This is a genomic window from Flagellimonas sp. CMM7 (genome assembly GCF_021390195.1).
Classification (GTDB): domain Bacteria; phylum Bacteroidota; class Bacteroidia; order Flavobacteriales; family Flavobacteriaceae; genus Flagellimonas.
Genome location: NZ_CP090003.1, coordinates 4,183,224 through 4,298,566 on the forward strand (window position 1 = coordinate 4,183,224; position 115,343 = coordinate 4,298,566).

Here is a 115,343-nt window from a genome sequence, read left to right on the forward strand (position 1 = left end):
TAAATGAGTTAACTCAAGTTGGCGAAAATTACAGCGAGATTTACAAGGAATGCGTGATTCCATCTCCTTGCTGGATGACATATAAAAAGGACTTTGAACTAAGCGGAGCTTTTGAACCTAATAGGTATCCTGAAGATTATGATCTTACTTTTCGATTTTATGAAAAAGGATTAAGAGTTATTCCTTGCAGTGAAATTTTACATCTTTGGCGAGATTATGATAACAGAACTTCCCGTACCAGTGAACATTATGCTCAAAACTACTTTCTGGAAATAAAACTTCATTATTTTTTGAAGTTGGATTTTGACAAAACGCGTCCATTGGTACTTTGGGGTGCCGGATTTAAGGGAAAATCCATTGCGAAAGGTCTTTTGGAAGCCGATATTGATTTTATCTGGCTATGTGATAATCCGCAAAAGATTGGAAAAAAGATATATGGAAAAGAACTAGCCCATTTTAATACTCTAAAAGACCTGGAAAGTCCTCAAAGTATTATTACAGTGGCTAATCAGCAAGCTCAAAAAGAAATAAAGAGTTTTCTGAACAACTTACACGAGCAATCTATGCAAGACTATTTTTTCTTTTGCTAGACTCGCATTTACCTCTATTCAATAAATTACCAAAGTCTTAACAGCATAAATTCTAAGTCAAAATTGTTTTAATCCCTATATTTGTTCAATCAAAGTTGGGAATGCAATTTAAACATCCAGAAATCCTTTGGGCCCTAGTACTTCTTTTAATTCCCATTTTAGTTCATCTTTTTCAATTACGCCGTTTTAAGAAGACTCCTTTTACCAATGTAGCTATGCTGCAAAAAGTAGTTTCTGAATCCAGAAAAAGCAATACACTAAAAAAATGGCTGTTATTGCTAACAAGACTACTATTGTTTACTGCCCTAATAATTGCTTTTGCCCAGCCATTTTTTGCTAGTAGAACTGCTTTACAGCAAAAAGAAACTGTGGTATACCTAGATGATTCTTTTAGTATGCAGGCGAAAAGTAATGGTCTTTCGCTAATGGAAAAATCTATTCAGGATTTAATAAAAAACATAGACCCAGAAAGTACTTTTAGTCTTTTTACAAATGAGAGGACATTTAAAAATGTGACGATTAAGGATATTCAAAACAATTTACTATCACTGCCCTATTCTCATAAACAATTAAATCTTGAAGAAATACAGTTAAAAGCTGGGACCTTATTTTCCAATACGAGCAACACTTCCAGAGATTTGGTTTTGATTTCAGATTTTCAAACAAGAATGGGGGCATTAACCAATAGTTTGGATTCGGTCACCAGTACCTATTATATACCTATTCGACCTAGAGAAGTGCAAAATATTTCTATAGATTCTGCTTATTTGGAAAATGGTTTGACTGAACAATCCAAACTTACAGCACTATTATCAGGGGGGTCAAATAGTGAAAACTTGCCAATATCATTGTATAATAATGAAACGTTGATTGCTAAAAGTTCTGCCGATTTCAATTCAAATGGAAAGGCCCAAGTTGAGTTTTCAGTTCCATCGAACGAGGAATTAAACGGGCACTTACGTATCGTAGACAATAGCTTGGGATATGATAATCAGTTCTTTTTCAATATCAACAAGAAAGAAAAAATAAAGGTCTTGGCTATTAGTGATTCAGATAGTGACTATTTGGAACGCTTGTTTACCCAGGATGAGTTTATTTATTATAAATATTTATTGAATCAGGTGGACTATAGTGTTTTGGACCAACAAAATGTTGTGATTTTAGATAACCTGAAAGCTATTCCAAACAGTTTGCAAAAAGTACTCCGCACTTTCAAAGAAGATGGAGGAACATTGATTATAGTTCCCTCGATTGAAAGCGATTTGACTTCTTACAACCAGTTTTTATCTGGTTTCTTTGCCACTCGGTTTCTTGAAGACATAAACGTTACTAAGAAAATAACCAACATTTCTTTTCAGCATCCTTTGTACAAGAATGTTTTTGAAAAGGAAGTATACAATTTTCAATATCCCAACGTAAAACAATTTTTCAAGATTCAATCCAGAGCGCCCAAAATACTTTCTTTGGAGGGAGATGAAGCCTTTTTATCTGGGGCTGATGGATTTTATTTTTTCTCCACCTCGTTAGAAACTCAAAACTCGAATTTTAAGAATTCGCCTTTAATTGTGCCTACTTTCTATAATATGGCGGCATTTAGTTTAAAGGCGGCTGATGCGTATCATACTCTTGGAAGAACAAATGCAATTGATATACCTATAAGTTTAGGCAGTGATAATATTTTGAGTGTATCAAAAGAAGGTTATGAATTTATTCCTTTGCAACAAGCGTTTCCAAATAAAGTAAGGTTGACCTTTGGTGATACCCCAACTGTTGACGGTATTTTTGGTATCAATAATGAAGGGAACCCACTTAAAAACATCAGCTTTAACTATCCAAGAGATGAGAGTACGTTGAGTTATTTGGATATTGATACTATTGAAAATAAAAGCTCACACGAATCCATTACTTCCCTTTTTGAATTTTTGGAAGCGGAAAGCAGCATTACCGCATATTGGAAATGGTTTGTTATTTTAGCACTGCTTCTAGCCCTTGTGGAAGTAATTATTCAAAAATTTGTTACATGAACATTCTGCTGAAATCTGCAAAAATAGTTTGTCCTGAAAACAAGGCACTGCATTTAAAAAAGCGGGACATACTTGTAAAAAAAGGGATAATTGAAAAGATTGCCGCATCTATTGAGACACCTTCCGGAGTTAAAACAATAGAGCGCAAAAATCTTCATGTTTCATTAGGTTGGTTTGATAGTAGTATAAGTTTTGGAGAACCCGGTTTTGAAGAAAGAGAAACTATAGACAATGGTCTTGATGTTGCAAGCCGAAGTGGTTTCACGGATGTTATACTGAATCCTAATACAAATCCGTTACCGGATTCAAGTTCAGATATTGTTTTTCTTAAGGAAAGAGCAAATGGAAATAGTACCAACTTGTATCCTTTAGGAAGCCTTACTATAAACTCTGAAGGTAACGACTTGGCAGAACTCTTTGATATGAAGAATTCGGGAGCGGTTGCTTTTTATGATTTTAAAAAACAGATTTCCAATCCAAATCTTTTAAAGATTGCCCTACTATATGCCCAAAATTTTGATGGCCTGGTATTTTCCTATCCTCAGGATGGGCAAATAAAAGGAAAGGGCATTGTACATGAAGGAGATGTTTCCACTATGTTGGGTCTAAAAGGAATACCTGCTATGGCTGAAGAACTACAGATAGTCAGGGACTTGTTTATTTTGGAATATACGGGTGGAAAACTGCACATACCTACCATTTCAACAGCAAATTCCGTAAAGCTTATTGCCAATGCCAAAAAGAATGGCCTAGATATAAGTTGTAGTGTGGCTATCCATAATTTGATTTATACCGATGAAAACTTAAAAGAGTTTGACACAAATTATAAAGTAATGCCTCCCTTGCGAACTAAGTCTGATTGTAAGGCACTCATTAAGGGGTTAAAGGATGGGGTGATTGATTTTGTGACCTCAGACCACATGCCCATTGACATTGAAGATAAAAGAGTGGAGTTTGATAATGCCGTTAACGGAACAATAGGATTAGAATCTGCATTTGGAAGCTTGAACCAAACTTTTGACTTGGAAGATACAATTGCTCTTTTGACCAAAGGACGGGAACGTTTTGGTTTAGAAACCCCCATTCTTAAAGAAGGTGCAAAAGCTTGCTTAACCTTATTTGAGCCTAATTCTGAAGCTGTTTTCAATATGGAACATATTCACTCTACTTCTAAAAACAGTATGTTTTTAGGGTTTCTATTAAGGGGTCAGGTATATGGCGTAGTCAATAACAACCAAATCTTAATCTAATATTTTGAGCGAGGCTAATTCAGGAAAGACAACCGCAGTAATAAGTTATATCACAATCGTGGGATGTCTTATTGCTATTACAATGAACTTGGAACCGAAAAATTCTTTTGCTCGTTTTCATATACGTCAGGCATTTGGAATTCATGTGTTTTTTCATGCTTTGGCCATTGTATTTACTTTTATGGGCGTGGTCTATGCACCTTTTGTACTTTATATTCTTTATTTGATACTTTTGGTGTCCGGTTTTTTGCAGGCATCAAATGCAAAAACTAAACCCGTACCTTTTTTGGGCAGCTATTTTCAAAAATGGTTTACCTTTATCTCATAATTTAGATAAATGTCCCCCACCCCATTATCTTTAGAGTACCTACTTCGTCCCTCATCCATTCAATCGGGTAAAATCCCTTCAATTTTCATGTTTCACGGGTATGGTAGCAACGAAGAGGATTTGTTCTCATTTGCTTCTGAACTTCCGGAAGAATTGTTAGTGATTTCTGTTAGGGCACCATATGACCTTGAACCTTTTGGTCATGCATGGTATGCTATTAATTTTGATGCTGAATACGGCAAATGGAGTGATGATGAACAAGCAAAAGTATCTAGAGACAAAATAGTTTCCTTTATCGAAGAGGCCAGTAGTGTTTATAATTTAGATAGGGAAAATATTACACTTTTAGGTTTTAGTCAAGGAACAATACTCAGTTACTCCGTCGCGTTATCATTTCCTGAAAAAATAAAAAATGTAGTAGCACTGAGCGGTTACATCAACGAAAGCATTTTGTTGGATGACTATGATACCAAAGACCATGGTTCGCTAAATATTTATGCTTCGCATGGTCAGGTTGATCAGGTCATTCCCTTAGAATGGGCCCAAAAAACACCAGACTTTCTTAAAACCCTAAATATTAATTATAAATATGAGGAGTTTCCAATTGGTCATGGAGTTTCTCAACAAAACTTCTATTCTTTCAAGGAGTGGTTAATTAAGCACATTTAATTACTGCGTGCATAGAGTAAGTGGTCCATTAAGGTGAAATCAACGCCTAAATCATCTTTGAGTTCATATTTAATCACCAAATCCCCCCAGTATTTCCCATCAGAAAAATCCGCAACAATCCATTTATGATTCAATATTTTGATTTTATTGATTTTAAAATCACTCTCCATTCCCTCATAGGGTACTAAAGGATTACTTCCTTTTTTCTCATTGGTTTCCAATAGTTTGTCTTCAATGTAACGAGAAGGTTCTTTTAAATTCAGGTGATCATAATACGCCAAAGCATCATCATTGTTCTCCAATGAGAAGTATTGAATGTCCAGTATTTTCAACTGAGATTGCTGAAGTGAATCTTTTAGTTCAGCCACTTCTTTCTTTAGGTTACCAATATTTGTGTTAACGGCTTTTTCAAAGTTACCTGCGCTTATAAATTGGTAGAGTACTATTAACGCTGCAAATACAAAAAGGTAAAGGAAAATCTTATTTTTCATTATTCTTAAATCTTCAATTTTAAATTATCATAAGCCAAAAATACATTCCTTGGAAGTTTTTTCTCCACTTCTTCATGAAAACCCAGCATATGGCTAATATGTGTAAAGTATGTTTTTTCCGCACCAACCTTTTCTGCAAAGGCAAGTGCTTCTTCTAAATTAAAATGCGAATGGTGAGGCTCTTCTCTCAGTGCATTGACAACCAACACCTTTGCTCCCATTATTTTTTCTATTTCAGCTTCTTCAACACTTTTTACATCTGTTAGGTACACAAAATCACCAAAACGATATCCAAAAACTTGAAGACGATTGTGATAGGCCTCAATGGGAATCACCTTTAAACCACCCAATTCAATGTTTTTATTATTGATAACTTGTGTGACTTTTACAGCCGGCGCTCCAGGATATCTGTTTTCATCAGCAAAAATATAATCAAATCGTCTGTTGAGAGAGTCAATTACCCTCTTGTGTGCATAAATAGGAATATCACCTTGTCTAAAGAAAAAAGGTCTAATATCATCAATTCCTGCTGTATGATCTGCGTGCTCATGGGTAAAGAGAATACCATTTAACTTAGTAACCGAATTTGTTAACATTTGTTGTCTAAAATCTGGCCCACAATCTATTACATAGTTAAAATTCTTCCATGAAATCAGCACAGAAACCCTAAGTCTTTTATCTCTAGGATCCTTGCTTAAACACACTGGATGATCACTTCCAATTACAGGAATTCCTTGAGAGGTTCCTGTTCCTAAAAATGTAATGGTCATCATATCATCCATTAAAATCAAAATTATAACTTATTTATTTAATAGATTTGATGAAGAGTGTAACTTTGTTTCTATAAAATACCGGTTATGTCCACTGCTAAAAGCAACCAAAATCCTTTTGAAAATATTCCTTCTATAAAGGCCAAAACACTAAGAATCAATTTAAACCCTAATATCTACGGCACTTTTGCTGAAATTGGTGCCGGTCAAGAAACCGCACGGCAATTTTTTAGGGCCGGGGGTGCTTCTGGTACTATAGCAAAAGCGATGAGTGCCTATGATAAATCTTTTAGTGATGCTATCTATGGTGTTGAAGAGGATGGCAGGTATGTAACCCAGGCACGATTAAAACGGATGTTGGCTCATGAAATGCGGTTAGTAGAAGAACGGATTAGCAGAGAGAACAACAAGGACTACTTATTCTTTTCCTTCGCAAATACAGTAGCTACCATTGATTTTTCCAAACGCTATAAAGGACATGGTTGGATAGGCATTCGGTTCCAATTGGACCCAAAACAAAAGGAATATGATGAGATTGTTCTGCATATTCGATTCAAACAAACTGAAGCAAGGTTACAACAAGAAACATTGGGCACATTAGGGGTTAACCTTATTTATGGAGCATTTTTTAAATATCACAAGCCAAAGAAATTATTAAAATATCTATACGATCATATTGATAAAGACACCATAGAAATTGATATGGTCAATTTTACGGGACCTCATTTTAAAGAAGTAGATAATAGACTAATGAGTCTACAGCTTATTAGAAATGACATGACGGATGCCGTGATGTTTGGACCAGATGGAAATAACCTATTACCAGCTTCGGTACTTTACAAAAAGAACATTTTAGCTTTAAGAGGTAGTTTTAGGCCTGTAACCAAGGTGAACATGGACATGTTCCAAAAATCGTATGACATTTTTATACGAGAACAAACCGTGGAATATGAAAATACGATTGTAGTTTTTGAAATTACTCTCTCAAACCTTAAAGCTTCTGGAGAAATTGATGAGCAGGATTTTATGGACCGGGCAGAGCTTTTAAGTTCATTGGGACATACCGTACTCATTTCTAAATTCCAAGAGTATTACAAACTTGTAGAATACTTTAATAATTATACCAAGGCAAAAATTGGCCTTACCATGGGGGTCAACAATTTGGTTGATGTTTTCGATGAAAAGTACTATCGTGATTTAAGTGGTGGTATTCTAGAGGCCTTTGGAAAATTATTCTTTAAGGATTTGAAGGTATACTTATACCCTATGAAAGATGTTGCCACTGGACAAATTATGACCAGTAATAATGTAAAGGTACACCCAAGGATGAAGGAGCTTTACAAATTCTTTAAATATAATGGGAAGGTAATGGACATTATAGATTATGATCCAGATATCATGGATATTTTCTCTAGAGAAGTATTAAAACGAATTACTACGGGTGAGGACGGATGGGAAGAAATGTTACCTGAAGGTATTGCCGAGATGATTAAAGAGAAGCAACTTTTTACTAGAAAGTTGTTATCAGAAAAAGCCTAAAGACATTTTTATTATAACAAAAAACAGCACTTTCCATATGTGGAGGTGCTGTTTTTTTAGGTATAGTTAGTGTTTAGTTTAAAAGTTGTGCAGCGTGATCTTTCGTCTTTACTTTTTCGATCACTTTTTCAATTACCCCTTCTCCATCAATTACGAAAGTGGTTCTATGTAACCCATCATATTCCCTACCCATAAACTTTTTAGGTCCCCATACACCAAAAGTTTCTATTACCGTATGGTCTTCATCTGCCAGCAATGGATATTGAAAGGCATATTTATCCCTAAAATTTGTTTGTTTTTTCTGAGAATCTTCGCTTACGCCTATAATTTCATACCCTTGTTCCTGTAAAAGTTTGTAATTATCCCTCAAGTTACAAGCCTCCGCTGTACAACCTGGAGTATTGGCACGGGGATAGAAAAAGATGACTAATTTTTTTCCTTTATAATCGCTAAGATTAATAGTGTTTCCACTTTGGTCTTTTGAAGAAAATTCAGGTACTTTATCACCCACTTTTAGCATATTCATATGTATTCAATCTTTAACTTATTGTTTAATTTATTTTTGATAAAGTTAAACAAAAATGAATAAACAAGACAAAATTAATTTCACGATTAAGACGTTGGATGAACTTTATCCTACAATCCCAGTACCACTGGACCATAAAGACCCATATACCTTGTTGGTCGCTGTACTCCTATCTGCGCAAAGCACGGATGTTCGTGTAAATAAAATCACGCCGCTACTTTTTGAAAGGGCCGATAATCCATATGATATGGTAAAGCTCTCTGTCGATGAAATACGAGATATCATAAGACCCGTGGGCCTCTCCCCTATGAAGTCTAAAGGTATTCATGGGCTGTCCAAAATATTAATTGAAAAATATGATGGAAAAGTGCCACAGGAAATTGAGCTATTGGAAGAATTTCCAGCTGTGGGGCATAAAACCGCCAGTGTAGTGGTTTCCCAAGCATTCGGAATTCCCGCTTTTCCAGTAGATACCCATATCCATAGACTTATGTATCGTTGGGGGTTTACCAATGGTAAAAATGTAGTGCAAACTGAAAAAGATGCCAAAAGGTTGTTTCCCAAAGAGATCTGGAATAAACTACATCTTCAAATAATTTGGTATGGCCGGGAATATTCTCCCGCAAGAGGATGGGATATGGATAAAGATATCATTACAAAGACGATAGGCCGAAAAACCGTGCTTGATGAATACTACAAAACCAAAAAGAGCCGCTAATTGCGCCTCTTTTTGGTCTTTTTATGAAGTTGTTAATTCAACGTAACTTCAAATTTGTGTTTTTTGTAATCAACTACTTGAATCGATTTAGAGTAGCTCAGCAAGAAATCAATCGTTTCTCGTCTAGCTTTTACCGATCTAACGGCTTTTTGTTCTTCAGAGTAAATGTTTTCCATATTCTAGCATTAATGTTACAATTAGATAACGCCGCTAAAATGGAAATATTGCTGTGTTCGACCTAATGCATATTAATTCGTTAAAACGATATTATTACGCTCAACTATCTTTCTTAGGTTGATTAGAGCATATCGCATTCTTCCTAAAGCTGTATTGATGCTCACTCCTGTATTTTCGGATATTTCTTTAAAACTCATATCCTTATAGATCCTCATCAACAACACCTCTTTCTGATCTTCAGGTAATTCATCAATCAAAAAGGTTAGATCACTGTCAATTTGATCTTTGATGATTTGTTTCTCAGCATTTAGCTTTTCATCTCTAATAACCGAGAAGATATTGAAATCATCACTACCCTCAAACTTGGGCATTCTTTTATTCTTACGGAAGTGGTCAATGATTAGGTTGTGTGCAATACGCATTACCCATGGTAAAAATTTACCTTCTTCACTATAAGAACCTCTCTTTAGCGTTTTAATTACTTTAATAAAAGTATCTTGAAAGATGTCCTCTGCAACATCCCTGTCCATTACTTTAGAATAAATAAAACTGGAAATTCTTTGGTTATGCCTGTTGATTAAAACTTCAAGAGCCTTTTCTTCACCGGCAATATAATTCTTTACTAATATCGAGTCTTCAATCTGTAGTTCCATACAAATTACTTTTTTGGTTAAAATTAGGAGCCTCCCTTCTGTTAAGAAAGACTTTAGTTATTAGCTTAATTTTAAAAAAGTAATTATTTCTGTATAGGCCTATCAGGTTTTTAATTACACATCAAATATAGAAAAACAGTGTGCCCAGTAAAAAACAATGTTGTGATTTGGGCATTTTTAGATGTCAACTGATACAATATACGTATTAAGTGGGTGTAGCGTATCTTTGAAACGCAAATTTTAACATATGACCCTTATCAAGAATGTGGATCCCAAACGTAATATTATTATTAAAGGGGCTAAACTGCACAATTTAAAGAATATAGATGTTGTAATTCCTAGAAATAAGCTGGTGGTCATTACTGGGCTTTCGGGTTCTGGCAAGTCTAGCCTTGCTTTTGACACACTATATGCAGAAGGCCAAAGGCGCTATGTGGAGAGCCTTTCTTCATATGCCAGGCAGTTCTTAGGAAAATTGGACAAACCAAAAGTAGACTATATAAAAGGTATAGCACCTGCCATAGCCATAGAGCAAAAAGTTAATTCTACAAATCCAAGATCAACCGTAGGGACTACAACAGAAATCTATGACTACTTAAAATTGCTATATGCCCGTATTGGTAAGACCATATCCCCAGTTTCGGGCAAAGAGGTTAAAAAGAATACGGTTACCGATGTTATCAATTATATAAAACCTTTAGAAGTAGGTACCAAGTTATTGCTCTTGGCACCTATAACTACTAAGGAAGAAAGAGATCCAATAAAATCTTTGGAACTTTTCTCTAAGCAAGGGTATGCACGTATTAAATATAAAGGAGAAGTTTTACGAATAGATAATGCTCCCGCATCCATTGGTAGAAATTTTGATTTGGTTGTGGACAGAGTCATTGTAAAAGATGATGAAGATTTTTACAATCGTCTGGGCAATGCGGTGGACAATGCATTCTTTGAAGGCAATGGTAAATGTGCTATTGAAAGCTTGGAAAGTGGCGAAACCAAAACTTTCAGCAATCAATTTGAATTAGACGGAATAAAATTTTTAGAACCCAATGTACACCTCTTCAGCTTTAACAACCCATATGGAGCTTGCCCCAAATGTGAAGGTTATGGTGATGTAATTGGAATTGATGAAGATCTAGTCATTCCAAATACAGCGTTATCAGTTTTTGAAAATGCAGTTTTCCCTTGGCGAGGAGAAAGTATGGGATGGTATAGAGATCAATTGGTAAACGCAGCATACAAATTCGATTTTCCAATTCATAAACCTTGGTTTGAGTTGACAGAGAAACAAAAACAGTTGGTATGGGACGGTAATGAACACTTTACAGGTATACACGCATTTTTTCAACAACTAGAAGAAAAAAGCTATAAAATTCAGAATAGAGTAATGCTTTCCCGTTACCGGGGAAAGACCAAATGTTCCGTTTGTAAAGGAAAACGATTACGAGAAGAAGCCAACTATGTAAAAGTAGGCGGATACTCTATTTCTGATTTAATTGAGCTCCCAATAAAAAAGTTAACCCCGTTCTTTGAAGAATTACAACTTTCTGAACATGATAATACCATTGCTAAAAGATTATTAAAGGAAATTACCACCCGACTGGATTTCTTAAGTAAAGTGGGGTTGAGCTATCTAACGTTAAACAGAAAATCTAATACCCTATCCGGTGGAGAAAGTCAGCGTATCAATTTAGCCACATCTCTAGGAAGTAGTCTGGTGGGGTCCATGTACATTTTAGATGAACCCAGTATTGGTTTGCACCCAAAGGATACCGAAAATCTTATTGACGTATTATTGTCTCTTCGGGATTTGGGAAATACCGTTATTGTGGTTGAGCATGACGAAGATATCATGAAAGCCGCTGATGAAGTTATAGATATAGGTCCCGAAGCAGGAACCTTGGGCGGTGAGGTAGTTGCTACAGGAAGCCTAGATCAAATTCTGACATCCAATTCTCTAACAGCGGATTACTTAAATGGTACCAAGGAAATAACAGTACCTTCAGAACGTAGAAATTCCAAACATTATATTCAAATAAAGGGAGCACGAGAGAACAACCTTAAAAACATTGACGCTACCTTTCCCTTAAATGTACTTACCGTGGTAACCGGGGTTTCCGGAAGTGGAAAAAGTACTTTGGTAAAAAAAATATTGTACCCCACCATTTTAAAAGAAGTAGGTGGTTATGGCGAAAAAGCTGGTCAGTTTACTAAAATAGAAGGGAAATACAGCCATATAAAACATGTGGAGTTTGTAGATCAAAATCCTATCGGTCGTTCTTCCAGATCTAATCCGGTTACCTATATAAAGGCCTATGATGATATCCGTAATCTTTTCTCTTCGCAAAGACTAAGTAAGTTAAGAGGTTATCAACCCAAGCACTTTTCTTTTAATGTTGATGGAGGACGTTGTGAGAAATGTAAGGGCGAAGGTGAGATTACAGTAGAAATGCAGTTTATGGCGGATGTACATTTAGAATGCGATGTCTGTGCTGGAAAACGTTTCAAAAAAGAAATCCTTGAGGTCCAGTTTGAAGGTAAAAGCATTGATGACATCTTAAACCTGACCATTGACGAAGCTATTGCGCATTTTAAGGCCCACACCCAAGATAAGATTGTAAACAAACTACAGCCATTACAAGATGTTGGTTTGGGTTATGTTACCCTAGGGCAGTCCTCCTCTACTCTTTCCGGTGGCGAAGCACAACGTATTAAATTGGCTTCTTTTCTGGTAAAGGGAAATACTAAGGAAAAAGCATTGTTCATTTTTGATGAACCTACAACGGGGCTACATTTTCATGACATTAAAAAACTGCTGAAATCTTTTGATGAGCTTATTGGTAAAGGGCATTCCGTTATTGTGATAGAACACAATATTGAATTGATAAAGTGTGCTGACTATATCATTGATCTTGGTCCAGAAGGTGGGGAGAACGGAGGACATTTGTTGGCAGAAGGCACTCCAGAAGAATTGGTTCAAAATAAAGATTCCCATACAGCAAAGTACTTGTCAGAAAAACTATAACATATATACTATTCTGATAACGGTTTTCAATACGATATGCCAGAAGAAATAAATCCTTTGTTAACGTTTATCCTTGATACTGTTGCCATTCCCAAAAAGGAGGCTCAGGAAATTGTGGCCAGTTTTCAACATAAGAAATTGAACAAAGGTGAATTTCTGGTAAGGGAAAACCAAATAAGTGATGACTACTTCTATTTAGAAAAAGGCTTGATGCGTACATTTTTATATGATTTGGAAGGCAATGAAATAACAACCGATTTTTTTGTTGAAAACAATATTGTCTTTGATGTTACTTGTTTTTTCAATCGTGTCCGTTCAGAAGTTAATGTTCAAGCAGTGACAGAATGTACTGGCTATCGAATTTCTTACGAAGAACTCAACGCCCTTTTTCATAATAAACATGCTTTTCGTGATTTTGGCCGTGCCGTCCTGGTGAAGGGTTTTATCGCTTCCAAAAAAAGAAGTTACGCCATGATCAACAAAACGGCTGAAGAACGATATCGAGGATTATTGACTGCTAATCCCAAGATTTTGAAATATGCTCAATTAAAACATATTGCCTCATATCTTGGTGTAACAGATAGCACGTTGAGCAGACTTAGAAGAAATCTACAATAGTATCATTTCTTGCCATTTGTCAAGTGATTTGTACAAAGTTCAACTGAAATTTGTGTTATAAACTTTATACAAATGGCTGAATCATCAATATATACCTCTATAGTTTTTCTGTTGACCACCATAATTACACTGTGGTTTCTTTTCAAAGCATCAAAGAACATAAAAATGATAGCGGGTATTACCATCTGGATGATAATCACGGGCATACTGGGAATTTCAGGATTTTACAGAAATGTAGAAGCTTTTCCGCCACGATTTGTTTTTTTAATTGGTCCGGCAATCTTATTTGTCCTAGCTGTTTTCCTATTGCGAGATGGACGTAGGTTTGTGGATGGTTTAGATTTAAAATGGTTAACACTGCTTCATATGGTTAGAGTTCCGGTTGAGTTTGTCCTGTTTGCTATCTTTTTAGATGGATTAATCCCCGAACTCATGACCTTTGAAGGCTACAATTATGATATTATCTCAGGAATTACGGCTCCCATAATTTATTATGTGTTTTTTGTAAAAGGGTGGATAGGCAAAAAAGGTCTGCTACTTTGGAACATCGTCTGTTTATTACTTTTATTGAACATCCTTACCATAGCCCTTCTAAGTGCTCAAACCCCTTTTCAGAAATTGGCGTTTGACCAACCCAATATAGGTGTAGCGTATTTCCCATTTGTATGGTTGCCCGCAGTAATTGTGCCTATTGTACTGTTTTCGCATTTGGCAAGTATTAGGCAGCTGTTATTACCTGTTCCCGAAAAAATGTAAAAAAAAGATTGGACTCGGTCTAAGTCAAATGGGTATTAAACCAAACTCTTCTTTCATTTAATTCACCATAATCAATCTTATAATTACGTCAGCAATTAAAAGAGCTTAAATCATTTAGAAAATAACTAACTAATAATCAAATAGTTAATTTAAATATTTTTTTTTGGCACGCTGTTTGGTATTTACTTGTCGGGATGTAAATAATTGCATTCGGAATTTAAAACCTTATAGTATGAAACATTTAGTACTCATTTTTGCAGCGGTTCTTTTAGGTACTCCAAGTATCAAAGCTACCACCATAGAAGATAAGGTTGCCATCAGCAATGCTTATAGATACGGAAACTCTTTCATTTTTGTAGAAAATGGAATTACGTTTTCTGTATATCCCGATGGAGAATTCGATTTTTACATAGACAATCAAGTAAATGTTGGTGTCAATGCCCGTGTTGGGAATGTTGGTTTAACATTTAACTCAGGATATAACTACAACCCTTTTGTTCAATATGATGATTACGGTTCTGTAGTACAAGTAGAAAACATCCCCGTTTATTATGACCATTACGGACGTGTATCACAAATAGGTAGTATTGATGTATGGTACAGAAACGGTCGTGTGCGTAGACTTGGTGGATTGAACGTTTTTTACAATGGTGGTGTATTTAGTCACCATACAGGATTCATCAACATCTATAACAGACATTATGTGTACAGACCTTTTCATAGGTATTTTGCAAGACCGGCAGTATCGTTTTGTAATGTTTATAACAGACCATATAGAAGATATTACAACCCTGTAAGATATACGTATTATAGACCATACAGAAACAACTTTAGAAGATCTTACGCATCTTATGGTAAAACATATAGAAACGATAGAAGGCATAGAAGAGACAATATCTATAGAAATGACAGAAGAGTTTCGCAACGAAACAATAGTGTAAGAAGAAATGATAATTATGGTAGAACCAACAGATCGGTAAATCGTAACGATTATAGATCGGATACAAGAAGAGTGAGTAGAAATACTTCTACAAGAAGATCTGTTGATCAAGGTAACTATAGAAAAGGAAATGCTGTAAGCCGTTCTAATAACAGTGTAAAAAGAAATACTGGCACCAATAGAACAGTGAAACAGAGTGAATATAGAAGAGGAAATGTTGCCTCAAGAAGCAATAACACTAGTAGAACGGTTACTCAAAGACTGGTGACGCGAAAGCCGAACAGTAGAACTGTAACCAAGCGAGAAGTAACCACAAGCCCAAGAAGCAAAACGGTTACCCGAAGCACAACTAATACTTATAAAAAACCGCAAGCTAGAAAAAGTACTAGTAGATTGGTTGCAAGTAGAAGTAGTGCACCCAAAAGAACCGTATCCAGAAGTACTAAGACAACAGTAAAAAGAAGTTCTGGAAACACAAGTTCAAAAAGAAGAAGTAGTAATTCAGGCACTAGGACAAGAAGTTCCAGAAGAGTGCAATAAAGATAGTTTTTAGGTTGGTTAGTTGTTTACCCCGTAGTTGGATTTATCCGCTACGGGGTTTTTCTTTTGAGCCATTTGGAAAGTATTCCAGAGACATCTTCAGAAATTTCAAAACGATATAAAATACCCAAATACATCAACACAATTAATGCGGACTTTAAGATGATATTTATAATTGGGTGAAATGAAAATTGTAAAAGATGAAATAATATACCCAATAAAATCAGCGTGGTGAAAACTTTAAAAGTAGCTCTTGTGAAAGGCAAAAAACCAAACTTTAATTTTACGAAAACCAGTTTTACCAGATTAAAAATAAAGATGGAGATAAAGCTGGCAAGAGCTGCACCTTCCAATCCCAACCTGGGTATTAAAATTAAGTTTAAAACAATAGTCACTAATGCCAGACATATACCAAAGACCAATACTGTTTTATAATATTTTGAATTGAACAAAATTGAATTATTGTTCCCTAACATAGAATCAAACACCTTTGCCAAACCAATAAGAAAAACAATGGTAAAACCATTTCTATAAGATTCTGGGAGTAATTTGTATAATTGATCTAAATTAAGAACAATCAAAACGAACAATATTCCAGAAGCGATAAACAAGGTCAAAGAAGTCTTTTTGTACAAAGTTTCCAATGCAAAGTGATTGCCAGAGTTCAGCAATTCCGCGGTCAAGGGGTAGGTAATTTGGTGCATGGCCCTAGATGGGACAATAATTACCGTAGCAATATAGACTGCTACCCCATAGTAAGCCACATTTTCAATTTTAATAAACTGATTGAGCATTACCTTATCTATTTCCAGTAAGATTAAGGCAGCAGAGCCCCCCAGAATAATCAAAAAAGTATAGACAAGAATTTCCTTGGTATTAGACGGGAAATTCAAATTAAACTTAGGAAAACGAATGCTATATGCGTATAACTTAATGATCCCAGTCCGCAATAGATAAAGACCAACCAAACATTTAAAAAATAGGTCTAAAGAGATTACATCAAAATACAATAGCAGTAGTAAAAAGGAAACTCCAATACGCCCAAAAACTTCTTTCATAAAGTTACCAAATACCGACTTCAAATGTACTTTGCACCAAGAGTAAAATACTTCAAAATAACCCATGGATAATGCCACCAAAAAAATGTACCAGACATAGTCTTTTACCATGGGGTTTACTTGTGAAATCATAACGCCCAACTGCTCTTGAAATAGAAATGTGAAAATAGCCAAGGGTAAAATGCCCAGCAGGGGTGTCAACAACATCAAAGTCAAAAAGCTATCCTTTTCGGAATCTTGATAATTGCTGTAAAATTTCACCATGGTGTTATGCACACCAAAAGCCATCAAAGGCATTAGAATGGCACCGGAGGCCAAAATAAAAGTAACAAGGCCATAGTATTGATCCGGTAAAATTTTTATGTAGAGAAACAAAGTATTTATCGCTCCAAAAGCAAACCCTAAATAGGTAATAGTTATGTTTTTTAAAGACTGCTTTAAGACGATTCCCATTGAATGAAATTTGCCAATGCTTTGGTCAGTTCTTTTCTGTGGTACATTTCAATTCCTTTAGAATTAAAATGTAACGTTCCTTTTTTATATTTACCAAACCATTCTAAAAGTACATTTTTTAAAGCAGTCTTGTCACTTTGCTTGCATACCTTACCGGAACTGGTTTCCAGCACAATGTTACCTGCTTCCCATTCATTGGGGCCAATGGCTAAAATTGGTCGCTTTGCGTTTAGATACTCAAACAACTTTCCTGGAATAATTCCTTTGGTTTCCTCTGAATCAATTTCTAGCAACAAAAGTACTTGCGATTTTTGCTGTACTTGCAATACTTTTTCATGGGAGAGATAACCTAAGTACTCCACATACGAATCCAAACCATATGTACGAATAGTTTCTAAAACCTCTTCCCCCACTACTCCCGCCAATTGAATTTTCAGATGGTTTTTAAAAGTTTCGTCTCCTTCAATCAATTCTTTCAAGGCTTGCCATAATGCAATTGGATTTCTACCGGTAAGCAAAGAACCAATATGAGAAATAGTGAAACCTGAGTCCAACGAAACCGCATCAAGAATTTCATCATACCCGTTGGTAATGACTTGTATGGGCTTATTTGTAATTTGTTCAAACTCCCTTTTAGTTGTGTCACTTGTAACCACAATTTTATCCGTAGCATTCAGCACGCTCCTCTCCAAAGCTTTGTGCTTTCTTTTCGAGGACTTTGACAATCTTAATTTCTTGTGATAGCCAATAGAAGTCCATGGATCCCTAAAATCGGTAATCCATTGTATTTGATGCTTTTCTTTTAGTCTAAGCCCAATCAAATGTAAGCTATGAGGAGGTCCTGTTGTGATTATCGTCTCAATACCTTGCTTTTCAATAACTCTCGAAAGATATTTTACGGATGGTTTTATCCAAAACTTACGGGCATCCGGGATAAACAAATTTCCTCTGATCCAAAGCAATAATTTCTCAACAGTGGATGGCTTTTTTTCCTGAATAATACCTGAACTTATGGTTTGGGTCTTTTTTTTAGATACTAAGGAGGCCCAAGTATAAGGTTCTTTTATAGGCTGCTTTAGTATTTGAACACCTTCCGGGACTTCATGTACCAAGTTTTTATCAGTAATGGGGTAACTTGGGTTTTGGGGAATATATACAATGGGTTCTATATTAAAATCCCTTAAATATTTTACAAATTTCAGCCATCTCTGTACTCCCGGTCCACCTGCGGGTGGCCAATAGTATGTTATGACCAAAACCTTTCGCATTAAGATTTACTTTTTGATTTCTTGGGTATAAGTGAAAATCCAAGCCCGCCAACAATAATAAGTCCTAACAAAATAGAACTACCCAGTGCTATTTTGCTCCCTGTTTGAATTACTTCAGGTTCAAATTTAAATTCAATCTCATGCTGACCCGCTGGTACTTTTATTCCCCGTAGCGCGTAGTTAGCCTTGTAGTGCGGCTCTAGCTTTCCGTCAATAAAGGCATTCCAGCCAGTTGGATAATGCATCTCAGAAAATATGGCAAAACCATCATTGGTATTTACAGATTGGTATTTAATATAGTTAGGGCGATAATCCAACAATTGGATTGATGCTATGGAATCCACAACATAATTGGATTTTGTAACTGTCGGATATATGGCTGTATTGATTACCGCTTCCTTTTTAGAATCAAACTCCTTCAATCCTTGGATTTCATCATTTGCAGATTTAACAAAGGCCAATCGCTCCACAAACCATGCATTCCCATTGGTATTATCATTGACCGCCGGGAAACTGTTACCTTCTTCGTCTTGTTGAATGATATATTTTACATTCAACATGTTCAATACCTCGATGTTGTTTTGATATAAATGATGTTCAAACAAATCCTGAAGCAGTCTTGGTTTTGCTGCATGGTATCCACCAATCGATTTGTGAAAATAGGAGGTCCTGGCTCCATTTAGTCCTTCTTGAGGATCAAAAACCCGGAATATGGAATTGTCCTTCTTGATTAGCTCGTCTATCTGGCTGGCTTGAAAAGGTGAGTTCACATTTCTTTGGCGAACAAAATCACTTTTGTTTACATAACGGAGGTTCACTCCTATCAAGTCAAACAAAATCAATGCTCCCAAAAGCAGAGTGATCAAGTTTTTACCAATTTTTTCCTTTATAAAGAACCATAGCGCTACAGCTGTCAGCAAAACAAAGATTAACGATCTAATGGTGTCACTTACATAAACTGCTTCCCTATCTCTTTGAATCATCGTCATTAACTCATCTCCAAAGTAGCCTCTATAAGTTTCATCCCTTAACCCATCAAAATCAAAGAATCCTTTTAGTAAAAATATGAATACACCCAAGCCTAGGGTTATAAAAAAACTAAGTTTGAGTGCTGTCAGTTTTTTTGGTTTACCTACTTTGGATTTAAATAGCTCCCGTACTCCCAAAATACCCAAAACAGGGAGACATAATTCCAAAACTACTTGGATTGATGATACCGCACGGAACTTATTATATAGCGGAAAATAGTCAATCATAAAATTGGTCAATGCCGGGATATTTTTTCCCCAGGACAATAACAGTGCCAGTATAGCCCCTGTTAACAACCACCATTTCTTTTTGCCTTTGACCATAAATAAACCCAGAACAAACAAAAAGATTATAATTGCTCCAACATATGCCGGTCCAGCCACTATCGGTTGATTTCCCCAATATAATGGCATTCCTCCTGAAAATTCCAATGCTTTTGTTGGTGTAAGCCCCTGTCCTGTTAGGTATTCATATGCTTTAGATTTTTTCCCTAAATCTTCATTTCCCGAACCTCCAAACAACCGAGGTGCAAATAAGTTTAATGACTCCGCAATACCATAACTGTATTGCGTAATATATTCTTTATCAAGTCCATTTTGAGCCGCTTTTGGACTTCCATCAGGATTTATGGTTAATTCAGATTTTCCCCGTGTACTCCAATCTGCATATTCTTTAGTGGCCATTAAGCCCGTTGCGTTTGTAGCTATGGATAGGGCTACAGCGGCAATCAAAATTCCAACAGAGATAAAGTAGTGCTTAAGTTTTTTATCTTTTATGGCATAAATTAGATACACCAGTCCCAAGACCAGAACCAGCAACATAAAATAATAGGTCATCTGGTAATGGTTGGCATTAATTTCCAGTGCCATTGCTAAAGCTGTGAGAACAAATCCCAATAAATACTTCTTTCTAAAAACCAGAACAATACCCCCTAAAACCATTGGAATATAACCCAGTGCATGTGCCTTTGCATTATGCCCCACACCAAGAATAATAATGAGATATGTGGAAAAACCGAAAGCCAAAGCGCCAAGTACCGCCAATCGGTATTCAACCTTTAGGCAGAGCATTAAAACGTAAAAACCTATCAAATACAAAAAGAGATAATCCGCCGGTCTTGGCAGAAACCGGATCAGTCTATCTAATTTTTTAATATAATCATGAGGGTAGTTGGCTCCTAACTGATACGTGGGCATACCTCCAAAAGCACTATTGGTCCAATAAGATTCCTCACCCGTTAATTCCTTATAGTCATTGCGTTCCTTGGACATACCTTTGTATTGGGCAATATCCGATTGAAAAATCGCTTTGCCCTGAAGTACCGGGTAAAAGTATATCAGTGAGGCTAGAATGAATAAAGCAATTACACAAATATTGGTGATAACGGCTTTTGGAGAAAGATTCATGGATTGATTTTGAAAAGACAAATATTAGTCAATTTCTTCAAAATCTATATATTCTCCAACTTTTTTTGAAGGATTAGGTTTTCTAAATGTTTTTTTAGAAGCTGTAGGTTTTCCTTCATTATCAGGTTTATTTCCAAAATCCTGATAGTTACCAAATTGTTGCCCAAAGCGTTCTTGGGTTTTCCTCATAGCGTAATTAAGCAGTCTGGGTGCTATCCATTTAAGAAGCATTTTAACTGCGTAGTATACTAATACAAGTATTAAAATCGTTTGTAGTAAAACCATATAACATTAGCTATTGCATCAAAATTACATTGTTAGTCTTTTAAAAGACCCGAAAGTATCTTAAAATAGTATTAAAATCAGTTATATGCATCTCCGTAGTATAAAGAAAACCCTTTTTGTCCTTTGTTTTGTTCCTTTTTTTTCAAATGCGCAGTATACAGATGTTATAAACTCTAACAGACCTGGTAGGGCAGTAAGTGCCTACGCTGTAGGGAGAAACGTAGTGCAAGCAGAAGTTGGACTTGTCTATGAACAACAGGACAATGCATCACAAAATTCCGATTCAAATATTTTTGGTGCAGATTTTTCCATTAGATACGGATTGCTCTTTGAAACATTGGAAATTAACTATGAAGGAACCTTTATAAACCAAAATATAACTTTTACGGATTTAGGTACGGATGAGACCAGGACGGATTTTTCTAGAAATAGATTAGGGTTAAAATATTTAATTTTTGATCCTTTTAAAAACCCAGAAAACAATAAACCCAATCTTTATAGCTGGCGAGCCAACAATGTTTTTCAATGGAAGAATCTAATTCCTGCAGTTTCTATTTATGCCGGTGCTACTTTTAACTTGGGAGAGAATCCATTTTATGTAGGCGACCCAACAGTATCACCCAGAGTGGCTATTGCAACTCAAAGTAGACTTTCACCACGGTTTGTGTTAATCTCAAATATCGCATATGATAGAATTGGTACAGATTTTCCAGAACTAAGCTATGCGGTTTCACTTTCACATTCATTTAAAGATCCCAAATGGAGTGTTTTTATTGAAAACCAAGGATTCAAGAGCGATCGTTATTCGGATATTTTATTGCGCTCAGGTGTGGCCTACTTGTTTAATCCAAACTTTCAGGCGGATTTTCATTTAGGCTCTAATTTCAAGAACTCGCCTTCCCGTATTTTCGCAGTATTAGGTTTTTCGTATCGATTAGATCTTCACAAGGATAAGCTAGTGGCCATTGAAGATCAAAAAGGTGGGCAGAATGGAAAAATCCGTAAAAATTCGGCTAAGAAAAAACAAAAGAAAAAGAACAAAAAGAAAAAAGATAAAATAGACTTTTAAGTTTTACATGTATCATTTTTCTTCTGTTTAGAATATTCCTAATATTGGCCTTACAAAAAATAATGTATGGTCACCATAAAGCAAGCTCAGTCCAAAGCGGATTTAAAACAATTTGTAAAGTTTCCATTTTCGTTATATAAAGATTCCCAATATTGGGTACCTCCCATTATCAAAGATGAATTAGAGTCTTTTGACGCAGACAAAAACCCTGTTTTCCAAAATGCCGAAGCTTCTTATTTTCTGGCCTACAAGGGTGGTGAGTTGGTAGGCAGAGTTGCAGCCATCATAAATTGGATAGAAGTAAACGAACAACAACTAAAAAAAATGAGGTTTGGTTGGTTCGATTTTATAGATGATTTTGAAGTTTCCAAAGCTTTATTAGAAAAAGTAGCGGAAATTGGAAAGGAACAACAGCTTGAATATATGGAAGGACCGGTTGGTTTTTCTAATTTGGATAAGGTGGGCGTTTTAACAGAAGGGTTTGACCATATAGGGAACATGATTACCTGGTATAACTACCCATATTACCAATCCCACTATGAAAAACACGGTTTTGTAAAGGAAAAAGGGTATTTGGAAAATAAGTTCCCATTTACCAATGCCGACCCAAAGATATTTTCCAAAGCCAACTTATTGATCAAAAAAAGATATAAACTTAGGGAGCTTAATTTCACTAATAGTAAAGAAATAATGCCTTGGGTAGATAAAATGTTTGATCTATTCAACAACTCATACGCCAGCCTTGCCTCTTTTGTGAAAATCACAGATGTACAAAAGGAATATTTTAAAAAGAAATACATCAGTTTTATAAATCCTGAGTATATAAAATTTGTAGTTGACGAACAAGATGAATTGGTTGCATTTGCCATTGTTATGCCTTCGTTTTCCGAGGCATTGCAAAAAGCAAAGGGAAAATTGTTTCCAACTGGGGTATTCCACCTCTTAAAAGCCCGAAAACATAGCAAAGATGTTATTTTTTACCTAATTGGTATTCATCCGGATTATCAAAACAGGGGGGTAACGGCAGTAATTTTTAACGAATATTATAAAACCTTCCTTAAAAGAGGTGTACTTAACTGTATTAGAACTCCAGAACTAGAAGAAAACACTGCTATACGACAGATTTGGAAACATTTTGACCCAGTTACCCATAAACGAAGAAGAACGTACAGAAAAGCGCTGTAACCGATTATTCTCCCATGGCCGCGGCAACAGCTGCAGAAAGCCTCTTGTAGGTGCCGTTTTCCAATCGTTCACGAATACCAGAGAACGCTTCTAAAGTTACTTCTATATCTTCCATGGTATGTGTTGCCGTTGGAATCATACGTAGTAAAATCAATCCTTTGGGTATTACAGGGTAAACTACGATAGAACAGAATATTCCGTAGTTTTCTCGAAGATCCTTTACCAAAGCCATGGCTTCAGGAATACTTCCATTTAAATATACAGGGGTAACACAACTGGTAGTGGTTCCAATATCAAAACCACGATTTTTCAGACCATTTTGCAATGCATTTACATTCTCCCAAAGTTTTGCCTTAAGTTGTGGCATGGTGCGTAACATGTCTAGACGTTTAAGCGCTCCTTTTACGTAGACCATTGGAAGCGATTTGGCAAACATTTGAGATCTTAGATTATACTTTAGATATTCTATTATCTCTTTATCCGCTGCAACGAAAGCACCTATACTTGCCATTGACTTGGCAAAGGTTGCCAAATAGACATCAATATCATCTTGAATTCCTTGCTCCTCTCCTGCTCCTGCTCCTCTTTTACCAAGAGTACCAAAACCATGAGCATCATCAACAAGTAATCTAAATTTAAATTTACTCTTTAGTGCAACAATTTCTTTAAGTATCCCTTGCTCTCCTCGCATTCCAAAAACACCTTCAGAAATAACAAGTATTCCTCCGCCGGTTTCCGTAGCCATTTTTGTTGCTCTCTCTAGGTTTTTCTCTAAACTCTCAACATTATTATGTTTGAAAGTAAAACGTTTACCCATGTGCAAACGAACCCCATCAATAATACATGCATGACAATCCACATCATATACAATGATATCGTCCTTTGAAACCAACGCATCAATTACGGACATGAATCCCTGGTATCCAAAATTTAATAGATAGGAGGATTCTTTATTTACGAAAGCAGCCAGCTCTTGCTCCAATTGCTCATGGAAATCTGTATGTCCACTCATCATACGTGCGCCCATAGGGTAGGCTGAACCATGTTCATGGGCAGCATCGCCATCAACTTTTTTGACTTCAGGTAGATTTGCAAGTCCCAAATAGTCATTGATACTCCATGTAATAACATCTTTACCTTGGAATTTCATTCTATTGGAGATAGGACCTTCTAATTTTGGAAACACAAAATAACCTTCTGCTTGTGATGCCCATTTTCCCAAAGGACCTTTATTTTCAATGATTCTATCAAATAAATCTCTCATCTACCTCAAAATTGTTTCAAGTGCAAAAATATAGATTTTATGCCAACCTTACGTAATGAATTCCGTATATAAAAAAACGGCAATGGTTTCCATTGCCGTTCAGTCATTTACATTGTCAAGTATTTGTTTACTTGATATATTCTATTTTTTCTGGTGTCTCTGCATTTTTGGTGTCAAAAAACCCTTGATTTTCCATCCACTCATTGCTGTACACCTTGCTCATATATCTTGAACCATGATCTGGAAAGATAACCACAACATTACTATCTTCAGAGAATTCTCCTTCTGTATTTAGTTGATAAAGTGCTTGCATTGCCGCACCACTTGTATAACCAACAAACATACCTTCAGTATGAGCTATTTTTCTAGCCATATGTGCACTTTCAGCATCCGTTACTTTAATATAGCGGTCAATACAGTTAAAATCGGTTGCTGTAGGAATCAAATTCTTCCCTAAGCCTTCAATTCTGTATGGATAGACCTCATTATGGTCAAACTCGCCTGTTTCGTGATATTTTTTTAATACAGAACCATAAGCATCAACCCCTAATACTTTTACATCTGGATTCTGCTCCTTTAAGTAGCGAGCAATTCCAGAAATAGTACCTCCAGTGCCACTACAAGCCACTAAATGTGTAATAGCTCCATTGGTCTGATTCCAAATTTCTGGGCCTGTGGTCTTATAATGAGCTTCTATATTCAGCTCATTAAAGTATTGATTGATGTATATAGAATTGCTGGTTTCGTTATGTAAGCGCTTAGCAACCTCATAATATGACCTTGGGTCATCCGCACTGACATGAGCAGGACAAACGTATACTTTGGCTCCCATTGAGCGAAGCATGTCAATTTTATCAGGAGACGATTTTGAGCTTACTGCCAAAATACATTTATACCCTTTTACAATACTAACCATGGCCAGGCTAAAACCTGTATTCCCAGATGTAGTCTCTATAATAGTACTTCCAGGTTTAAGAATCCCTTTACGCTCGGCCTCATCAATAATATAAGAGGCGATTCTATCTTTAGAAGAGTGTCCTGGGTTAAAGGATTCTATTTTACCGTAGAAATTTCCTGTAAGCGGTTCTGCAATCTTATTTAGCCTAACCAAGGGGGTGTTTCCAATTAAATCAAGGATATTGCTGTACGCATTTATCTGTTTTCTCATAACTGGTTATAGGTAAGGAACAAATTTAGATTGTCTCAAAATTTATTCGGTGCAAAAATAACATTTTTTATTTTAAGGCATTTTGCCTTCCAAATCAAGAATAAATGCATATTCTTTTGCTGTTTCCTTTAAGGATTCAAAACGCCCAGATGCACCTCCGTGCCCTGCTTCCATATTCGTATCCAGAAACAGAACGTTATTGTCTGTTTTATATTCTCTAATTTTGGCTACCCATTTAGCTGGTTCCCAATATTGCACTTGCGAATCGTGTAGACCAGTGGAAACATACATGTTGGGATAATCTTTTGCCATAACATTATCATACGGAGAGTATGATTTCATGTATTCATAATATTCCTTATCCCCGGGATTCCCCCATTCATCATATTCTCCGGTTGTTAAAGGAATTGAATTGTCTAACATGGTTGTGACCACATCAACAAACGATACAGCTGCAATGACGCCATTATACAGCTCTGGAGCCATATTTACAATAGCTCCCATTAAAAGCCCTCCTGCCGAACCACCGCTGGCATACAAGTGGTCCGCACTTGTGTATTCTTTTTTAATTAAGAATTTTGAGCAATCAATAAAATCGGTAAATGTATTTTTCTTTTGTAACAACTTTCCATCTTCATACCATGGTCTCCCCAAATACTCCCCTCCTCTTACATGGGCAATAGCATAAATAAACCCTCTGTCCAATAGGCTTAACCGAACTGATGAAAAATAAGGGTCAATAGTACTTCCATAAGAGCCATAGGCATATTGTAGTAATGGGCTGGTTCCATCCAAACTTGTATTCTTATGATAAACCAATGAAATTGGAACTTTTGCCCCATCCCGTGCAGTGGCCCATAACCGTTCTGTACGGTAATTGGTTTTATCAAACTTACCTCCTAAAACTTCCAGCTCTTTTAGAGTCTTTTGAGATTTGTTTTCCATATTAAAATCAATGATTGCATACGGGGCGCCCATTTCGTTGTAATAATAGCGGAGTTCTTTTGTGTCAAAGTCCAGATTAACAGATGTACCAGCTACATAGGTTTCGCTTTCAAAAGGTAAATGATAACTATCCGTTGCATCCCAACGAGAAATTTTTAGCTTATTAAGTCCATTTTCTCTTTCTGAAAGTACATAGTAGTCCTTGAATATATCCACATCTTCCAATAACACATCTTCCCGATGCGGAATAAACTCCTCCCAATCTTTAGAAGAGGTGTTTTCATCAGAAGTTTTCATCAATTTAAAATTGGTAGCACCATCTTTATTGGTAAGGACATAGAAATTTCCATTATAATGTGCAATTGAATATTCCAATCCTCTTTCTCTGGCTGAGAAAACCTTAAAATCCCCCTCAGGGTCATCCGCGCTCAAAATTTGGTACTCTGAAGTAAGTGTACTTACTGAACCTATCACTATGAATTTTCTGGATTTTGTCTTGTATACAAAGGTGTTGAACGTGGAGTCTTTTTCATGAAAAATAAGCTTGTCATCAGATGATGGGGTTCCCAGTTCATGTCTGTAAATTTTGTCTGAACGCAATGTAACAGGGTCTTTTTTAGCATAAAACAATGTTTTGCCATCATTGCCCCAAACAGAACTGCCTGTAGTATTCTCAATTTTATCTGGATAAACTTCTCCTGTTATTAAATTTTTAATTTGAATATCATATTGTCTACGGGAAACAGTGTCCACCGCAAAGGAAGCCATTGTATTATCCGGACTAATTGAAATTCCGCGTAGGTTATAATACTCATGGTCTTTAGCCAATTCGTTACAATTGAACATCAACTCATCCTCCGCGTCCAAGCCTTCTTTTTTCCTTGAATAAATTGGATACTCCTGACCGGTTTCATATTTGGTGATGTACCAATAGCCATTGTATTTATAAGGAACAGAAGAATCATCCTCTTTTATTCTGGATTTCATCTCTTGAAAAAGCGCTTCTTGAAACTTCTTGGTGTGAGAGGTCATTTTAGCGTAGTACTCGTTTTCCGCATTTAAATAATCTAAAACATCCTGGTTTTCCCTATCGTTCATCCAATAGTAATCGTCTATTCTAACGTCACCATGTTTTTCAAGTTGTGTAGGAATCTTTTTTGCAACTGGATGTTGAGCACTCATAGGTTCTTCTTTGATATTTTGACAAGAGGCGGCAAAAGTAAGGTATAAAATGAAAAAAGTACTTCTTAAAACTAAGTGCTTCATAGTTTTTGATTTGTGCCAAATTACTACTTTTGAATCGTTAAAACTATAAACAGAAAATAGGATGTTTGGAGATATTATGGGAATGATGGGAAAATTAAAGGAAACCCAAGAAAAAGTGAAGGCTACTAAAGAACGTTTAAATACGGTTTTGATTGATGAAACATCCTCAGATGGAAAATTGAAAGTTACCCTAACAGCTAATAGGGAAATTAAATCAATAGAAATTGATGATTCGCTAATGAAAGATAAGGAACAACTGGAAGATTATCTGGTTCTTAGCCTGAACAAAGCCATTGAAAAGGCAACCAACGTTAACGAAGCTGAATTGGCAGCTGTTGCCAAAGATGGTATGCCAAATATTCCAGGGATGGATTCGCTATTTAAATAGCCCTATTGCCCTAAAGTCTTCAACACTTTCAAGAAATGTGCGTGCATTTCTTGGGTATAATCCAAGTGGGTTACAATACGCAGTTTTCCTTGCCCCATACCAATAATGGAGATATGGTTTTCTTCCAGTTTACCCAGAAAGGTTTCTGCGGATATTTTTGTCTCATCTAACTCAAAAATGATGATATTGGTCTCAATTGGCTCCACTTTTTTAATACATTCCATCGCTTCCAACACCTTGCCTATTTCTTTTGCCTTTCCATGGTCTTCGCGAAGCCTATCTATATGGTTATCCAAAGCATAAATTCCAGCAGCAGCCAAAAAACCAGATTGTCGCATGCCGCCTCCCAACACCTTTCTTACGCGTAGGGCATTGTCAATAAATTCTTTACTTCCAAGCAGTACCGAACCTACTGGGCAACCAAGGCCTTTGCTTAAACAAACACTTATAGAGTCAAATAAGCTTCCGTATGCCTTGGCATCCTCGTTCTTTGCTACTAATGCATTCCAAATACGAGCGCCATCTAAATGGTAGTTTAGCCCATTATCCTCACAAACTTTTTTAATCTTTTTTAGTTCTTGGAAATCCCAACAGGCTCCACCACCCTTGTTTGTTGTATTTTCAATACAAACTAAAGAGGTTAAAGGACTATGATAGAAATCTGGAGGGTTTATGGATTGCTCCACTTGATCAACCGTCATCATTCCTCTAGCACCATCCACTAACCTACAGGACACTCCACTATTAAAACTGACCCCTCCCCCTTCATAATTATATACATGGGCATATTTATCACAGATTAACTGTTCTCCCGGTTGGGTATGTAGTTTAATAGCAGCTTGATTGGCCATGGTACCACTTGGAAAAAATAATGCAGCTTCCATTCCAAAAAAATCAGCTACTTTTTCTTCCAGTGCATTTACACTTGGGTCATTTTTAAAAACATCATCTCCTACTTTGGCAGTCATCATGGCATTCAACATACCAGGGGTCGGTACGGTGACCGTATCACTTATTAAGTTGATTTTCATTTACGATTGGAAATTAATTCATACAATCCATTCCTATAGGTGATCCATCCGGAATTTTAGGAACTGGAATAACTTTAAATGCAGAAGGTTTGCTTAGAAAAGCATCTATTCTTCTAACCATTTCCGAAGAAATAGCGTTTTTCCCATTGACCAAAAGCGAGCTTCTCAATACTTTTAATCCTTCATTGGCAATTGCATTTACCTGAGGGTGTACTTCCTTATGCGCTGCTAGATTCATAATATGGTACAGTACCCTGAAATTAATAGTTTGCTGCACTTCGTTTAAATAAGCATCTTTATGGTTTTCCTCTATAGTGTTTTCAACTAATTTGCTTAAAACACTCTCTAGTCCAAGTTGGTCCTTATCCATGCTCTTCTGCTGTATCAATCTAGAAGCACGCTCTGGGTGCAATAGTAACCCTAAGGTCATATCAGCAGAAGTTTCCGCAGCAGATAAAGCATCGAAACTAATTCCTGTCCTACCTTTAAAGGATTCTCTGGAACGACCATAACCTATAGCTCTAGGTGGGAACAAATTTAATTTCTCTTTCGGAATGGCCACTTCTTCAGCGTTTAAAGTCCTTAGAATAGATTTTAAGGCATTTTCTTGGGTTGCTTCACTAATTGAATAAACGGTACGTTGTCCGTCTCCTTTTATGGAGTAATTATAATCCAATCCCCCAATCAATTTTGAAACGGCCTCTGTTTGATATCTATGAAAAAAATACAAGGGAGCAAAAACATCCTCGAGCACTGAGTTTGGTTCTCCTGTGCGCACATTATCAATGGAGAAGTTATCTATAGCTGTCTTTCTAATCTTTAATACGCTTTCCAATTCTTGAGATGCATTCCTACCATTATCCCATAAATGTGCCAAGGCATGTGCTCCACCCTGCGGGCGCGCGTCTTGATCAGATATATAGCGTAGTCCGTCTGTTTGCGCTTTTTTCAAAATAGCATTTAAGCCCTCTTTTTCATTTGTACCGCTTGGGAAATCTGAATATGAGTAAGCAACAGTTACTTTATCCCAAACGCCTATGCCAGTATCGTACGCATTGGAGAAATCAATAGTATTTCCATTAAGTTCAAATTGTGGGTGTGGATAATCCATTACTGAGGCCCTACCATTTGTACTTGCCGCAAAATTGTGGGCAAAACCAAGAGTGTGTCCTATTTCATGTGCGGAAAGCTGACGAATCCTTGCCAACGCCATTTCTAACATGGGCTGGTAATTATCATCTCGTTCAGCAAAAGGCTTATTCATTAACGCTTGGGCTATTAAAAAATCTTGTCGGATTCGTAAACTCCCCAGACTAACATGTCCCTTAATTATTTCACCAGTTCGTGGATCGGTAATACTACTGCCATAACTCCATCCTCTTGTAGAACGGTGCACCCATTGAATCACATTGTACCTGACATCCATTGGGTCGGCATCGTCTGGCAAAACTTTAAGTTGAAACGCATCCTTATAACCGATAGCTTCAAAAGCTTGGTTCCACCATCTACCACCATCCAGTAAAGCAGAACGAACGGGCTCTGGGGTTCCATTATCCAAATAATAAACAATAGGTTCAACCGCTTCACTTGTGGCAGCGCCCGGATTCTTTTTCTCTAAACGGTGTCTTGTTACAAAACGCTTTAATATTGGTTCTTGAACCGGAGTTGCATAATCATAATATGAAAATGGATAGGAACCACAACGCGGGTCAAATGCTCTTTTTTTGTAATCATCATCCGGTAATTCGATTAACGAATGATGTTGCGCCACGGTTACCAAACTAGCATTTGGTGTAACGGAACGAATATTATTTCCCTCAGGAGTTCCACTAAAAGTTAGGGTGATATCGAATTCCACATTTTTAGGGAAAGCTTTCGTCCTTTCAAAAGCCCAAGCGCTTTTAGATTTATCCAAACTATAAGAGCCTTGTTTTGTTTGCTTTAACCTAGCTGAAACGCCATGGGCATCACGCATTAAAAAATCGGTGACATCTATTAAATACTTTCCTTTGGATTCCTCTTCAATCTTAAATCCATGTAGTACAGACTTTGCAAACGCTTGTTGCACTGACTTACGTTCAAGTTCATTATTCGTGAGCGCTCTAAATTTTAAATTGGGCTGAATCAAAAGCAATTTAGCACCTGCTTTCTTAAAGTAAACCACTTGCTCATTTCCCAATTGGCCCCTATCCAAACCTATATCATTACTGCCAATCCCACTGCTTAATGAGTACACGTACAAGAATTCCTTTTCCAGCTCATCCACCTCTAAGAAAATCTTATCAGAAGTATCATCATAATAAAAATTGAAGTAGCCATTGAACATTTGATAGTCCTTGATTTTATCAAAACTCTGGGCATTTAAAAAGGTGGCCGTGAAGACAATGGGCAAAACGTAAAAAAAGTATTTTTTCATATCAGAATAGTTGTAGCTAAAATTATATAAATTTCGTTGCTCCACAGCATTGAAATACTATTTTTGCTTGAAATTTAATTTTATGGTTACTACAGATCAGCAAAAAGATCTTATAGAGCGCCTTGGTGCGTTAAGGAGGTATCTTTGACATTGATGCCAAACTTATTGAAATAGAGAACGAAGAGGAGAAAACCATAGCTCCGGGATTCTGGGACAATCCACAGCAGGCCCAAGTTCAAATGCAAGTTCTTAAATCTAAAAAAAGGTGGGTTGAAGATTTCAATTCTGCCAAATCCCTTGTTGGAGATTTAGAAGTTTTAATGGAATTCCAAGACGCTGGGGAAGTTTCTGAAGAAGAAGTAAACCAACAATATGACAAAGCAATTCTTATCATTGAGAATCTGGAATTCAAGAATATGCTGTCAGATGAAGGTGATGAACTCACTGCTGTATTGCAAATAACTGCTGGTGCCGGTGGTACGGAGAGTTGTGATTGGGCAGCCATGCTCATGCGAATGTACCTTATGTGGAGTGAAAAGAACGGTTATAAGGTAAAAGAACTCAACTATCAAGAAGGAGATGTTGCCGGTATTAAAACGGTTACGTTGGAAATTGAAGGGGAATTTGCTTTTGGTTGGTTAAAAGGTGAGAATGGAGTGCACCGGTTGGTGCGTATCTCTCCCTTTGACAGTAATGCAAAACGACACACTTCCTTTGCTTCAGTATATGTATATCCTTTAGTGGATGATACCATTGAAATTGATGTGAACCCTGCAGATATAGAGATTACCACAGCCCGTTCTAGCGGTGCCGGTGGGCAAAATGTGAACAAAGTAGAAACTAAAGTGCAGTTAGTGCACAAACCTACAGGAATACAAATCTCATGCTCAGATTCAAGGTCTCAACACGACAACAGGGCCACTGCAATGAAAATGCTAAAATCCCAGCTGTACGAAATAGAGCTAAGGAAAAAGCAGGAAGCAAGAGCCGAAATTGAATCCACAAAAATGAAAATTGAATGGGGTTCTCAAATCCGTAATTACGTAATGCATCCATATAAATTGGTAAAGGATGTACGTACAAGCCATGAAACTGGTAATGTTGATGCCGTTATGGATGGAGAAATAGATTCATTTTTAAAAGCGTTCCTTATGATGATGGGGCAACGTGAAGAATAAATTTAAGATATAGATATGATTAAAATTTACCATAATCCAAGATGTAGAAAATCGCGTGAAGGTCTGGACGTTTTAGAAAAGTCTGGGAAAGATTTTGAAGTAGTTCTATACTTAGAAAATGTCCCTATACATGATGAGCTAAAAACAATAATCAAACAATTGGGTATTCCTGCCATGGAACTGGTTCGTAAAAATGAAGCCATTTGGAAAGAAAAGTATAAAGGGAAAACGCTTTCAGAAAATGAAATCATTGATGCAATGGTTGAAAACCCTAAACTAATAGAACGTCCTATTGTTATCAATGGAAATGATGCAGTAATAGGCAGGCCTTCCGAAGAAATAAATAAAATAGTGTAACTGCGCCAAAAAATGGCAAGGGTTTTGCATTCAAGAACATAGATAGAAATCTATTTAACATATATTTAACCAAACTAGGTTAAACCTTGATCTAATTTTAAAATCATACATTTTGAATACAATCATGAAAAACACACAGACCATCATTTTATTCACGCTCTTAATAGGACTATTTTCAATGCCAACTTTAGAGGCTCAATATGGAAATAGATATGGAAATAATGGGTATGGCAGAAGACAAAGTACGTTGCCTCAAGCCCAAGAAACACCTAAAAAGGAAGATCCACTTACAGCAGAAGAACTTGTTGATGAGCGTATGCCCTCTATAACGGAGTCCATAGGATTAAACCCATTTGAAGAGGCAGTAGTGAGGACAACTTTGATAAATTCCGTTCGGAAAAGAATGGAGCTAAGAATATTGAATTTGGATCCACCCAAAATGCAAGAAGAATTGCAAAAAATAGTGGCCAACCAGAATGAAGAGTTAAAATCTGGCTTACCAGAGGATAAGTTCGATGCATTCCAAGAGCTTCAAGAGAATAGGTTCAATACCAAAAAGACTAAAAAGAAGAAAAAGAAAAAGAAGAAATCCAAAGAATGATATGAAGAAACTGCTACTGTCCTTTTTACTGCTGAATACAATAACAACAATTGCACAAAGACCACAAGGACAGGGCAACCGACCAGATCCAATAAAAATTACGGGAAAAGTAATAGATGCAGATACGGGTCAACCTCTAGAATATGCTACTTTAATACTCCAACGTACTAAAAGCCCAGAAAGAATAACTGGCGGCATTGCAGATGCCCTTGGTATGTTCGAGGTAGAAACCTTTCCAGGAGTTTACAATATTCGCATAGAATATATTTCTTACACAACATACGAGGTCAAAGCGCAAGCCATAAGAACTAGTACAGATTTGGGCACTATTCAATTATCTATTGATGTAGAACAACTTGAAGATGTAGAAGTTGTGGGCGAACGTACAACAGTTGAATTGCGTTTGGACAAGAAAGTCTATAACGTAGGAAGTGATTTAACGGTAAAAGGTGGTTCGGTAACAGATGTTCTGGACAATGTACCATCCGTGACCGTCGATGTTGAAGGCAATATAAGTTTAAGAGGTAATGAAAGTGTACGCATACTTATAAACGGTAAACCTTCTGCACTTTCTGGACTTAGCCCAGATGCATTACAACAACTACCAGCCGAAGCCATTGAAAAAGTGGAAGTTATCACAAACCCATCCGCTCGGTACGATGCCGAAGGTACCGCAGGAATCTTAAACATTATTCTTAAACAAAGTAAAACTGCTGGATTAAATGGTTCTGTCAACGTCTTTGCCGGAAACCCAGACAATTTTGGTGGGGCATTAAGTCTAAACTTGAGAAGGGAAAACTTTAATATTTTTTCAAATACCACATACCGCTATAGAAATGCTCCCGGAAATGCGCAATTTCTTCAAGAGAATTTTAATGATGATGGCTCTACCGATAGTTTTCAAGATGAGTTTAGAGAATATCAGCGAGAACGAGATGGATTCAATACCAATTTTGGTTTTGAACTTTTCCTTTCTGAAAACAGTAGCATTACCAATTCTTTTGTTTATCGAAAAACAAATGGTGAAAATACGGTTGATGTGGATTTTTTCAATTTTGATGCCCTTAGAAATCCTACTATCCAACGAAACAGATTTACCCTGGAAGATGAAGAAGATGAAAATGTGCAGTATTCCTTGAATTATGAGAAGAAGTTTAAAAAGGATGGACATGTATTGACCATGGATTACCAGTATTCCAAGGGAGCAGATTTTGAAAATTCTATCATTGATGAAGTAATCCTTGGTGAGAATATCGTTTTGCCAACAGAACAGACCATCAATGACGAAAGTCAAATTAACCAATTAGTGCAATTTGATTACGTATTACCTTTTGGTAAGGATAATCAATCACAATTTGAATTGGGATATCGGGGCACTTTCAACAATTTTAATACCGATTTTGATTTTGGCATTCTAAATGCAAACGGCACTTTAAATGTTGACCCAGACTTTAGCAATGAGCTAAACTACCGGGAATATGTTAATGCCGCATACACACAAATAGGAACCAAATTAAAGAAATTCAGCATTCTTGGTGGTTTGCGAATGGAAGCTTCAGATATTGGAATTGAATTGGTGGAAACTGATGAAAACTCAGATAAAGATTATGTGGATTGGTTCCCCTCTTTGTTTTTGGGCTATGAATTTTCAGAAATGGAACAATTGACTATTAGTTACAGTCGTAGACTTAGAAGGCCAAGGTCTAGGTTTATCAATCCATTTCCTTCACGTTCCAGTAATACCAACCTGTTTCAAGGCAACCCAGATTTAAATCCAACGTATACCAATGCATTTGATTTTGGTTATTTAAAAAGATGGGATAAGCTAACCTTTACCACCTCTGCCTACTATAACCGTTCAACAGGGGTGTTTCAATTTATTACACAGGAAACCGGAAATTTTGTGGAAATCGAAAACCCCAATAATCCCCTAGAACCCATTTTAGTGCCCATACAAGTTAGAACCCCAATTAATTTGGCAACTGACACACGTTATGGTGGGGAGTTGACAACCACTTATACCCCAAAGAAAAATTGGCGATTTACGTGGAACCTAAATCTTTTTCAACAACAATTAAGAGGGGATTTCTCGTTCATTGATTTTCAAAATGAAGAAGTAATACAAAATTTTGATGCCGATAACTTTACCTGGTTTACGCGTTTAAGCGCTAAACTGCCACTACCTGGAGCGATCGATTTTCAATCCAATCTTTTTTATAGGGGAAGACGTATTGATGCCCAAAATGTAAATAAAGGAATACTATCCACAAATTTGGCGTTCAGCAAAGATGTTATAAAGGATAAAGCTACACTTTCTTTAAATGTTAGCGACCTATTTAATTCTAGGAAGAGAAGAACGGAAACTAGAACGGAAAATGTTTTTACGGAGAGTGAGTTTCAATTTCGTGAACGACAAATTACATTATCATTTTTATACCGATTTAACCAACCTCAGAACGAAAGAAACGGAAGGGACCGAGGAAATGGAGGGAACGGCGATGATGAAATAGAATTTGACGGATAACAAAAAAGAGGCTAAAAGCCTCTTTTTTTATTCATTTCGCTTGGCCTTTTTAGCCTCGCGTTTTTCTTTGTACATTTCTATCAAGTTGCCGAACAACCAGTAAGGCACTACAAAAGTCAATAAGAAAATCATTAACCAAAAACCGATGGTCAGAATGGTTAAAAAAGCTAAAAAACCTAAATACTGGTCAAAATCAAACATTACTTTTTCCTTTTGTTTAACAAAGATACTTTGAATTGCTATAAAAAAACAAGTCTCTGGTTAAAAAAAGTTTGGTTCCTTTTTTATTCCATTAAAAATTTGAGTTCCTCACAAGTTATACTCGGAACAAATTCTATTATTTCATAATCTGCCAGTTCATTTTTCTTGAAAGGGTCTTTTTCAATAATTTTTTTCAGCTCCAACCCATTTCCAACATTGGACAGTATTATTCCGCCAGTCCTTGGGATTTTCCGACCAGAAGCTAGAAAATTTCCCAATGCGTATTGCTCATTCAGAAATTCAATATGCTCGTTTAAAAATTGATCCACTTTTTCCAGTTCAGTTTTGTAGGTGAGATTTATAATAAACATGTGTGTTTTTTAATTTGTTGATTTTTTTTCAGGATTACCATTAACAAAAGAGCTACAGTCTAAATGGCGGTGGATTTTTCTTTTGTTGAATCGAAGGTACACAAAAACCAAAAGAACAATGGTGGCTGCTTATTCAATATAGGAAGGTTGTCTTTTTTCTATAAAACATGTAAGATTACATGAGTTAGCACTTAATCTAACCAGACCTATTTGTTGGGCTGGTTACTTATAGCCGTTGTTACCTTCTGGCTTTCAATTCAGTTTTTTTAATTCGTTATCAATTTTTATGTTCAACATATTCAATTGACTATCGTATTTATCTGTCTCTTCAGATACTGCTTTTCTGATTAATAAAAATGCTTCAAGCCTAAATTCTGAATATTTTAATAGAGCCTTATTTTGGTCAAGCAAGTCAGATGATAAGCCATCTAAACTATTTAATTCATTAATTAGTTGAATGTTACTTTTCCATTTGGGTATAACCTTATTATCTAATTCAGATAGCAAGGTAGAATTACTTTTAGAATCAATATTGTCGTAAAAAGTCAATGATTCATTTTCGTTTTTTGAGAATTCAGCAATTTTTGTGTCATAAATTTCATAAGCAGGATTGCTTGATTCAATGTAAGCATAACCAAATATTCCTATTCCGATTATTAGTAGTGAAATCAGTCCAATTCCGGCAGCTTTCCATCCAGAAAAGAATGAATTTCCATTTTCTTTATGAGCTTTCAAGGTTTCGCCTTGTTTCCATTCTACAATTCCCCAAATAATACCAGTATAAATGAGCGGGATTATTTGTCTTGGAATTTTATCAGCAATTTTTTCGGGAAGCATGAATATTCCTCCGAAAAGGACAATTGTAGCTAAGATTCCAATTATTAAAGATTTACGTCCCTCATCGGGTTTATCTAAAGCCTTAAAATTTTCACTAATCAAATATCCAGCCGCTAAAGGTCCACCTAAAAATGTTGCTCCGCTTATAGCATTAGAGGAATATAGCTTAATGTCTTTTGTAATATTATCTATTTGGGTTTCTATTTCAGTCATATTTTTCAGCTTGTGGGTAACGGTCTCGTGTATGGTGTCGTAGCTATCCCGAAGGGTAGCTATGCACCATACACATTGTTGTGCACTGTTTTTATATTTAAAATCAAATTCAAAAGTTCTTTTTTAATAATTTTCCAAGGCACATCTAGGTCAATTGTTTTCACAATTATCAAATGATTACCATGTTTATATTCTTCATGTAATTCCTTATCTACAAGTGGATATATTAAAACACCTATACAATTCTCTCCATTTCGTTTATGTCGTTGGTTCACTAAATAACTAAAAAGTTGATATAAGTTTGCTGAGTGAAATGATTCACTTTCAAAATGAGTTACCAAAGTTTTAGAATAATATTTTGCATCTATTATTATTTTTTGATTTTGGCTAGTGTGAATTGAAATGTCAGTAAACATCTTAGGTAAAAAAGATTCATTTGAGTTGTTTATGGGTAGCATATCCCATTTTATAGTTTCTCTCATTACTTCGCAAGAAAACAACTCTTCTGAATAAAAATTAAATAGAAAAGATTCAAATAATCTAGCCATTTTCTTATCATCTCTTGTAAAATCTTTGAAAACAAATTCACCATTTGATTCATCTATAGTAGATTCTTCAAAAATGTATTTGCAAATTTTAATCAATAAATCATAGTGCTGATAATTAGCAAGCGTATAGGGACTACTTAGTTTATTGTCAAAATCTATAAGATACTCCTTTAAGTATAGATTGGGAGTTTTACCGTATTCTTTTTTGAATTCTTGAATTAATGGTTTAACAGTTGTACTATAATTTGAATGAGAAAAAGTTCCATTTTCAAGACCTTCGCTTATTAGTTGATTGAGTTTAATAATTTCAATAATTGCTTTTTTACTCATTTTTAGTTTTTAATTGTGTACAACTCATAAATAAGTAGGTAGTATACAAAATGCCCGTACGGGCAAAAGATATATCCATTCCAATCCTAATTGTTTTTGACATACCAATAGCACAAAATTAGTTTAGGCCATTGGGTCCATAAAAACTAGATTCGTAAGTAATTTTGGGGAGAACAGTGAAATTATCATTTTTAACACAAAACCCATTACAGAAAAACCTTAGTTTTTCTGGGGGTTTTGTTCTATGCCGTTTTTTTTACAGTTTAGTTAAAGAAGCACCAACTGCTAGGGATACACCAAAAATCCTTTGGGGTATAAAACGCCTAAGGCTTACCTTTGTAGTGATAAAACTTAGAAAATGAGCTTTAGAATAGAGAAAGATACCATGGGCGAGGTACAAGTACCTTCAGATAAATATTGGGGCGCACAGACCGAGCGATCCCGTAACAATTTTAAAATTGGCGCTCCCGCTTCCATGCCTTTAGATGTGGTTTACGGTTTTGCCTACTTAAAAAAGGCCGCGGCATACACCAATCACGAGCTTGGGGTGCTTGCCGTGGAAAAACGAGATTTGATTGCACAGGTCTGCGATGAAATTTTGGAAGGGAAGCACGATGACCAGTTTCCATTGGTGATATGGCAAACCGGTTCCGGTACGCAGAGCAATATGAACGTAAATGAGGTCGTTGCCAATCGTGCACATGAGATTGCCGGTAAGAAAATAGGTGAGGGTGAAAAGACCATTCAACCCAATGATGATGTTAATAAAAGCCAATCTTCCAATGATACCTTCCCAACGGGAATGCACATTGCTGCATATAAAAAGATAGTAGAAGTTACTATACCTGGTGTTGAACAACTACGAAATACACTGTATAAAAAGTCGCAAGAGTTTAAAGATGTGGTTAAGATTGGACGTACCCATTTAATGGATGCCACTCCGCTAACCTTGGGCCAAGAATTCTCAGGCTATGTATCGCAATTGGACCATGGATTAAAAGCTTTAAAAAACACCTTGGAACACCTTAGCGAATTGGCTTTGGGTGGAACGGCTGTTGGAACAGGTTTAAACACACCCAAGGGGTATGATGTGCTGGTGGCAAAATACATTGCCGAGTTTACCAACCAACCTTTTATAACTGCTCATAACAAATTTGAAGCCCTTGCCGCTCATGATGCTATAGTTGAAAGTCATGGTGCGCTAAAACAATTGGCGGTTTCACTGAACAAAATTGCCAATGATATCCGTATGATGGCCTCTGGACCTCGTTCAGGAATCGGAGAAATCATAATCCCTGCCAATGAACCGGGCAGTTCCATTATGCCCGGTAAAGTAAATCCAACACAGTGTGAGGCCATGACCATGGTCTGTGCCCAAGTTATAGGGAATGATGTTGCTATTGCAGTTGGTGGTACCCAAGGGCATTATGAGCTTAATGTTTTTAAACCGATGATGGCTTCCAATATTTTACAATCTGCCCAACTTATAGGCGATGCCTGTGTTAGCTTTGATGTGAATTGTGCCAGTGGTATTGAACCTAATCATGAAGTGATTAAAACACTTTTAAACAATTCCTTGATGTTAGTTACTGCCTTAAACACCAAAATTGGATATTACAAAGCTGCCGAGATTGCCAATACAGCACACAAAAATGGAACAACATTACGCGAAGAAGCGGTAAACCTAGGTTACGTTACTCCAGAAGAATATGATGAATGGGTAAAACCAGAAGATATGGTTGGTAGTTTGAAATAGAAACCTCCCAAAATGAATAAAAAAAGCCCGATTCATAACGAACCGGGCTTTTTTATAAAATACGGATAGTGTGTATTATTTTAATGCGAACTTAGAAGTTCCCAATAATTTTAGACCGTTGTCATATACATTTACCATGTAGTTTCCTTTTTGGAAATCTGAAGCAGGCTTGTTGATGTAATCACAAACATCTAAAGAACTGTTTTCGTAGTAGAAGTTAGTTCCTTTGCTGTAAGTAATAGAAGCACCTTCTTCGCTAGACTTAGAAAAGCTATCTCCCAATACGTTACCTTGTGGGTCAAGAACTTCAATAAAGAATTCTCTATCTCCAGCCTCAGCAATTACGTTATCGGCAATTGTAAAACATACTTTGAATTTGTCAGTAGATTTAGCTCTTGAAGTAGAAACCAATTTTCCACTGTTTCTCTCTCTTACTGCATCAACAGTAAAAGTAGAAAGGCTTAATGCAGAACCTCTTTCAACAGCATCTGCCAATTGAGTGTTTTGTACAACCAAAGAATCGTTAAATACAGTTTGCTTTTCAAGTTCAACAAAAGTGCTGTCTCTTTGCATAGCCAATAATGTGTTTGAGCTAGTTAAAGAATCAACTTGCTTTAACAACGATTCTCTCTCCTTTTTAAGAACACTAACTTGTCTTCTGTATCTAGAAAGTGAAGCAATATCAGCTTTCATACCTTGGACAGAATCAATGTATTTTGCAATATTATCTCTAGCAGCAACCAATTCTTCATTAGTAGCGTTACTTTCTAAAATGGCTTTGTCATATTCTGACTTCAAGCTATTCAAATCTTCAACAACCAACTCCTTTTCTTGAGTAAGTGCGGTAGTGGTCTTTTTCTTATCTTGGTAAAGGCTTACTGTATAAATGATAGTTCCTAAAAGAACCACACCTAGTAAACCAGCTATTACCTTTAATCCGTTGTTACTTTTTGTTTCAGTCATAACTTTTAAATTAATTGATCTTGCGTTTAAAGTGTATTAAATCAATTGTGTTCTGTTTATATACGCTAGAGTTTTTATTTTGGATTATTAAGGATTAAATAATGTTAAAAAAATAACCATCAGTATATTGAAAGTATTAATTTTAAAGGGCTAACAAACTTATCCGTTATGAAAAAAAAATATTTTTTAATTGCTTTTAATCTCCTCTTAGTGCTTGGATGCAAGGAAATTAAGGCTCAAAAAGACCAAGTTACCCCTAAAGAAGATGCAATTAGTACCTTAAAAATCATTCCAATAGAACATGCCACTGCCGTTTTAGAATGGAAAGGGATTACCATATATATTGATCCAGTAGGTGGAAAAAAGGTTTTTGAGAATCAAAAACAACCCGATTTAATATTAATCACGGACATTCATGGTGATCATTTTAGTTTGGAAACACTACAAGAACTGAACACTTCAAAAGCTAAGATTATGGTTCCACAAGCAGTTGCGGATAAGATACCTGAAGAATTTACTCCTCAAATTGATGTTTTAAATAATGGAGATTCCAAAGAACGTTACGGAATAACGGTCGAAGCTATCCCCATGTACAATCTAAGAACAGAAGCTTTAAAGTTTCACACCAAAGGACGAGGAAATGGATATGTACTGAATGTGGGTGGGCAACGTATCTATTTTTCCGGAGATACAGAGGATATTCCCGAAATGAGAGCATTGCAAAATATTGATAAAGCCTTTATCTGCATGAATCTCCCATATACCATGACAGTGGCTAGTGCTGCCGATGCTGTTCTCGAATTTAAGCCGAAAGAAGTATACCCATATCATTATAGAGGACGCCCAAATGTGAGCGATGTAATAAAGTTCAAGGAAATTGTAACCAAAGGAGATTCTGCCATAAAGGTGGTACAATTGGATTGGTATCCCAATGATGATTTTTAATATAATGAAATATTGATGGATTATTGTCGTTTATGATAGTGAATCAACCCAAATCAATACTAAACCATGGCTCCCAAATCCTATGTTTTGTTTGCATTTGCATTTATTTTTGCTGTAAACACTAGTTTTTCCAATCAATGTGACAATTTTTATGCAAAAGTCACCTATGGCCTTAGCCATTCCAAAAAAGCCTTGACTGCGACCAATTTTGAGCATCAGATGTATTATGCTGAAAGAGCTATGATCGCTCTGGAAAAATCAAAATCTTTCATGGAGGAATGCAGTTGTGCCAAATCTGAGGACAAAACCTTAGACGCCATTGAAAGTTTAAACAAAGCCACATCACCAGTGGACTGGGATGCTGGACGTTATTTCTCTAAAAAATCCATTGCCATCATCAATGAGTTAATCACTATTCTCGACGAATGTACTTTAGGCATAACCGCTGTAGTTGAGGACAGTGCAGATAGTTCTCTTGAACATGAGGCATATTCAGATGCGAAAGAAAGTGAGCAAACTTCCATGGAAATGGAAATGATAACCGTTTTTGATAAGCACGCTAAAGATAAGTTGACATCAACGGAAAAGGCAATTCAGCAAATGATTTTGCTATCAAAATCCTTTGACCATGATTCATCGGAAAATCAAAATGACCCTAATAGTTTAGCATTCCATCAAAAAGCTTACTTACAAAACGCTAAGAAGCTGCTTGAAGAAGGGTTAAAAGCATTTGAAAAAGAAAACTAAATTCTATTTAACGAATAAGTTTTTTGTACTTAATACGCTTGGGCATGATATCTGTTCCCAAGCGTTTCTTTTTGTTTTCTTCATAATCTGAGAAAGAACCTTCAAAGAAGTATACTTGAGAATCACCTTCAAATGCTAAAATATGAGTACATATTCTATCTAGAAACCACCTATCGTGAGAGATAATAACAGCACAACCAGCAAAATTTTCCAATCCTTCTTCTAAAGCTCGTAACGTATTAACATCCAAATCGTTGGTAGGCTCATCCAACAGCAATACATTTCCTTCTTCCTTTAGAGTCATAGCTAAATGCAGTCTATTCCGTTCACCCCCAGAAAGCATGTTTACTTTTTTGTTCTGCTCACTTCCCGAAAAATTAAAGCGACTTAAGTATGCCCTTGAGTTTACCTGCTTCCCTCCCATCATAACTAATTCCTGGCCATCGCTAAAGTTCTCCCAAATTGTCTTATTTGGATCTATATTGGAATGGCTTTGATCTACATATGCCAGTTTGGCCGTGTCACCTACAACAAATTCGCCCTTATCAGGAGTTTCCTCTCCCATTATCATTCTAAATATGGTGGTTTTACCAGCACCATTGGGCCCAATAATTCCAACAATACCAGCCTGCGGAAGATTAAAGCTTAAATCTTCATAAAGTAATTTATCCCCATAGGCTTTACTTACCCCTTTGGATTCAATTACGTTCGTACCCAACCTTGGTCCATTTGGAATATAGATTTCCAATTTTTCTTCTAACTGCTTTTGATCCTGGCTTAAAAGCTTGTCATAATTCTTTAAACGTGCTTTCTGTTTGGTTTGTCTTCCTTTGGCTCCTTGTCTAACCCATTCTAGCTCACGTTCCAAAGTTTTCTGACGTTTTGAGGCTTGTTTACTTTCTTGAGCAAGTCGTTTGGACTTTTGATCCAACCAGCTTGAGTAATTCCCTTTCCAAGGAATACCTTCTCCCCTATCCAGTTCCAAAATCCATCCCGCTACATTGTCCAGAAAATAACGGTCGTGCGTTACCGCAATTACGGTGCCTTTATATTGTGCCAAATGATGCTCTAACCAATGTACAGATTCCGCATCCAAATGGTTGGTAGGTTCATCCAAAAGCAAGACATCTGGTTCTTTCAACAATAACCTACAAAGTGCCACCCTTCTCTTTTCACCTCCGGACAACACTCCAATCTTCTTGTCAGAATCTGGTGTACGTAGCGCATCCATGGCTATTTCAAGCTTAGTATCCAATTCCCATGCATTGGATGCATCAATCTTATCTTGAAGTATTGCTTGCTTATCCATCAACTTCTGCATTTTATCTGCATCCTCATATACTTCGGGCAAACCGAACATATCGTTGATTTTATTGTACTCATCAAGAATAGCGACTGTTTCTCCAACGCCTTCCTTAACCACTTCCAATACGGTTTTTTCATCATCCAGTTGCGGCTCTTGCTCTAAATAACCAACAGAGTAGCCAGGAGAGAAAACCACATCGCCTTGATAATTTTTGTCTATCCCCGCTATAATCTTTAGCAGCGTAGATTTACCAGAACCGTTGAGACCCAAAATCCCAATTTTGGCTCCATAAAAAAAACTTAAATAAATATTCTTTAATACTGGGGTGTTAGCTGTTTTAAACGTCTTTGTAACACCGGACATTGAAAAAATGACCTTTTTATCGTCTGACATCAAGTAATTTTTAAGTTAAGAAAAAGGGAAGCTATACTCTACCTTTAAGTGCATTAAAAACCCATGCAATTGCAAAGAAACCAACACCTACGGCAGCAAACCCATAGCCAGCAACTTCATCGTATTTAAAAGCGCCCAATGCTATCATTCCCATACCCACAAAAATCATTATCCATGTAGCCCAAGCGAGCACTGTATTTTTATTCATTCCCATATAGTTAGTTCAGTAGAAAATCAAATATCGTAAAAATTGATATAACCATAGTGGCTTAAACGTAGTTTATGTTTCAAATGGAAATTTCACTCCAGCTTTTTCACGTACTGTATCCAATAATTCAGCTAAATCCAAACTATTCTGATGTGTCCATAAGTCGCTCTGTAGTTTTTTGGCATTAAGGCATTTATGTACTTCTTCTATCTCATAAATAAATCCATTTCCTTGTCTTGGAATGTCAACTTTTTGGAGTTCTTCATTCTTCACCAAGGTATATCCATCAGCTTCATGCCATCTGGGGCTTAAGAACAGTTCTCCCTCACTGCCAGAAATTTCAGCTTTCATTTCTGATTTACTTGTTAAACCACTATACAATACTGCCTGTGCATTTTCATATTGAAAAATCATTGATGTCTGCAATTCGGTACCATTTGAATGAAAATTGGAAGAAGCAAAAATTTTCTGAGGTTTTCCTAAAATTAGATACGCTAAAAAAATGGGGTAAATTCCAATATCCAATATTGAACCTGAGGCTAAATTGGGATTTAACAACCTTGAATCCACGGCCCTATCCAAAGCATAAAAAGCAAAATCTGCATGTAAATAGGATACCTTTCCTATAGCACCTTCATCAACTAAACCTTTTACTTTTTTTATAGATGGGTTAAACCTAGACCACAATCCTTCCATTAGAAAAACCTTGTTTTGCTTTGCAACTTCAATAAGTTCTACAACTTCAGGTTTGTTGATGCCCAGTGGTTTCTCGCAAAGCACATGTTTGCCAGACTGCATGGCTCTAATTGCTAAATCTTTATGAAAGTTATGTGGTGTGGCAATATAAACAATGTCTGTCGTGTCAGATTCAAAGAGTTCTTCATAGCTACCAAATACATTTTCAATGGCATATTCATCAGCAAATTTTTGTGCCTTGTCTAAAGTTCTAGAGGCTACCGCAGAAATTTCAGCATCTTCAACAAGTTGCAAGCTCGAAGCAAATTTTTCGGCAATGTTTCCAGGGCCAATAATTCCCCATTTAATTTTACTTTTCATATGTAATCAAAAGTAATGATTATAACTCCTTATCTTTAACCAACAAGATGAAATTGGGTTAAAAATTATGGATATCAACTTCAATAAAAACGAAGATCACAATAAATTAAAACTCTCAGAGCTTAGAAAAAGGTTGACAGAAGTCAAGTTAGGCGGAGGTAAAAAACGTATAGAAAAACATCATGCCAAAGGCAAGATGACTGCTCGTGAGCGAATTGACTACCTTTTGGATAAAGATACCGATGCTATTGAAATTGGTGCTTTTGCAGGAGATGGCATGTATGAAGAACATGGTGGTTGTCCATCTGCAGGGGTAGTTGTAAAAATTGGATACATTCAAGGTAAGCAATGTATTGTTGTGGCCAATGATGCCACAGTTAAGGCTGGTGCTTGGTTTCCCATAACCGGAAAGAAAAATTTACGAGCCCAAGAGATTTCCATTGAAAACAAACTACCTATAATCTACTTAGTGGATAGTGCGGGTGTCTACCTCCCCATGCAGGATGAAATCTTTCCTGACAAAGAACATTTTGGTAGAATTTTTAGAAACAATGCCATAATGAGCAGTATGGGAATAACACAGATTTCTGCTGTAATGGGAAGTTGTGTTGCTGGTGGTGCGTACTTGCCCATTATGAGTGATGAAGCGCTTATTGTGGATAAGACAGGTAGTATCTTTTTAGCAGGTAGCTACTTGGTTAAAGCGGCTATTGGCGAAAGTATTGATAACGAAACCCTAGGTGGCGCCACTACCCATTCAGAGATTAGTGGGGTAATTGATTATAAAACCAAGGATGATAAGGATGCTTTAGATAAAATAAAAAATATCATTGGTAAGATTGGAGATTTTGATAAGGCCGGTTTCAACAGAATTGAAGCAAAAAGCCCTATTGAAAATCCAAAGGACATTTATGGCATTCTACCAGCATCAAGAGGGGATCAGTATGATATGTTGGAAATTATAAAAAGGCTTGTGGATAACTCTGAATTTGAACAATACAAAGAAGGTTTTGGAAAGACCATTCTAACGGGTTATGCTCGTATTAATGGCTGGGCAGTCGGTATTGTAGCCAATCAAAGAAAAGTGGTCAAAACCAAAAAGGGAGAAATGCAGTTTGGTGGGGTTATCTATTCAGATTCTGCAGATAAGGCCACTAGGTTTATTGCAAACTGCAATCAAAAGAAAATCCCCTTGGTTTTTTTACAGGATGTTACCGGTTTTATGGTAGGTAGCAAAAGTGAACATGGTGGTATTATAAAAGACGGTGCTAAAATGGTAAACGCTGTGAGCAATTCGGTGGTTCCTAAATTCACCATAGTTATTGGAAATAGTTATGGAGCAGGGAATTATGCCATGTGCGGAAAGGCCTATGACCCAAGATTAATTGTAGCCTGGCCTAGTGCAGAGCTTGCTGTTATGAGTGGAAATTCCGCTGCTAAGGTTCTATTACAAATTGAAAAAGCGTCGTTGGAGAAAAATGGAGAGACCCTAGATGCTGAAAAAGAGAAAGCGTTGTTCGATAAAATTAAGCAACGTTATGATAATCAGATTTCACCATACTATGCTGCTTCTCGCATCTGGACGGATGCCATTATAGATCCATTGGAAACAAGAAAATGGATTTCTATGGGTATTGAAGCAGCTAACCATTCACCCATTGAAAAGCCATTTAATATGGGCGTTTTACAAGTATAGCTATTGTACGGTGAATTTGGCCAATTGTTGTTCATCATCCGTATCCTGAAGACGAACTAGGTGTTCCTCACTAGTCTGGTTGGGCTTTCCAAAATTGTATTGTACAGTACATTTTAGAAAAGTTGGCGCTTTATTGCCACTGGTTCTATTGCCAAGGTAGGTAACGTTCAATATCCAATCTCCCTTTGTGTCTGCGCCTACAATTTCAAACTGTTCATTGGCAAAACCGTGCTGCAACTCATCCAAAATTCTCTTTTTGTCACTTGTATCTGTATGCTCCCAATTAAAAAAGCGTTTTTGGGGATTCACAAATTGAACTACAAATTCCGCATCAGGGTTGTTCCAATCTAGCATCAATCTCGCATTATAGGTGAGATTGTTCAAGTACTTCTGATTCACTTTTTTGATATCAAGGTTCTTTCGCTCCTTATTGATCAAATTTCTTATTTCTGTTCCAACTACCTTTTCCAAACTACCAAAGTTTAGTTTGGCATTAGCCTTTCCATTAGCAATGTTATTGAACATATCTAAGGCACTCTGGTAATTTCCTGAATTTTTATTGGCCATGGCCACATCAAAATAAGGCTGAATTTTATTTGGAAATGTCTCCAACATCTTATTTGCTGCCAATAGTGCCATTTTATGGTTCCGGCTTTCTTCGGATTTCAAGAACATTCCTCTTAGTTCTTCATAACTGGTATCTTTTTTTTCTAGGACATTGGATAAAATTCGTTCTGCAACTTCTCGGTTTGAAGCATAGAAGAATCCGTAAACATCCAGTAAATATTCCGAAGTATTCCAATACTTGTTTCTTTGGTCAAGATAGATATCGTAAGCTTCTTGAAGATTTTTTCCTTTTTTCAACTCTTTTAAATATGGCGTAACCAAAGTCTTACTGTTTACTTTAATCTTGCCGTCATATACGTTATTCGTTAAACGAGCTAAGTCCTTTTTTTGCTTTCTTGGACCATCAAACGTGGCGGTTTTTGTAGTAATCAGAAGAACCCCGTTGGCTCCTTCACTACCATATCTGTTTGTGGCGGAAAGTCCCTTTAATACCGTAATACTTGCTATGTTCTGAGGGTCAATAAAACTGGTATCCGCAATCTCTCCAGTGGCCGAATTTGATCTTTCCATAGGAACGCCATCAACAACGATCAAGCCATAGTTATTTCCAAGAATAGAATTGCTAGGACGCATTTTTACTTCACTTAAATCTTCATTCTGTCCTAAACTAACACCAGAAAATTTTCCTTGCACAGCATTATTGACCGTAGTGGAAACCGGAGCAATTTCCTCATCTGATATGGATTGCACTGCATAGCCTATTTTGTCTTTATTTTCTTTACCATATGCCGTGGTAATTTCCTCTTCTTGCACTGGTACTTTCTCAGTTACAATAACTTCATCCAATTGTATTCCACTTTCTTCAAATGAAAAATTAAGTGCAAAATTATTATCTAATGGATGCTCGGTCACTTTGTTTCCGTACGACACCACTAAAGTATCGCCTACTGCTCCTTTTATTTTAAAATTACCTTGGATATCAGATGAAACCTGTTCTGCAGGAAAACTTTTAATATAAATTTTAGCGGAAGCCAAGCCTTGGGTTCCATTGTATATTTTTCCTGAATATTCTTTTTGATTTTGCTTAGAAGTCTTTGCGTTTGATTTATCCAACAGGTCTACCAAGTTTCCATTATTAACAATGGACAAAAGGTTTAAACTAGCCCTATCAAAATCTTGATTGCTATTTATGATGTACAATTCTCCCTCAAAACTTGGTGAAGAGCTACTTGTATTCTGCTTTCCATCTGTAAACAAAAGAACCTCTCCCTTATCTGCATAAGCACCCAACTCCTCATAAGAAGTAGCTCCGTCATACTTAATGGTATTTAGATTTTCTTTTATCCCAGACCAATTACCCGAGGCAACTGTAAAGTCATTTTTGGAAATAACCTGATTGCTAAATGTAAGTAGGGTCACATCAGCATTTTGAATTGTTTTAAAATAGGCATCCAAAAAGTAATATTCCTTGTCAATATCTCTGTTTTTCATGGATAGAGATACATCCCAACATATTGTAACATTTTTATTTTCTTGAGTAAAACCAACTACACAAATACCAAAGGCCAGTAGGAAGAATTGTAATTTTAGTTGCTTCATTTTCAATTTAAGGATATTGATGCTCCTTTATTTATACGGAATAGCGCTTGGTTTACATTTTTTGTTCCCAGTTTAAATACCTTCACTTCTTTTCGTTGTAGTTTTGAACCATAATTATGATACACTATAGCTTTTAAATAGGTTGGCGTTAAGCTTTTATTTCCCAAATACTTTACGTTGACCTTCCAGTTTCCCGATAAAGAATTATCTATCAAATATTCCGCACAAGAATACCCAAAATCTTTTTCTTGACCAATGGTTTTGGCATTTTCTTGAAGGCTATGTTTCCATGTATAATATTGATTATCTGGATTTACAAATTGAAGTTCAAACTCAGCCTCGCTATCATTCCACTCCAGCATCAAACGGGTATTGTCAAAATCTTCATCATCCATTTCCATTTTCATATTGGTAGGACTCTTGATCATATCTGTCTTTTCCAATGTAAGAAGATTATTGAATTCGCGGTTGATAATTCTTGAAAAACTACTGGTATCTGTTTCCATTAAACCTTCATCCAATAAATGAAAATAGCGCGCATAAAGCACTGCTGCTCTTTTTGCGTTGTTAAGATTCCTGTTGCTTTTTGCAAGATCTAAATATGATTGTCTATACTGAGGGCGCAGAATAAATGCATTTCTAAAGGCTTCATGAGCCAAGTCATATCTCTTTTGTGATTCATATATATAAGCCAGTGCTTTTAAAAGCACTGCATTGTCTTGGAACAAGACATACCCATTTTTGATTATCGTATCAGCATAGTCTTTTTGGTTCCACTTCTCATAAAAATATTGATAGGAATCCAATACAAAATATGGAGAACTGGAATATTTTTTTGAATGCTCCTCAAATGAGGCTTTTGCCGCTTCAAAAGTACTGGAGCCTTGCAGTTCTTTTAAATAAGTAGGCGCATTATTCATTACTTTTTCCTTCGTAAGCGCAGTGCCATCATATGTATTGTTGCGAAGCCTCATTCTATCAAGATATAGGCCGTTTTTATCCTTCGGAATCGTTGTGCCTGTTTTGGTGTTAATCACCACCACTCCTCCTTTGGCCAAATTTCCGTATCGTACGGTTCCAACGGCGGATGGTATAATAGCAATACGATCAATATTCTGAACATCAATAAAATCTGGAAAATCTGTAAACACCTGACCATCTATATCGAAAACCGCAGGCCAACCACTTCGTAAGAAAACTGCTCTAGCACCTCCAACCGTATTTCCTCCACCAAAACCCATTCCCGTAGATACTCTTACACCCGCAAATCTTCCTCTAAGCACATTCTCAAAATTATATTCCCCAGGTAAAAAGTCTTCAGCGTCCATCATTCTCAGGGAATAAGAGGTCTTTTCCTTGTTTAAATACCCAAAGGCTGTTTTGATGATATTTGGATTGTGATGATAATCCATTTCTAATTCTTTTTGACTGTTACGTCTATTTCTTGTGACCGTTACATTTTCTAATTTCTCCACTCTGGGAAACATCACTACATTCAAAGTTTTTGTTACATCTTCTACACGTATCTGTAATGATTCCATTCCTTCGGCATTGTAAAATAACATGTCGCCGGTACTGGCTACAATCTTATAGCTACCATCCGCATTAGAATTGGATGCAACACCTTGGTTCACTACTTGAATTTGAACATTTGGCATAGGACTTCCACCATTTGTAACCTTCCCGCTTATTAAACGTTCTGTTGCAAAACCAGAGAAAATCATAAAAAAGGACGCGATAAAAGTGAAGTGTTTTTTCATAGCTTTAAGTTTAGTTATCATATCAATTAACTGATATAGTGACAATTACTTCCTTAAATTACTAAAAGAAAAATATAAAGACGATTTTAGTTTCCTAAATATTCCTTAATTCTAGAAATAAGTAATTGTTCCTTTTTCTATTTTAATTCAAAGAAATGGACAACCCGTTATTGATTTGAAACAGCGCTTGATTAACATTTTTGGTTTCTAATTTAAAGACTTTTGTTTCCTTGCGTTGCTCAGTAGAGCCAAAATTGTAGTAGACTGTGGCTTTTAAAAAGGTGGGAGTTAGACTCTTGTTCCCCAAATACTTCACATTTACATTCCATTTTCCTTTTTCAGGTTCATAGATTAAATATTCTTGGCATGAAAAGCCCTGGCCTTTTTCATCCTGTATCCTTTCAGGATTGTCCAACATGGTATGGTTCCACGTAAAATATTGTCTCTCTGGATTTACAAATTGTAGTTCGAATTCGGCTTCACCATTGTTCCATTCAAAAACCAAACGTGTACCTTTAAATTCTTCTTCCGTTTTTAAAAATGTTTTGCTACTTAAAATTGTACTATGGTGTACAAGGAGGTTGTTAAACTCTTTTTTTAGTATTGGTGAGAACGACTCAGAGCTCTTGAAAAATGATTTGTCAACTAAATAATTATATCGAGCATAAAGCCTGGCTGCGTTATCCATATCATTTAAATCGCGATAGTTATTGGCTAAATCCATATAAGACTGCGCATAATGCGGTCTTAGAATGAACACTTTTTTATAAATTTCAGCGGCCCATTTAAAATCACCAATTTCATCCAGTTTATATGCAAATGCTTTAAGTATGGTTGGGTCTGTTGCAAATTCTTCTGCAATTTTTTCCACTATTTCCTTTCGGATGTCCTTGTCATCAAATTCATTTTTAAAAAATGAAAAAGCATCCAGATAAAAGTAAGGTGAATTGGAAAGTTGTTTTTCCTGTTCTTCAAATATGTTCTTTGCCTCTTCTTTGTTACTGGCCAATAATAATTCATTGAGATATTTTGATTTGGATAGTTGCCCATTCTTGACTGTACTCCCCTCTTTAAAAAAATTATCCCGTAGCCTTGCTTGATCATAGGGTTTGTCTGTTCCAGGCTCTCGCCTGCCAAAATTTGCAACCTTTGTATTTATAACAACCAACCCACCTGCTGCAATACTTCCATATCTTGTAAGGCCAATAGGCGTATTTATTACTGCAATACGTTCCATGCTTTCCAACGGAATGTAGATTGGAGCATCCGCTGTAACTAAACCATCAACTTCAAAAGCAGCCGGTCTTCCATTTTCCATTGAATTAAATTTTCTTGGCAAAAAAACCTTAGGTCGGGTTGGATCAGACCTATCTACTTTTATGCCTGGCACTCTATTTTCAAGTGCAGTAACAAAATCAATTGCAGCAGGATTTAAGTCGTCCGTATCAATAATTCTTAATGAAAACCCTATTCGTTCTTTATCCAGTATGCCAAATCCCGTCTTAATCAGGTTTTTGTTTTCGTTATATTCATTAAGCAGGTCTTTTTGGCTCTTACGCTTTCTTTTTGTTACGGTTACACCCTCCAGTTCTTCCACCTTATCATACAATACAATATTTAAAAACTCCGTAACATCTTCAATGATAATTTCTACAGGTAGCTTTCCCACATAACTATATACCAAGGTTTGCCCTTCGTTCGCAAATATGCTGTATTTACCCAGCTTATCTGTTTTTATTCCCACGTCCGTTCCTTTTACCAGGATATTTACATTTTGCAAAGGTCCAAATCCATCTGTAACAATTCCACGGATTTTTTTAATCTCTTCTTGTGAAAAAATAATTGAGGTGAGCGATAAAAAAAATAGGAATACTATTTTACGCATAGCAGCGAGATTTAATTCAACTTTAAAAGTTAAGGAATAAACCCTATATACTAACAATGATGCCGAGAAAACATAAGAATTTAATGTCCTAAATGTAGTTTTACTCTTGGAATAAGTAACAACTCCGTTTGCCTTCCATTTACATACCTAAAGCCATCTTCCCCATAAAATCCCGCTTCTTCCAGCATAATGCGGATATCCCTTTTCCATTCTGGAATATTGACCGTAGCATTTAATTCAATAGCATACACGGTATTTGGATTTAACGGATAGTTCTCTCCATCATCCTTCATTACCCCTCCTTGAGAGTCCCACATGCCTATGGTAGTGCCGGCAGAGTGCCCATAGGTTCCCAAAGGGTGCGTATAGATTGCTGGTCGTAAACCAACATCTTTGGCATCTTGCAGCGCTTTGGCCAGGATTTCATTTCCAGTCCTTCCTTTTATCATATTTGTTGTCAAGAAATCTTGAACGCGGTTGCCATCTTTTAGAGCGTTCACCAAGAATGCTGGTGCTTCTTTTTCGTTGGGTTTTAAAACATAGGCCAGTTCTTGGCAATCAGTGTTCAGCCTTAAATAGGTGATTCCAAAATCACAATGCAACAAATCACCTGGCTGAATAATTAAATCATCCGGTCTACCAGAAAATGAATACAGATGGCCCACAAGTTCTTCACTGGTGCGTTGCACATCTACTGTGGGGTGAAACCATGTCTCCAACCCCAGATCCGTAACTTTTTGACGCATCCACCACTCTACTTCTGTTGTTGTGGTCACTCCTGCTGTTATTATTCTTTCTGAAAAAGCTTCAGCAATAATATCATGGGTAATATCTACCAATTGGTCATATAGCACCATTTCTTGCTGTGTTCTGGTTTCAATCCATCTTACCGCCAACTGTTCTGCAGAAACTACTTTGGATTGGTACTTTTTTGGAAGGTTGGCCATGAATTCATCATAATCCGTTTTATCCAGTCCATCCGCAATGTTATGATCTTTAGAAAAATTGAGCCCAATCTTTTTAGGATTCCGTTCGTCAATCAGTTGCATGAGTCTTTTCCATTGGTTGGGTTCTTTTTCCTTGTCCCAAGCTGGCACTATACTTTTTCCAACATTGTATCTAGCTACTGCCAATTTATCTATGGTCCCCTTTGCAGTATCCCTGTAAAACAAAAGAATTGTTCTCCTTCTTGCATTTAACCAGGTTGCGGGAAGCATTGTTTTTATAACCGGATCCTCATTGTATTCTCTAGAAATCACTACCCACATATCAATTTCCGTATCGTCCATTAATTTGGAAAGCAAGGTGTTAAAACGCTCTTCTAAAATTTCATCCACTACTCTAGCTCGCTCAGATTCTGGAAGAATTTGTTGTGAATGAGTAAAAACAGAAAATAGAACAAGGAAGGAAAGGGTAATTTTTTTCATGAAAGTTAATTTATCGTCTGAATTTACAAAACTTAACCAATCTGAAGTAAAGTTTTTTTACGATCTATCTTTCCGCTTTCCGTTTCGATAAAGGATGTTACTAGATGAATTTCCTTTGGAATCTCATATTTATCAAGCTCCTTCAACGTTTTTATTTTTTGAAGCAGTTCCGTTTTTGATACCTGTTCATCTTCAACAAGTAAAACCAATTTTTGCCCCAGGATTTCATCTGGTATTCCAATGACAAAAAAACGAGAATATATTATCGAACCTAGTTTTGCCTCAATCTGTTCTGGAACCAGCTTTACACCACCAGAATTAATAATTGAATCATACCTTCCAAGCCATTTAAACTGGTTATCCCCGTTTAATTCAACAATATCATTGGTAGCAACATCTTCATCAGAAATATGTGGTGCCGAAATAACTAAGCAATCTCTGTGATCGGTTGAAACTGTTATCTCTGGTAATGTTGTAAAATAAGTCTCGACTGCGCTCGACTTGACACTATTTTTGTGGATTCTCTTTACAGCAATATGGGTAATAGTCTCTGTCATTCCATAGGTTTCAAAAACTCGACTAGAAACCTTTTCCAATTTCTTTTTTAAACTTTTGGTGATTGGAGCGCCCCCAATGATCAGTGTTCCCATTTGTGCAAGTTGTTTCAGAGAATTTTCTACCTGTAGAGGTACCATTGCAGCAAAATCATACGTTTTTTTACTATTTGCCAATGGAGTTGATGAAGTTGTTACATAGTCCAGTGCCAATCCTAAAACCATAGCTCTGACCAACATCATTTTGCCTGCAATTCCAGAGCATGAAAGACATAACAGCGCTGTATTTCCTGCATAAAGATTAAAATGCTTACCAGTAGCAATAGCCGAATTGACCATATGTTCCTTTTTCAGTGTGATTTTTTTAGGTTTTCCTGTAGATCCTGAAGTAAAAACTTCTACCGTAGGTTTATCGTTGACCCAATCCAACAAAAAGTTTCCGATGGATTTTTCATACGGCTCGCCTTCCTTCACCAAACTGTATGCTATCTCAGATAGCTCATCAAACTCATAATGAACCCCGTTTAACCTAAATGCGGGCTGTATGTTATGCCAAGAGGGATTCACTGTCATTCTTTGCCACAAATTCTTCCTTGGTTAAAACAGTTCCAAACAATTTATCCTTCCAATTGGTCCACTTGTATTTTTTTGCAAAAAAGAACAGTAAAATGGGGAAAAACACAAATACTGGAATCAAGGCATCCCAACCTAAAATAGGTTCAGAAATATCTCGGTATATAGAATCTGTCTGGAAAGCCGTCCAATCTGCTGTAACCAAAAGCGCTGTGATCAAATTGTTGGCGGCATGAAAACCAAGTGCCAATTCCAGTCCTTCATCCATTAAGGTCAATATGCCCAGAAAAAAACCGGTTCCGATGTAATAAACCATAATACCATATCCCAATTTTTCTACTTCGGGATTTGCTATGTGCATCAACCCAAAAAGAACAGAGGTCACTACAAGTGGTACCCAGCGGTTTTTTACCAAAAGACCCAATCCCTGCATCATATGTCCTCTAAACAGGTATTCTTCAAAACTGGTCTGCAAAGGAATCAGAAGAATGGCAATAATGGCCAAGGGTATAAACTTGGACATATTAAAATTGAGCACATAACTATCTGGAGAAAAGTATATATCTATCAAGGTCAGCAAAATTGTTAACCCTCCCCACAATCCGAAGGCAAAAAAGATTCGTTTCCAATCTATTTTTTTTCTTGACGTGGTCAATGATGTTATAGACTGTTGGTGAACCAAGAAGGTCCATCCGAGCACAACAATAAGGCCAACAGCCAAAGGAAGTAAAAGGAAAATCAAAACTAAATTAGAGCCAAATTGTTCTATCATTTGTTGCAAGGCATCCTCCACACTGACGGGAGAGGTTACCGTTGCAACATAATTGAGTCCCATAAAGCCAATAAAGCATACGGGTATGATAAAGTATTTCCATAACCCAATATTGCCTTTATACCCTTGTTCTATATACATAAATGTTCTATTAAATTAGTCTTCCAATGTTTATTGTTTCTGTAGATTAGTTTGCCATTGGCAACCTCCAATGGGCTATCCAAATTATTGATAAACAAACTACCTGTACCCAAACCTTGCGGCATGTGAGTTTTTAAAGAATATGTCCATTGTGCAATGGCATTGAGCCCTATATTGCTTTCCAATGCACTGGTTACCCACCATCCAATACCAAATTTTTTGGCCAAATCTATCCATTCGTTACAACCAGCATAGCCGCCAACCAAACTAGGTTTTAAAATAATGTATTGTGGCTGAATGGTTTGTAGCAATCTTTCTTTTTCTGTTACAGTAAAGATGCCAATTAATTCCTCATCTAGAGCTATGGGCAAAGGAGTCTCTTTACAAAGTGCTGCCATTGCCTGCCAGTTGTTAGGTCTAATGGGCTGTTCAATAGAGTGAATATGGTATTCTGACAGTTGTTTTAGCTTGTCCAATGCATTCTCTTTGGAAAAAGCACCATTGGCATCAACACGAAGTTCAATCTCTTCTGGAGTGAAAATTTTTCTGATGGATTTTAAAATGGAACGTTCTTTTTGAAAATCTATGGCTCCAATCTTCATTTTAATGCAACCAAAGCCGTCATGTAACTTTTGTTCTAATTGAGAGAGCATAAAGGATTCGTCTCCCATCCAGATTAAACCGTTGATGGCGATCGGGGATTCGTTTTTGGTGAATTCTGAAGGGAACAGCTCAAAAGCATTATCTGAATTGAAGGATAAAAAGGCTTGCTCCAAACCAAATTGGATGGATGGGAATTCTATGAGTCTTTCCAACAATCTCTCTTTACCCAAGTGAATGTTATCGCAAACCCAGGAAAGTTTGGATTCATAACCCGGAACATCATCGATGCTCAATCCTCTTAAAATACCGCATTCGCCAATTCCATACCGTTCACCATCTTTCAAAACAAGAAACCATGTTTCTTTTTCTGTCATTACACCACGGGAGGTTCCGCTGGGGGTCTTAAATTTAAGAATGTACTTTTTATAGGTAGCTTTCATCCAGTGGTTTCAAATTTAGTTTTTTTTTGAATCTAAAGGATAGAAGATGATAAGCTTTACACTGCAAAGGAGTTAACAAGGGAAAAGGAAGTAATAAAGCTTGGGTAATATGATCAATTAAAATTAAACCAAAAACGAACTCCTTCGCTTGCTTTGTCAATATTCAATTTGGATTGAAGTTGATTAACCAACCTATTCATTAAACGAATACCCATTGAGGAATGAGTGCGTTCATCGGTATCCTCAGGAAGTCCCACACCATTGTCCGTATATTCAAAAAATCCTTGTTCTCCATTTTTACGAAGGTGGATGTATATCTTTCCATTATCATCGTTTTCAGGAAAAGCATACTTGAAAGAGTTTGAAACCAATTCATTCAAAATCAAACCAAATGGAATGGCTCTGTCAATATCCAATTCAGTGCCTTCTGCATCAATGGTAATGCTAATATTATGTCCTCCTTTTTTATAAACAGACTGTACGCTATTGATCAAGCTTTCTATATAACCTTGCATTTCAATAACCGATAAATCGTCATTTTGATACAATTTCTGATGGATAAGTGCCATGGCCTTTACTCTACTCTTCCCTTCCTCCAATGCTACAATAGCCGCCTTACTTCGGGTATTCTTAGTTTGCAAGCTCAATAGACTGGAAACCATTTGCAGGTTGTTCTTCACCCGGTGGTGAATCTCTTTGAGCAAAGAATCCTTTTCAACGAGCGCATTCTCAATGATATGTTTTTGCTCTGCTATTAAACGTTGGTTCTTTATACTTTTTAAATATGCATAGACCAATCCAGCAAAACCAAGTAAGGTAAAAATCAAAGAGATAAATACCAAATTGATTCGTTCATCCTTTGCTTTCATTTCGCTACGCGCCAGTTCATTTATTTGCTTTTGTTCATCTATCAATCGCTGAGAATTCTCAAGGTCCTCATTCGCAACGATAGTAACCAATTGTTGTTTTATTATTGAAGATTGCGTTTTGGTAAGAGAATCTTTAATTCGCTCGTTTCGCTTATAGTACGTAGCAGCATTCTTAAAATTTTCAACTTTATCATAATACGCTGCCAGTAAACTATTACGCTTAATGTTTTGCAGTGTACTTATGTTTTCAAAATCAGTATTCAAGCTTTTCTTTGCAGCGGAAAATCGTTCTAATTGCAAATTGGCATCCGCAAGGTTTAGGGTATTCTCAATAACTTCACTATTGTGTACATTTTTGGAGGAAGTAACTAAAACTTCGATACTGGTTTCCAACAAAGGGATGGCATCTTCATATTGATTCAACAGTACATGACATTTTCCAATGTTTCCTTCAATTTCCGCTTTTAATAGGTCACTTTCAAACAGTTGCTCTTCTGTCTTTTGTTTTGAAATATCATTAAGAAAAACATCCAAATAGGCTTTTGCTTTCTTTAGCTCGCTCAAGGCCGTTGGGGCTGAGTTATCCAACCTCAAGTAATTTCCAACTTTGCTATGGTATTTAGCTAGACCGTAAGAATCGTTATCTGCAATGGTAGGCTTAACCTCCATTATATATTGGTTTCTAGCTTTTCTGTACAATCCTAGATTACTGTAGATATCATAGAAAGCAACATTTTCTGTTAAGCCAAGTTCTCGTTTTTCCTTCCTAATTTCTATTTGCTTATCGTATAGTTTAAGATTGGCATAGTTGCTATCCAATACATCCAATACAATCTTTTTTGAGTTGGAGTCCAAGGAATCTTTGGACGCATAAAGCTCTTTTGCCAAAACAATACTCTTATCATACTCCCCTAAATCATTGTATACCTGCGTTTGCATAACCTGATAAAGACGGGTGGCAACAGTATCGTTGGTCTTTTGCGCGTTTGAAAGGTATACCTTGATTGTATCTAACCAATCATAGGCGGAGTTGACATTGTATCTGTTTACGGAGTTGAAAAAAACATCGAACCTGCTTGAGGGGCCATTGGTATCTTGGAACTCTTTTAAGGTACTTCCCTCTTCATTTTCTATAGACTGCGCAGACACATTCAATAGAAAAACAAAAAACAATACCGAGAAAATCCTTTTTAAGTAACGTCCCATTAATATATCTCGCGTAATAGCAGAAAGATTTAAAAGTCTATAATTATTTTTTATGCTTACTGTTGTTTGTATTAATCTTTCCACAGTAAAACCTATTATTAAATGGAGTGATCAATACACAAAAACCTTAGTTATTGTAAGCAACTTTTCTAATTGTTGCTGTATATAAAGAACGCTAGTTTAGAGACAAAATTAAATCCAATCTAAAAGAGTTATTCGGTATTGTTGTGAAAGTGCCCATTTCTGTTGTGAAACGGCTTTAAGCATATGTGAAAAGCGTTTTATCGATGTTTTGTGCATTTCATGGATTGACAAATCTTCTAAAACTAAAAAAGGTCCTGTCAAATTTGACAAGACCCTTTTACGAGAACACTATATGAAAATGAAAAAATTTATTTTTCTGAATTAATTACACTGCTAAAGTACATGCATGACCGAACAGTGGAAAAATATTGTTGTGAATTAACCAAAAGTTGTGGTTATTCAATGTTTCTGGGATAATTGCATAAAAAAAAGTGCCGTATGACACTTTTAAAATTATGATTACAATGAATAGGAATTAACTATTCATTGAAGAGATTATGAACTCTTTAAAATCCTTGGATATTGGTATCAAGTTATTGTTTATGACATTATCTTTTGAATTGATAGCATCAATATGATCCACATTAACAATGTAGGACTTATGAGCTCTATAAAATTTATTCTTGGGTAATTTCTCCAAATAGTCTTTCAACGGAGAGCGAACTAAAAACTTTTTGTCTACGGTATTTACCTCCAAATATACATTGTCCGCCTTGATGAATTGAATATCGCCGAATTGTATTCTGTAGTATAGATGTTGTTTCTTAACAAAGATGGAGTCCTTTAAAACGGAATTGGAAGTAAAAGTGTCTCCTTCGTTACCAATGATTTCTTTACTATTCTCCTTTCGGGCATAATTGAAATTAGACAAGGCTATCTCAATTGAGGTATACAAATCTTGCTGTTCAAAAGGTTTAACCAAGTAACCATCAGGTTTAACTGTCTTTGCATTTTCAACCGTAGCTCGGTCAGAATTGGAAGTAACAAAAATGAATGGAATGTTATAAACTTCTCTAATGTGCTTTCCTAAATCTATTCCTGTCTTATCCGAAGCCAGAATAATATCAATAAGCACCAGGTCTACGTGATTATTTTTCAATACTTCAACAGCTTGTTCGTAAACTATTACATTGTCAACAATCTCGTACCCGATTTCTTCAAGCATAGATTGCATATCGTCTGCAATAATTACATTGTCCTCAACAATTAGTATTTTAATGGGGTGTTCCAAGTTTCGTAAGGTTTAGTGAGTTGTAAATCAAAATTACAAAAAATTATTAACTGCTATGTAGAACAGTAAGGAGAGTAAGAAAGTACTCAACGCCAATTTTTTAAGTTCTCCATCTAGTCTTATAGGTTCCTTTGTAATCATAACCTTTCGAAGGTGAAGTAAAATAGGCACAAAAGCCAACATATAAAATGCATGTAAAACACCTGTTTTTTCAATCCAAGTATATATGGTGAGACATAGAAAAGCAAGTGTGATCAGAAAAAGATGATAGCGCTTACCATTTTCAAAGCCCATTTGAACTACCAGCGTATTTTTACCATGTTTTTTATCTGATAAGACGTCTCTGAGATTGTTCAAGTTTAAAACTCCTACACACAATAATCCGATAGTGATTGCTGGTAACACTGAAACCCAATCCAGTGATTTTGTGTAGAGAAACATACTCCCCAATACACCGACCAATCCAAAAAACAAGAATACAAATACATCTCCCAAACCTTTATACCCATATGGTTCAGAACCCATTGTGTATCTAATAGCGGCCCAAACGCATAAAATTCCAAGGACAAAAAACGAAAGAACATATAGAAGGTTTTCCTTTCCGAAAGCTAAATAAATCAACCCCACCGCAATTAGCATGCTTATAATCGAAGATATCATTATACCCTTTCTAAGTCCTGATTGTGTCAGTAAACCACTTTGTAATGCTCTTGCAGGTCCTATCCTATCTTCATCATCGGTACCTTTTACGCCATCCCCATAATCATTTGCAAAATTAGAAGTGACCTGAAAACCAACTGTCGTCAATAATGCTAAAACAAAAACGGAAAGTTCAAAAAAGCCTTGCTTTCTTGCCAATGCAGTCCCAACGATAATTCCCGATAGTGATAATGGAAGTGTACGTAACCTAGCAGCTTGTATCCAAGCCTTACTTTTTCTCAAAACTAATAAGGGTCTTCTATTTTAACCCTTTTTCCATCTTGGTAAGAGGCCACAAAAGCATCCTTGAAGCCCATATTGACCAATTGCGTTCTAAAAGACTGCGCCTCATCCAATGTTTCAAAGTTTCCTAATGAATATGCATAGAAAGGATTGGTTTTAACAAAAAGTGTATTTGTTAGTGCTTCAGAAGCAAGAGTAACATTGTTCTCCACAAATGATTTTACCTGAACGGAGTAGACCTTTTCTTTATCTAAAAATGCCTTAGCCAAGTAAAACTCCTTAACTAAGCTAAGCTCTTCATTCTGCACTTTAAGGTTACCTATTCTGGTTTTTATAGCATCTAAACTGTCAATGGAAACCAGTAGGTTGTTTTGATTTTCAAATGAGTTTTTGCTACTAAGACCTGCAGTGAAAGATGTGATGGCAAGCGTTCCTACAATAAAGAGCGCCGTAAAGCCAAGTAGTATATTACGATGCAGTCTTACCTTACGTAAATCTTTGTTTTTATACTTTATTTGATCCAAAAGTCTTTCGTTAATAATCTGGGCCTTGTCTATATCCTTGTGCAGGTCCAACAAATCACTTTCTTCAATAAAAGGCATATCAGGAGGTATGAGTTCTGACGTTATGCTAAAAGCATAATTGTCAACGAGTTAATATCTACTTATACAAAAGTAAAATTTTTGACCTAACAAAAAAACTTAACGGTATCAATTTAATTCATTTTGAATTAACATTTTTGTAACACATTTATTTGCAGCTAGTTATAAAACATAAATACCATCATCTGCAATGGTGATTTTCCTTTCTTTATACAACGTTCCAATGGCTTTTTTAAACGCTTTTTTGCTTAGGTGCAATGTATTCTTAATTTCTTCGGGTGCGGATTTATCATGCAAAGCCAAAAAGCCATTATTTTCTTGCAGTTTTTCAAAAATGAATTTCGCGGTTGGCTCCAACATTTTGGCCCCTATTTGTTGTAAGGAAATATCCACTTTATTATCCGACCTAACAGCTTTTATGTAACCTTTCATTCTGTCTCCAATGGCAATTGGCTTAAAAACATCACTTTCAAATATCAGTCCCTTGTACTTATCCTCAATTATAACTTCTCGCCCTAAAGGTGTTTTTCTACTTATCATTATTTCCACTTCGCTGTTCACTGCTAAGGCAAAACCCTCATTGGATAGAAATTTATTCAACCGACTAGAACCTGTTAATCTAAAAGTTTTTTCATCCAAATAGCAGTGTACAACATATTTTTTTCCTTGTTCCATTTCAACTCCCTGCTCTCTAAACGGAACCAGTAAATGCTTCTCTAAGCCCCAATCCATAAATGCGCCATAAGCGCCTACTTCAACAACTTTTAGGAATGCAAATCCATTTCGTTTTACAAAAGGTTTAAGGGTTGTTGCTATTGGGCGTTCACCATTATCCAAATAGCAAAAAACTTCTAAGTCTCCATCAATTTCAAAATGGTCTGGAACATATTTATTTGGCAGTAGCACCTCTGTTCCCTCTTCATCCCCCAGAAACAAGCCAATACTTGTGCTTCTTAGCACTTTTAGTGTGTTGTAATTTCCTAATTCTATCATAGGACAAAGGTAGATTGAAATATGGGTATAAAAAAAGCCGCTTTACAGCAGCTTTCTTTAACATGATAATACTATGTTAGTTGTAAATGGATTCTTTACCAAAATGCTTGGCTAGCATATAGTAAATAACCGCACGATGCTTGTTCTTGTCCGATCTCCCATACTTATCAATAACGCTATTGATTGCATCCATTAAATCGGAACTATCTGCAAGACCTAATTTCTTTATCAAGAAGTTGTTTTTTACAGTCTGCAATTCCTTGTCATCCGATCCAGACACTTTTGAAGCATCCAAATTGTAGATAGCTGGTCCTAGTCCAATAGCCACTTTGGTCAACAGATCCATGTTCGGTGTCTCACCAAACTTGTCTTTAATGTCCGCGGCATACTTTACAATTAATTCATCTCTTTTACTCATGGTAGTTAGTGTTCTTAAAAGATTAAAATATTACTTAGGTTCTAAGATATAAAATCGAAGTAACTAAGCAAAATTTTGTTATTCTCAAGACGTGAAGTTACTATCTCTAATATTTTAGGCATGTCCGAAGCATTATAGAAGTTTTTTAAACTAGCGTTCAATTGTTTTTCATTCTCGACCCTTTCGTATATAAATCCGTGCATTTTTGCAAGGTGACTTGCCGTTTGTTGATGCGTGGTTTCAAAAAAAGTAGAAAATTCATTTGTGTCTTCTTTCCCTGGTAAGATTCTAAAAATACCTCCTCCAGAATTATTGATGAGTATAATCCTAAAATCCGGTTTTTTATAATTGTTCCAAAGACCATTGCTATCGTAAAAAAAACTAAGATCACCAGTAATCAGTACCGTTGGTGAGTTTTCATGAACGGATGCTCCAATTGCTGTGGAAGTACTGCCATCAATACCACTTGTACCTCTGTTGCAAAAAACCTTTAATGATTGATGCATAGGGAACAATTGACTATACCTAACTGTAGAACTATTTGCCAAATGAACTTGATATCCCTTTGGTATATTTTGTTGTATCTGACCGAAGGCCTTGAAATCTGAAAAATCTATTTCAGACAAATATGTCTCCCTCTTACTTTCATAGTTATCCCTTACCCTACTCCAATATGAATTATAATTACCACTTGCCCCTGCTTTTGAATCTGGCATCGCTCTGAAAAAATCTGCAGGAGGGATTTTTACATGTTTTGAAAGACAAAAAAAAGTGTCAAACGCTTTTTTCTCATCAATATGCCAATGTGTTTTAGGCTTATATTTTCTTAAAAAGGCTTTTATCTTTTTTGAAACAATCAATCCGCCAAATGTTATTAGCAAATCAGGTTGAAGCGCTTCAAAAAGCTCTTTGTGCTTTTCTGATTTTTCTATAGGAGCAATAATGCTATCAATACTTGGAAAAAAGTTGGGATGATGCACATTGGACGTAGTCTCTGTAAATACCAAAACGCTGTCATCATTTGCCAAACTTTCCAAAACCTCCTTTTCGATTGATTCGGGTTGATTTACCCCTACCAAAATCATTTTGCGTTTACTAGAATTCCAAATGGACACCAACTTCTCCAGATTTTCAATATCGTGTGTTTTTTCAGCAAAAAACCCCGCATCTGTAATATTTATGCTAGTTTTCTCCGATAGTCCATACAATGGTTCTTCAAAAGGTATGTTAATATGCACAGGTGTCTTTTCCAACATCACTTTATCTAACACCAATGCCAGTTCAACTTCATTGTGTTTCTGAATTGTTTCCTGGGTTTCTTTGGAAGTTGATTTGGTAAAAGACAAAACTGTCTTTGTAGCGTGGCTAATATCATGCTTCAAATTGGCCGAATACCCAATATGATTTTCAAAAACATTTTTCTGACGTATGGTCTGACCATCTCCGACATCTATTTTATATTCAGGCCTATCGGCCGAAACCACGATCAATGGAATATCACTATAAAATGCCTCCGCTACAGCAGGATAGTAGTTTAATAGTGCACTGCCCGATGTACAAACCAAAGCCACAGGTTTTTGCAATTGTTGAGCCATTCCTAAGGCAAAGAAACCGGCACACCTTTCATCTACAATGCTAAAACACTTAAAAAAAGAGTTTTTGGTGAAGCTCAATGTTAATGGGGCATTTCTAGAGCCTGGAGAAATAACTATATTTTTAATTCCCCTAGATTTAAAATAAAGAACAAGTGTCTGCGCGGAGGGGATATTTGAATACATCATTGATAACAAAAATACAGCTCAAAAAGGTATTCCCCTAAAATTCCATACTATGAAATTAGATGATGCTCAACATTGTTTTGCTTTTGTTCTGTGTCTCAGACCATTCACTTTCTGGATTGGATGCCGATGTAATTCCACCTCCAACAAAAACAGAGGCATTTCCATTGCCGATTTCCATGCACCGTAAGTTCACAAACAGATGAATTTCCTGTTCCCCTTTAAGGTTAAGTTCTCCTAAAAAACCAGTATAAAAAGTGCGCTTGTAATTTTCATTTTCTTGGATAAAAGTCTTTGCTTGTTGTGTTGGAATTCCGCAAACAGCCGGTGTAGGGTGTAAAGAAGCTATAATATTTTTCATGTTCGCCGTAGTGGGCAATTTTCCTTTGACATCAGATTTTAGATGCCATAGATTCCCTGCTCTAACAGATTCAGTTTTGCCCATATCCAATGACACCAAACTATCTGTTAGTTTTTCCTTGATATAATCAGAAACCATTTTTTGTTCTTCAATTTCTTTACTTCCCCAATTAGGCTCAGAATTTTCTTTTAACGGAAGAGTAGCTGCCAATGACATTGTATGCAGTTCTTTATCCTTAATCCGGACCAAAGTTTCAGGAGTGGCTCCACACCAAACACCAACTTTGGGGTGAAAAAACAAGTAGCAAAAAGCATTTGGATAGCCTTCCAAAAGGTTAACGACAATTTCTTCAGGGTTTCTAGAAAGTTTTGCTATTATTTCTCTGGATAAAACAACTTTCATCAATCCCCCACTATCTATTTCACTTATGCCCTTTTCAACCAGCCTTAGGTGATGGTCTTTCCCTAAATCAGTTGCAGATACTTTATTCTTAGCCCTTTTTCCTTCTATTTCATAAGGGGCTTCCACTACCTCATCAGCATGAATCAAAATTGAATTATCATTTAAATCAAAAGGAGCAAAAACAAATCCCTTTTCTTCAAAATTGGTGGTAATATTTAATGCATCATTAGACTGAAAAACACCAAAAACCTGATTCTCTTGTGGTTTTCGGTAAATGGAAAATGGCAGCTTGTTTTCAAGACAATAACTAACCTTTTCTAGCAGCTTATAAAACTCTTTATTTTTTTGGTAAGGCAATGGTAGTCAGTTTACAGCTGGAAATTAAATCACCTTCTTCGTTGGTAATTTTTATATCCCATAATTGAGTTGTTCTCCCTTTATGAATAATGGTCGCTTTGGCATATACAAAACCTTCCCGTATTCCTTTTACATGATTGGCGGCTATCTCTATGCCTCTAACGTAAAACTCCTGTCCATCTAAAAAAATATAAGAGGCCGCACTCCCAACACTTTCAGCTAATGCAACGGAGGCCCCTCCATGTAAAACACCATCCGGTTGATGAACTTTAGGAGTAACTGGCATTCTTCCAATCAGGAAATTCTCTCCTACATCAACATAGGTAATATCCAAGGTTTCCATCAATGTTCCCTTGCAAATTCCATTGCAAACAGATAGAATTTTCTCTTTATGCTCGTTCATCCTTCTATTTTTCGTAAAATTACGGAAAGCTATGTCAATAATATATTAAGTTAATCCAGACAGTGTGCATTCAATGGAAAAGACCGTATCATATTCAACAAAAAACACCTATGTAACCCTTAATGAATTGACCTCAAAAACAAAAAATGTCTGGCTGGTCTTTCATGGTATTGGATATTTAAGCAGGTATTTTCTAAAGTATTTCAAGGGTTTAGATGCTCAAGAGAATTACATAATTGCGCCCCAAGCTCCTTCCAAATATTATTTGAAAAATGAATACAAGTATGTTGGTGCCAGTTGGTTAACCAAAGAAAACACTGCAGCTGAAACTGATAATGTAATGAACTATATTGATGCCGTTTTGGATGCTGAACAAATACCGCCCAATTATAATCTTATCCTCTTTGGATTTTCTCAAGGAGTATCTATTGCTACCCGTTGGATTATCCGAAGAAAAATCAATTTTAAAAGTCTTATCCTATATGCGGGCGGTATTCCAAATGAACTAAAAAAAGAAGATTTTGATTATATAGACTGGCATTCATCCAAAGTTAAAATAGTATACGGCAACGCCGACGAGTATATGAACAGGGAGCGATTAAAAACAGAGAAAAACAAAATCGAAAATCTCTTCCAAAAAAATGCAGAAATCATCAGTTTTGTAGGTGGACACGAGATGAAATCAGAAATCATTGAAACCTTGATTTAATAATATGAGAGCCACAAAAAGACATTTGGCCAACATAACCCTTGTTGTAAAGGACTATGATGAAGCCATTGATTTTTATACACAAAAGTTGGGCTTTAAACTTGTTGAAGATATTGACCTTGGCGATGGAAAAAGATGGGTGCTCGTCGCTCCTAATGAAGGCCAGTGTAATGTTTTATTGGGAAAAGCTGTTGGTGACAAACAAAAAGCTGCTATTGGTAACCAGACTGGTGGCAGGGTGTTCCTTTTTTTGCATACTAATGACTTTTGTGAAGATTACAATGCCATGAAACAAAAAGGTGTGATTTTTAAAGAAGAACCTAGAAAGGAAAGTTATGGTACAGTGGTGGTTTTTGAGGATCTATACGGAAATCTATGGGATTTGCTTCAACTAACTAGTTAGGATTTTCTTCTTTGGTTTCCTCAACAGGGTAATATGATATTTTACGAGTAGTATACGTGTTATCTGGAGTAATAATCTGTTTAATCCAATTCTTTTCTTTGTTGCTATCAAATTGAAAAATGTATTCTTTTACAGACAATGAATTTGCAGTCATTGTAATAACCTTTTTCAGCATATCATCTGCATCATAAGAGTAAATCATTTTTCTGTCAGAGACAAATTCTTTCTTGGCTGGACTATGCAAAAACACCTCTTTGGAAATAAGTTTTCCAGAAGGATCATACACTTCTTCTATAGCCTTATTGGACTCGCCATCTATATATTCTTTGGTTAAAACTACTTTTAAAATACCTTTCGTATTTTTCCTTTCAGAAGTCCTAATGGATTTTTCCATTATTCCATTTATCACAAAACTTTTTGTGAGTTCATTTTTATAAGGAGTATACTCAACAATTGTCTCATCTACGCCTTCACTGTTTGAGGTTGTGATTTTGGTGAGTCTTCCATTTTCATCGTATTCATGCTCCTGCTGCTCAAGAAATTCTTTATCATACGAAATAATTTTTTCTAAAATTTTTTTCGGAGACAACGAATCAATGGAATAAAAATTTGCCATAGAAGTAGCTTCATCCAGAACATTATCCTTATAACTCTCCATACGCTTTTCTAGAAGCTCATCATTGTCATATTTGTAATAAGTAATATCTTGATCCGTATCGTTGTATTGCGTAACCGTCCTTGTTAAAAAACCTTCCTTGTTAAACTCAAAAAGTTCTTTACCATAATCCGTGATAACCAAACATGACTTTACCTTTCCATTAAGGTCAAAATCTTGAACCTTAAATATCTGAATCTCCTGAGCCCATATACCATGAACCAGTAGAAAAGAAAAAAAGAAAAAAGCAGTGTAATTTTTTGCCATGGTGCAAAATTACTTCTAAATGAGGCAACTAAAAAATTTATACTATGCTCTACATCTAAATTAACCGAAAGAAAACGATAATATCTAAAACTTGCGATCAGGAGCGAAAGGAGCAGTTTGCATAGATAGTTTTTTCTCAGAAATCATCTCAGATATTAATTTGCCTGTTGCAGGCCCTAAACTCCAACCCATCATTGCATGCCCTGTTGCAAATGTTAGGTTTTGATATTCTTTTGATTTTCCAATATAGGGCAATCCATCTGGAGTAACTGGTCTTAGACCACATTGCGCATTGCTTTTATCTTCTTCGGAAATGGTGAGTCCTTTGTAATATTGCTCTGCGCCTTTAGCAATAGCTTCAACCCGTTCTTTTCTTATAATATTATTGATACCTGAAAACTCCATCGTTCCCGCAAAACGGGTAAATCCATTCATTGGAGTAACCGCCATTTTCGCTTCCATCAAAACGGCAGGCATAGAAATATTTGTAGAAGCGGCTACATTTATACGATACCCTTTACCTGCTTGCAAAGGCAATTTAACATTCAATTTTTTTGAAAGATGCGAAGTCCATGAACCTGCTGCAAAAACAACCTCATCCGGGTGATAAGTTGCCTTGCTTGTTTTCACTTCTGATATGCTATCTCCATTTAAAACGATATTTAAAACTTCCTCATTTTTATTGATTGCCACTCCTTGTGTTGGTAAGAACTCCAGCATTCTCTCCATAAATTGTGTGGGAGTCATATGCCTATCACATTCATAATGGAAGGCTCCAAGAGCATTAAGCTCTATATTCGGTTCCATTTTTAGCAAACCACTGGCATCTAAATTATTGACTTCTAAACCTAAATCGCCTGCCCGTTTTGCAACCTTCATTTCATGATTTCTTTCTTTCTCTGTCTGATAAATCATTAAGAGCCCTTTTCGCTCCAATTGAAAATCTCCCAAATCTCCTGAAGCTTTTATATCTTCAAAAAGTTCTCTGCTCAGTAGGTTGATGTCCATAATTACTGGCATGGCTTTTTCTACCTTGGCTTTGGTGGATGACTTTTTAAAATACCAAGACCATTTGATGAATTCCATATCAAGTCTAGGTTTTACATAGAAAGGACTTGAAGAGTCAAACATATATTTGATCCCTTTAGAAATCATGCCCGGAGATGCCAATGGAATTATATGACTGGGCGTTATATAACCAGCATTCACAAAAGAGGCTCCCGAGCTTATATCAGATTTATCCAGAACAGTAACTTGATGTCCTTCTTTCTGTAAAAAATAAGCGGCTGAAAGACCAACAATACCACCTCCTATTACTATAACATTTTTATTAGCACTCATATTAAATCACCTGAAATCCATGTGCATATGGATCATCGTCTGTATCAATTGTAATGGTATTTCTACCGTATATTTTGGCCCATCCTTGAACGCTCGGAATAATGGCCTTTTTGTTGTTAAGCAAGGTCTCTTGCTCTACCACTCCCACAAATTTAGAACCTATAAAACTTTCATGCACATATTCTTGGCCCAAGTTTAACAGTCCTCTGGCATTTAGTTGTGCCATACGTGCGGAAGTACCTGTACCACAAGGCGATCTGTCTATGGCTTTTTCTCCATAAAAAACGGCATTCCTTCCAGATGAGGTTTTATCAATTGGTTCGCCTGTCCAAAGAATGTGGGATACATGATTGATATTGGAATTTTCTGGATGTATAAATTCCCCTGAATACTCTTTATTGATTTTTGTTCTAATTTCTTGAGAAAACTGAATCAATTCGCTTGCTGTAAAATCTTGGATCCCAGAGAAATTTGACTGAGGATCTACAATAGCATAAAAGTTTCCGCCAAAACCAACGTCAAAAGTTAATTCTCCCAATACGCTGCTTTCAACTTTCAATTTTTCTGCTGCCAAGTAACTTTTTACATTGGTCAACTTTACCCACTCCACTTTCTCTCTGGGTTTGTGGTAGTCAATTTCAACCAAGCCTGCAGGAGTTTCTAACCTCACTTTTCCAGGTATTTTGGGTTTGATCAACCCTTCCTCTAAGGCAATGGTCATTGTCCCAATAGTTCCATGACCGCACATAGGTAAACAACCACTGGTTTCTATAAAAAGAACTGCAATGTCATTTTCAGGATTGTGAGGTGGATATAGTATACTGCCACTCATCATATCATGTCCTCTTGGCTCAAACATTAAACCGGTGCGAATCCAATCAAATTCTTTCATGAAATGCTGTCGCTTCTCCTCCATGGTGTTCCCTACCAAATTTGGACCGCCTTCTACTACAAGACGAACAGGGTTTCCGCAGGTATGTGCATCAATACATTTGAATATGTGCGCACTCATTTAGAAAACTGGAATTTGAGGTCTGGTCTTTACTCCTTGATCAATAATAGCGAGTACCCTATCGCGTTCTTTGCCTTGTAGGGGTAACCTAGGTAATCGAACATTCTCTGTTCCAATACCCGTAGCTACTTCAGCCAACTTAATATTCTGAACCAACTGTGGATTAATATCCAGTTCCAATAAAGGCATAAACCAGCGATAGATGGCAGTGGCTTCCGCTACTCTCCCAGCTTTTACCAATTCGTAAATGGCAACTGTTTCTCTTGGAAAGGCACATACCAAACCGGCAACCCAACCATCTGAGCCCATAAGCAAACTTTCCATTGCCAAGGTATCAACTCCACAAAGGATTTTTAACCTTTCACCAAACCTATTTTTAATACGTGTTATGTTGGTAATATCTCTGGTAGACTCTTTAACCGCCTGTATGTTTTCATATTTTAATAATTCATCAAACATATCTAGGGTAACCTCAATTTTATAGTCTACCGGGTTGTTGTAAACCATAATTGGCAATGAAGTACTTTGAGCTACCGCTTTAAAATAAGTCATTGTTTCATAGTCTGTTGACTTGTAACGCATTGGAGGAAGCATCATGAGCCCCTTAGCTCCATATTTTTCTGCATTTTCTGCCGCCTGAATCGCCTTTTTTGTGCTTTGCTCGGCTATGTTCATCACTACCGGAATTTTTCCATCGACCAAATCAACAGTATGCTCAATCAATGTTCGTTTTTCATCATCATCCAATGTGCTTGCTTCACCAAGTGTGCCTCCTAAAATAATGGCACTAACTCCGGCTTCCATCTGTGCGTTTATATTCACGGTGAACATTTCCATGTCCAATCTGTCTTCTTGAGTAAATTTGGTAGTGACTGCAGGCATAACCCCTTTCCAACTAAACTGTGTCATAGTATACTTTTATTTTTTATCAAAAATAGAATTACACTCACTCTTTAAATTGCTGAAAATTATCCTATACTAATATTATTTTACCTTATTATCTTAAATAAAATCTATTTTTGGGATAATTTGCGAACATATGAAGGTATATACATTTAAGATACCCAAAAAACCTGGGGAAAATATCACGGTGCAAAGTGATAAAGGATCAGTATTTTACGATAAACTTCATCAACATGAAGAAATACAGGTAAGCCAAATTCTGGAAGGCTCTGGTAAACTGATTGTTGGAGATAGCATTCATTCATTTAAACGCGGAGATTTCTTTGTTATAGGAAGTGGAATGCCTCATTTGTTCAAAAGTACCATAAGCTCCAAAACTTCACATATGATATCTATTTTCTTTAGAAAGGATTCTTTTGGAAGCGCTTTTTTTGATATTGAAGAGATGAAGGAATTACAAAGTTTTTTTCTTCATGCCAAGACCGGTTTTAAAGCAATCACCTCAAACCTTCCATTTATTGAAGATATGAAGGGCTTAATTTCTTCGGGACATTTTTCAAGGTTTATGGTTTTAATGCGGTTACTTAAAAAACTAAGTGAATCTCAAAAAACAAGGCTTTCAGGGTTTGTGCAAGAAAAACAGCTATCCAATGATCATGGAGAGCGTTTACGGGCAGTATTTGATTATACAATGAAAAGCTTCGACCAAAAAATTGAGTTGGATACCATTGCTAAATTGGCTCATATGACACCCAATGCGTTCTGCAGATTTTTCAAAGAGAGAACCAATAAAACTTTTTTTAGGTTTTTGATTGAAGTTAGGATTGAGCATGTATGTCAATTGCTTCTCAACCAAAGGGACATGACCATTGTGGAGGCTGCCAATACCTCTGGTTTCAACTCCATTTCAAATTTTAATAGGAAGTTCAAGGAGATAAAAGGAATTAATCCAACGGAATATCTTCGGCAATTAAATTAAATCGTGCTATAAAAAAAATGCGATTGCTATGGTTTCGTTATTTTTGGAAAATTTTGATAACAAGATATTTATGAAAAAAATAGCGTTGATCGTTTTTAGTCTTGCATTTTCCTGCAATACAGCCCAAAAAACAGTTTCTGAAGTTTCCAACACAGTAAAAGAGGCTGACCCTGTTGTATATGCAGAAACCATCACCCAAGACGAGCTCAAAGAACATCTATATATATATGCTTCGGATGAGTTTGAAGGAAGGGAAACTGGACAGCCTGGGCAAAAAAAGGCTGTTGCTTACCTAAAAGAGCAATATGAAACTTTGGGTATTCCAGCCGCAAAAAAAGATGGCGACTATTTTCAAAAAGTTCCATTAGAAGTAGCTAGAGTTCCACAAGGGAATGTTCAAATCAATGACGCTGTTTTTCAGATAGGTGAAGATGTAGTCACATTTGATGCTGCAAGTGGCGCATACAACACTATTGTTTATGTTGGCTACGGAATTGAAGACGGTGACTACTCGGACTACAAAGAACTGGATGTAACAGGGAAATTGGTTTTAATTAAATCTGGTGAACCAGTAAATGCCGATGGAACTTATAGTCTTTCAGGAACCAATAAAAAATCTGCTTGGAGCAATATGTCCGAAGCCATGGGCAAAAAATCCAACCTTGCCATTGAAAAGGGAGCTGAAGGTGTTTTATATTATGACACCCAAAATTATCTCAGGTTCAAAGGTTATTTTGATTTTATGAAAAATAATAAAGGTGGGAAGATGTCTCTAAAGGAAGAGGTTACTGACAGTTTTATTGTTCTACTGAATCAAGAATCTTCTACAGCTATAATGCCAGACATTGAAAAAGAAAATACACCCAAAATTATTTCCGCATCTATAAAACTTAATGCCACAAGCGGAAACGATGAAGTAAATTCTGAAAATGTAATTGCAATCATCAAAGGATCGGAAAAACCCGATGAATACGTAGTGGTGTCTTCTCATTTAGACCACATTGGTGTTACTGCAGATGGTCAAATAAATAATGGTGCTGATGATGATGGTTCTGGAAGTGTGGCACTGCTAGAAATTGCGGAAGCTTTTAAAACCGCTAAAGAAGCTGGACAAGGACCTAAACGTTCCATAGTGTTTTTGCATGTTACAGGTGAGGAAAAAGGACTGTTGGGTTCAAAATATTATACAGACTATGACCCTGTTTTGCCATTGGCGCAAACCGTGGCAAACCTTAATATTGATATGATCGGTAGAATTGACCCTAAAAGAGAGGGAGACAGAAACTATTTATATTTAATTGGCTCTGACAAACTGAGTACGGATTTGCACAATCTTTCTGAGGAGGTCAATAAAAAATACACCAATATCGAGTTTGATTATACGTATAACGATGAGAATGATCCCAACAGATTTTATTACAGAAGCGATCATTACAACTTTGCTAAAAACAACATTCCCATTATTTTCTATTTTAATGGAACCCATGCAGATTATCACAGACCAGGAGATACACCTGATAAGATAAATTACGATCTTTTGGAAAATAGAACACGGCTTGTTTTTTATACGGTTTGGGAAGTTGCTAATAGAGAAAATAAGGTAGTGGTGGACAAGGCCTCTAAGTAGAAATTACATATTGGATTAAAACAAAAAAGCCCTCTTTTAAAGAGGGCTTTTTTTTGGGTGGAAGACGGGATTCGAACCCGCGACCCTCGGTACCACAAACCGATGCTCTAACCAGCTGAGCTACAACCACCATTTAAGCGGTTGCAAAAATACTTTTTTTTATTAATTCAATCAAAAGAATTTGAACTTTACATTCACAAAAAACAAAAAGATTTGTTCTCATTTCTTCTTTAGCAGTTTCACAGTTTTGTATTTGTCCATATTCAAACTAATGAATTATAGCATAATCAATACTATTCTAGGTATTCTCTATACTCATATTTCTTACAAAAAATCGATGAAATACACTCTTTGATGGATAAAACACACAATTATCGTTTGTTCACAACAATTACTTCCAAAAAAAACTATTGAAAAGTATTTTTACCAATCATGCATTTATAAGGTTTTATGTCCCAAATAAACCATTCCCTAAAACTCCAAAACCTACTTGGAAAAGTAGTCATGATTTTTTGTACACTATTCTTTGCTTCTTCTGTTGAGGCCCAAAAAGATAAAAGAGATAGTATAGCATACAGATTAAAACGATTGGAATCTACAAATCGTTTTAACCCAAAGGACACCACTCATATAAAATTATTATCAAATCTGGCATCTACCTATCGCTATATTAATAATGATAGTCTTTACTCAATTTCAAATAGGGTTTTACAACTTAGTAAAGCTGTAAACTATACTTATGGCAAAATAAGAGCTAATGAAGCTTTAGGCTACTACTATTCTGATGAAGGAGACCGACAAAAATCTAAGACATTATTGAAAAAAGCCCTAAAGTTGGCCGTAGATGAAGGAGACAAGCGGTCAGAATTAAACATTATCAATGGTTTGGCCAATGATTACCGGGATGACGGTAATTTTGCTAATGCACTAAGTCTGAATTTAACAGGAATTGATGTTGCCAAGCAGATTGATAGTAAACCCATGCTTTCCATTTTTAATGAAAACATTGCCAGTTTGTATGCAGACCAAAAGGACTTTGAAAATGCACTTGTTTTTTATGATACTGTACAGGCAATAAACAAAGCTTTGGGCAACGAAAAAATTCACGCCGAAACTCAGAGTAATATGGCTTCGCTCTACAAAGATTCAGAGAACTTTGATCATGCCATGTTCAACATTAATAAAAGTATAACCACATTTGAAAAGTTAAAAATATATGATTGGTTGGCTTATGCATATGAGGTGAAAGGGAGTATTTACTTGGAGCAAAAAAAGTATCAATGGGCACTCTATTGGTATGACCAAAGTAACTTGTTACACGATCAGCAGTTGGACGACGATAGAGAAAAAATTCAATTGCTCAATGGCATGGCCCAGGTATATTTAGGCTTGGAAAGAGACAGTCTCTCATTGCAATATGCAAATGAAGGTTTACAATTATCTAAGAAAATTAAATCATTACAAGGTCAAATAGATTGTTCTGAAACACTGTATGAGCTATATAAAAACAAAGGTGACAACAGTAGTGCGCTAGCCCACCTAGAAACCTTTACCAAACTTTCAGACTCGCTTTCCAAGGATAAGAATGAGCAAAGTCTTTCTTTGTTAAGGACTAAAATGCAATATGAACAGGAAAAGCAAGATCTTATTGCTGCTAATGAAGTGGCATTGGCCAAACAAAGGAACTATATCTATTTTGCCATAACCATACTTATCATTCTAGCAGCTATTACATTTATAATAAGACGTAGCGGAAATATTCAGAAAAAGCTTTTTAAAGAACTACAAGAAAAGTCTGAAGTGGTAAGTGAAAGAGAATCCGAACTAAAAGAAATCAATAAGACAAAAACCAAACTATTCTCTATTATTGGTCATGACTTAAGAGGTCCTATTGGAGCATTACAAGGAATGCTAAAATTATTCACTGACGGGGAAATTGGAAAAAACGAATTCATCTCTTTTATTCCCAAATTAAAATCTGATGTAGAAAACATCTCTTTCGCCTTAAACAATCTCTTGTCATGGGGACAAACTCAACTTAACGGAGTTGTTACTAAACCCAAAAGAGTTTCTTTGGATAAAATAGTTAGCGGAAACATTAGTTTACTTTCTGAAGTGGCTGCCGGTAAATCAATAAAAATAATAAATCAATTACCGGAAAACCCACTTATTTGGGCGGATCAAAATCAAATTGATATTGTTGTCAGAAACTTGCTGAGCAATGCAATCAAGTTTACTCCAGAAGATGGTCTTATTACCATTGAAGCTGAGGAGAAAAGAGACGTATGGCAAATTATGATTCGTGATACCGGGATTGGTATGAACAAAGAAATTCAGAAAAAAGTCTTTGCAGGCACCAACAACATAACCACCTATGGTACCAATAACGAAAGGGGTACTGGTTTGGGTCTTTCTCTTTGTAAAGAAATGATTATTAAAAATAATGGTGAGATATGGGTAGAAAGCGTTTTACGCAAAGGTTCTTCCTTTTACTTTACTGTTCCAAAAGCGGAAAAAAGATATCAAAAAGCTAGCTGATCAAATAAGGCTATCTAGATTATCCACTCCAACAAATCGTTCCACGTTAAAGCCCTCGGCATGTTCCACTCCTATTAATCTACCTAAATCCCTAGCTCGGTAATTTACACTATCTATAAAGTTTTTACTGCTAATGGGTGTCTCAGGCTCTTCACTATTAGGATCAAAAAACTGTGAACTATACGCCAAAATGGATTCTGTCTTTTTTTCAATAAAGCCAGACACATCCAATACAAAATCTGGTTCCAAGTTTTTCCATTGTATATAATGATAAATACGCTTGGGGCGCCAGGCTTCTTGCCATGCATCGTCACCATCCATTTTTGTATCTATTTTTACCAGACCGCTCAAAAAACAGGCATCACTAACCAATTTACTTCCTTTGGGATGATCTATATGCCTATCATCAATAGCATTACAGAGCACAACTTCTGGGCGATATTTGCGAACCATTTTAATGATTTCCAGTTGGTGTTCTTTGTCATTCACAAAAAAACCATCTGCAAACTCCATATTCTCCCGAACCGCAATACCTAAAATTTTAGCGGCCTCGGCAGCTTCTTTATCTCGAATTTCCGCTGATCCCCGTGTTCCCAATTCGCCACGGGTCAAATCAATTATTCCAATCTTCTTTCCTCTGGAAACTTCTTTGGCAATTGTACCCCCTGCACCTAATTCAGCATCATCAGGATGTGCTCCAAATACTAAAATGTCTAATTTCATTAACGTGTTGTTATGCTGGCACAGCCATGGATTTCACTTTTGAAATGGCTTGCTCAATATCTCCTACTAAGTCCTCTATTTCCTCTATACCTAACGAGAATCTTATCAAAGAATCTTTAATTCCTTGCTTTTTGCGATCCTCTGGACTCATTAGCGCATGAGAAGTTTTTGTAGGTGAAAGTACGGTACTTTCAATTCCAGCCAAACTCATGGATGGTTTTATGAGTTTAAGATGCTTAAAAAATAGAGAGGCATCAATTTCAGAATTTAGTTCAAAAGAGAGCATCCCCCAAACCCTTTCATCTGAGATTTTGCTAGCGCATGACCTGGATGGTTTTCAAGTCCTGGGTAATATACAGTTTCAACATCCTCACTTGCATTTAAGTATATTGCCATTTTCATTGCGTTGTCATTCTGTGTGTTTACGCGAATCCCCATCGTTTTAATACTACGCTCTAAAAGCCAAACGGTATAATCACTTAAACTGCCTCCAAAACAAATGGCCGTCTGAAAAACCTTATCCATGTGCTCTTGCGAAGCTGCAATGACACCTGCACAGATATCTGAATGTCCGCCCATATATTTTGTAGCACTGTGTAGAATAACATCTATTCCAAAATCGATTGGGTTTTGATTTATTGGGCTTGCAAAAGTGTTATCGATCATTGACACAATCCCATGTTTTTTTGCCAATTGACCAATACCTGCTAAATCCGTAATTGTTAACAAAGGGTTTGATGGAGTTTCTATATAAATTACCTTGGTATTTGCCTTGATTTCTTTTTCAAAATCATCAACCTCCCACCCATCAGTAAATGAATAGCTGATACCATATTTTTCAAATTGCGTAACCGCAAAGTTATATGTACCACCATACAATGTTTGTTGCAACACTATATGATCCCCAGCCTGTAAAAAAGCCATTAGACCCGTGCTGATGGCAGCCATGCCACTTCCAAAAATTAAGGCAGCTTCAGCATGTTCCAAAGCTGCCAATTTTTTACACAATGCTTCTTGATTGGGTGTATTAAAGTATCTAGGGTAACGCTTTATATCCACATCTTCAAATGCATACGAAGTGCTCATATACAAAGGTGAAACAGCACCTTTAAATTGAATATCCTCTAGTTCTCCTGTATGGGTGCAAGTCGTATTTACACCTTTTTTATCCATATTCATTGTAGTAAAACTTTAGGTTAAAGATACAAAACCACTTATACTTGAACCTGCTTCCAGTTTCCTTTTTTAAACCAGATTATTGCCATAACCGCTAAAAGAACTTCAGCTGCAGTAATTGCAACAAATACACCTATGGCACCAAAATCAAACACTATCGCCGCAACATAGGCTATAGGTAGTTGAAACATCCAAAAAGAGAAAAAATTAATCTTGGTTGGAGTCTTTGTATCACCAGCACCGTTGAAGGCTTGAGTAACAACCATGCCATAGGCATAAAACACGTAGCCTATTGCAATTATTTGAAGACAAAGCGCTCCATTTTCAACCACCGTTGGCGTTGCATTAAAAAATGAAATAATGGTCTCAGCAAAAACTAAATAAACTAGAGAAACCAGACCCATAAAATAGGCATTGTACTTTCCTGTTTTCCATACAGAAACCTCTGCCCTATCTGGTTTTTGGGCGCCAAGGTTTTGCCCAACCAATGTTGCCGCTGCATTGCTCATACCCCAAGAAGGCATTAACGTAAACATAATTACCCTTATCGCTATGGTATAACCAGCCAATACCTCACTACCAAACTCCGACATGATGCGCATAAGAAAAACCCAACTGGACGTTCCTATTAAAAACTGAGCTATTCCTCCCAAGGAGACTTTGACCAAATTGATCATTACCTTTAGATTAAATACTAAATCCCTAAAAGCCAATTTAATTTTGCCCCAACCAAAGAACAAAATACCCAATTGAAACAGCACCGCAGTTCCGCGACCAATGTTAGTGGCTATGGCAGCTCCCATTACACCATATTCAGGAACAGGTCCCCAACCAAAAATAAATATGGGATCCAATATAATGTTCAGCCCATTGGATAATACCAAAGCCCACATGGCAATAGAGGCATCACCAGCTCCCCTAAAAATCGCATTGATTAAAAACAGCAGCATTATGGTGATATTACCTCCGATCAATAACTTGGTGTAACCATACCCCTCAGCAATCAAGTCGGGTTCACCACCCATTAATGCCAATATCTCTTTGGCATAGAAGATTCCAAGGATTCCGAGTAAAATAGAAATGATTACGCCCAGGCCTATAGCCTGCACTGCGGCCTCTCTGGCTCCTTTAACATCTTTTTCTCCTATTCTCCGCGCTACTACAGCCGTTGCAGCCATGCTTAGACCAATTGCCAGTGCATAGACCAAAGTGATTACAGATTCAGTTAAACCAATAGTAGCCACAGCGTTTACACTTACTTGAGAAACGTAAGCAATGTCGACCAATGCAAATATGGACTCCATGAGCATTTCTAAAATCATGGGAATGGAAAGCATAAAAATAGCTTTCCGAATGCTTCCTGAAGTAAATTCAGTTTCTTTACCAGTTACGGCAATCCAGAAATAATTAAGTAATTGTTTTAAAGAAGGTATCTTAGAATTTGTCATTATATAAAATTATGTGTGAAAAAAATGTGTCAACCTGGCCGAATAAGTTTTTCGGCTACTGTTTCGGCTCAAAGCCAAAGGTGACATCTATCGCGTACATAATTTTATAACTTCATGATGAAGCAAAGATGCTAAAAAAAATGATATCCTACATCTGAAAGTGTATTATAAATTAAAAAAAATATAAAGTCATACTTTTATACATAACTGGAAATCATCAAAACCAAACCATTAAAACCTTCTCCATGAGATTTATTTTAGCCATCCTTTTTATAGCCTCATTAACTTTAACTTCCTGCAAAAACACGGCCAGTCCTATTGCTACGGACACAATTGTAAAACAAAAACCATCTGGCTATCAAGGTCAACAACCAAGTCCTATTGTGCCCACGGTAAACAAACCGGTTCAAAAACAATGGAAAGGAATATGGTCTTTTAATGACAACACCACTTTTTTTACCAACGATTTTGATGGTGCTCGTCTAAACGGAGTTGCTGATGACGGAAATGATCATTACACCATTTGGATAACAGCTGAGAACACTCCAATAAATGTGAGTCCATGGTATGCTTTCAAGGTGTGGACAGAAAACCCACGAAAAATTACCATCAAACTTTCGTATCAAGATTCCAGAAGTCGTTATTATCCAAAAATCAGTGCCGATGGAATACACTTTAAGACCATTGATAGTATTGCTTACAAGCCTATAAATCCGGGTGAAGGGGATTTTGGCATAAAGGCAGCGCCAGAATTTGTTGAGTTGACCTTAGAAATTAAGAATGAACCTATATGGGTTACAGCACAAGAATTATATACTTCCAAACGAGTGAAAAGTTGGGTGGATTCACTTTCTGTAAAGCCATTTGTTTCAAATTACGAAATAGGAAAAACTACAGAAGAACGGTCAATGCAACTTATGGAAATAAAAGGGAATAGCACGGCAAAAAAGGCATTGATGATTATCTCCAGACAACATCCGCCAGAAGTTACGGGTTTTATTGCGATGAAATCTTTTATTGAGACCTTAGCAGGTGAAAGCGAGCAAGCTAAAAAGTTTAGAGAAAGTCATACAATTTTTGCAGTTCCGTTAATGAATCCGGATGGAGTCGATAATGGTCATTGGCGGCATAATATGGGTGGTATTGATTTGAACAGGGATTGGCAAAATTTCAATCAACCAGAAACCAAAAGTGTACGAGACTTTTTAACTAAAAAAGGCAGTGAAGGGTATGAATTTGTTTTTGGTGCTGACTTTCATTCCACCTGGGATGATATTTACTATCCTTTGGATACAACAGTTACTGGCCAAAAGGGTAAGATTGTATTTGATTGGATAGAAAGCATAAGCGATAGGTTACCTCAGAAAAAATCTAATGTAAAAGCTTCAGATAAATTGGACCCAACCATGGTGTCAAGAACTTACTTTTACGTAAAACATAAAATGCCTGCTATTGTTTTTGAACTTGGTGATGACACTCCAAGACCATTTTTAAAAGAAAAAGGTAAGGTTGCCGCTGAGGAATTAATGCGTCTTTTGGACAGTGATTAAAAGGCTATTTTATGTAATTAACACGGTATCTCCAAAAACTTATGCCCCCTAAAATAAACACTCCAAGTACGGTATACCATATAAAGTTGGGAGTTATCACTTGATCTCCGCTTGCATAACTATGCAACCCAACTAAATAAAAGTTGACTCCAAAATAGGTCATCATTATACTGGCAAACGCTACAATACTAGCAAAGCTAAAGGACCACTTTCCTCTGAGTCCTGGCACTAAACGCATGTGTATTACAAAAGCATAGATCATAATGGAAATTAAAGCCCAGGTTTCCTTGGGATCCCATCCCCAATAACGCCCCCAGCTTTCATTGGCCCATTGACCTCCCAAAAAGTTACCAATGGTAAGCATTACAAGGCCAGTGGTCAACGCTAATTCATTAATGACCATCAACTCTTTTAAATTGAGCTCCATACGCTCTTTATTCTTCTTGGTAGTGAGAATCATCAATAACAAAGAAACAACCCCTAAGATCATACCAACTGTCAATGGTCCATAGCTACCAACAATTACCGCTACGTGAATCATAAGCCAATAGCTATCGAGGACCGGCTGTAAATTGGCTATAGCTGGATCAATCCAACTTTGATGGGCAACACCTAGCAGTAATGCAGTTACAAAGGCACTTGCTGCCAACGTCAATTCACTTTTCCTTCCCAAAGCCAATCCTATTGCCATGGTCGCCCAAGAAACATATAAAATACTTTCATAAGCATCACTCCAAGGAGCATGGCCAGAGATGTACCAGCGTAATACAAGACCTGCAGTATGCCAAACAAATAAAATAATGACCAACCCCTTAAGTGCGTATGCCGTTGCCTTCCAAATTTCTCTATCCTTAAAAATTCGGAATATTAGAATAAAGAATAACAATAGGCCGACCATACCATAATACTTGTACAATCGGTTGAAAATATCCAACTTGTTATATATGATTTCAATTTCTACTTTTTTCTCATCCGGAAGTACCTCAGCACCATGGTTTCTTTGATTCTGTTTAAATGCCTCTAAAAGCATATCTGGTTGGGTATAATCTCCTGAAGAAATGGCAGTTTTAAGAGATCCCAGATAATAGGGCATTGAATTTTTTATAAAATTGGAATACAAAGAATCTGACACTTGATATTGTCCAGAACGATACTCAATGGCTGATATCCATTTGTTATTTTCATCATTCAGTAAGGGAAATATTTTAACAATCTGTCCACTTAGAGCCATGTTCAATAGACTCAAACGCTCACCAACCTTTTTAAAATCCTTTTCAAAATTTGAAGGATTAGTGGTTGAAGTCGCTCGCTCCAAATAAGGTTGAAGTTTATAGGTGCCTTTATCGTCAAAAAAATCGGTAGCTTTTACATATTTTGTTTTTTCAGGTACACCAATTAATTTACGAAGACTATCATTCTCTTTTTTTCCAAGCGCTATAAATTCGGTATTGTACCAAATTCCAGGATTCATCATCATGGAAAGGAAAACTTGATTTGCCGTAAAGTCATCATAGGTGCTCTTTCCACTAAGTCTTCTCAATAATTCTGAAGCAAATGTATGAATGGGTTTCATTCTGCCTCCTTCATCTTGTATGACGAGTGCTCCGAAATTCTCCGCATGTTCTTCATTCACTATAGTAGTCTGAATAATGGAATCTACCTGTTCCTGTGACGGAAGATTGGAATGTTCATGATTTTCAGAATCTTCTTGCTGTGCTGCAGCCAAAGAAGTAAACAAGAAAAAAGTAATTGCGGCCAAAGTTGTTTTTTTGGCTTTGATTTTTTCCAAGGATTTTTGGAGATCACGAAAACGAGTCTTCCCAAAGAACATGATGCCCATTAGGCCCAGATAAAGTAAAAAGTAACCAATGTAGGTAATCCATGTGCCCCAAAAGTCATGATTAACAGATAAAACAGTTCCTTTTTCATCTGGATGAAAACTAGATTGAAAGAACCGATAGCCTCTATGATCTAAAACATGGTTCATAAAAATGTCATAGTCAAATGGACGTTCGTCTTCAACCGTAATCTTGCTCATAAAAGAAGCATAACCAGCTTCTGTACCTGGATATTTTTCAGCAATAAAGTCATTTAATTGAATTGAGAAAGGAAGCTCATATACTTTAGATCCATAACTGAGTGAAAAATCCATTCCACCTACTTTTATCTTATCTGAAAAATTGGAACTACCCTTGCCTCCCAATAATTTTTGTTCTACGGTTTCCCCGTTTGCAGTGATGGATACGACCAAAGCATCCTGTGTTGCTTCCGTAACCTCATTTTCTGGAACTTTGACAACCCCATAGTTTCCTTTAACCAAGGGTTCAGGAATTACAAACTGCATGCCGGCCATATTGTACAGGGAACGCAACTGTAACGTTTGAAGGCTGTCATTCACAACTTCTCCTCGTAATTGATCCGCCATTCGCATAAAATCCCCAGAAAAAGGTGACTTAATTTGATAACCATTGCTGTTCGAGTAAATGTTTATAGCTCCATCCGTCTCCTTATTTAAGGAAAACAGCACGTTGTGGATACTGGCAACCTTCCCGTTTTCCAGATAGTGTTCATGACGTTGACCATCACCAGCCTCAACAATTTTAAGATATTCGTTACCTTTTTCATCAGGAATTAACCCTTCTTCTGCTCCAGCTATAAAATCGACGTAGGAAATGGTAAAGGGTTGACCGTTAAAGTCCGATTTCCATGGTAAACTGGAACGCATGCCTTCTGGAGTAACAATTAGGTCATCTTCTAAGACCCTACGCTTTGTCTCCCCTCCAATATCACCATCTACAAAAGCAATTAAATAGGTTTTGTCCGAATAGAATCTACTTTCGGCATTACCTTCCCTAATGGGCATAACACCTTCATAACTTACATACCTTGTTACAAAGGCCCCAATGATGATCAATACCCATGAAAGGTGCAATAGTAAGACGGGCCATTTTTTCCAGCTGAAAAGTTTATAACGGAACATGTTCCCAATAAAGTTGATTACAAAAAACACCATAATAGCTTCAAACCAAGTGGCGTTGTAAATGTAAATTCGAGCCGTTTCAGTACTGTACCAGGTTTCCACAAAGGTTCCTATAGCCATCGCCGTAGCAAAAACTAGGAAAAGAACAGCCATAAGTTTGGTGGAAAAAAGGGTCTTTTTAAGAGTTTCTATCATCTTTTTGCAGATGTGTTTTCAGCTTGCAAAAATACCATCTTTTTACCATTTATCTCGGTCTTATGACTCATAAAAGGTTAAACAAATTTGTTAATTATTCCAAAACCAATGTATCTCTAAATTCGTAGTTTTGAACATGCTGTCCATTGTAATAGTAGGCACCGGAAATGTAGCCAGACATTTGTTCAATGCTTTTGCCGAATCTAGAGAGGTAAAGGTGGTTCAGGTCGTAGGCAGAAATAAAAATTGTTTGGAAAGGTTTTCAAAAATGTGTGCCATCTCAAATGATTTTGCTCAAATTGCAACTGCAGATGTTTACATTATCGCAGTAAAAGACGATGCTATTGCCAAAGTTTCTCAATCGCTTACTAGCAAAAAAGGAATCGTGGTGCACACATCGGGAGCTGTGGAAATGGATAGCTTGGAATCCAGTAATAGAGGTGTTTTCTATCCTTTACAAACCTTTACTATGGGCAAAACCTTGGACTTCAAGTCCATTCCTATTTGCATTGAAGCAAAACAGGATACAGCCATTACGGTGTTAAGGATGTTGGGAGAGGCCATTTCAGATAAAGTCCATGAAATAACTTCGGCCCAAAGAAAAAAACTGCATCTAGCCGCAGTTTTTGCCAACAATTTTACCAATCATTTATATCGTATAAGCGAAAGTATCTGTTTGGAGGAAGGATTATCTTTTGAACTTTTACAGCCCTTAATACTTGAAACTGCCCAAAAAGTACAATCTATTACTCCTAAAGATGCACAGACCGGTCCGGCAAGGAGAGGTGATAAAAAAAGTATTCAAAATCACTTAAACTTATTAAAAGACAAAAAACAAACCGAACTTTACACGTTATTTAGTGAAGCCATAAAAAAAGTATATGAAGAAGAATTATAAAGAACTTTTGAATGATATTACCACTTTCGTCTTTGATGTTGATGGCGTATTTACAGATGGTTCAATTTTGATAACCACCCAAGGAGAAATGCTTCGCAAAATGAACGTAAAAGACGGTTACGCGTTAAAAACTGCTTTGCAAAAAGGGTATAATGTCTGTATCATTTCTGGAGGTACCAATGAAGGCGTTAAAGAACGCCTAAAAGGTCTTGGAGTCACTGATATTTATTTAGGAGCCCATCATAAACAAGACCCGTTGGAAGAGTATCTTAACATAAACAACATTGATTCTAAAAATGTTTTATATATGGGTGATGACCTCCCAGATATACCTCCAATGAAAAGGGTAGCCCTTGCTACTGCTCCTCAAAATGCGGTGGCTGAAGTAAAGGCAATTTCTGATTATGTTTCTCATAAAAATGGTGGTGAAGGCTGTGTTCGTGATATCATAGAACAAGTATTAAAAGTAAGAGGCGATTGGAACGATAACTTTAGTGCCAAGAATGATTAAATCCAATCCCTTAAATGAAAAGCTTAAAAGCTACAACCTTATTTTGGGCTCTGCCTCTCCAAGAAGAAAAATGTTTTTGGAAGAAATGGGGTTAGATTTTGAAGTAAAGCCAAAATCTGTGGAAGAAATTTACCCAGAAGAGTTAAAAGGAGAAGAAATATCCAGTTTTCTTGCTGAATTAAAGGCGACTCCGTTTAAAGGACAATTGAATAAAAACGATATTGTGCTCACTTCTGACACTGTAGTCTGGTATAAGGATATGTCCCTTGCAAAAGCCTCCAACAAAAAAGAAGCTTTTAAAATGCTTCGTACATTATCAGCAGATTGGCATGAGGTGATTACCTCAGTTTGTTTTACAACACCAACAATCCAAAAAACAGTAAGTGCAACTACCCGGGTAAAACTTATGGACTTTACCGATGAAGAAATAGAACATTACATTGATATTTGTAAACCCTTTGATAAAGCAGGTGCCTATGGCATACAAGAGTGGATTGGAATGGTGGGGATTTCTGAAATAAAAGGGCCTTATACTAACGTCGTTGGCCTACCTACTCATTTAGTTTATAAAACGTTAATGGACATGGTTTCCTAAGCAGGGTTCCTTAATTTTACTAAAATTCCTTCCGTTATGAAAAAACTATTCAAAATCGAGTTTGCTATTGTATTGTTTTTATTGATTTCCGTCACCCTGGTTTCTTGTGTTGAAAAGACGAAGGCTTCTAACAAAGAAATGGCGCTCAATACTGAAGAAGCATCTGAAAAAGTTGAAAGCCCCAAAAAACAACTTTCTGAAGATTTTAAAAAATACTGGTATGCCGGTAATGCGGAAATTACTTCCTATAAATTAGAGCAGGCCAGATATGGTGAAATTAGAGATGGCCATTCGGTTCTTATTTATGTTACGGAGCCATTCTTGCCAGAAAAACAAGTAAAGGCTGACCGAGATAATTCTATTAATATTCCTGTTCTAAAACTGAACACCACAAAAAAATATTTAACCGGCATCTACCCATATTCTGTAATGAGTAGCACATTCTACCCAGTTTATGATAATCAACATGCTGTTAAAACAAGTCTATCCATGCAAGAATGGTGTGGTCATATGTATTCACAAATTAATAATAGGGACCAATTTGAATTTATGTCCCATTCTTATTTTGAAAATGAAGCAGATCAGAATGTAACGTTAGAAAAAGATCTTCTAGAAAATGAAATATGGAATAAAATTAGAATCAACCCAAGCGATTTACCTGTTGGGAATTTAAAAATGATTCCATCTTTGGAGTATACAAGACTAAGACATGTTGAGCTTAAAGCATACAACGTAAAGGCGGAGCTATCAAAAAAAAATGGTATTAGCAGTTATACCCTAGTTTACCCAGATTTAGAAAGAAGCCTCAGTATTAATTTTACTTCAGACTTTCCCCATTCCATTGAAAGTTGGTCCGAAGACTTTAAAAGTGGTTTTGGCCCAAAAGCAAAAATAATGACCACAAAAGCTACAAGGTTAAAATCTTTAAAGACAGCCTACTGGGGGCAAAACGGAAATGACGACCTTATCTTAAGAGATAGCTTGGGATTATAGTCTTAGTGTTTTTGTCATAAACACACCTTGTTAAAGATGTTCTAAATTGCGTTCGGTCTGATTTGAATCTTTCTATATTTGGAGTAACCACTAAAAAACTTCCTATGCGAAACTTTTGGGTCAGCATTCTGACTTTAGCTACAGTTGTTTCAAATACTTATGCTCAAAAGCCTAATAAACCTTCATCTACAGAAATACATCACAGCCTTCAAAAATTAAATTTTTTAGGAACAGCACTTTATATTGCTGCACATCCAGATGATGAAAATACAAGACTAATCTCTTACTTGTCCAATCATGACAAAGCGCGTACCGCATATCTTTCCCTTACCAGAGGTGATGGTGGTCAAAATTTGATTGGTTCAGAACTAAGGGAACTTCTAGGTGTGTTAAGAACGCAAGAACTTTTGGCCGCTAGAAGAATTGATGGTGGAGAACAATGGTTTACTCGAGCTAATGATTTTGGATACTCCAAACACCCAAAAGAAACCCATAGAATATGGGATAAAGAAAAGGTCTTGGGTGATGTGGTTTGGGCCATCCGAAATTTAAAGCCAGATGTTATTATCAATCGTTTTGACCACAGAACTCCTGGCACTACGCATGGACATCATACTTCGTCTGCCATGTTGAGTATGGAGGCATTTGACATCGCCAATGACCAGGATGCCTATCCAGAGCAGTTAAAACTTACTTCTACTTGGCAACCAAGAAGAGTGTTTTTCAATACTTCTTGGTGGTTTTATGGTAGTCAAGAAAATTTTGAGAAGGCGGACAAATCCAACATGTTGAAAATGGATGTTGGTGTTTTTTATCCAGAACTTGGACTTTCCAACAATGAAATAGCATCAATGGCCAGCAGCCAACATTTATGTCAGGGTTTTGGAAGAGTTACCACAAGAGGTTCCCAAGATGAGTACGTAGAATTATTAAAAGGAGATTTACCTGCAAGCAACAATCTGTTTGATGGCATAAACACCACTTGGTCCAGAGTAAAAGGCGGTAAGGAAATAGGTGACATTTTATACAAGGTGGAAGAAAACTTTGATTTTTCCAATCCCTCTAAGCATGTTCCTGAATTGGTGAAAGCTTATCAACTATTACAAAATATAGAGGACGAGCACTGGAAAGTTTTAAAATCAGAAGAATTAAGGTCTCTGATACTGGCATGTTCAGGGCTGTATTTGGAAATCAGTGCTGAATCAGCATCCACTACCCTAGGTAATATTTCTAAACTTAATGTAGAAGCCTTAAATCGAAGCGCACAAAACGTATCCCTAAGAGAAATTAAATTCATGGGTTCAGAAACAAATATGCTGCCCAATAAAGTTTTATCAGAAAACAAAAAGGAAAACTTTAGCATTGAATTCTCCGTTCCCGAAACAACCACTATTTCCGGACCATACTGGTTAAAGGAACCAGGTAGTTTGGGCATGTATACCGTTAAAAGCCAAAAAATGATAGGGAAGGCGGAAACACCCAGTGCTTTCAATGCTCAATTCACTCTAGATTTTGATGGTGTTGAAATTCATTTCATCAAACCTGTTGTATTCCGACATTCAAAACCAGACAGAGGGGAATTATATGAACCTTTTGTGGTACTTCCAGAAGCAACTTCCAAAATAGAAGAAAAAGTTTTAATTTTTTCTGATTCCAAAACTAAAGATGTACTAGTAAATGTAAAAGCCGGAAGAGATAGTGTTTCGGGTACAATAACATTGCAACATCCTTTGGGGTGGACTGTTTCCCCAAAAAACAAGTCCTTTTCAATTACGCAAAAAGGACAGGAACAATCCGTTACTTTTAAAATAACACCACCCGATGTGGATAGCGAGGGTAAGATTTCCCCAATTATCACTATTGCAAACAAGTCATATGACAAAGAGCTTGTGGAAATTGGTTACCAACATATTCCCAAGCAATCTATTTTATTGCCTTCCGAGGCCAAAGTGGTTAGAATGAATATTCAAAAATCTGGAGAACATATTGGTTATATAGTTGGTGCAGGAGATAAAGTTCCAGAAAGTCTAGAGCAAATAGGGTATCAAGTGCATATCATTGACCCAAAGGATATCCAAAAAGGATCCCTGGACAAATATGATGCAGTAGTAGTAGGCATTAGGGCATATAATGTTGTAGAAGATTTAAAGTTTAAGCAGCCTATTTTGTTTGACTATGTTGAACGTGGAGGAAATATGGTGGTTCAATACAATACTGCAGGTAGATGGTCCAAACAATTTGAGAATATTGCTCCATACGACCTTACCTTATCTAGAGATAGAGTCACGGACGAGACAGCAGCAGTAAGTATTATAGCAAACAATCATTCCCTCGTTAACTTTCCCAACACTATTAAGGAAAATGATTTTAATGGATGGGTTCAAGAAAGAGGTCTGTATTTCCCTAAAGAATGGAGCTCAGAATTCACACCAATACTTTCTATGAGTGATGAAGGTGAAGACCCAAAAAATGGCAGCCTTTTAGTAGCTCCTCATGGAGAAGGTCATTACATCTATACTGGTCTAAGCTTTTTCAGAGAACTTCCCGCCGGTGTATCTGGGGCTTATAAACTTTTTGCAAATATGCTTTCCGTAGGAAAAAGCGAAGTAAAAACCGAAAGTGATGTCAAAGGATAAAATGGAAAGTAAGGTAGTTTGGAAGAAAGAATATTCAATAGTGCTTCTCCTCAATTTTGCTTATATTTTGATTTTTTACTTCATAATGGTATTAAATAACTAAAATTTTTAATGGGCGTATTAGATTGGATTGTTCTAGGTAGTGCACTATTATTTATTGTTGGATATGGGGTCTGGAAAACCCGAGGAAGTAAAAATGTGGATGATTATGTTCGCGGTGGTAATGATGCCAAATGGTGGACAATAGGTCTTTCAGTAATGGCCACCCAGGCCAGCGCTATTACTTTTTTATCCACTCCAGGTCAAGCTTTTCATGATGGGTTAGGTTTTGTACAATTCTACTTTGGATTGCCATTGGCCATGATTTTTATCTGTTTGGTATTTATTCCTATTTATAAAAAACTTAAAGTTTTTACTGCATATGAGATGCTGGAAGGCCGGTTCGATTTAAAAACTCGTACCCTAACTGCAATATTGTTTTTAATTCAAAGAGGTTTAGCCGCTGGAATAACAATATTTGCCCCTTCCATCATACTTTCTGCCGTATTGGGTTGGGACTTGCGCACATTGAATGTTATAATTGGGATTTTGGTAATCATCTATACGGTATCAGGAGGTACCAAAGCTGTTAGCGTAACCCAAAAACAACAAATGTTCATCATTATGGTGGGCATGTTCTTTGCTTTCTTCTTTATCCTTGGATCCCTTCCTACAAATGTATCCTTCGGTGAAGCTTTAAAAATAGCGGGAGCAAATGGTAAACTGGAGATTTTGGACTTTAGTCTTGACACTAATAATAGATATACCTTTTGGAGCGGTATAACTGGGGGGTTCTTTTTAGCGCTCGCCTATTTTGGCACGGATCAAAGTCAAGTACAACGTTACCTTTCCGGCAAATCTGTTCGCGAAAGCCAGCTGGGGCTTATTTTTAATGGTGTTTTTAAAATTCCAATGCAGTTTTTCATATTACTGGTTGGTGCAATGGTGTTCGTTTTTTATCAGTATAACCCATCCCCATTAAACTTTAATCCGGCTGCTACACAAGCGGTAATGGAATCGGAGTATTTGGGGGAATATGAAGCATTGGAGCAAGAACATTTAGCATTGGAGCAGGAGAAAAGAATAGCACAAAATGCTTTTTCGGCAGCTTTGGAGTTGAAGGAATACAACGCTATTGAACAAGCAAAACAAGACATTTTAAAAATCAACCAAAAAGAAAGGGCAAGTAGGGATACAGCCAAAACTCTTATAGCAAAAGCCAATGATTCCGTAGAAACCAATGATAAGGATTATGTTTTTATTCATTTTATCTTAGATAATCTACCTACTGGACTCATTGGACTTCTTCTAGCCGTTATCCTTTCCGCTGCCATGTCTTCAACCGCATCTGAGTTAAATGCCCTTGGAACCATCACTGCATTGGACTTATATAAAAGAAACAAAAAAGAGGAAAAAAATGAGAAACATTATGTTCTCGCCACCAAAGGATTTACCCTACTTTGGGGTATCATAGCTATTTGTATTGCCTGTGTTGCCAATCTTTTTGACAATCTTATACAACTGGTAAACATTATCGGTTCCATCTTTTATGGTAATGTTTTAGGTATCTTCCTTTTGGCGTTCTTCTTCAAGTTTGTTAAAGGAAATGCCGTATTCATTGCCGCAATTGTGACCCAAGTTATTGTAATTATTGGATGGTATATGGATTGGATGTCTTACCTCTGGTTAAATGCATTTGGATGTATTTTGGTCATTTGTCTTGCCGTACTCATTGAAAGCTTCGATAACTTTCTAAGTAAACCTCCATTAAAAGCATAAAAAAACCCACGCTAACACGTGGGCTTTTCAATTTTAAAAAAAGAACTCTTAAAGAGCTCCCCATTCTTTTAAAGAATCTTTGTTCATTTTAACATAGTCATCATTTCCTGCAGTTTCAGATGCAGCCAATGATTTTTTAGCGGTTTCAATAGCTGCTTTCTTATCTCCAGCCTTGGCATATATTAAAGACTGCTGACGCAATTGCCAAAATCTTGGCTCTTCTGTCATAGACATTGCTTTTTCCATCCATTCTTTAGCTTTGGAAATATCTTTGTCCGCATTTAAATAATAAACCGCCGCAGTATAATAATCTCCTGCACTAGGTCCTGCCAAAGTATTCTCAATATCTTTAAGAACAGCTGCATCAGAAGGAACAGTAAAAGGAATTGCTACATATACCTTCTCCCATATAATTCCAAGGTTAGCACCAGTACTTTTTAAATCATCAATGGTAATCGTGAACGTTTCAACGGGCATAGGCATTGGATAGACTTGAACTGTGGTTTTTGCCACTACTTTACTATCATCCCATTCTCTAGGAGTTCCGCCACCTTGAGTGTCAGTATAAAAGAATACTTCCCAGTTAGATTCACCTGGTTTTGTAAAAATTGAATATGTCCCAGCTTTAACTTCTTGATCAGCTATGGTAACATCCGTACTAAAGCTAATTTTTGTGTATGCATTGGCTCCTGTTCTCCATAGTTTATTGTAAGGAACCAAGCCTCCAAAAACTGTTCTTCCACGCATGGAAGGTCTTGAATAATCAACAGTAACATCCGTTAAACCAACCTTTTGTTCCAACTTGGAAGAAGGGCTTGGAGCGGGTGTATTAATCTGAGCTTCCACAGTAAGGGAGACAGATACTACGCATAGTAATAAGAGTAATTTTTTCATTAGAAAGTGTTTTAGATTTGTTAGTGCAACAAAGCTAAATATAAAGGAATGTTAGGATTGTTAAGAAACCCTTAAAAGAGCTATTCACTATAGGGTAGCTTATCCAACTTTATTTCAACTCAAAAAAAGTAAGAATAGAAATCACTATTTTGTTTAATGTTTTATGTTTTTTATTAAACAATTTGAAGTTATCTTTGTAAAAACTCTCAAATGAAATTGTATCAGCTTTGTTCAACCCAAGTATTGCCAATATCTAAACAAGAAGCTTGGGATTTCCTTTCTAGTCCCAAAAATTTGAAGGTAATTACTCCAGACCATATGGGGTTTCATATATTGTCGGGAGCAGACAAACCCATGTTCCCAGGACAAATCATTCAATACATTGTAAAACCGTTTCCTTTTTTCAATACAAAATGGGTGACCGAAATTACACATGTTGCCAGTGGTGAATACTTTGTTGATGAACAGCGTTTTGGTCCCTATGCACTATGGCACCATAAGCATTTTCTTAAAGAAGTGGAAGGAGGGGTTTTAATGGAAGATATTATTGATTACAAACTTCCTTTCGGTATTTTGGGTCAGTTGGCCTACCCCTTCATAGTGAAAAAGCAACTACGGGAAATTTTCAAATACAGAGAGCAAAAATTGATTGAGCTTTTTGGTGAAGTTGAGGGTACCCCAAACACATTGGAACTTAAATCAATTTAAAAGAATGAAAAAGAATATTTTACTTATTGGTGGATCGCATGGTATTGGTTTTGAAATGATTAAAAACCTAGCGGAAGAGAACAATGTTTACATTGCTTCAAGAACCAATGAAGAATTAGAAGATATAGATGTACATCATATTCCTTTTGATGCCACTACAGATATTTTGGATGAAACTCAACTTCCTGATGAAATTCACGGTTTCGCTTACTGTCCCGGCAGTATAAATCTAAAACCGTTTAAAATGTTGTCTATTGACACTTTTAAAGAGGACATGCATTTGAATTTCTTTGCTCTTGTGAATGTAGTCAAAACAATAATCCCAAAAATGGCGGAAGGCTCAAGTATGGTATTTTTTAGCACCGTTGCAGTAGGTACTGGAATGCCGTTTCATACAAGCGTTGCAGCGGCAAAAGGTGCTATCGAGGGGTTTTCCAAGTCAATGGCGGCAGAGTATGCACCAAAAATACGCGTGAATACTATTGCCCCTTCATTGGTAGATACTCCTCTTGCAAAACGTTTACTCAATAATGATAAGAAAAAGGAATTAATGTCAGAAAGACATCCATTAAAAAGATTTGGAAAAACAACGGATATTGCCAACTTAGCAGTCTTCTTACTAAGCGAAAAAAGTACTTGGATCACTGGTCAAATTTTAGGAGTTGACGGAGGAATGTCCACTTTAAATGTAAATTAATGAAAGACAAGGTTAGCATTTTTTGGTTTCGACGAGATTTACGTTTAGATGACAACGTAGGGCTATACCAAGCTTTGCAAACCGAGTACCCAGTGTTGCCCATTTTTATTTTTGATACTGAAATTCTTGAAAAACTGCCCAAGAATGATGCAAGGGTTTCTTTTTTTCATGAGCAGCTTCAAAAGATGAAAAAAGAACTTCAAAACAAATTTGAAAGTGGTATTGGCATGTACAAGGGTAATCCACTTACAGTTTTTGAACAGCTTTTAAAAGAATTTACAATAGATTCCGTCTTCGCCAACCATGATTATGAACCCTATGCCAGAGATCGTGATAGACAGGTACAATCATTTTTAGAGAAGAATGATATAAACTTCCACACATTTAAAGACCAGATCATTTTTGAAAAGAACGATATCCTGAAAAATGACCGAAATCCTTATGTGGTCTACACTCCCTACAAAAACCGATGGAAAGAAAACTTTAATCCTTCTCTGCATTTGATAGACTATGACACATTTTCCAACTTTCATAAACTATATCAGAAGACAAATCTGCCCAACATAGAGCTCAGCGATATTGGTTTTGAATCTTCCGATATACAAGTCCCCGATTTTAAGGTTACCCCCTACCTTATACAGCACTATGAAGAAACACGAAACTTTCCATCAAAGGAAAATGGCACTTCACGATTGGGGCCTTACTTGCGGTTTGGAACGGTTTCCATACGGAAAATGATGAAAAAGGCCATTGCCGAGGAAAATGAAGTATTTTGGAACGAATTGATTTGGCGTGAATTTTTCATGCAAATTTTATGGCATTTTCCAAACACGGTGAACAATGCTTTCAAACCCAAATATGACCGTATTGTTTGGCGCAACAATGAAGCAGAATTTGAGCTTTGGAAAAAAGGTCAAACAGGTTATCCGCTGGTAGATGCTGGTATGAGAGAGTTAAATACAACGGGGTTCATGCACAATAGGGTCCGTATGTTGACTGCAAGTTTTCTATGCAAACATCTATTAATAGATTGGCGCTGGGGAGAAGCCTACTTTGCTGAAAAGTTGCTGGATTATGACTTGGCCAGTAATATTGGAAACTGGCAATGGGCCTCTGGCAGTGGTGTAGATGCCGCTCCATATTTTAGAATATTCAACCCCACTACTCAAGTGGACAAGTTTGATGGTAAAAAGGAATACATCAATAAATGGGTTCCTGAACTTCAAGATCTTACCTACCCTTCAAAAATGGTTGACCATAAAATGGCTCGTGAACGTTGTTTAAAAGTTTACAAAGAAGCTGTAGGTTAACTCTTTTTCAGTATTTTTAGTATTCGTTTTTATTGTTTAGGCTTCTTCCTATTCAAAGTAATAATTTGCCTAATGATATTGACTTTCTAACTACGGACTAATTCAAACATTATAAAATGAAAAAATTAACCACACTCGTACTTCTTTGCCTGCTTTCCATGCAGATGACAGCGCAAAAAATGAATTCAAACAAGAAAGCAATTGTTGCCTCTGTTGAAGCACATAAAGAAAATCTTATCAAGATAAGTGACTCTATTTGGACACTTGCAGAAACAGCTTTTAATGAATCTAAATCTGCAGAGGTTTTGGCAGATTATGCTGAGAAAAATGGATTGACCGTTACTAGAGGTGTAGCGGACATCCCTACTGCATTTACTGCTACGTATGGCTCCGGAAAACCCGTGATAAGCGTTTTGGGGGAATTTGATGCACTACCGGGCCTTTCCCAAAAAACAGAGCCAACCAAAAATCCACGAATTGACGGAGCACCAGGCCATGGATGTGGACATAATATGTTTGGTGCAGCCAGTTTAGGGGCAGCAATAGCAATTAAAGAACAAATAGAAGCTGGAAAATTAAAAGGCACCGTGAAATTCTTGGGAACGCCTGCGGAAGAGAAGTACTTTGCAAAAGTTTGGATGGTAGAAGCTGGACTTTGGGATGATGTTGATGTGAACGTAAGCTGGCACCCGGGAGCCAACATTGAAGCTGATGTACAGAGCGGTCTTTCTTTAATAGATTTTATAGTCGAGTTCTACGGACAAGCAGCGCACGCCTCTGCAGATCCATGGAATGGTCGCAGTGCTTCTGATGCTCTGGAACTGTACACAACAGGAATGAACTATTATAGAGAACACATATTACCAACATCCAGAATCCATTACCATATTCAGGATGGTGGACAAGTTGTAAACGTTGTGCCAGATTATTCTAAGATTTGGGTAAGGGTACGCGATCCTAAACGTAAAGTAATGCTTCCTACTTATGAGCGCGTTAAAAAAATGGCCGAGGGAGCAGCGATTATGGCAAATGTGGATTATAAAATATCCTTGGTATCCGGGATTTATGAAGTTTTGGTAAACAGGGCTGGAGGAGAAATTATGCAAAAGAATTTGGAGCTTTTGGGTCCAATTTCGTACACCGAGGATGAAATCACATTCGGCAAGGCCATTCAAAATGCAACAGGAAAACCTGAAATAGGAATGGATAGCAAAATTCAGCCTTTACGAGAAACGGAAAAAAGTCCAGGAGGTGGTTCAACAGATGTGGGTGATGTAAGTTGGAATGTGCCAAACATTAACCTAAGTGTAACCGTGGCACCCAAAGATACGCCTTGGCATTCATGGGCAGTTGTAGCTTGTGGCGGTATGAGCATTGGCCATAAAGGAATGGTTTATGCATCTAAAGCAATGGCTATGACCATGGCAGACTTGTTCGATAACCCAAAGTTGGTGGAAAAAGTTAAGGAAGAGTTCAAGACCAGAAAAGGCGACGAAAAATACGAAGCCATGATTGACGGTCCACCACCTATCGGAAAAAACTAGACGGAATAGTTGAGTTCTGTTAGATAAAATAGCGCAAAAAAAGGAACGCTATAAACCTTGAGGTAAACAATAAAAATGAAGAAGTATTTAGTGGTATTTGCCATGGGATTGATTTTTCAGTCCCATGGTCAACAAAATAAATTGTCTCTTTTTGATAACCTAATTGGAAAAACTTGGAAGGCTGAAGGCAAATGGGGTGATGATTCAAAATTTAAGCAGGAAATTGAATTTAAATACAGTTTGGATAGCACTCTTGTTCTTACAGATGCCTTAGGTTTTACTAATGAAGAACGAACGGTTTATGGTCATAGAAACCATGGTATTCGAAAGTATGATGAACAGTCAAACACCATAAAGTTTTGGGAGTTTGATGTTTTTGGTGGAGTAACCGAAGGTACCGTTACAAGCAAAGGCAAAGATATTATTTATACCTACACTTATAACGAATCAACAGTTACGGATTATTGGCAGTATGTTGATGCCCATACCTATAATTTCACCGTTGGTGATTTTGAGAATGGACAGTGGAAGCAAAAATATTTAAGTACTCAGTTTACCACTGCCAAACAGAATGGGGTGAGTTTTAATTTTGACCATCAATCCCTTGTAGTAACAAACTTGATGAAAACAGGTGATTTTTATAAAGATGTTTTTGGTTTTGAAGAAATTCCGCATCCAGAGCGAAAGCCTGGATTCAGGTGGTTCAATATTTATGGAAATTCGCAATTACACTTGATTAAAAAAGATATCATTGAATTCAAAAAGGATAAAAGCATTCATTTGTGCTTAGCGGTCCAAAATTTGGAAGGTTTTGTTGAGCGCTTAATTTCAAAGGACATTGACTTTTATGACTGGCCCGGTAATAAAGGCTCCGTAACGGATAGAGCAGATGGTGTAAAGCAAATTTACATTCAGGATCCTGAAGGGTATTGGATTGAAATAAACACAGCAAAACATTAATCATGAGTCATGCTATCTTGCAAACATTTCCGCTAGGGTTTCCGTGGCAGACCCAAGATCCTTTTCTTTTTTGCGTATATCATTTGGACCATTACCCAAAAGGAACCGAAACCATGGGTCCCGACCCTAAACTTCTTGAAGGTAGAAACATTGGGAATGATTTCACAACAAAAGATGGATGGCGAATGTATCATGGCCAGACCATACCTGGGTTTCCCTATCACCCCCATCGTGGGTTTGAGACCATCACCATTGTAAACAAGGGTTATTGTGATCATTCCGATTCTTTAGGTGCTGCTGGAAGATTTGGTGATGGCGACACACAATGGATGACCGCAGGAAGTGGTGTGCAACATTCTGAAATGTTTCCTTTACTGAATACAGATAAAGATAATCCCTTGGAGCTTTTTCAAATTTGGTTGAACTTACCTAAAGCCGACAAGTTTGTGGAGCCTCATTTTAAAATGCTTTGGCATGAGGATATCCCGATTATTGATGAAGGAAATGCTCAAATAAAGGTGGTTGCCGGAAATTACAAGAATACCCAAGCCAATGACCCTGCTCCAAATTCATGGGCGGCTAAAGTGGAGAATGAAGTGGCTATTTGGAACATTCATGTAGAAGCCAATACAGAATACACCTTACCAAAAGTGGGTACATTAGCTACCCGAACCTTATATTTTTATGAAGGTTCCGAAATCTATTTTGGAGATAAAAAGGTTAATTCAAATTTTGGAATTGCATTAGATCCTTTTCAAGAAACAACTATAAAAATAGGTTCTGAGAAAGCACACTTCTTAGTGCTACAAGGAAAACCTATTGATGAACCTGTTGCTAAATATGGCCCATTTGTTATGAATACAGATGAGGAGATTCAACAAGCCATGGAAGAATACCGCTTAACCCAATTTGGTGGTTGGCCTTGGCCCTACCCAGATAATGTACATGAAAAAGAAAAGGGTCGTTTTGCCAAATACCCAGATGGTACTTTGGTAGAAAAGGGCTAACTCTTCATGCAATTTCTTCATCAATCTGGACGCAAACAGATACAGTATGATTTTCAATTTGATAAGAATTAACGATGAGTAATTTATACATTGTACCATGAGCTTGGAAAAAAATAAACAAAACGCAATTGAATTCTATAGAATGGCCTATCTGGGGAATCCAAAATTGGCCATTGAAAAATATGTAGGTAACGAATACATTCAGCATAATCCAGATGTTGCGGACGGAACCCAGGGATTTATCGATTATTTTGAACGAATGCAGAAAGAATACCCAGAGAAATCTATTGATTTTGTAAGATGCATTGCAGAGGGAAACTTGGTGTCATTGCACACGCATCAAAGCTGGCCAAATGATGACCATTATGTAACCATGGACTTTTTCCGGTTTGATGATACAGGAAAAATATGCGAGCATTGGGACGCTATTCAACAAATACCGAAGAAATCGGCCAACCCTAATACGATGTATTGATTCTATTACACCCATAAAACATCAAAATGAGTTGGATAAAAACAATCAATTATGAAAGTGCCAATGCATCCCTTAAAAAGATTTACGATAGAGTAAAAGGGCCAAATAACAAGGTGGACAACGTTCTCAAAATTCATAGCTTGAGACCACATAGTTTGGTGGGGCACATGGCTTTGTACAAAAATGTACTGCACAATTTCAACAATACGCTGCCAAAATGGTACTTAGAAGCGCTCGGAACTTTTGTAAGCCATTTAAACCAATGTGACTATTGCTTTGACCATCATTATGAAGGATTTAAAAGAATATTAAATGATGACCCTAAGGCGGAAGGATTTCGCAATGCTGTCATGAACGGTAGCACCAAAGACTTTTTTACAGACCAATACTTTGCAGGATGTCAATACGCTGAAAAACTCACTTTGCATCATAGCACTATAGAAAAGAAAGATATTGAAAACCTTAAACAAGTTGGGTTCACTGAAGGAGAAATCCTTGAAATAAATCAGGTAACCAGCTATTTTAACTATGTCAATAGAACCGTAGTTGGTTTAGGGGTTGATACGACGGGAGACATCTTGGGACTTTCGCCAAACAATAGTGACGACCCAAATAGTTGGAACCATTCTTAAAAACTGAAAATTCTTTTAAACTCTTACAATCTTAGCGCCGATAGCTCTTAGACGTTCGTCAATATTCTCATAACCACGATCTATCTGCTCTATATTATTAATAGTAGATGTTCCTTTCGCAGAAAGCGCAGCTATCAACAAAGAAACTCCAGCTCTAATATCTGGGGAAACCATTGTAGTAGCTTTCAAGGTAGATTTAAAATCATGTCCTATCACCGTAGCTCGATGAGGGTCGCATAAAATAATTTTGGCCCCCATATCTATCAATTTATCCACAAAGAACAATCGGCTTTCAAACATTTTCTGATGGATGACCACTTCCCCTTTTGCTTGGATTGCCACAACCAATAAAATACTAAGCAAATCCGGAGTTAAACCAGGCCAAGGTGCATCTGCAATAGTAAGGATTGAGCCGTCTATATAATTCTGCACTTCGTATCCGTCTTCATGCTTTGGAATATAAATATCATCCCCTTTCCGCTCTAGCCTAATACCTAATTTTTGAAACGCATTGGGTATTTGTCCCAAATCATCCCAACTCACATTTTTTATGGTAAGTTCACTACGGGTCATCGCCGCCAAACCAACCCAGCTACCAATTTCAATCATATCCGGTAACATGGTATGTTCTGTTCCTCCTAAAGAATCGACTCCTTCAATGGTCAAAAGATTGGAACCAATACCAGATATCTTAGCTCCCATTCTGTTCAACATCTTACACAACTGTTGCAGATAAGGTTCACATGCTGCATTGTAAATAGTGGTAGTACCTTCTGCCAAGACAGCGGCCATAACAATATTTGCAGTTCCAGTGACTGAAGCTTCATCCAAAAGCATATAGGTACCCTTGAGTTTTTCCGCTTCTACGCCATAAAAATATTCTTCTTTATTGTACCTGAACTTTGCTCCTAGTTTTATAAATCCCTCAAAATGCGTATCTAAACGTCTTCTTCCAATTTTATCTCCACCTGGTTTAGGAATATAACCCTTACCAAATCTGCCCAATAATGGACCTACGAGCATAATGGAGCCCCTTAATCCGCGACCATCCTGCTTAAACTGATCGGACTGCAGGTATTCTAAATTGACATCATCAGCCTTGAACGTATAACAGCCTTTTCCTTTTTTTTGGATTTTAACTCCTAAATCTTCCAATAAAGCGATAAGCTTATTGACATCGATAATGTCTGGAATATTATTGATAGTAATTTTTTCCCCTGAAAGCAAAACCGCACAAAGAATTTGTAGTGCTTCGTTCTTTGCGCCTTGAGGTGTAATTTCACCATGAAGTTGGTGCCCACCTTCTATTCGAAATGTTCCCATGTAATCCTCTGGAATTTAATACCTTTTTTTACCTCTGTTGTTTCTTTGGCCCTTCTTATTGTTGTTATTGGTGCCATTTCTATTAGATTTGGCCAAACGATTCTTAAGGAATTGTCCACTATCCGTTAAACTCTCCCCGTTTGGTGCCAAGTCAATCTGTCCATCACTCAAGTCTTTTAAATGATTAAAAATGGCTGAATCTTCTACGGTATCCTTGTTCCAGTTTAAATAGCATTTTTTCATGTGGTTTGCAATGGCATATTCCAAACCAGAACGCATATCTCCCTTTTCCCAGCTTATGGCAACATCTACCATTCTCTTAATGTTATTCCCATAAAACCTGTATTTAGGATGGTTTTGAGGATATTCTAAAGGTTCTGGACGCTGTTGCAATACTTCTTTTGGAGTAATGGGAAAAGGTGAATCCACATCCAATTTAAAATCGGACATGATAAAAAGTTGGTCCCATAGCTTATGTTGAAAATCCGGGACATCACGAAAGTGAGGCTGTAGATTGCCCATTACACTTATAATGGATTTGGCAACTTTGTTTCGTTCTTCCCTATCCACTATGGAAACTGCATGATCCACCATTTTCTGAAAATGACGGCCATACTCGGGAATAATGAGCTTAGAGCGCTCTGTATTATATTCTAAATTCTCTACTAAGTTCAAATTTAAGAGTTTAATGAAGTTAAATTATTGGGAAGTCTATCCGATAACGTTCGCAAAATAATAAAATTATGGCAATCCGTTAGATTTAAAGGGAAATAACCCCTTCTATAGTTGATACTTCCTTGTATTTGGCAATTACCTCGTCTGGACTATCTAAATGTACGGTAATTGAAATACTGGTATATGTACCTTTTTTAGATTTTTTTGATTCTATAACCGCCCCTGTGTTGTTGAAAATATCATTTATTTGCCCAATTCGCTGCTCATCGGTTGGCACAATAAATTTATATAAATAATTGGATGGCCATTTTGTGCTGTCCAATAACTGTTCTTTAAGCCTAGAATAAAACTCATCGGATTTCTCCTTCTCCATCCTGCAATTTTTTTACAAAGATATGGGTTAGTCTACAATTTTTTTTCCTTCTTCCTATTTCATTACTTTGTGTTTGTAAATATTAATGATTGAAGAACGATAAGGTAGTTATTACAGGAGCCCCGGGAACAGGGAAAACATCTATCATAAATGGACTGGAAAACAAAGGTTTTCATTGTTTTCATGAGATTATAAGGGATATGACCTCAAATGCCAAAAAAGAAGGTGAACCAGAAGCTTTTGTATCTAACCCTTTGGTCTTTGTAGAGGATGCTTTGCAGTTTAACAAAGATTTACTTTCTGGTAGGACACAACATTATAAAAATTCATTAGAATTAAATGTTCCCATTAGTTTCTTTGATCGTGGTATTCCAGACGTACTTGCGTATATGGATTTCTTTGAACAAACCTATGGGAAAGAATTCATTTCTGCCTGTGAAGACCATCGCTACGACTCCATATTCATTGTGCCGCCATGGCAAGAGATTTACATTTCTGATAATGAAAGACTTGAAACGTTTGATGAAGCAGAAAAAATTCATGATGCATTGATCAATACGTATACTAAGTTCGGTTATGACCCTATTATTGTTCCAAAGAACCCTGTTTCTGACCGAATAGCATTTATTTTGGACACAATTAATCCAAATTAGTGCAAAAAGAAGCCAAAACCATTTTAAAGGAATACTGGGGTCATGATGGTTTTAGAGGGTCTCAAAAAGAAATTATTGATACCGTTACGGATGATAAGGATGTATTGGCATTAATGCCCACCGGTGGAGGAAAATCCGTTTGTTACCAAGTTCCCGCATTACTAAAAGAAGGCATTTGTATCGTAGTTTCTCCTTTAGTTGCTTTAATACAAAACCAAGTAAGTCAACTTAAAGAAAAAAACATCAAAGCTTTGGCGCTTACAGGTGGTATTTCTTTTGAAGAACTTAATAACCTCTTGGATAATTGTCTATATGGTAATTACAAGTTTTTATACTTATCTCCTGAGCGTTTACAGCAATCCATAGTTCAGGAAAGAATTAGGGAAATGAACGTAAATGTTATTGCCATTGATGAAGCACATTGCATCTCTCAATGGGGCAATGACTTTAGACCTGCTTATCTAGATTGTGCTATTCTTAAGGATTTGGCCCCAAACGCCCCTATGATTGCGCTTACTGCCACTGCAACACCAAAAGTGATAGAAGACATTGTTGAAAACCTACAGTTAGATCAGGCTAAAATATTTAAAGATTCTTTTTCTAGGTCAAACATTGTTTTTAAAGTAAAAGAAACGGAAGATAAACGCTATCAGTTAAAAAAACATGTAAGCACTTTTCCAGGAAGTTCAATCGTTTATGTGCGCTCACGTAAAATGTCTGTATTTCTTTCTGAGTTTTTGAACAAAAATGGTTTTAAAGCTTCATTTTTTCATGGAGGTATTCCCAAGGCAGAAAAAGAGGAAAGGTTAGAGCAATGGTTAAAAGAGAAAGTAAATATTATGGTTGCTACCAATGCTTTTGGTATGGGTGTGGACAAACCTAATGTACGGTTGGTCGTTCACTATCAAATTCCGGATAGTTTAGAAAGTTATTTTCAAGAAGCAGGAAGAGCGGGAAGAGACGGCAATACATCAACAGCTATTTTGGTTACTACAAAAGAAGATGAAGAATTGGCCAAACAACAGTTTTTATCTTCCTTACCGGATGTAGATTTTTTAAAGAAACTATATGTACAACTGAATAACTATTTCCAGATTTCGTATGGAGAATCAATGGCAGAAACTTTTGCATTAAAATTCAACAAGTTTTGCAAACGGTATGAGTTTAATCCTAACATGGCGTATAACGGATTAAGGATTCTTGACCAAAACTCCGTTATTGCATTATCCGATACTTTTAATGAAAAGACTACACTCAAATTTGTAGCTTCAAAAGCAGGTATTTTTGAATACCTAAAAAACAATCGTAAAAAAGCTTCTATCATTCAAACCATTCTGCGCACTTATGGAGGAATTACAGATTATGAAACGAAAATAAATATTCATCTGCTATCTAAAAAAACAGGAGAACGTGAAAAATCCATCAAAAAAATACTAGAACAATTACATAAAGATGGTATTGCAGAATACAAAAACACAACAAGCGATTTAGAAGTCACCTTTTTAGTTCCTAGAGAAGATGATCGCACTATTAACCTATTCGCTAAAAAAATTAGAGATTTCAATACTGTAAAGCAAGACAACATGAAGGCCATGTTGAATTATGTAAAAAACACAAAAATGTGCCGTAGTGTTTTCTTGCTGAACTATTTTGGAGAAAAAGCTACAGAGAATTGCGGTACATGCGATATTTGTAGGGAAAATGACAACGTACCACCAAATTCATTAAAAGATAGCATCTTTGACCTCTTGAAAACTGCACCGCAAACCTCTAGACAATTAATACAGATAGTTAAAGGTGAAGAAAAGATAGTATTGGGCGTGTTACAAGAAATGTTAGAAGACGAATTAATTATATTGAATCATAAAAATGAGTACACCATCCAAACATAATAACGCCTTACGAATTGTATTTATGGGAACTCCCGACTTTGCAGTCGGAAGTTTAAAAAATATTCTTGATGCTGGCTTTAATGTTGTGGGTGTAATTACTGCGCCGGATAGACCAGCAGGTAGGGGAAGAAAAATTCAAGAATCAGCAGTTAAACAATTTGCTGTTGAGCATAACCTTAAAGTATTGCAACCTACCAATCTAAAGGATAAAGGTTTTTTGGAAGAACTAAGAAACCTAAGCGCAAATCTTCAGGTAGTGGTTGCTTTTAGAATGCTTCCCAAAGCCGTTTGGCAAATGCCGCAATATGGAACGTTTAATCTTCATGCTTCCCTCCTTCCCCAGTATCGTGGAGCAGCGCCAATAAATTGGGCCATTATTAACGGTGAAACAGAAACGGGCGTAACTACATTTTTTATCGATGATAAAATTGATACTGGGAATATCATACTTCAAAAAACAGAAACAATTTATCCAGAAGATAATGTAGGTACACTCCATGATAGGTTAATGGAACTAGGCGCTAAATTAGTTGTGGAAACCTGTATACAAATTGCCAATGATGATTTCTCAACTACTGTACAAAAAGAATTTGATGATTTAAAACCTGCTTACAAAATCCATAAAGAAACTTGTAGAATAGATTGGAATACTCCCTTGAATAAAATACAGGACTTTATAAGAGGCTTAAGTCCATATCCCGCTGCCTGGACACATATGATAAATAATGGGAAGGAAGAAAGCATAAAAATTTACAAAGCGAAAATGGAGCCTTGCAAACATGAGCATCCGATAGGCAATCTTTTTTCAGATAAAAAGACTTTAAAAGTTGCTGCAAAAGGGGGGTATCTTCAACTTCTTGAATTGCAATTACCAGGGAAGCGAAAAATGCAAGTATCTGAAATTTTGAATGGTCTAAATCTTGATGAAAATGCATGCCTTCGCTAAACCCTTACTATCACTAGGCTTGCAATTGGTCGATTTTTTTTTCGACTTTATCAACAAACGTTTCAAGTTATTAACAAAAAACCCTATTTCCCTTGGTTTTACTTGCGTTAAAAGCAAATCCATATAAATTTGTTTAGCATTAAAATTATTTTAACAACAATTAATTTAATTCCATTATGAACAAAACAGAATTAATCGATGCTATGGCAGCCGATGCGGGCATCACTAAGGCAGCAGCCAAAAAAGCATTGGAATCTTTCTTAGGAAATGTAGAGGGATCACTTAAAAAAGGAAACAGAGTTTCTTTAGTAGGTTTTGGTTCTTGGTCAGTATCCAGGAGAAACGCAAGAGACGGTAGAAACCCACAAACGGGACAAACTATCAAGATCGCAGCTAAGAACGTTGTAAAGTTCAAAGCAGGAGCAGAATTGAGCGGTTCTGTAAACTAATCAATTAGATTTTTAGATATACAGAAGCACTTCTTTTAAAAGAAGTGCTTTTTTATTTTAACGAAGTTCTAGTTTTTTGTAATTATCAGATATTATGTTACATTTAGAAATAAGAATGTTACACTATGGTTAGCGATGAGCCTAAAAAAGGAAAATTATTGGTTGCAGAACCAACACTTACTGGTGATGTTTCTTTTAATAGGTCTGTAGTCTTACTTGCTGAGCATAATCATGAAGGTTCTGTAGGTTTTATCCTGAATAAACCGTTGGATTATAACATTTGTGACCTTATCTCTGAAATTACAATTCCTTTTAAAGTTTTTAATGGCGGACCCGTAGAGCAGGATAACCTGTACTTTATACATAAGGTCCCAGAGCTTATTGACGATAGCATCGAAATTTCCGATGGTATTTTCTGGGGAGGTAATTTTGAGAAGACTGTTGCACTTATCAATAACAAAACCATTACAGAACAAGATATCCGTTTCTTTTTAGGATATTCCGGCTGGGATTCCAGCCAATTGGACCAAGAACTTTCCTCAAAGTCATGGGTAGTAGTACAAAATGAGTATGAAAGTAGCATCTTGGAAAAATCTTCCAATGCATTTTGGAAAGAGAAAATGGTAGAATTGGGTGGTGATTATTTACTATGGTCCAATGCTCCTGAAAATCCCTCTTTAAACTAGTTTAGCCAATTCTAGCTTTCGCGTTCAATTTCCCTAAAAGACTTTTTGCAACAGTATTTGTATATTCCTTTTTTCGGTACTTGTATATAGGCCTTATACCCTTGATGCTATTTGTAATAAAAAGTTCATCCGCCTTTTGAAGTTCAAACGGTGATATGGATTCCTCCAACAACTCGTAATCCTCCGTGGAGTCAATTACTTCCATTAGTTTTTTTCTAATAATACCATTCAAACAACCATCAATTAAAGGTGATGTTTTTATAGTATTCCCTTTTACCACAAAAAGATTTCCGTTAATCACCTCAACAACTTGTTTATCGTTATTGATGAGCAAACAATTGTCATATCCATTCTCCTTAGCGTAAACACTGGCAACAACATTAAGTATCTTATTGGTGGTTTTTAGATTGGACAGCATGTCTTTGTTCACAAAATAATCTTTGAACAGCTCCACTTCGTACTTTTCCTCATCAACAAGATAAAAGGGGGACTCCAACGGGCTTACTTCTATAACAAATGAAACTTCATTAGTGATAGGGCCATATAATCCTCCTTCGCTTCTAAAGACAGTCAATCTAACCCTAGCTGACTTTGCTTCAAAGCCATTTTCAGTGACCGTTTTTATAATCTCTTCCTCAAGAAACTCCAAAGTGAATTCCATAGGAATTTCCATTCTTAGGATACGCATGGATGCCATCAACCTAAAATAATGGTCTTCCCAAAAAAAGATAGTTCCGTTAACACATCTTACCGTTTCAAAAAGAGCGTCACCGTACTTTAGTCCCCTATTGTTATAATTGAAAATATCTTTTTCTTCTGAAAAAAGTTTGCCATTAAAATTGACCATAAAAAAAGCCTTGAAAAAATCAAGGCCAAATATACGTTATAGTTAAGAATCTCTCTACTTTGATCCAAGTACTTGTTTAAGGTCAGATACTTGGTTTTCCCAAAGCATTTTTGCCTCATCCACTTCATCATCATCTGCAAAGTCAGTTATGAACAATGAAACATCTTTGGTGATTTCATCCACAATAATACGCATTTCAAAAAAGCTGTCGTCCTCATTTTCTTCCCAAGAAAACTTAACAAACTCGTCACTTTTTCGTTTTAACATCTTAGCATTTTCTTCAGAACCATCCCAAATAAAAGTGAACATTTCACTACGGGAATTTACATTGTCTGCATACCATTCAGATAAACCAGAGGGAGTGGAAATATATTGGTAAAGCAACTGTGGAGATGCTTGAATAACAAACTCTATTTCAAATTTAATCTTATCACTCATTATCGTGCTCAATTTTTCCTTTCAACATTTGATATAATTCGGGAAGATATAAAAATAAATATCAAATAATAAATTAATTTGAATTTTGATTGAGCAAAAATTAAACTTTATATTTGCACCCGCTTAACGGCACCATGGCGAGGTAGCTCAGGCGGTTAGAGCGCAGGATTCATAACCCTGAGGTCGGGGGTTCAAGTCCCCCTCTCGCTACCACAAACCCTTGATTTTCAAGGGTTTTTTGTTTTATAGGGATTAGACACATTCGTTCCAAAAACCTTAGGGAGCAAAGCAAGATTGCTATGACAATTGTGCATCTTAAATTACACAACATCTCTGATTCTTAGCTCATTCATTCAACATTTAGCAGGAAATAAGAAGTTGAAGTCAGTTATTAAAGAACCTCTATTAAGGCCAAGGTTCTTTAATAACAACTCGAAAGATTTTAATAGTCTAGTCCAAAATGGTCCATTACAGCATAATAGTCATTTGTATCCACACCTGCATTTTTCATAATTTCCATTTTTAAGTATAAATTTTATTCCTCTTTAATTTTCCTTTCAGCATTTATCTTACTATAAATTTTTACAAATCCATCTGCCGCCTCATGTGCTAAAATCAGTTGATTCTTATTGATTCTTATTGAGTTATTAAATGACCCACCATTGCCTAGATCAAGTATGTCTTTATAGCCTTGCCCGGAATAACGCAACTTAGATTTTGTTAAATGATAGGTTCTGGTGGATTTTAAAGAATCATTTTCATACCTGTTAAACCTGCACTCAGGTGTAAATTCTATGACGATTTTCTTCTTTATTGGAAACCCCCGTCCAGTTATACCTCCGCTTGTTTGCACCAACTGCCATTTTCCTACTACTCTTTCTTGAAGTGATTGAGAAAATACTTGGCTATTGAACCTAAGATTTGTTATTAAAAAAACCAGTATTGCTATGTTTTTCATGTTACTCCCTCTTTCTGAAGATCATGACGTTTTTAAGAGAGCCACTTGACCCAACCTTCTTAGATAAGCTTGGCCTCTTTTGAGATAGCAAGACTAACCCCTATGGTATATCCGCTTTTTTGAAACGAACCAGTAATTAAAATGCTTTCATTTTGGTACAATACATTAACATTGGATAAAATACCAACAATTTCGCCAGTTGAACCGCTTTTCCAATTTAGTTTTACATTTCCTTTATTAACCTTTCCCTTACTGTCTTTGTGAACGTAAATTCTCACCTCATTGCTTCGGCTATTGTCGTTACGTTTTCCTTTAGGGTTGGCCTGAATATAGTCACGACCTTTATAGGCAGTAATTATGCTGTTACGAAATGAAAGATCAAAGGAAGAGGCCACATCTCCCTTTTTTGGAGCTTTAAGAATCGTTAATGAGCCTGTCATAAAATAGGCCCTTTTATTGCCCAGAACATCTTTCATAATACTTGAAAGATCTATCGGGTCATCTACATTAACCGTTGTCGAGGAGTAGCTTAAATTCATCTTTTGAATTTTCAAATCGTTGGCCCTAACTGAAAAGACCATACATACTACTGCGATTGTACTTAAAATTGTTTTCATCATTTTTAGTTTCAAATAATTAATAGTTATGGGGAACTATTTTAATTTGGTAAGACCAAAACCTCAACCCTTCGGTTCTTAGTCCTATTTTCATCGCTATTATTTTCTACCAATGGTTTAGATTCTCCTAGACCTTTTTCTTTCCATCTAAAGTCAACTCCCGGCATAAGTTTTTTTAACTCGGCAGAGACACTTTTTGCTCGCGCCAATGATAATTTTTGGTTGGTTGCTTCACTACCTACATCATCCGTATGGCCTTCTACAATGACACTTCCTTTTTTAAGTACAGAAATACTTTTGGCTAATGTTTTTAAGGCATCAATGCCTTCTGGTTTTAATACAGATTTACCCGTAGCAAATAATACTTTGCTATCTAAGTTCAATCGCATTGCTGCACCAATGGCAGCGATGGCATCTACATCGGCGCCAGGTAGTCCGCTGTCCATTTTTAAATCGGTGAGACGCACATAGTAAAAAAGTTCTCCTTGTTTTACAAAAGGGGCAATGTCAACCTCAGAAACGCCACCATCAATTTTGCCAACCTTTACCCAAGTTTTACCATCTTTTGAAATTTCTAGGTTAGTCGGCTCAATTTGACCAATTTCAAAAATATAGAGGTCGGGGCCATTGACATTGGTCAAGGCATTATCAATAAATTGGATTGTGAGTGTGCCACCAAGCCCCAAACTGTGTATGCCAGATATATCTTCCACATCAAAACCTTTAATAACATCTGGTTCACCCAGGACATTGTTTTTTTGTTGGGTCATTAACTTGGGATGCTTTGCATTTACAACCCTATCAGCAAATGAAAGTTTACCTAAAGGCAGATAGACCACCTTTCTCATATGGCCTACATAAGTTTGCCCAGCTTCTTCTCCAAAATATAAATTGGGGTTTAACTGTTTAAACTTTTTCTTGGCAGCTCTTGCCTTTCGCTCAAAATCCTTTTTAAATATCTTGACCGCTTTTCTTTGATGCTCAATGGTACGCTGGTAACGAGGACTGGCCTTTAATTCACCTGAGGCAATTGCCTCTTCTGTTTTCTCCAGTTGGGCAAGTAATTCTACTGCCTCTTTATCGCTATGCAATTGGCCCGATAATTTTCGTAAGGCTTCTATCTTTTCTAGCTCTACCCCACTGGCTGGGGCTTCATTTTTCCCGGCCACATCTTGCATTAGGTAACCAGCTTCTGTAAGATCCAACTGCTCCATAACGTTGGTGCCGGCCAAGGAATCAATCTTTTTTAATTTGGCCATCGTTGCTTCCGGCCCAGATTCTGCCTGCACCAATAGAATGGCTTCCTCTAAGGAAACTCCAGTGGCTGTATTTTTTGATGCCAATTGCTCTTTTGATATTCTGCCTTTGGCGATATTGCCCTCTTTTACTAACCGGGCTTGCTCTCTATTTTTTATGGCTTCTTGAGCAAGAATTTTTAGGCTATCTGGGTTATTGATAAGTTTTTCCATTTCTTCACGAGAAACTCCGCTGTCTTCGAGCAAATCTAAAATGACTTCCATCGAAATCATTTCTTGCAATGAGCCCATACTGCCATCTTCTGAGCTACCGCTCATTTGCAATAGTTTTTTCAGCGCTTCAACTTCGGGTTTAGTATCCCCTTCTTCTTTATCACCGGTGTTAAAAAGTCCTCCCAGTTGTTCTAGTGAAACTTCTAAATCCTCAGTTGATGCTTCTGATTGGTTTTCTTTGGAATTGATGCTATTTTCAGAATCGACCTCTGAACTGCTATCTTCTTTGGCAGCTTCAGCGCATGAATAAAAAAGAGCAGTTATTGAGACTAATAGGATATAGTTTTTCATTTTTTAGTCAATAATTTTAGTTCTACTATAATATTCTACTAGAGCTTTTGCTTGCTCTTTTATTGCTCTGCTTTGCCTACCATCAGGATTTTGAGTTGTATGACATGTTTCCATGGAAGCTACTACTCTTCTCATAGATTCAATATATTCATCAAATTTGGTGTTATATGCTACCTTAAGAGTTCTTACAGCAGGCATTATATTATCATGTAGGATACGTTGCCAAACAATTGCGCTTACCCCATGGACATTAGACCCAGCATTACCCCATGCTATCTTGTTGTTTATGTCTTTAATTTCATGGGCATAAAAACTTTGAAGGTATTGAAAGTAGGCATCCCTAACTTGTAGTTTGCTTCTCCATTGCTGAAGACAGCGCGTGCAGGCAATTATATCATCACATAAAATAACAATTTGAGCTTCGTTATTTTGATTTTCCTCATCAAACTCTCGATCACGTTCTGATAGCAAAGCAACTTCTTGTTGGAGTTGCCGAACCTGTCTTCTTAACTGCTCTAACTCTTCACCAGTTTGATCAGAAGGAGGTACTCTTTGATCACCATCAGTAGGTTCACCGGGCATGTTTTCACGGTAATCCCTATCAAATTCTTCATTAGCTTCTTTTATTCTTCTTAGAACTTCTGCAGCTTCTTCACCAGTTAATTCTCTAACTCCTGGTGCAGTGTCCATACGAAGAAGAACTGTTTCTAAAGAGGTGTCTCCTGCAACGACCATATCAGCCGCGCCTATATTCATTACGGTTTCAACTGGTACTTGGTTAGCTACATTGCTTGTACGATATTCAACAAATACCGCATCTCCATTTGGATTACCAATAGGTACTGATTTCGGCGCATTGGACTGCGCCATTGTATAAGCCGAAAGACACAGCGCAAACCAAAGAACAAGGGTGGTTTTGGATTTTTGTTTTCGAATTAAAAACACCCCTAGCAATACTATAATTAAGGACAGTAACCCAATAATAACATACGTGAGTGTATTGTCGTTTTTTTCGGAATTAGTTTCAGTAATGCCCTCATTTTTGAAAGATGTCCCATTCTTATCAGTGTCAGCTATAGTTGCAATACCCAAATTACTTAAATGCCTGTTGTATTCTTCTATATCGTCAGTGACTCTAATAAGGCTTTTGGTTGATGGAAATTGCAGTCCTACTTTAACAATAATTAAGTATGGAATACCAGCTACTTTTGAAGACACGCCAATACCGGCAATTCCCATAGTTCTAAATATTTTATCTACGAACTTTTCACCGTCAGTTGAAATTTGTGATTCGACATTATCCCATTTTTCTTTATGAAAACTTAGGTCAATGTTGTGGTTAGGAGCTTTTGAAATAATCCTCACCATCACAGGGGCTTTGACCGAGAGTCCTTTAACCACAAAACGCTGTAAAGAATCAATACCTCCAGTTGTCCACTC

101 protein-coding genes, 2 tRNA genes and 1 pseudogene (2 of these 104 cut by a window edge) are annotated in these 115,343 nt (G+C 36.6%); 48 read left to right on the forward strand and 56 right to left on the reverse strand.

Annotation, left to right across the window (positions count from 1 at the left end; translation table 11 throughout):
* The 5 genes from LV704_RS18990 to LV704_RS19010 form a co-directional block, all read left to right on the forward strand.
* Positions 1-590 carry the 3' portion of a glycosyltransferase gene (locus tag LV704_RS18990; RefSeq protein ID WP_163422109.1) on the forward strand. 418 nt of this gene lie to the left of the window's left edge, so only the last 590 of its 1,008 coding nucleotides appear in the window; its start codon lies off the left edge, out of view; the stop codon is at positions 588-590.
* A 101-nt stretch (positions 591-691) separates the two neighbouring features.
* Positions 692-2,614 (forward strand): BatA domain-containing protein, encoded by a 1,923-nt coding sequence (locus LV704_RS18995; RefSeq protein ID WP_163422108.1) that lies wholly within the window; start codon positions 692-694, stop codon positions 2,612-2,614.
* Entirely contained in the window at positions 2,611-3,864 is a 1,254-nt protein-coding gene (locus tag LV704_RS19000; protein WP_163422107.1) for a dihydroorotase family protein, read from the forward strand. Before LV704_RS18995 ends, LV704_RS19000 begins: the two co-directional genes overlap by 4 nt.
* A 4-nt stretch (positions 3,865-3,868) precedes the next feature.
* Positions 3,869-4,192 carry a hypothetical protein gene (locus LV704_RS19005; RefSeq protein ID WP_163422106.1) on the forward strand — a complete coding sequence of 108 codons (324 nt, stop codon included), beginning with the start codon at positions 3,869-3,871 and terminating at the stop codon, positions 4,190-4,192.
* A gap of 9 nt (positions 4,193-4,201) precedes the next feature.
* On the forward strand, positions 4,202-4,861 hold the full coding sequence (locus LV704_RS19010; protein ID WP_163422105.1) for an alpha/beta hydrolase: 660 nt from the start codon (positions 4,202-4,204) through the stop codon (positions 4,859-4,861).
* On the opposite strand, the gene LV704_RS19015 is transcribed toward LV704_RS19010, so the two are convergent.
* Positions 4,858-5,352, reverse strand: a complete 495-nt coding sequence (locus LV704_RS19015) for a hydrolase (RefSeq protein ID WP_163422104.1) — start codon at positions 5,350-5,352, stop codon at positions 4,858-4,860. The two genes, LV704_RS19010 and LV704_RS19015, sit on opposite strands and share 4 nt — an antisense overlap.
* A 5-nt stretch (positions 5,353-5,357) precedes the next feature.
* A complete protein-coding gene (locus tag LV704_RS19020) occupies positions 5,358-6,122 on the reverse strand; it encodes an MBL fold metallo-hydrolase (RefSeq protein ID WP_163422896.1) in 765 nt (254 codons plus the stop codon).
* A gap of 87 nt (positions 6,123-6,209) precedes the next feature.
* Between LV704_RS19020 and LV704_RS19025 the strand changes: the two genes are divergently transcribed.
* Complete coding sequence (locus LV704_RS19025) at positions 6,210-7,661, forward strand: TonB-dependent receptor (protein ID WP_163422103.1); 1,452 nt, start codon at positions 6,210-6,212, stop codon at positions 7,659-7,661.
* 73 nt (positions 7,662-7,734) lie between these two features.
* Here LV704_RS19025 and bcp read toward each other — a convergent pair whose 3' ends face one another.
* Positions 7,735-8,187 carry a thioredoxin-dependent thiol peroxidase gene (bcp, locus tag LV704_RS19030; protein ID WP_163422102.1) on the reverse strand — a complete coding sequence of 151 codons (453 nt, stop codon included), beginning with the start codon at positions 8,185-8,187 and terminating at the stop codon, positions 7,735-7,737.
* Positions 8,188-8,242: 55 nt separating this feature from the next.
* On the opposite strand from bcp, the gene nth reads away from it, so the two are divergent.
* Complete coding sequence (nth, locus tag LV704_RS19035) at positions 8,243-8,905, forward strand: endonuclease III (RefSeq protein ID WP_163422101.1); 663 nt, start codon at positions 8,243-8,245, stop codon at positions 8,903-8,905.
* Positions 8,906-9,153: 248 nt separating this feature from the next.
* Here the strand turns inward: nth and LV704_RS19040 are convergent, their stop codons facing one another.
* Complete coding sequence (locus LV704_RS19040) at positions 9,154-9,735, reverse strand: RNA polymerase sigma factor (protein WP_163422100.1); 582 nt, start codon at positions 9,733-9,735, stop codon at positions 9,154-9,156.
* Between the two features lie 247 nt (positions 9,736-9,982).
* Between LV704_RS19040 and uvrA the strand changes: the two genes are divergently transcribed.
* The 4 genes from uvrA (at position 9,983) to LV704_RS19060 (ending at position 15,614) form a co-directional block, all read left to right on the forward strand.
* Positions 9,983-12,760, forward strand: a complete 2,778-nt coding sequence (uvrA, locus tag LV704_RS19045; RefSeq protein ID WP_163422099.1) for an excinuclease ABC subunit UvrA — start codon at positions 9,983-9,985, stop codon at positions 12,758-12,760.
* 36 nt (positions 12,761-12,796) lie between these two features.
* A complete protein-coding gene (locus LV704_RS19050; RefSeq protein ID WP_163422098.1) occupies positions 12,797-13,378 on the forward strand; it encodes a Crp/Fnr family transcriptional regulator in 582 nt (193 codons plus the stop codon).
* Between the two features lie 72 nt (positions 13,379-13,450).
* Entirely contained in the window at positions 13,451-14,134 is a 684-nt protein-coding gene (locus LV704_RS19055; protein WP_163422097.1) for a hypothetical protein, read from the forward strand.
* A gap of 232 nt (positions 14,135-14,366) precedes the next feature.
* A complete protein-coding gene (locus LV704_RS19060; protein ID WP_163422096.1) occupies positions 14,367-15,614 on the forward strand; it encodes a hypothetical protein in 1,248 nt (415 codons plus the stop codon).
* Positions 15,615-15,664: 50 nt separating this feature from the next.
* Here the strand turns inward: LV704_RS19060 and LV704_RS19065 are convergent, their stop codons facing one another.
* The 4 genes from LV704_RS19065 to LV704_RS20090 are packed head-to-tail and all read right to left on the reverse strand — an operon-like array spanning position 15,665 to position 21,113.
* Positions 15,665-17,125, reverse strand: a complete 1,461-nt coding sequence (locus LV704_RS19065; protein WP_163422095.1) for a polysaccharide biosynthesis C-terminal domain-containing protein — start codon at positions 17,123-17,125, stop codon at positions 15,665-15,667.
* Positions 17,110-18,393 carry a glycosyltransferase family 4 protein gene (locus LV704_RS19070; RefSeq protein ID WP_163422094.1) on the reverse strand — a complete coding sequence of 428 codons (1,284 nt, stop codon included), beginning with the start codon at positions 18,391-18,393 and terminating at the stop codon, positions 17,110-17,112. The genes LV704_RS19065 and LV704_RS19070 overlap by 16 nt, the downstream gene beginning before the upstream one ends.
* Positions 18,393-20,828 carry a YfhO family protein gene (locus LV704_RS19075; protein ID WP_163422093.1) on the reverse strand — a complete coding sequence of 812 codons (2,436 nt, stop codon included), beginning with the start codon at positions 20,826-20,828 and terminating at the stop codon, positions 18,393-18,395. The genes LV704_RS19070 and LV704_RS19075 overlap by 1 nt, the downstream gene beginning before the upstream one ends.
* 24 nt (positions 20,829-20,852) lie before the next feature.
* On the reverse strand, positions 20,853-21,113 hold the full coding sequence (locus LV704_RS20090) for a DUF4834 family protein (RefSeq protein ID WP_163422092.1): 261 nt from the start codon (positions 21,111-21,113) through the stop codon (positions 20,853-20,855).
* An 85-nt stretch (positions 21,114-21,198) separates the two neighbouring features.
* Here LV704_RS20090 and LV704_RS19085 point away from each other — a divergent pair, with 85 nt between their 5' ends.
* Together LV704_RS19085 and LV704_RS19090 are read left to right on the forward strand one after the other, a co-directional pair.
* Complete coding sequence (locus LV704_RS19085) at positions 21,199-22,182, forward strand: transporter (protein ID WP_163422091.1); 984 nt, start codon at positions 21,199-21,201, stop codon at positions 22,180-22,182.
* Between the two features lie 66 nt (positions 22,183-22,248).
* A complete protein-coding gene (locus tag LV704_RS19090) occupies positions 22,249-23,367 on the forward strand; it encodes a GTP cyclohydrolase (protein ID WP_163422090.1) in 1,119 nt (372 codons plus the stop codon).
* 4 nt (positions 23,368-23,371) lie between these two features.
* Here the strand turns inward: LV704_RS19090 and LV704_RS19095 are convergent, their stop codons facing one another.
* The 3 genes from LV704_RS19095 to LV704_RS19105 form a co-directional block, all read right to left on the reverse strand.
* A complete protein-coding gene (locus tag LV704_RS19095; RefSeq protein ID WP_163422089.1) occupies positions 23,372-24,631 on the reverse strand; it encodes an aminotransferase class I/II-fold pyridoxal phosphate-dependent enzyme in 1,260 nt (419 codons plus the stop codon).
* A gap of 127 nt (positions 24,632-24,758) precedes the next feature.
* Positions 24,759-25,799, reverse strand: coding sequence for a PLP-dependent cysteine synthase family protein (locus LV704_RS19100; RefSeq protein ID WP_163422088.1), 1,041 nt, complete (start codon positions 25,797-25,799; stop codon positions 24,759-24,761).
* A 72-nt stretch (positions 25,800-25,871) separates the two neighbouring features.
* Positions 25,872-28,010, reverse strand: coding sequence for a S9 family peptidase (locus tag LV704_RS19105; RefSeq protein WP_163422087.1), 2,139 nt, complete (start codon positions 28,008-28,010; stop codon positions 25,872-25,874).
* Between the two features lie 61 nt (positions 28,011-28,071).
* Here LV704_RS19105 and LV704_RS19110 point away from each other — a divergent pair, with 61 nt between their 5' ends.
* Positions 28,072-28,398, forward strand: a complete 327-nt coding sequence (locus LV704_RS19110; protein ID WP_163422086.1) for a YbaB/EbfC family nucleoid-associated protein — start codon at positions 28,072-28,074, stop codon at positions 28,396-28,398.
* A 2-nt stretch (positions 28,399-28,400) separates the two neighbouring features.
* Here the strand turns inward: LV704_RS19110 and LV704_RS19115 are convergent, their stop codons facing one another.
* Entirely contained in the window at positions 28,401-29,429 is a 1,029-nt protein-coding gene (locus LV704_RS19115; protein WP_163422085.1) for a low specificity L-threonine aldolase, read from the reverse strand.
* 13 nt (positions 29,430-29,442) lie between these two features.
* Positions 29,443-31,845 carry a zinc-dependent metalloprotease gene (locus tag LV704_RS19120; protein WP_163422084.1) on the reverse strand — a complete coding sequence of 801 codons (2,403 nt, stop codon included), beginning with the start codon at positions 31,843-31,845 and terminating at the stop codon, positions 29,443-29,445.
* Between the two features lie 82 nt (positions 31,846-31,927).
* Here LV704_RS19120 and prfB point away from each other — a divergent pair.
* From prfB to LV704_RS19140, 4 genes are all read left to right on the forward strand, one after another.
* A protein-coding gene (gene prfB / locus LV704_RS19125; RefSeq protein WP_163422083.1) for a peptide chain release factor 2 occupies positions 31,928-33,023 on the forward strand; the annotation gives its coding sequence in 2 pieces (ribosomal slippage) (positions 31,928-31,990 and positions 31,992-33,023; 1,095 coding nt in all).
* Between the two features lie 15 nt (positions 33,024-33,038).
* The gene (gene arsC / locus LV704_RS19130; RefSeq protein WP_163422082.1) at positions 33,039-33,380 is read left to right on the forward strand and encodes an arsenate reductase (glutaredoxin); all 342 of its coding nucleotides are present in this window, start codon (positions 33,039-33,041) and stop codon (positions 33,378-33,380) included.
* A 124-nt stretch (positions 33,381-33,504) separates the two neighbouring features.
* On the forward strand, positions 33,505-33,981 hold the full coding sequence (locus LV704_RS19135; protein WP_163422081.1) for a hypothetical protein: 477 nt from the start codon (positions 33,505-33,507) through the stop codon (positions 33,979-33,981).
* 1 nt (position 33,982) lies between these two features.
* Positions 33,983-36,505, forward strand: a complete 2,523-nt coding sequence (locus tag LV704_RS19140; RefSeq protein ID WP_163422080.1) for a TonB-dependent receptor domain-containing protein — start codon at positions 33,983-33,985, stop codon at positions 36,503-36,505.
* Positions 36,506-36,532: 27 nt separating this feature from the next.
* Here the strand turns inward: LV704_RS19140 and LV704_RS19145 are convergent, their stop codons facing one another.
* From LV704_RS19145 to LV704_RS19160, 4 genes are all read right to left on the reverse strand, one after another.
* The gene (locus tag LV704_RS19145; protein ID WP_163422079.1) at positions 36,533-36,706 is read right to left on the reverse strand and encodes a hypothetical protein; all 174 of its coding nucleotides are present in this window, start codon (positions 36,704-36,706) and stop codon (positions 36,533-36,535) included.
* An 83-nt stretch (positions 36,707-36,789) separates the two neighbouring features.
* Positions 36,790-37,077 (reverse strand): YciI family protein, encoded by a 288-nt coding sequence (locus LV704_RS19150; protein WP_163422078.1) that lies wholly within the window; start codon positions 37,075-37,077, stop codon positions 36,790-36,792.
* A gap of 252 nt (positions 37,078-37,329) precedes the next feature.
* Complete coding sequence (locus LV704_RS19155) at positions 37,330-38,127, reverse strand: hypothetical protein (RefSeq protein ID WP_163422077.1); 798 nt, start codon at positions 38,125-38,127, stop codon at positions 37,330-37,332.
* A gap of 59 nt (positions 38,128-38,186) precedes the next feature.
* Positions 38,187-39,005: a hypothetical protein gene (locus LV704_RS19160; protein ID WP_163422076.1), complete on the reverse strand. Its 819-nt coding sequence runs from the start codon at positions 39,003-39,005 to the stop codon at positions 38,187-38,189.
* A 358-nt stretch (positions 39,006-39,363) separates the two neighbouring features.
* On the opposite strand from LV704_RS19160, the gene fumC reads away from it, so the two are divergent.
* Positions 39,364-40,761, forward strand: a complete 1,398-nt coding sequence (gene fumC / locus LV704_RS19165) for a class II fumarate hydratase (RefSeq protein ID WP_163422075.1) — start codon at positions 39,364-39,366, stop codon at positions 40,759-40,761.
* A 75-nt stretch (positions 40,762-40,836) separates the two neighbouring features.
* Here the strand turns inward: fumC and LV704_RS19170 are convergent, their stop codons facing one another.
* Entirely contained in the window at positions 40,837-41,724 is an 888-nt protein-coding gene (locus LV704_RS19170) for a hypothetical protein (protein ID WP_163422074.1), read from the reverse strand.
* A gap of 168 nt (positions 41,725-41,892) precedes the next feature.
* Between LV704_RS19170 and LV704_RS19175 the strand changes: the two genes are divergently transcribed.
* Both LV704_RS19175 and LV704_RS19180 read left to right on the forward strand, forming a co-directional pair.
* Positions 41,893-42,669, forward strand: coding sequence for an MBL fold metallo-hydrolase (locus LV704_RS19175; protein WP_163422073.1), 777 nt, complete (start codon positions 41,893-41,895; stop codon positions 42,667-42,669).
* A gap of 66 nt (positions 42,670-42,735) precedes the next feature.
* On the forward strand, positions 42,736-43,416 hold the full coding sequence (locus tag LV704_RS19180) for a hypothetical protein (RefSeq protein ID WP_163422072.1): 681 nt from the start codon (positions 42,736-42,738) through the stop codon (positions 43,414-43,416).
* Positions 43,417-43,423: 7 nt separating this feature from the next.
* Here LV704_RS19180 and ettA read toward each other — a convergent pair whose 3' ends face one another.
* From ettA to LV704_RS19195, 3 genes are all read right to left on the reverse strand, one after another.
* Positions 43,424-45,115: an energy-dependent translational throttle protein EttA gene (gene ettA / locus LV704_RS19185; RefSeq protein ID WP_163422071.1), complete on the reverse strand. Its 1,692-nt coding sequence runs from the start codon at positions 45,113-45,115 to the stop codon at positions 43,424-43,426.
* Between the two features lie 31 nt (positions 45,116-45,146).
* A complete protein-coding gene (locus LV704_RS19190; protein ID WP_233782090.1) occupies positions 45,147-45,323 on the reverse strand; it encodes a CAL67264 family membrane protein in 177 nt (58 codons plus the stop codon).
* 72 nt (positions 45,324-45,395) lie between these two features.
* Positions 45,396-46,379, reverse strand: coding sequence for a Gfo/Idh/MocA family protein (locus LV704_RS19195; RefSeq protein ID WP_163422070.1), 984 nt, complete (start codon positions 46,377-46,379; stop codon positions 45,396-45,398).
* A gap of 67 nt (positions 46,380-46,446) precedes the next feature.
* Between LV704_RS19195 and LV704_RS19200 the strand changes: the two genes are divergently transcribed.
* A complete protein-coding gene (locus tag LV704_RS19200; protein WP_163422069.1) occupies positions 46,447-48,075 on the forward strand; it encodes an acyl-CoA carboxylase subunit beta in 1,629 nt (542 codons plus the stop codon).
* Here the strand turns inward: LV704_RS19200 and LV704_RS19205 are convergent, their stop codons facing one another.
* The 16 genes from LV704_RS19205 to LV704_RS19280 form a co-directional block, all read right to left on the reverse strand.
* Entirely contained in the window at positions 48,076-50,241 is a 2,166-nt protein-coding gene (locus LV704_RS19205) for a TonB-dependent receptor plug domain-containing protein (protein ID WP_163422068.1), read from the reverse strand.
* Between the two features lie 2 nt (positions 50,242-50,243).
* Entirely contained in the window at positions 50,244-52,001 is a 1,758-nt protein-coding gene (locus LV704_RS19210) for a hypothetical protein (protein WP_163422067.1), read from the reverse strand.
* A 142-nt stretch (positions 52,002-52,143) separates the two neighbouring features.
* Positions 52,144-53,886, reverse strand: coding sequence for a carboxypeptidase-like regulatory domain-containing protein (locus LV704_RS19215; RefSeq protein ID WP_163422066.1), 1,743 nt, complete (start codon positions 53,884-53,886; stop codon positions 52,144-52,146).
* An 80-nt stretch (positions 53,887-53,966) separates the two neighbouring features.
* Positions 53,967-55,313 (reverse strand): M24 family metallopeptidase, encoded by a 1,347-nt coding sequence (locus tag LV704_RS19220; RefSeq protein ID WP_163422065.1) that lies wholly within the window; start codon positions 55,311-55,313, stop codon positions 53,967-53,969.
* A 32-nt stretch (positions 55,314-55,345) separates the two neighbouring features.
* Positions 55,346-56,440, reverse strand: a complete 1,095-nt coding sequence (locus LV704_RS19225) for an AMP-binding protein (protein ID WP_163422064.1) — start codon at positions 56,438-56,440, stop codon at positions 55,346-55,348.
* On the reverse strand, positions 56,415-57,353 hold the full coding sequence (locus LV704_RS19230) for a CPBP family intramembrane glutamic endopeptidase (RefSeq protein WP_163422063.1): 939 nt from the start codon (positions 57,351-57,353) through the stop codon (positions 56,415-56,417). The genes LV704_RS19225 and LV704_RS19230 overlap by 26 nt, the downstream gene beginning before the upstream one ends.
* On the reverse strand, positions 57,344-58,396 hold the full coding sequence (locus LV704_RS19235; RefSeq protein ID WP_163422062.1) for an o-succinylbenzoate synthase: 1,053 nt from the start codon (positions 58,394-58,396) through the stop codon (positions 57,344-57,346). The genes LV704_RS19230 and LV704_RS19235 overlap by 10 nt, the downstream gene beginning before the upstream one ends.
* Before the next feature lie 113 nt (positions 58,397-58,509).
* Positions 58,510-60,555, reverse strand: a complete 2,046-nt coding sequence (locus tag LV704_RS19240) for a sensor histidine kinase (protein WP_233782091.1) — start codon at positions 60,553-60,555, stop codon at positions 58,510-58,512.
* 475 nt (positions 60,556-61,030) lie between these two features.
* Positions 61,031-61,786: a LytTR family DNA-binding domain-containing protein gene (locus tag LV704_RS19245; RefSeq protein WP_233782092.1), complete on the reverse strand. Its 756-nt coding sequence runs from the start codon at positions 61,784-61,786 to the stop codon at positions 61,031-61,033.
* A gap of 33 nt (positions 61,787-61,819) precedes the next feature.
* The gene (gene menA, locus LV704_RS19250) at positions 61,820-62,728 is read right to left on the reverse strand and encodes a 1,4-dihydroxy-2-naphthoate octaprenyltransferase (protein WP_163422060.1); all 909 of its coding nucleotides are present in this window, start codon (positions 62,726-62,728) and stop codon (positions 61,820-61,822) included.
* Positions 62,729-62,730: 2 nt separating this feature from the next.
* The gene (locus LV704_RS19255) at positions 62,731-63,330 is read right to left on the reverse strand and encodes an SPOR domain-containing protein (RefSeq protein ID WP_163422059.1); all 600 of its coding nucleotides are present in this window, start codon (positions 63,328-63,330) and stop codon (positions 62,731-62,733) included.
* Between the two features lie 162 nt (positions 63,331-63,492).
* Positions 63,493-64,323 (reverse strand): S1 RNA-binding domain-containing protein, encoded by an 831-nt coding sequence (locus tag LV704_RS19260; protein ID WP_163422058.1) that lies wholly within the window; start codon positions 64,321-64,323, stop codon positions 63,493-63,495.
* A 76-nt stretch (positions 64,324-64,399) separates the two neighbouring features.
* Complete coding sequence (locus tag LV704_RS19265; protein ID WP_163422057.1) at positions 64,400-64,741, reverse strand: DUF2853 family protein; 342 nt, start codon at positions 64,739-64,741, stop codon at positions 64,400-64,402.
* A gap of 41 nt (positions 64,742-64,782) precedes the next feature.
* Entirely contained in the window at positions 64,783-66,522 is a 1,740-nt protein-coding gene (gene menD / locus LV704_RS19270; protein WP_163422056.1) for a 2-succinyl-5-enolpyruvyl-6-hydroxy-3-cyclohexene-1-carboxylic-acid synthase, read from the reverse strand.
* Between the two features lie 55 nt (positions 66,523-66,577).
* Positions 66,578-67,639 carry a chorismate-binding protein gene (locus LV704_RS19275; protein WP_233782093.1) on the reverse strand — a complete coding sequence of 354 codons (1,062 nt, stop codon included), beginning with the start codon at positions 67,637-67,639 and terminating at the stop codon, positions 66,578-66,580.
* On the reverse strand, positions 67,620-68,042 hold the full coding sequence (locus tag LV704_RS19280; protein ID WP_163422055.1) for a PaaI family thioesterase: 423 nt from the start codon (positions 68,040-68,042) through the stop codon (positions 67,620-67,622). The genes LV704_RS19275 and LV704_RS19280 overlap by 20 nt, the downstream gene beginning before the upstream one ends.
* A gap of 73 nt (positions 68,043-68,115) precedes the next feature.
* Between LV704_RS19280 and LV704_RS19285 the strand changes: the two genes are divergently transcribed.
* Both LV704_RS19285 and LV704_RS19290 read left to right on the forward strand, forming a co-directional pair.
* Positions 68,116-68,751, forward strand: coding sequence for an esterase (locus tag LV704_RS19285; RefSeq protein ID WP_317164637.1), 636 nt, complete (start codon positions 68,116-68,118; stop codon positions 68,749-68,751).
* A gap of 4 nt (positions 68,752-68,755) precedes the next feature.
* Entirely contained in the window at positions 68,756-69,154 is a 399-nt protein-coding gene (locus tag LV704_RS19290; RefSeq protein ID WP_163422053.1) for a VOC family protein, read from the forward strand.
* Here the strand turns inward: LV704_RS19290 and LV704_RS19295 are convergent.
* The 4 genes from LV704_RS19295 to LV704_RS19310 form a co-directional block, all read right to left on the reverse strand.
* The gene (locus tag LV704_RS19295) at positions 69,147-70,076 is read right to left on the reverse strand and encodes a hypothetical protein (RefSeq protein WP_163422052.1); all 930 of its coding nucleotides are present in this window, start codon (positions 70,074-70,076) and stop codon (positions 69,147-69,149) included. The two genes, LV704_RS19290 and LV704_RS19295, sit on opposite strands and share 8 nt — an antisense overlap.
* Before the next feature lie 84 nt (positions 70,077-70,160).
* Entirely contained in the window at positions 70,161-71,417 is a 1,257-nt protein-coding gene (locus tag LV704_RS19300) for an FAD-binding oxidoreductase (protein ID WP_163422051.1), read from the reverse strand.
* 1 nt (position 71,418) lies between these two features.
* Positions 71,419-72,429 carry a 4-hydroxyproline epimerase gene (locus LV704_RS19305; protein ID WP_163422050.1) on the reverse strand — a complete coding sequence of 337 codons (1,011 nt, stop codon included), beginning with the start codon at positions 72,427-72,429 and terminating at the stop codon, positions 71,419-71,421.
* Positions 72,430-73,338, reverse strand: a complete 909-nt coding sequence (locus LV704_RS19310; protein WP_163422049.1) for a dihydrodipicolinate synthase family protein — start codon at positions 73,336-73,338, stop codon at positions 72,430-72,432.
* A 130-nt stretch (positions 73,339-73,468) separates the two neighbouring features.
* Here LV704_RS19310 and LV704_RS19315 point away from each other — a divergent pair, with 130 nt between their 5' ends.
* On the forward strand, positions 73,469-74,311 hold the full coding sequence (locus tag LV704_RS19315) for a helix-turn-helix transcriptional regulator (RefSeq protein WP_163422048.1): 843 nt from the start codon (positions 73,469-73,471) through the stop codon (positions 74,309-74,311).
* Between the two features lie 70 nt (positions 74,312-74,381).
* Positions 74,382-75,938, forward strand: a complete 1,557-nt coding sequence (locus LV704_RS19320) for a M28 family peptidase (RefSeq protein ID WP_163422047.1) — start codon at positions 74,382-74,384, stop codon at positions 75,936-75,938.
* A 55-nt stretch (positions 75,939-75,993) separates the two neighbouring features.
* Here LV704_RS19320 and LV704_RS19325 read toward each other — a convergent pair.
* Positions 75,994-76,069, reverse strand: a tRNA-His gene (locus tag LV704_RS19325).
* A 319-nt stretch (positions 76,070-76,388) separates the two neighbouring features.
* On the opposite strand from LV704_RS19325, the gene LV704_RS19330 reads away from it, so the two are divergent.
* Positions 76,389-78,476 (forward strand): ATP-binding protein, encoded by a 2,088-nt coding sequence (locus LV704_RS19330; RefSeq protein WP_163422046.1) that lies wholly within the window; start codon positions 76,389-76,391, stop codon positions 78,474-78,476.
* On the opposite strand, the gene bshB1 is transcribed toward LV704_RS19330, so the two are convergent.
* From bshB1 to LV704_RS19345, 3 genes and pseudogenes are all read right to left on the reverse strand, one after another.
* Entirely contained in the window at positions 78,477-79,199 is a 723-nt protein-coding gene (gene bshB1 / locus LV704_RS19335; protein ID WP_163422045.1) for a bacillithiol biosynthesis deacetylase BshB1, read from the reverse strand.
* A 10-nt stretch (positions 79,200-79,209) separates the two neighbouring features.
* Positions 79,210-80,378, reverse strand: a pseudogene (locus LV704_RS19340) (PLP-dependent aspartate aminotransferase family protein).
* Positions 80,379-80,413: 35 nt separating this feature from the next.
* Positions 80,414-81,823: an MATE family efflux transporter gene (locus LV704_RS19345; protein ID WP_163422043.1), complete on the reverse strand. Its 1,410-nt coding sequence runs from the start codon at positions 81,821-81,823 to the stop codon at positions 80,414-80,416.
* A 245-nt stretch (positions 81,824-82,068) separates the two neighbouring features.
* Between LV704_RS19345 and LV704_RS19350 the strand changes: the two genes are divergently transcribed.
* Positions 82,069-83,373, forward strand: a complete 1,305-nt coding sequence (locus tag LV704_RS19350) for a M14 family metallopeptidase (protein ID WP_163422042.1) — start codon at positions 82,069-82,071, stop codon at positions 83,371-83,373.
* A 4-nt stretch (positions 83,374-83,377) separates the two neighbouring features.
* On the opposite strand, the gene ccsA is transcribed toward LV704_RS19350, so the two are convergent.
* Positions 83,378-86,548, reverse strand: coding sequence for a cytochrome c biogenesis protein CcsA (gene ccsA / locus LV704_RS19355; protein WP_163422041.1), 3,171 nt, complete (start codon positions 86,546-86,548; stop codon positions 83,378-83,380).
* Between the two features lie 136 nt (positions 86,549-86,684).
* Between ccsA and LV704_RS19360 the strand changes: the two genes are divergently transcribed.
* The 6 genes from LV704_RS19360 to LV704_RS19385 all read left to right on the forward strand — a co-directional run bounded on the left by LV704_RS19360 (position 86,685) and on the right by LV704_RS19385 (position 93,999).
* Complete coding sequence (locus LV704_RS19360; RefSeq protein WP_163422040.1) at positions 86,685-87,446, forward strand: Rossmann-like and DUF2520 domain-containing protein; 762 nt, start codon at positions 86,685-86,687, stop codon at positions 87,444-87,446.
* Entirely contained in the window at positions 87,430-87,957 is a 528-nt protein-coding gene (locus LV704_RS19365; protein ID WP_163422039.1) for an HAD family hydrolase, read from the forward strand. Before LV704_RS19360 ends, LV704_RS19365 begins: the two co-directional genes overlap by 17 nt.
* On the forward strand, positions 87,950-88,552 hold the full coding sequence (locus LV704_RS19370; RefSeq protein WP_163422038.1) for a Maf family nucleotide pyrophosphatase: 603 nt from the start codon (positions 87,950-87,952) through the stop codon (positions 88,550-88,552). Before LV704_RS19365 ends, LV704_RS19370 begins: the two co-directional genes overlap by 8 nt.
* Positions 88,553-88,588: 36 nt before the next feature.
* Positions 88,589-89,545, forward strand: coding sequence for a septum formation inhibitor Maf (locus LV704_RS19375; protein ID WP_163422037.1), 957 nt, complete (start codon positions 88,589-88,591; stop codon positions 89,543-89,545).
* A 104-nt stretch (positions 89,546-89,649) separates the two neighbouring features.
* The gene (locus LV704_RS19380; protein ID WP_163422036.1) at positions 89,650-92,181 is read left to right on the forward strand and encodes a PIG-L family deacetylase; all 2,532 of its coding nucleotides are present in this window, start codon (positions 89,650-89,652) and stop codon (positions 92,179-92,181) included.
* A gap of 111 nt (positions 92,182-92,292) precedes the next feature.
* A complete protein-coding gene (locus tag LV704_RS19385; RefSeq protein WP_163422035.1) occupies positions 92,293-93,999 on the forward strand; it encodes a sodium:solute symporter in 1,707 nt (568 codons plus the stop codon).
* A 48-nt stretch (positions 94,000-94,047) separates the two neighbouring features.
* On the opposite strand, the gene LV704_RS19390 is transcribed toward LV704_RS19385, so the two are convergent.
* Positions 94,048-94,893: a DUF2911 domain-containing protein gene (locus LV704_RS19390; RefSeq protein ID WP_163422034.1), complete on the reverse strand. Its 846-nt coding sequence runs from the start codon at positions 94,891-94,893 to the stop codon at positions 94,048-94,050.
* 210 nt (positions 94,894-95,103) lie between these two features.
* Here LV704_RS19390 and LV704_RS19395 point away from each other — a divergent pair, with 210 nt between their 5' ends.
* The 8 genes from LV704_RS19395 (at position 95,104) to LV704_RS19430 (ending at position 102,226) form a co-directional block, all read left to right on the forward strand.
* Positions 95,104-95,601: an SRPBCC family protein gene (locus LV704_RS19395; protein WP_163422033.1), complete on the forward strand. Its 498-nt coding sequence runs from the start codon at positions 95,104-95,106 to the stop codon at positions 95,599-95,601.
* A gap of 4 nt (positions 95,602-95,605) precedes the next feature.
* Positions 95,606-96,298, forward strand: a complete 693-nt coding sequence (locus tag LV704_RS19400; RefSeq protein WP_163422032.1) for an SDR family NAD(P)-dependent oxidoreductase — start codon at positions 95,606-95,608, stop codon at positions 96,296-96,298.
* Complete coding sequence (locus tag LV704_RS19405; RefSeq protein WP_163422031.1) at positions 96,298-97,608, forward strand: deoxyribodipyrimidine photo-lyase; 1,311 nt, start codon at positions 96,298-96,300, stop codon at positions 97,606-97,608. Before LV704_RS19400 ends, LV704_RS19405 begins: the two co-directional genes overlap by 1 nt.
* 116 nt (positions 97,609-97,724) lie before the next feature.
* Entirely contained in the window at positions 97,725-99,152 is a 1,428-nt protein-coding gene (locus LV704_RS19410; RefSeq protein WP_163422030.1) for an amidohydrolase, read from the forward strand.
* Positions 99,153-99,227: 75 nt separating this feature from the next.
* Positions 99,228-100,112 (forward strand): VOC family protein, encoded by an 885-nt coding sequence (locus LV704_RS19415; protein ID WP_233782094.1) that lies wholly within the window; start codon positions 99,228-99,230, stop codon positions 100,110-100,112.
* A 2-nt stretch (positions 100,113-100,114) separates the two neighbouring features.
* The gene (locus LV704_RS19420; protein ID WP_163422029.1) at positions 100,115-101,119 is read left to right on the forward strand and encodes a pirin family protein; all 1,005 of its coding nucleotides are present in this window, start codon (positions 100,115-100,117) and stop codon (positions 101,117-101,119) included.
* Between the two features lie 97 nt (positions 101,120-101,216).
* Positions 101,217-101,594, forward strand: coding sequence for a nuclear transport factor 2 family protein (locus LV704_RS19425; protein ID WP_163422028.1), 378 nt, complete (start codon positions 101,217-101,219; stop codon positions 101,592-101,594).
* A gap of 26 nt (positions 101,595-101,620) precedes the next feature.
* Positions 101,621-102,226 (forward strand): carboxymuconolactone decarboxylase family protein, encoded by a 606-nt coding sequence (locus LV704_RS19430; RefSeq protein ID WP_163422027.1) that lies wholly within the window; start codon positions 101,621-101,623, stop codon positions 102,224-102,226.
* 15 nt (positions 102,227-102,241) lie between these two features.
* Here LV704_RS19430 and murA read toward each other — a convergent pair whose 3' ends face one another.
* From murA to LV704_RS19445, 3 genes are all read right to left on the reverse strand, one after another.
* Positions 102,242-103,549, reverse strand: coding sequence for a UDP-N-acetylglucosamine 1-carboxyvinyltransferase (murA, locus tag LV704_RS19435; RefSeq protein WP_163422026.1), 1,308 nt, complete (start codon positions 103,547-103,549; stop codon positions 102,242-102,244).
* A 15-nt stretch (positions 103,550-103,564) separates the two neighbouring features.
* Complete coding sequence (locus tag LV704_RS19440; RefSeq protein WP_163422025.1) at positions 103,565-104,224, reverse strand: DUF4290 domain-containing protein; 660 nt, start codon at positions 104,222-104,224, stop codon at positions 103,565-103,567.
* 85 nt (positions 104,225-104,309) lie between these two features.
* Positions 104,310-104,597 carry a DUF493 family protein gene (locus tag LV704_RS19445; protein ID WP_163422024.1) on the reverse strand — a complete coding sequence of 96 codons (288 nt, stop codon included), beginning with the start codon at positions 104,595-104,597 and terminating at the stop codon, positions 104,310-104,312.
* Positions 104,598-104,686: 89 nt separating this feature from the next.
* Between LV704_RS19445 and LV704_RS19450 the strand changes: the two genes are divergently transcribed.
* From LV704_RS19450 to LV704_RS19470, 5 genes are all read left to right on the forward strand, one after another.
* The gene (locus LV704_RS19450; RefSeq protein WP_163422023.1) at positions 104,687-105,250 is read left to right on the forward strand and encodes an AAA family ATPase; all 564 of its coding nucleotides are present in this window, start codon (positions 104,687-104,689) and stop codon (positions 105,248-105,250) included.
* The gene (locus tag LV704_RS19455) at positions 105,250-107,142 is read left to right on the forward strand and encodes an ATP-dependent DNA helicase RecQ (protein WP_163422022.1); all 1,893 of its coding nucleotides are present in this window, start codon (positions 105,250-105,252) and stop codon (positions 107,140-107,142) included. The genes LV704_RS19450 and LV704_RS19455 overlap by 1 nt, the downstream gene beginning before the upstream one ends.
* The gene (gene fmt / locus LV704_RS19460) at positions 107,120-108,088 is read left to right on the forward strand and encodes a methionyl-tRNA formyltransferase (RefSeq protein ID WP_163422021.1); all 969 of its coding nucleotides are present in this window, start codon (positions 107,120-107,122) and stop codon (positions 108,086-108,088) included. The genes LV704_RS19455 and fmt overlap by 23 nt, the downstream gene beginning before the upstream one ends.
* A 176-nt stretch (positions 108,089-108,264) precedes the next feature.
* Positions 108,265-108,537, forward strand: a complete 273-nt coding sequence (locus LV704_RS19465) for an HU family DNA-binding protein (RefSeq protein ID WP_055392938.1) — start codon at positions 108,265-108,267, stop codon at positions 108,535-108,537.
* 125 nt (positions 108,538-108,662) lie between these two features.
* Positions 108,663-109,223, forward strand: a complete 561-nt coding sequence (locus tag LV704_RS19470) for a YqgE/AlgH family protein (protein WP_163422020.1) — start codon at positions 108,663-108,665, stop codon at positions 109,221-109,223.
* Position 109,224: 1 nt separating this feature from the next.
* Here the strand turns inward: LV704_RS19470 and LV704_RS19475 are convergent, their stop codons facing one another.
* The gene (locus tag LV704_RS19475; protein WP_163422019.1) at positions 109,225-110,070 is read right to left on the reverse strand and encodes an aminotransferase class IV; all 846 of its coding nucleotides are present in this window, start codon (positions 110,068-110,070) and stop codon (positions 109,225-109,227) included.
* Between the two features lie 54 nt (positions 110,071-110,124).
* A complete protein-coding gene (locus LV704_RS19480; RefSeq protein ID WP_163422018.1) occupies positions 110,125-110,508 on the reverse strand; it encodes an START-like domain-containing protein in 384 nt (127 codons plus the stop codon).
* Positions 110,509-110,644: 136 nt separating this feature from the next.
* On the opposite strand from LV704_RS19480, the gene LV704_RS19485 reads away from it, so the two are divergent.
* Positions 110,645-110,721: transfer RNA gene (locus LV704_RS19485), tRNA-Met, on the forward strand.
* Between the two features lie 322 nt (positions 110,722-111,043).
* Here LV704_RS19485 and LV704_RS19490 read toward each other — a convergent pair.
* The 4 genes in view from LV704_RS19490 to LV704_RS19505 are tightly spaced (at most 59 nt apart) and all read right to left on the reverse strand, a layout consistent with a single transcriptional unit that may run on beyond the window.
* Complete coding sequence (locus tag LV704_RS19490; RefSeq protein WP_163422017.1) at positions 111,044-111,466, reverse strand: hypothetical protein; 423 nt, start codon at positions 111,464-111,466, stop codon at positions 111,044-111,046.
* 59 nt (positions 111,467-111,525) lie between these two features.
* The gene (locus tag LV704_RS19495) at positions 111,526-112,086 is read right to left on the reverse strand and encodes a hypothetical protein (RefSeq protein WP_163422016.1); all 561 of its coding nucleotides are present in this window, start codon (positions 112,084-112,086) and stop codon (positions 111,526-111,528) included.
* 38 nt (positions 112,087-112,124) lie between these two features.
* Positions 112,125-113,903, reverse strand: a complete 1,779-nt coding sequence (locus LV704_RS19500) for an OmpA family protein (protein ID WP_163422015.1) — start codon at positions 113,901-113,903, stop codon at positions 112,125-112,127.
* 3 nt (positions 113,904-113,906) lie between these two features.
* Positions 113,907-115,343 carry the 3' portion of a hypothetical protein gene (locus LV704_RS19505; protein ID WP_163422014.1) on the reverse strand. Its footprint extends 141 nt past the window's final position, so the window shows 1,437 of its 1,578 coding nt (coding positions 142-1,578); its start codon lies beyond the right edge, outside the window — the gene reads right to left on this strand; it ends in the stop codon at positions 113,907-113,909.

Coding starts and splice junctions, on each gene's coding strand:
- LV704_RS18995 (WP_163422108.1), top strand. CDS start 692: ATGCAATTTAAACATCCAGAAATCCTTTGGGCCCTAGTACTTCTTTTA.
- LV704_RS19000 (WP_163422107.1), top strand. CDS start 2,611: ATGAACATTCTGCTGAAATCTGCAAAAATAGTTTGTCCTGAAAACAAG.
- LV704_RS19010 (WP_163422105.1), top strand. CDS start 4,202: ATGTCCCCCACCCCATTATCTTTAGAGTACCTACTTCGTCCCTCATCC.
- LV704_RS19015 (WP_163422104.1), bottom strand. CDS start 5,352: ATGAAAAATAAGATTTTCCTTTACCTTTTTGTATTTGCAGCGTTAATA.
- LV704_RS19020 (WP_163422896.1), bottom strand. CDS start 6,122: ATGACCATTACATTTTTAGGAACAGGAACCTCTCAAGGAATTCCTGTA.
- LV704_RS19025 (WP_163422103.1), top strand. CDS start 6,210: ATGTCCACTGCTAAAAGCAACCAAAATCCTTTTGAAAATATTCCTTCT.
- bcp (WP_163422102.1), bottom strand. CDS start 8,187: ATGAATATGCTAAAAGTGGGTGATAAAGTACCTGAATTTTCTTCAAAA.
- nth (WP_163422101.1), top strand. CDS start 8,243: ATGAATAAACAAGACAAAATTAATTTCACGATTAAGACGTTGGATGAA.
- LV704_RS19040 (WP_163422100.1), bottom strand. CDS start 9,735: ATGGAACTACAGATTGAAGACTCGATATTAGTAAAGAATTATATTGCC.
- uvrA (WP_163422099.1), top strand. CDS start 9,983: ATGACCCTTATCAAGAATGTGGATCCCAAACGTAATATTATTATTAAA.
- LV704_RS19050 (WP_163422098.1), top strand. CDS start 12,797: ATGCCAGAAGAAATAAATCCTTTGTTAACGTTTATCCTTGATACTGTT.
- LV704_RS19055 (WP_163422097.1), top strand. CDS start 13,451: ATGGCTGAATCATCAATATATACCTCTATAGTTTTTCTGTTGACCACC.
- LV704_RS19060 (WP_163422096.1), top strand. CDS start 14,367: ATGAAACATTTAGTACTCATTTTTGCAGCGGTTCTTTTAGGTACTCCA.
- LV704_RS19065 (WP_163422095.1), bottom strand. CDS start 17,125: ATGGGAATCGTCTTAAAGCAGTCTTTAAAAAACATAACTATTACCTAT.
- LV704_RS19070 (WP_163422094.1), bottom strand. CDS start 18,393: ATGCGAAAGGTTTTGGTCATAACATACTATTGGCCACCCGCAGGTGGA.
- LV704_RS19075 (WP_163422093.1), bottom strand. CDS start 20,828: ATGAATCTTTCTCCAAAAGCCGTTATCACCAATATTTGTGTAATTGCT.
- LV704_RS20090 (WP_163422092.1), bottom strand. CDS start 21,113: ATGGTTTTACTACAAACGATTTTAATACTTGTATTAGTATACTACGCA.
- LV704_RS19085 (WP_163422091.1), top strand. CDS start 21,199: ATGCATCTCCGTAGTATAAAGAAAACCCTTTTTGTCCTTTGTTTTGTT.
- LV704_RS19090 (WP_163422090.1), top strand. CDS start 22,249: ATGGTCACCATAAAGCAAGCTCAGTCCAAAGCGGATTTAAAACAATTT.
- LV704_RS19095 (WP_163422089.1), bottom strand. CDS start 24,631: ATGAGAGATTTATTTGATAGAATCATTGAAAATAAAGGTCCTTTGGGA.
- LV704_RS19100 (WP_163422088.1), bottom strand. CDS start 25,799: ATGAGAAAACAGATAAATGCGTACAGCAATATCCTTGATTTAATTGGA.
- LV704_RS19105 (WP_163422087.1), bottom strand. CDS start 28,010: ATGAAGCACTTAGTTTTAAGAAGTACTTTTTTCATTTTATACCTTACT.
- LV704_RS19110 (WP_163422086.1), top strand. CDS start 28,072: ATGTTTGGAGATATTATGGGAATGATGGGAAAATTAAAGGAAACCCAA.
- LV704_RS19115 (WP_163422085.1), bottom strand. CDS start 29,429: ATGAAAATCAACTTAATAAGTGATACGGTCACCGTACCGACCCCTGGT.
- LV704_RS19120 (WP_163422084.1), bottom strand. CDS start 31,845: ATGAAAAAATACTTTTTTTACGTTTTGCCCATTGTCTTCACGGCCACC.
- arsC (WP_163422082.1), top strand. CDS start 33,039: ATGATTAAAATTTACCATAATCCAAGATGTAGAAAATCGCGTGAAGGT.
- LV704_RS19135 (WP_163422081.1), top strand. CDS start 33,505: ATGAAAAACACACAGACCATCATTTTATTCACGCTCTTAATAGGACTA.
- LV704_RS19140 (WP_163422080.1), top strand. CDS start 33,983: ATGAAGAAACTGCTACTGTCCTTTTTACTGCTGAATACAATAACAACA.
- LV704_RS19145 (WP_163422079.1), bottom strand. CDS start 36,706: ATGTTTGATTTTGACCAGTATTTAGGTTTTTTAGCTTTTTTAACCATT.
- LV704_RS19150 (WP_163422078.1), bottom strand. CDS start 37,077: ATGTTTATTATAAATCTCACCTACAAAACTGAACTGGAAAAAGTGGAT.
- LV704_RS19155 (WP_163422077.1), bottom strand. CDS start 38,127: ATGACTGAAATAGAAACCCAAATAGATAATATTACAAAAGACATTAAG.
- LV704_RS19160 (WP_163422076.1), bottom strand. CDS start 39,005: ATGAGTAAAAAAGCAATTATTGAAATTATTAAACTCAATCAACTAATA.
- fumC (WP_163422075.1), top strand. CDS start 39,364: ATGAGCTTTAGAATAGAGAAAGATACCATGGGCGAGGTACAAGTACCT.
- LV704_RS19170 (WP_163422074.1), bottom strand. CDS start 41,724: ATGACTGAAACAAAAAGTAACAACGGATTAAAGGTAATAGCTGGTTTA.
- LV704_RS19175 (WP_163422073.1), top strand. CDS start 41,893: ATGAAAAAAAAATATTTTTTAATTGCTTTTAATCTCCTCTTAGTGCTT.
- LV704_RS19180 (WP_163422072.1), top strand. CDS start 42,736: ATGGCTCCCAAATCCTATGTTTTGTTTGCATTTGCATTTATTTTTGCT.
- ettA (WP_163422071.1), bottom strand. CDS start 45,115: ATGTCAGACGATAAAAAGGTCATTTTTTCAATGTCCGGTGTTACAAAG.
- LV704_RS19190 (WP_233782090.1), bottom strand. CDS start 45,323: ATGAATAAAAATACAGTGCTCGCTTGGGCTACATGGATAATGATTTTT.
- LV704_RS19195 (WP_163422070.1), bottom strand. CDS start 46,379: ATGAAAAGTAAAATTAAATGGGGAATTATTGGCCCTGGAAACATTGCC.
- LV704_RS19200 (WP_163422069.1), top strand. CDS start 46,447: ATGGATATCAACTTCAATAAAAACGAAGATCACAATAAATTAAAACTC.
- LV704_RS19205 (WP_163422068.1), bottom strand. CDS start 50,241: ATGAAGCAACTAAAATTACAATTCTTCCTACTGGCCTTTGGTATTTGT.
- LV704_RS19210 (WP_163422067.1), bottom strand. CDS start 52,001: ATGAAAAAACACTTCACTTTTATCGCGTCCTTTTTTATGATTTTCTCT.
- LV704_RS19215 (WP_163422066.1), bottom strand. CDS start 53,886: ATGCGTAAAATAGTATTCCTATTTTTTTTATCGCTCACCTCAATTATT.
- LV704_RS19220 (WP_163422065.1), bottom strand. CDS start 55,313: ATGAAAAAAATTACCCTTTCCTTCCTTGTTCTATTTTCTGTTTTTACT.
- LV704_RS19225 (WP_163422064.1), bottom strand. CDS start 56,440: ATGACAGTGAATCCCTCTTGGCATAACATACAGCCCGCATTTAGGTTA.
- LV704_RS19230 (WP_163422063.1), bottom strand. CDS start 57,353: ATGTATATAGAACAAGGGTATAAAGGCAATATTGGGTTATGGAAATAC.
- LV704_RS19235 (WP_163422062.1), bottom strand. CDS start 58,396: ATGAAAGCTACCTATAAAAAGTACATTCTTAAATTTAAGACCCCCAGC.
- LV704_RS19255 (WP_163422059.1), bottom strand. CDS start 63,330: ATGCCTTTTATTGAAGAAAGTGATTTGTTGGACCTGCACAAGGATATA.
- LV704_RS19260 (WP_163422058.1), bottom strand. CDS start 64,323: ATGATAGAATTAGGAAATTACAACACACTAAAAGTGCTAAGAAGCACA.
- LV704_RS19265 (WP_163422057.1), bottom strand. CDS start 64,741: ATGAGTAAAAGAGATGAATTAATTGTAAAGTATGCCGCGGACATTAAA.
- menD (WP_163422056.1), bottom strand. CDS start 66,522: ATGATGTATTCAAATATCCCCTCCGCGCAGACACTTGTTCTTTATTTT.
- LV704_RS19280 (WP_163422055.1), bottom strand. CDS start 68,042: ATGAACGAGCATAAAGAGAAAATTCTATCTGTTTGCAATGGAATTTGC.
- LV704_RS19285 (WP_317164637.1), top strand. CDS start 68,116: ATGGAAAAGACCGTATCATATTCAACAAAAAACACCTATGTAACCCTT.
- LV704_RS19290 (WP_163422053.1), top strand. CDS start 68,756: ATGAGAGCCACAAAAAGACATTTGGCCAACATAACCCTTGTTGTAAAG.
- LV704_RS19295 (WP_163422052.1), bottom strand. CDS start 70,076: ATGGCAAAAAATTACACTGCTTTTTTCTTTTTTTCTTTTCTACTGGTT.
- LV704_RS19300 (WP_163422051.1), bottom strand. CDS start 71,417: ATGAGTGCTAATAAAAATGTTATAGTAATAGGAGGTGGTATTGTTGGT.
- LV704_RS19305 (WP_163422050.1), bottom strand. CDS start 72,429: ATGAGTGCGCACATATTCAAATGTATTGATGCACATACCTGCGGAAAC.
- LV704_RS19310 (WP_163422049.1), bottom strand. CDS start 73,338: ATGACACAGTTTAGTTGGAAAGGGGTTATGCCTGCAGTCACTACCAAA.
- LV704_RS19315 (WP_163422048.1), top strand. CDS start 73,469: ATGAAGGTATATACATTTAAGATACCCAAAAAACCTGGGGAAAATATC.
- LV704_RS19320 (WP_163422047.1), top strand. CDS start 74,382: ATGAAAAAAATAGCGTTGATCGTTTTTAGTCTTGCATTTTCCTGCAAT.
- LV704_RS19330 (WP_163422046.1), top strand. CDS start 76,389: ATGTCCCAAATAAACCATTCCCTAAAACTCCAAAACCTACTTGGAAAA.
- bshB1 (WP_163422045.1), bottom strand. CDS start 79,199: ATGAAATTAGACATTTTAGTATTTGGAGCACATCCTGATGATGCTGAA.
- LV704_RS19345 (WP_163422043.1), bottom strand. CDS start 81,823: ATGACAAATTCTAAGATACCTTCTTTAAAACAATTACTTAATTATTTC.
- LV704_RS19350 (WP_163422042.1), top strand. CDS start 82,069: ATGAGATTTATTTTAGCCATCCTTTTTATAGCCTCATTAACTTTAACT.
- ccsA (WP_163422041.1), bottom strand. CDS start 86,548: ATGATAGAAACTCTTAAAAAGACCCTTTTTTCCACCAAACTTATGGCT.
- LV704_RS19360 (WP_163422040.1), top strand. CDS start 86,685: ATGCTGTCCATTGTAATAGTAGGCACCGGAAATGTAGCCAGACATTTG.
- LV704_RS19365 (WP_163422039.1), top strand. CDS start 87,430: ATGAAGAAGAATTATAAAGAACTTTTGAATGATATTACCACTTTCGTC.
- LV704_RS19370 (WP_163422038.1), top strand. CDS start 87,950: ATGATTAAATCCAATCCCTTAAATGAAAAGCTTAAAAGCTACAACCTT.
- LV704_RS19375 (WP_163422037.1), top strand. CDS start 88,589: ATGAAAAAACTATTCAAAATCGAGTTTGCTATTGTATTGTTTTTATTG.
- LV704_RS19380 (WP_163422036.1), top strand. CDS start 89,650: ATGCGAAACTTTTGGGTCAGCATTCTGACTTTAGCTACAGTTGTTTCA.
- LV704_RS19385 (WP_163422035.1), top strand. CDS start 92,293: ATGGGCGTATTAGATTGGATTGTTCTAGGTAGTGCACTATTATTTATT.
- LV704_RS19390 (WP_163422034.1), bottom strand. CDS start 94,893: ATGAAAAAATTACTCTTATTACTATGCGTAGTATCTGTCTCCCTTACT.
- LV704_RS19395 (WP_163422033.1), top strand. CDS start 95,104: ATGAAATTGTATCAGCTTTGTTCAACCCAAGTATTGCCAATATCTAAA.
- LV704_RS19400 (WP_163422032.1), top strand. CDS start 95,606: ATGAAAAAGAATATTTTACTTATTGGTGGATCGCATGGTATTGGTTTT.
- LV704_RS19405 (WP_163422031.1), top strand. CDS start 96,298: ATGAAAGACAAGGTTAGCATTTTTTGGTTTCGACGAGATTTACGTTTA.
- LV704_RS19410 (WP_163422030.1), top strand. CDS start 97,725: ATGAAAAAATTAACCACACTCGTACTTCTTTGCCTGCTTTCCATGCAG.
- LV704_RS19415 (WP_233782094.1), top strand. CDS start 99,228: ATGAAGAAGTATTTAGTGGTATTTGCCATGGGATTGATTTTTCAGTCC.
- LV704_RS19420 (WP_163422029.1), top strand. CDS start 100,115: ATGAGTCATGCTATCTTGCAAACATTTCCGCTAGGGTTTCCGTGGCAG.
- LV704_RS19425 (WP_163422028.1), top strand. CDS start 101,217: ATGAGCTTGGAAAAAAATAAACAAAACGCAATTGAATTCTATAGAATG.
- LV704_RS19430 (WP_163422027.1), top strand. CDS start 101,621: ATGAGTTGGATAAAAACAATCAATTATGAAAGTGCCAATGCATCCCTT.
- murA (WP_163422026.1), bottom strand. CDS start 103,549: ATGGGAACATTTCGAATAGAAGGTGGGCACCAACTTCATGGTGAAATT.
- LV704_RS19445 (WP_163422024.1), bottom strand. CDS start 104,597: ATGGAGAAGGAGAAATCCGATGAGTTTTATTCTAGGCTTAAAGAACAG.
- fmt (WP_163422021.1), top strand. CDS start 107,120: ATGAGTACACCATCCAAACATAATAACGCCTTACGAATTGTATTTATG.
- LV704_RS19465 (WP_055392938.1), top strand. CDS start 108,265: ATGAACAAAACAGAATTAATCGATGCTATGGCAGCCGATGCGGGCATC.
- LV704_RS19470 (WP_163422020.1), top strand. CDS start 108,663: ATGGTTAGCGATGAGCCTAAAAAAGGAAAATTATTGGTTGCAGAACCA.
- LV704_RS19475 (WP_163422019.1), bottom strand. CDS start 110,070: ATGGTCAATTTTAATGGCAAACTTTTTTCAGAAGAAAAAGATATTTTC.
- LV704_RS19480 (WP_163422018.1), bottom strand. CDS start 110,508: ATGAGTGATAAGATTAAATTTGAAATAGAGTTTGTTATTCAAGCATCT.
- LV704_RS19490 (WP_163422017.1), bottom strand. CDS start 111,466: ATGAAAAACATAGCAATACTGGTTTTTTTAATAACAAATCTTAGGTTC.
- LV704_RS19495 (WP_163422016.1), bottom strand. CDS start 112,086: ATGATGAAAACAATTTTAAGTACAATCGCAGTAGTATGTATGGTCTTT.
- LV704_RS19500 (WP_163422015.1), bottom strand. CDS start 113,903: ATGAAAAACTATATCCTATTAGTCTCAATAACTGCTCTTTTTTATTCA.